Source organism: Nocardioides pakistanensis (assembly GCF_054781215.1).
In genome coordinates, this window is sequence record NZ_BAAGUV010000012.1 from 159,147 (window position 1) to 260,185 (window position 101,039).

A 101,039-nucleotide genomic window follows, 5' to 3' on the forward strand; every position below is an offset into this window, starting at 1 on the left:
CCTCGACCATCTCGATGTCCTCGATGATCTGCCCGTACTTGGGAAGGATGCGAGACACGACCCGGTACATCTTCAGGTCGGTGGTGTAGTTCTCGCCTTGCACCGCGGCGTACTGCTCGTCGAGGCGCTGGGCCTCGCTGGCCAGCGGCTCGATCTGCTCCTGGTACTCCGCCAGTGCCGTGCTGGTGTCCTCCCCCACGGCCTCCTGGACAGAGGAGACGGTCTCGGAGACGACACCGCAGCCGGTGAGCAATCCGATGAGCAGGCAGGCGGCGATGGTGCGGATCATGGAACTATCCCCGTTTTCGTACTTGGTGGTTCCACCAGTGTGCGGCCGTCCGCCCGGTCATGTGGTCGATTTCGGACAGATCAACTCGATGCTAGGTCCTGGCCGCGCGGTTCTCCTCGGCGCGTGCGGCTGCGCCGTTCACCATGTCCGTGTCGGCGTGGGACAGCATCTCCATCGCCGACGTGAGCGCTCCGGGGTACTGGCCGCGGTGCTCGACCTGGTCGCGGAGCAACTTCGCGGTGGTGACGAGGAAGGCGCGCTGGTCGGCGGGACTGGTCCGGTCGCGGCTGATGTTGGTGCACCAGGAGTAGGAGTCCGGGTTGACCCACTCGGCGCCGTCGGTGTCGGTGAACACGTACTCGCCGTCGACACCGGCGTCGGCGCGGACCGCAGTGTCGAGGCGCAGCAGCGGCTCGTCGTCGGGGTCGTCCTCGTCGTAGTCGCCGCTGTAGCCCTCGCCGAGGTCGGTGAACGCGACCCGGACCGGGCCGTCCTGCACGGACTCGTCGAGCCGGTAGGGCGTGGTGCCGTCGTTGACCTTCGGCGCCGGGACCTGGCCCGGGTCGTAGTCGCCGCCGTAGAGCCGAGCCAGAAGGTCGGCCTTGGCCGCCTGGTAGGTGTTGTCGTCGGTGTCGTCCAGCACCGGTGCGTGATCGAGGTCGGTGTCGTAGTCGGGGTAACCGTCGCCGTCGCCGTGCACCACCACACCTGGGGAGCCGTCGGGGTCGGGAATCACCTCGCCTCCACACTGGGAGCAGCAGCCGCCGGTGAAGTAGAACGGAGACCCGGCGCAGTCGGTGTTCGTGCATGTTCCGTCGCTGGTCACGCCCTGGCCGCAGCCGGTGCAGCGACCGTTGGGGTAGGCAGGGCTGACGCCGTGCCGCTCGTCGACCGTGGCGCCGAGATCGACGTCCGCTTCGGCGTGGGCCGACGCTGCGAACTGGCCGCCGGTGGGCGTGCCCTTGGGCTGCCGGTTGGGGTTCTCGCTCATGCGCTCTGCTCCGTTTCCGTGTCGAGGTAGGCGCCCCATCGGGTGAGGAGGTGCTCGGTGTGCTCGCGTGCGGCGTCGTCGGCCGTCTGGGTCTTGGCGTAGTCCTCGGCGGAGATGTTTCCCGCGAGGTAGTGGTCGGTGATCAGCAAGGCGGCCTCGGCCATGCTCAGGGTGCGGTCTGCGCGCTGCTTGCGGGCCCGGACACCGGTGACCAGTGCGCTGTAGAACCGGCCGCGTTCACCGAGGTAGGCAAGGTCGTCGGACAGCGCGAGGGCCGGGCCGTGGTCCTCGACGGCGGTGAGGGCATCGGTCTCGGTCGCGTCGCAGGCCACCTCGCGGCTGATCTGGAGGCGTTGGGAGTCCCAGGTGTCGAAGGCGACGTCGAGCCGGGCGTCGTAGCGCTCGTCGAGGTAGGCATCGACGTGCTGGTGGTGCTCGTTGAGCCAGTGGTAGGCGTCCTCGACGTCGACACCGAGTTCGTCGCCGACGCCTTCGGCCATGTCAAGGTCGACGTTGCCGATGACGGTGAACGAGTCGGAACCGGGGTCGCGGGTGACCTGGATCGAGTCGAAGATCTCCGACCCGGCCTCGAAGCCGGACTCCACCCACATCCCGCTCTCGGGGACGAGAGCCTCCAGGGTGCGGGGTGCGTAGTCTTCGACCAAGTCGAGATTCGCTTCGTACCTGCCCGCAGGGGCGAACTGCCCGCCTGTCGGGACGCCTGCGGGGACACGGTTGTCGCTCATACCCCTCAGGTGCGCGGCGGACGGGTGCGGTGCGTGCCTTCAGGCGGCTGCGCTTCGGTTCGGGTCGTGGGCGCGGGGAATGCCGAAATGATCAGCGACACGACCCCAGACCGGTCGGCCTGTTCGTCAGGATCTCAGCGGTGCGCCACGTGCGCGGGCACATCGTGTGGGTGGGTCATCGACCTGACCACAGGACGCGGCGGAGACAGGACAGCCGGTCGGTGCCCGTCGGCCTAGTCGTCACCGGGGTACATGATCGTGAGCACCGGCTCAGCGTCGTCACCAGGGCCGACCACGGCGACCAGCGTGGTGGTGCGGGCGACGCTGCCACCCGGGGGGATCCGGTCGATCCTGTACTCGATCCGGCTCGTGCCGGGCCGGGCTCGGCGGGCGGCCATGCTCGCCATGTAGATCACGTCCCAGGCCCGTCCTTCCTCGTCCTGGTACGCCTCTTCGTCGTCGCCCCAGGCGATGGCGTCTGCGTAGACGTGGTCGGTCACAGCGACCGGGATCGAGAACCCGGCCTCGCGGCCCATCGCGGAGTAGTCGCGCAGCACACCGTCACGCAGCGCCGCTGCGCGGGTGTAGGAGTGGATCACCTTTCCGAACACCGGGTGCTCATACTCCTCGTCCTCGGCCACCGTAGGTTCCTGTCGCCGGGCGTTGAGCACGGCGGTCTTGGCGATCTCGTCGGCCTGCCCGGCGCGCTCGGTCATGTTCCGGAAGGCAGCGACGCCGATGTGATCCCCGCCCTGTCCGGTGACGGTGTACTCACCGGACTCCACCAGGCCTGCCGGTGCGTCCCCGTCGACGGTGACCGTGGCACCGTCGGGCAGGGTGTGCCGCTCCCCCGGCTCCAGTCGGCGCAGGGCACCGGTGGACTCGCAGAAGGTGCCGAACTCGGCCGCCGCCATCGGCTCGAAGTCGTCGAGTGACACGTCGGCCTCGAATCGCGCGGAGGCGGAGAACTGGCCGCCGGTCGGGGTGCCCTTGGGCTGGCGCTGCGGGTTGGTCGTCATGCCAGATAGGTGTGCGGGCCAACAGGCATCCGCTCGGCAATCGGGTGCGGCACCGGGCACCGGCAGGCAGGCGGCTCCGTCACCAGAAGCACCCGGGCTGGCTCCCCGAGGAGGCGACTGGCCACGTAGCGGTGGGTGCCGTTCCCGATCACCACGCCGGATCCGGAGAGGAAGGCCACCGGCAGCGGCCAGTTTCCCGGCTGGCCCCGGTCGAACAGGTCGGCGGTGCCGTGGGTCAGGTAGTGGGTCAGTGGCCCGGTGAACACGAACGGCTGACCGGTCGCGGCCGGGGCGTCGAGGGTCACCTCGATCAGCCCGAGGCTTTCGCTGCACCCGGGGTCGAAGCCGGTGCCGTACTGGGCTTCGAGGATCAGGGTGAGGCCATGGACAGTGCACGCGCCGTCGGTCGAGGAGTCGAGTCCGAGGGCTTGCACGGGGATCGGTCGGCTGGGGTCTCCTGCGGTGGCCCGCGCGATCAGGGTCAGGGCCCGCTGGACCCGCTCATCCATTGGTTGGCCTGCCCTGGAAGAACCTCATGTGGTCGGGGTGCGCGGGCCAGCGTCGGCGTGCTCAGTCGTCGAATCCGCACGCCTCGCGGTACGCCCGCTCCCACGACACTGGGTCGAACCCGGTGTCGTGCGGCTCCCCCGCCCGCACCGCGTCGGGGTTGAACACGACGGCGGACTCCAGGTCCCACGGGTAGAGCCGGGGCTGGCCGTCGTTGCGTCCGTCGGTCTCGTTGAGGCCGCGTCGGGTCACCCACATCGCGTCGAAGTCGCGAGCCAGCGCCTCGTAGTCGAGCACCGGGCGGCCGCCGCTGTCGATAGCCGGGTAGGCGTCCAGCGCGGTGCGCAGGTCGGCGAGGGAGTCGATACGCAGCACCTTCGCCGTCGCGTCGAGCGTGATCTGCTGGCGCACCGACCGGGGCTTGGCGTAGTGGGACCGGTCCAGGTGCTTCTCCCACTCGGTGGTGCCGTCCTCGCGGTGCGGCGAGATCCACAGTCCGCCGTGCGGCTTGGTCCAGCACTGGTTCCCGACCGGCTCGAACCGGGCGGGGTCGTAGGGCTTCCCGGCGACGTAGGACATGGTCGGCAGGTCGGCCCCGGTGACGGTAACCTCGGCCACCGCCTCTTCCCGGCGTGCGGCCAAGCAGAGGGTCCGGCAACCCAGGTCGGGCCGATTCGCTGGACAGAAGCACAGGCAGGAGCAGACGCAGCGGCACCGGTCGGTCTCCGGGGCGAGGCTCACCGGTGACTCGGCGTGCGGTGCGGTGGTGAACTGGCCGCCGGTGGGGATGCCGCGCGGTTCGCGTGGACTGGTCATGTCGCTCAGGTGCGCGGCGCCCTCGACGGTCAGTTGCCCCAGCCGTAGGCGTCGGCGGCCTCCTTGGGCGAGACGGACCGGAAGTAGAGGTAGTCGCGGACCTGGTCGGGGGTACTGCACCCGGCGGCGATGCCGTCCTCGATCTGCTGGCTGACCTCGGGGATGGTGTTGTCGACTTCGCCGGTGATCAGCACCGCGGCGGCGTTGGCGTATCCGTAGCGCCTTCCTGCGGCGTACCCGATGCTGTACCGCTCGCCGCCGGACTCGGCCGCGCCACGCTGCTCGCTGTAGGCGGCGATGGCCCGGACCAGGCAGTGCTCGGCCCATCGGGCCCGGTCCTCGCCGGTCATTCCGGTACTGCCGGTGAGCCCGGCGAGGTAGTCGTCGCGGCCCTGGGTGGCGCGGGCGATCTCGGTGATGATGCTGCGACGCTCGGTGACGTCGTGCTCGGTGATCCTCGGGTGGGTGAGTGCCGTGAGGAGTTCGGCGTCGGCGAGGCCGCGTCCGCGCTCGTAGCCGCCGTCGAAGTCGTCGTAGTCGAAGGCCCCGGGCGGGTAGGCGCGGTGGTGGCGGTGCACATCGCGGCCGAGCACCCTGGCGAGGCGGTCGACCTGGGCGGGGTCGAGATCGTCCAGAACCAGGCCCCCGGCGTCGCCTTCGTCCTCCGCGTTCGCGTGCTCCAGGGCGGCCTTCACCCGGTCCCGGTCCACGTCGAGCAGGTCGGCGTAGCGATCCCACTCCGGGTCTTCGATCCCGAGCACCTCTTCGGTGTTGCCGTGCTCGTCGATGGCGCGGATCGTGCCCTGGTCGTCGAGGGTGACGAGCCAGTCGCCGTCGTCGGACTCCACCTCGCTGTTCAACTCGATGTGGCCGCAGTGCGGGCATACCGATCCGGGGAGGAAGTCGCCGCCTCCGGCGGACAGCGGGTGCGGCCGCTCGGCGAAGCAGGACGGGCAGGTGCCCGTCGGGGTCTCCCGGGCGCCCAGGTCGACCTCGGCCTCGGCGTGTGCGGAGGCGGCGAACTGGCCGCCGGTCGGGACGCCCTTGGGCTGGCGGTTCAGGTCGTTCATCGGTCAGTTCCCTTCCGGGCTCGTGCTGCTGCCGCTGCTGGAGTGTGCTGCTGCGTTGGCCATGTCGGCAGCGGTCTGAGGCGTGCCGCCGCCGTTGACGAGCAGGTACAAGTCGGCCTCGGCCTCGACGGTCGGCACCTGGGCGGTGTTGGCGCCGAGCCGGGCACCGCTCATGGCCATGATCGTCTGGCCGCGCTTGGTCAGTCCGGTGTAGCGGACGTAGGGCCCGTCGGCGGTGTCCTCGGTGGTGTCGATGTCCTCGTTCTCGAACCAGGAGGCGGGGACGGCGAGGTCGCCGCCGAACCACATCCGGGCGGTCTCCAGTCGCTGCTTGCCGTCGACCACGGCCCACAGTCCCGTGCCGTCTCCGTCGAGCGGGCTGCTCCCGTTGGCGTTCTTCCATGCTGTCGTGGTGCGGTCGTTGAGGATCACCGCGGGCACCGGGACGCCCTGGAGCCAGGACTTGACGAGCGCGATCCGCTGGTCGGTCGACCAGACGCTCCCGCGCTGGTAGGGCGGGTTGACGTCGATCTGGCCGTCTTCGGCCATCCGGGCGAGTTCCCGGGCGGACCGGGAAGACTCCTCCAGGTGCAGCCGCTGCATCGGCTCGGTGGTCTGTCGGGTGTAGCCGGGCTCGACGGCGTAGACGATGGGGTCGAGTGGTGCTGCGCCTGGGTTCGTGCCGTCGAGGGTGACCTGCGACTCGGTGCGCGAGGACGCCGCGAACTGGCCTCCGGTGGGCACACCGGCCGGGACCCGGCTGGTCACGGGGTCCATCCGGCGTACGGCGCGGTGATGGCGGCCGCGGCCGCCTGGTGTGCACAGTCGGCTACGCACCGGTCCGGGTCGTGCTCGCTCAGCAGCGTGCCGAGGGCGTCGATCAGGTGGGCGGGCACGCGCTTGCGACCCAGGAGGCCACACGGGTCGAGGTGGCCCTTCGGCTTCGGACAGACCATGACGTCGCGGATCTCGGGCATGTCGGTGAGCCGGAAGCATCGTGGCTCGGCGTCGTCACGCAGAGCGCGCAGGGCTGTCTCGATGCGGGCTGTCTCGACGGTGTCGGGGCGCAGGAGGGTCTCGGTCACGACCAGGAGGTGCGCGGGGGCGTGTGCCGGTCACCCACTAGCGGGCGGTCACCACGCTCCGCCGCCGTCGAAGCGGTGCACACCCTGGTCGGGGCTGTCGTCGTAGCCCTCGGGCGTGGACCAGTCCTCGTCCTCCTCGACGCGCCGGAGGTTCTTCAGCGCCGGAATGATCTCGCGGCACTCAGCGTCGGTCAGCGTCGGGCACGGCACGCTCGCGGAGCAAGCCGTGCACGTAGGACACCTGGGCCGGGCTGGCCGGGCTCTGGTGGATGCGTGGCTCCCGGTGCGGGCTCACGACGGCTCCGGGACGAGCGCGTGGTCGATGGCGTCGGCGTAGCCGCGCTTGAACGGCTCCGGCGCGGGTCCCTGCTCAACCCGGTCGGCAGCGTCGGTGAGGAACGTGACGGCGTCCTCGCCGGTGAGTCCGGTGGCGCGGAGGTCGGCCAGCGTGCGGGCCGCGGCCTGCTCCCCCTGACGCGCGAGGCGCTCCTCACGGGGCGAGAGGGTGACGACGGGGGCGATGGTCGGTGCGCTCATGGCCGTCAGGTGTGCGGCGGCGTAGAGGCATCTCCCCGGCTGCCGCCGCAGGTGACCACCCGGGATTCATGCCCACCGCTCCTCGCGGAGCAGCCGCGGGTCGTCCGCCTCGCCTACCTGCGCCAGCGCCGTATCGACGATCTCCAGGGCCTCGCCGACGAGACGCTGCTGCCCGGTGCGTTCGGCCGCGAGCACTTCGGCCATCTGCCGGGTCTGCGGGTTGTCGGGGTGGGAGGCTACGCCGAGCCAGTGGTCGAGCGAGGACTCCTTCTCCACCTGGGCGGCCAGATCGGTCAGCGCACGATGCGCCAGCACCAGCCGGGGTCGAGCGATCGGGTCGAACGGGGAGAGCAGTCCTTTCAGGACCCGGCGCCGCTCGTCGTCGTCGGCAACCGCGCGCTCGCGCAGGACCAAGGGGTCGGATGCGGGCGGGTAGGCGATGTCGATGAGGGACTGGGCGCGGCGCAGGACCCGGGTCTCCTCCGCGGTGAACAAGACGGTCTTGATGACGTGCATGGCAGGGCTTCCTTGATACGGGCCGTTCTCGGCGTGGCTGTCCGGTGGCCGCGGTCGCGGCCCGGGTGGCGACGTGCCCTGCCTTCGCCCAGCGGCGGTTGCGCCAGGTGCGGGTTCGTCGTACCCAGTCTAGGTGTCCGGCACCGCCGAGGAGTCTCCCCAGTCGCAGTCAAACAGTCAGTCGGTCGGCCAGGTCAGGCGGCGGTCTGCTCCTGCGTCTGCGCGGCCTTGCGCGCGGCTCGCTGGGCGTTGGTGACCTCTACGTGGTGGTCGTGGCACAGCGCTTCGAGGTTGGTCTGGTGGTGATGGCAGCCGGGGCCGTACCCGGCGCCGTTGCGGGGCACGATGTGGTTGATCTCCACGTCCATCCGCGGCGCCGCACAGCCGGTGCGCGAGCAGCGGTACTTGGCGCGCTTGCGGGCGTAGATCCGGGCGCGGCGCCAGATGTGGTTGCGCTCCCAGACGCGGCGGCACGGGTCAGAGCACCAGGTCCGGCGACGGCCACCGGCCGGGATCGGCTTGTCGCACCAGTTGCAGTTGCCTGGCGTGCCGGTCCACTCCCCCAGCGGGCAGGGGGTCCGGCCGCTCACGGGGCGTCCTCGTGGCGTCGCACGTCGAGGGTGAGCACGGTCTGCCTGCCGTCCTGGCCGCTTGTCTTCACGGTGACCACGAAGCGGTCCACGACGCCGGTCCCGGCGCAGATGTCGTAGGTGCCGGTGTCCGTGCAGGTGATACCGAGGCTCCAGGCGGTGTGGGCGATGAGGTCGCTGAGGCCCTGCTCGGTCACCGAGGCGTCGGCGGTCCAGGATCGAAACAGCGATGGGCAGGGGCTGGCGCCGAGACAGACCAGACGCGGCGGGGTGACCCGCCCCGTCTGTCGGGCCCAGCGGGGGTCGGGAGTGAACTCGTCGGCGATGGCGATGATCCGAGCCGGACTGCCCGCGGTGAGCACCGCCCCGAGCGCGGCGGCGAGCAGGACGAAGAGCCCGATGAGCGCCACTACCAGACCGGGGCGCGGCAGGTCGGGTCCGTCAGGTGCGCTCGCGGACGTCCCGAGCCTGACCTCACGCATGATCGACATGCCGGGCCTATGCCGCCGCCGGACCCACAGGCAGCGGTCCGCCCGCGAGCCGGAGCAGCGTGGCCGCGGTCTGACGCTGGTAGCCGATCCCTGGACCCGCCCCCTCGTACACGTCGTGGTGTGGGACGCGGTGTCTGATGGCCGCCGAGACGAGCAGGACCGCGTCGTCCATCAGGTCCCGGTAGGCACGCGGCAGCAGGGTCCAAAACGAATCGTCGGGCCGGACCGCAGCGCGGAGGATCTGGGCGGCCACGTCGAAGGCATCAACCGCATCGGGGCCACCGATCGTGACGTCGTACGGCGCGAGGACTGTGTCGGGGTCGACGAGCCCGTGTCTCGCGGACAGGATCCAGACCCGGGCGGGCGTGCCGAGGTCCCGGGTTGTGGCGGCTGCCTCGGCTTCGGCGGCAGCGAGCACCAACCGGAAGTGCCCGGAGACGTAGAGGGACCGGGCCGGTGCGGGGCGGTCCCGCTTTGCAGCGGCGCACGGGACCACGAAGTGGTCGGTCACGTCAGTCCGCAGCCAGCCGCGGGCTCGTCTTACGGTCCGGCCTGCGGATCAGGTCGCCGTCGATGTTGGGCCGACTGGCCACGCGCCGGAAGCCCTCGACTGGGTCGTAGTCGATGACCATCCCGGACTCCAGCAGTCGGCGCTTCCAGGCGGCGACCTGGGTGCGCATCTGCTGGCTGACCTCGCGTCCGCTGCGGATGCGAGCCTCGGCCCGCAGGTTGAGCACGTCGTAGTCGTGACGGTGCTCAGGGTTGACGTGCCACGGGATCAAGTCGTCGTCGCGGGTGATGCGACGCTCCAGTCCCCGGCGGCGACGGAAGTTGCCGAACATGGACTTCACGACCACGAGGCCGTACTTGCGCTCGTACTCCTCGACCATCCAGGCGTAGGTGCGGCCCTCCTCGAACCACCGTCGCACTTCGGCCTCGTCCTGGATCTTCGTTGCGGGCACCCGTACTCCTTCGGTCGACCGGCACGGATCGTAGTGTGACAGTGGCCGGTCACGACGCCTTCTGGCCAGCGAGCGCGGCGCGGTGCGCCCGGAGCCAGGCCGTGGCCTTGGCCGGATCGGAGATCTTCTTCTCGAACCGGAACAGGGTCTCCAGGTACTCGTTGCGGGTGCGAGCCTGGTACGGGAACGGACCGACCTTCAGCAGCCTCGGGTCGAGGACCGCGACCATGCCGGAGTCGGTGACCCGGCGGATGAGCCGCCCGGCGGCCTGTTCGAGCAGCAGCGCGGCGTCGGAGACGTAGACCAGGCGGTCGGCGTCCCACTTGTCCATCTCCACGTTCTCGATCAGCGCCTCGACGCGGGCATCGTCGACCGGGTTCGAGCGGGACCGGGCTGGCCGGTCCACGATCACGAGGGTGCAGGTCTCCCCTGCGGCGTCCACGCCGGTCATCAGCGACTTGGTTCCGACCAGCACCGACGACGCGTCTGCCTTCCAGTCGTCGACGAGCCCCTTCAGCGACTTGCCGTCCCACTGGGAGGCGACCGCCCAGCGGCCCTTGGCTGCTGCCTTCAGCGCCTCGGTGTACTTCTTTCCGGCCCCGGCGGTGGCGGCGAGCACGAGGGCGGACCCGCCGTTGGCCTCGACCAGGTCGAGGATGTGCCCGGCGGCCCACTCGGCGTGCTTGCCGGTGTCGAACTTCGGTTTGCCGGGGTAGTCACGGCGCAGCGCCTCCACGTCGAGGGCGTCCACGGCGCGGGGGACGTAGAGCACCGAGTTCCCGTAGGCGGTGTCGAACGGTGAGGGGTACTTCTTCAACGGCGTGATCAGCCCTGCCTGGCGTCCGAATCCCTTGGGCAGAGTCGCGGACAACGCCACGGCGGTGAGCGCCCGGCGCGGCGGTGCGGCGTCCGGGTCGACTCCGGCGACCTCGGCCTGCTCGGCCATGGCCTCCAGGTCGTCGGTGGTCCACAGGGTCCGCTCCAGGGCACGGGAGACGTCGACCGGGGTGTACTGCGCGACCGGATAGGGGGTCTGGTCGTTCGCCTTCTTGTACGGCTCGATGACCTCGACCCACCGGGCCGCACCGGACTCGTGGACCGAGACGAGTTTCACCGACTCGTTGAGCCCGTCGAGACGGTTCTTCACCCGCTTCGCCTTCATGTGCAGCGTGTGGTTCGCGGTGCGATCGGTGGCCTTGGTGACCATGTCGGCGGCCCGCTTGGTCCAGCCAGTGATCAGGAGGGCCGTCTCGGCGACCGGGTCGTCCTCGGGACTCATCCGCAGGACGTCCTCGTTGCGCTTGATGCGTCGGGCCCAGTCCTCCAACTCCATACCGACGCGCATCGCGACCGCATCGCCGTCGCGGATCAGTTCGGCGACCTTCGGGTCGGTCTCGTCCAGCACCCAGGTGATCGCCTTGACCGCCGCCTTGATCGCGCGCTCGGACACCTGGACCGACCCCTGGTTGCGCACGATCGAGGGCAGCCCGTGCGCCTCGTCGACGAAGATGTGGTCGAACCGGCCCATGTTCCGGTTGCCGATCACCACCGGCGCTGCCTTGGCGGCCTGGACGGCGAGCAGGTGGTGGTTGGTCACCACGATGTCGGCGTCAGCGGCCTTCGCGCGGGCCCGGCGCGGCGCGCAGTAGTCGAACAACGGGCACTTCTCGCCGATGCAGTCGGCGCTGGACACCGAGACCGACTCCCACAGCATGTTGTCGACCGTGCCGGTGTAGGCGTTCTTGTCGCCGTCGGCCGAGTCGTCCCCGCCAGCAGCAGCCAGGGTCTGTTCCAGAGCCCAGGAGACGAGTTCGTACTTGGCGCGCTCCTCGGGCGCGAGCCGGTCGCTGTCGAGCATGGCGGCGAAGTCCAACTTCCCGTCGGCGCGTCGCGGCACCCCGACGGGTCCGGAGGCCTCCAGGCGGGCGGCGATCTTCTTCGCCAGGGCCTTCACCCCACTCAGGCCGGACCCGGCAGACCCGGTCGGGTCGACGAGGGCCTGGGCGGTCTCGACGGCGGCGTGGGCGCACACGTAGTTGCTCCACCCCTTCAGCAGGGCGACCTCTACGTCCTTGCCGGTGACCTTGCGGACCGCGTCGACCACGACCGGGGCGTCCTTGTCGATGATCTGGGTCTGGAGGGAGATCATCTCGGTGGACACCACGGTGCGCTCCTCGTGCAGCGCAGCCGCCACCGCAGCCGGGACGAGGTAGGAGAACGACTTCCCGACACCTGTCGGGGCCTCCCCTGTCAGTTGCCCGCCGTCGGCGCCGCCGGAGCGGTGTGTGACACCCATCGCCTTGACGATGTCGGCCATCAGCATCTCCTGGCCCTCCCGCGGCGGCAGGGCCGGGTCGCCGGTGATCGCGGTGACGCACTCGCGCAGCACCTGCTGGGCCGTCTGGTGCATCGACGGCTCGCTGGCCGCGGATGGCCTCTCCGAGGGAAGCAGGTCGTCGTCGGCAGCGGTCGATGGGGCGGGTGCAGTGGTCACGGGGTTCCTATGCCTCAGAAGGGTCGGCCGGTGGCCGGAGCGGGATGCGTCAGGGCGCTCAGGTCGCGGTGCTCAGATGACGTGCAGCGGCGGGTCGTGGTGGATCCCGCAGGAGCCGCAGTACGGCGCTCGCGCGGTTCCGACGCGCCGTCGGGCGTGCTCGGCTTCCCGCTCGGCGAGGGTGCGGCCGTTCAGGGTCCGGGCGTCGACCGCCGCGTGTGCGCGACGCAGCGCCGAGCCCTCGTCGAACAGGAACGCGTCCGCGTCGTCGCGCAGGTCGCTCTCGGGTCGCCAGGCGCCGTCGACGTCGAGGAGGTCGCCGAGGTTCCGGATCACGAACCAGTCGGAGGGCTCCCGGTGCGAGCGTTGGCGACGCACCTCGATGATGAAGTGGTGCTTATCGACGGTGGTGGCCTCGGCGAATCCGGTCGGGAGCACGAGATGGGAGTTGCTCATCTGACTGGTCACACGGGACCTGTGTGCGGCATCGGAGCGGGGGCTCCCCACAGCGGGGTCAGGCCGCGGCAGCGATCTCGTCGGCAGTCGCCTCGGAGGTCTCGTCTTCGACCTCGGGCGCGGTCTGCTGGCCGAGGACGCGGGGGCATCCTTCGACGGCGCACACGGTCGGCTCGCCCTGCTTCGGGTAGTGCCACCGGGCTCCGTCGAGGAGGACGTGGCCGTCGGGGTGCCGGTTGGGGTCTCCGTCGGAGGAGGCGTGCTTGGCCACTGTCAGTCCTCTCCGCGCACGGTCGCGATCGCGCGATCGAGGTGCTCCAGGTCGCGGTCGAGGCTGCCCAGTTCGTGGAGCAGGTCACGTCGCTTGGTTTCCAGGTGGCGGCGCACCGAGATCAGGCCGTCGAGCGCCCCGTACCCGGCATCGGGCCGGGCGGTTCGCTGGGGCAGGTCGGTGACGGTGGCTTGGGCCATGGGTCGTCCTCTCATGCGAAGGCCCACGCCAGGCGGGCCAGGGTGTAGCGGGTGGCGTGGTCGGGACCAGGCGCCGGGACGTCTGTGGGGCCGGGCGGCGTGTCGCGGTCGTGACCGGGAGGGCCGTCCTCCGCGGGTTCTTCCTCATCGGGCTCGTGGTCCTCGGGCTCCGAGGGCAGGGACGCCCACGGCTCGTCGCGACACAGGACGACGGCGAGCCCGGCGGCCACCGGGCAGCCCTTGCCGATGGCGTGCACGGTCTGGCCCAGCCACCGGTGCCCGCACCCGCAGGAGAGCCGGATCTGCTGGACGACGCGGCCGTGGACACGCACGTAGCAGGTGGCCTGGGTGACGTGGTGCCCTGGCGCCCGATCGGCTGCCGGGTCCGGTCGGTCGTTCGGTCGCGGCTCGGTGGACGCCTCGAAGTCGGCAAGGCTCATCCCGACCGGCTGTCCGTCCCAGGAGGCCGGGTCCGTGGCCAGGGCGACGAACCTGTCGCCAGGGAGGACCGGGATCTGGTGCATCCGGACCTTGTTCATCTTCGAGACCCCGGCGCCGTCGCCGACGACGACGAGGCTGGTCCGTGACGAGACCGAGGTGACCGGCTTGCCACCGAGGACCGACACCGTGTCGAGCGCCCGCGCCCGGCTCCACCCGGGCAGGTCCCCGGTGACCAGCACGGTCAGCCCCGCGAGCGGCAGAGGTTTTCCCGGCGCCGGGTCCGGATGCGGGTTGACCGGCAGGTGGGCCTGGTGCGGTGCGTTCACACCCGCTCTATGCCGCGTGCAGGGTGGTCGGCGGGACGACGGGGAGCACGGTGACCTCGGCGGGCGGAACGTCGGGGCAGACATGGTCGCTGGCGGGCCTGTCTCCGAGGAACTGGATCAGCACCCCGGCAACCTTGACCCCGCAGGCGACGCGGTCCTGAGAGACCCGCTGGGGGCTACGTCGGTAGTAGCGAGCGACGGTCTCGACTTCGGCGTCACAGCCGAGGGTGACCAGAACCGGCCCGTATCCGCTGAGGTTGAGGATCTCAACGCCGGGATCGGTGCGCAGTCCGCGCAGCAGCGCGTGCAGAGGCGGCTCGGTGCGCTGGGGGCTGGTCATCGTTGACCTCCAAGGGCCGGTCCGCCACCTTGACGGTTCCTGCCACCTGGGGTGCGCGGCAGGTCCGGCGATGTGTGGCCTATGCCACGGACTTCGGCCCCGGCGGCCGGGCAGACACTTCCAGCCGTGCCCGGTCGCCGAGGCCTCCCAGGATCCGCGGTGTGTGTGTGTGTGTGTGTGTGTGTGTGTGTGTGTGTGTGTGTGTGTCAGTACGACGGCAGCGAGGTTCGGACCGGCATCCTGGTGACGTGGCCGAAGGAGTGCCCGCCCTTGACGTCGAGGTACTGGCGCGCGGTCTGCTCGGTGGCGAACAACGCGACCACGGGAGTCCCTTCGCGGTAGGCGCCGCTCTCGCAGTCGCAGTTGTCCCATGAGCAGACGGCGTACACCTCGCCCGGGGCGCCGGTGGTGGCCGGTGGTGTCGTCGGCTGGGTGCGGTGCGCTGTGAACGTGTGACCCGCTGGGGCCGAGGGTCCCTTGTGCTCGTCCTGCCCGATCCCGCAGGTCACCCCATTGGGGCCTACCCACCGGCACTTCCGCTTGGTGCTCATGGCCGCGAGGTGTGCGGACCCGGGCCGTCGGCTCCCCCTGCCTCGCGCCGGGCGAGCACCCTGCCGAGCCGGTACACCAGGGCTCGGACCTCGTCCTCGTCGTCCTCGGCGTCGGTCTCGTCGAGGCTGTCGGTGTCCTCGTCGAGGTCATCGCGGCCGCCGCGGTTGTGCTCGCGGAACGCCCACAGGCCGATCTTGTGCTCCATGTCCGTGTCGGCGACAGCCAGGTCGGCCCAGTCCTCGGCCCACCAGTAGTTCATCGACCAGTCGTGCTCGGGGTCGGTGTCGGGGTGGGTTGCGGTGAAGTGATTGCGGGCCGCTGAAGCGAGCCTGCGCAGGGTGACCGAGTCGTTGGGCCACAGCGCCGTCGGGTCGGTCCACGGGTGGTCCGGGGCCCACCGGGCGATCTCCTGGGCGGCTGCCTTGCGGGCGGCGACGACCCGGGCGGTGCCTTCGGCCGACATCCACGCGAGCCGGTCCTTGGTGCCGTCGGAGTAGGTGTGGCGGACCGGGGCGAGCAGCAGCGGGCCGTGCCAGGAGTCGAGGCGCTGGGACCTGATGATGTCGCCGATCGCCGAGTGCTCGCGCAGGTACCACCGGTAGGTGTCGACGGCGGCGGCCGCGTGCTGGGCGGGGCTCTCCCAGACGGCGGTGAGGATGCCGTCCTCGGTGACCTGCGGCTCGGGCCACTCCCGGTGTGCGATCCGGCGCAGCCAGGACAGCACGTTCGGCTCCACGAGGGGGACGAACACTCGGATCCGCGGGTAGACGGTGAGCCCGGAGTCGTGCTGGCGGGGCTCGGGCATCTTCCGCTCTAGGGGGACACCGTTGACGTTCTGCCGCGACGGCGTGGTGAGCAGGGTCGCGGCCTGTGCTGCGTCCGCGGGCAGTTGCCGCTCGATCGTCTGGGCGAGCCTGCGGCGTACTTCGGTGGGCTCGATGACGAGCCGGGCCAGTGAGGCCATGACGATGTGTCTCCTCCCCCGCTGTCTGGGCGGGAACGAGGTGGGCCGAGGCGCCTGCGTGCCGTAGGTGGCCGTCTGGCGGTCCGTCGGGCTCCCCGAGGCCGTCGGGGATCCGGTTGCCGGTCCCGGACCGTCTGCGTGCCGTAGGTGGCCGCTGCGGTGCCGGACTTGCTGGTTCTGACGCTACTACGCTCCCCCGACACTCACACGAGGACGCGACACGGAGTCTCCGACGAGGTCTGGAACACCGCCGCCGGACGCCCCGACCGCTCGATGTGGAGGCGGGTGACCGGGCGGCCCGAGCCTGCGTGCAGCGCGTGCTCGACCGAGCGCAGGATGCCGGTGTCGGTCGCGTCGGTCCGGGTCACGGTGACGGTGCGGCCGAGGTGCATGCCGCCGAGGTAGCCGACGGCGGGGACGTCGTCGCGGAGCGCTGCGACGTGGGCTGCGATCACCGGCTCGATGAGGTCGAGGATCTTGTCGACGAGGGCTTCTGTGCTGGTCCGGTTCATGCCCCTGATGTGTGCGGCAGGGGGCCGTCGCCTCACCTGCATGGGTCCGCAGGGTGGCCGACCTGGTGCGCATTCTCGATTGCGCGTGCCACGTCTCGGACGCACTGTGGTCGCGGGTCCGACAACGAGACCACCACCTGTCCCAGCGGCGAGGAGGTGAAGAGCAACGAGATCGGCGAGAACACAGGCGGCGGGACGGGCGGTGGACTTCACAGGGTTGCCTTTTGGTGGGGACGGACCCCCTGTTCCTGTCGGGTCAGGCCTGCGACCTGACCCCACGGCTCCCGACGATGACGGTGCTCACGACGCACTGCCCTTATCCGTGTAGGCGAACCAGCGTTCGTCGGCGACCTTGGTGACCGGGCTGCCGCCGAGGTGGCGGACCGGAACCTTGCTGCCTGCGGTGTGGCTACTGGTCTCGGTGATGCGCCACCCTGTCGCCCGTTGCGCCGCCGCGGGGTCGGCCGAGCGGAGCGCGTCGAGGGGCCGGAAGGTGTAGCAGCCGGTCTGCACGTACAGCCCGTGCTCGTCGACGCGGAGGAGCCGGTCAGCCATCGGCGCGCTCCAGGTCGGCCTCGTCGATGTACCAGTCGTTGACCCCGATCCGGACGAGGTAGCGCCAGATCCGGCGGTGGTTGTCGTGGAAGACCCGGGTGACGGTGCCAGTGCGTCCGGCGCGGAGGTGGACGCTGGCGTTCGGCTTGAATCGGTCACGCTGGTCGCGGGCGACCCGCACCGGGTCGCCGACAGCGAACGCCGGTTCGGTCGCGGGCGTGATCCTCATGCCGGTACCCGGCCGAGGATCCGCACACAGCCGGTCTCCCGCGCGATGGCGTACCCGGCGGCAGTGAGCACCTGGACGACCTCGTCAAGGCAGTCGTCGCGGAGCCGGTCGCGCTCCTCGGCGGGCGTACTGCGTGCCAGGGACCCGTTCTCCCAGGTGACGTAGGGGTCGGCGTAGTCGCTGGTCGTCCAGTGCAGTCGCCAGCCTCGGGTCCAGTCATCGAACACGCGGCGGCGCAGCGTCTTCGACTTGTCCACGCTCATCTCGCGCTGGAGGAGCCGGTCGACAGTGGAGCGGTTGGGTCGTGTCGCGGTGCTCATGCCCCGGTAGTGCGCGGCATGGCCAAGGACGCTCCTCGGAGGGGTCAGGCCGCGTTCTCGTCGAAGCCCTCGCCGGAGAGCGTGTGCGCACCGGCCTGGACTCCCGACGCGCTGAGTGCGGCGAGCACCCGCTCGGCTTCCTCGATCTCGGCGAGAAGTGCCTGCTTCTGGGCGACCTTTGCCGCCAGGTCCTCGGCGATCTTGGCCGACTGTGCGGCGACGAACCCGCGCACCCCGGAGCCGGACTGGGCGTCGAGGACGTCCGCCGCGGCGAGGACCGCTGCCACGTCAACCTTGACCGGCGTGATTGCCCACTCCTGGTTGTCCTTGGCCGGGTCCGGAACGGACAGGTACCAGCCGGGCCCCTCCGGAGCATGCTCGGGGGCGTCCTGGTACATGACGAAGATGGACGGGGTGGCGCTCATGGTGTTCCTCCGGGACGGGCCTTCTTGTGCAGGTGATGCGTCGGGAGGACACATGCGCAGATTCCGTCAGGCGGCAGCGCGCCGGGGCCCCTCGATCGTGTCCATCAGGGCGACCAGCCGGTCCAAGTCGGTTCGCCGGAAGGTCTGCGGGCCGTCCTCGTCCCACTCGTAGTCGTCGGGGTCGTGCGGGCACGCCGGGCCGTCCTGGGCCTGCGGTGGGCACGGGCAGCCGGTCGGGTCCGGCAGCAGCAGGACGTGGCCGGAGGCGCACTCGACCCGCCAGGTCCCGGTGTGTGCGGAGTCGGGTGTCGGGGTGCCTTCGTCGTCGACCACGACGTTCTCGATGTCGGCCAGGAACAGCGGCCGAGCGAGCGCCCATGTGAGCACGAGTTGCTCGCCGCACCCCCGCATCGGGCAGGTCAGCGCGTGCAGGTCGTTCGTCTTGGCGCGGTTCACCGCGGTCACGCGGCCTTCTCCTCCGCGACTGCTTCCTGGGCAGCGGCAGCCTGCTCGGCGAGCCTGTCGAGGATCCACTGGGGTGTCGGCAGTGCGCCGTCGTACTTCTCGCCGACTCCCCCGACCCCGTTCGGCCGGTCGTCGAAGTCGGGCTGGTTCTCCATCATCCAGGCCAGGTTGAAGGCGTGCCAGGCGACGTTGATGAGGTGCTTGACGCCCATCTCCGGGTCGTAGTCCTCGGTGCGGCTCCACCACAGGTCGAGGTGCCGCTTCAGGGCGTCATAGGACAGGGACCAGGGGTAGCCCCTCTTCCAGTTGTCCGGTTCGTACTTGACTGCGCCTCGCCCGTACAGCACCGCCAGTTCCCACAGCGGTCCCGGCGGAATCAGCGCGAACTGGGCCTCCTTGGCGCCCTTCTGGCCGCCGGTGGCCGACGTCGTCCTGATCTCTCCGGTGGGCACCGGCTTGGCCACGGCGTGCAGGGTCTCGCGGTCGACAGGGCTGCCGGTACCTTCTCCGGTGTGCTCACTGGTGGTCACGCTCATGGCAGTCCTATGCCGCGAACCCGCCGCCCGGCGGCCGTACTCCCTGCGAGGATGGAGCGCGTGGTGACATCGCATGTGTTCTCGCGGCTGCCAGTGGCCCGCACGGCTGTGCTCGTCGTACTGGCGGCGCTCTCGCTTGCCGGGTGCGCGGCGGCGGAGCCGGACCCCGGCGGGGACGACGCGGCGGTCCAGGCCGTCTGCTCGGACTGGCGCTGGGACGACGCAGAGCCTGCGGAACGCAACGTCGCCCGGTTCGTCGACACCTTGTCCGCTGAGGAGCCGTCCAGCGACCTCCCCGACCTGCTCGCCGCGGCTCGTCAGCGGTGCGGCTCGGCGATCAGGCCGCTCGATGACTGGCTGACGGAGAGCCGGGCGGCGCGGAGCGTCGCCGAAGACGAAGTCCGGGAGGCGGCCGAAGCCGCACCGACTCCCACACCGGCTCCCGAGCCGGAGCCCGAACCCGAACCCGCACCTGAGCCGGAGCCGGAGTCGACCGGCGACGACTGCGAGGCGATCCACGACTACTACAACGACGAGTGGGACGCCGGGCGGCTGTCCGAGGCCGAGTACGACGCCCTGCTCGATGACCTGTTCGACACCTGCTACGCCCTGCGGGACCAGTGACCTGACGGGCTGCTGGAACGTCCGTGCTCGCCGGTAGCGTGAGACATGTGACGCACCACCACGGCCCCACCGCAGGCATGTCCGGACCCGAGGACCCGATGGAGCCCGAGGAGCACGTCTGCGGCGTGTGCGGACGTGCGCTCGACTTCGCCCGCGACCTCGACACCGGGGAGACCGCCTACGTCCACGCGGCCCGGGACAGGCCGACCGACGACCATCCGGTCGTGCCCGTGAAGCGCGGCGAGGTGCCCTCGCTGGACCGGTGCGACGTGTGCCTGGCAGACGGTCCGGTGTGGCGGCTGCCGACCCGCCCGTTCACCACACCCCGAGGTGAGTCGACGTCGGCCGACTGGCTGCTGTGCGCCGAGTGCGGCAAGCGCGTGGAACGCAACGACTGGAACGGCTTGACCCGTCGCGGGATCACCGCTGCGGAGGAGCGTCACGGCATCGAGTTCAAGGACTGGGCCCGCGAGGAGATGAAGGGTCTGTACCGGCAGGTGCGCAAGAACGTCACCGGTGCTCTGAGGCCGTTCCCGTAGCACCCGGATGGCGCCCGGGTCAGGCAGCCACGGGTGTGGGGACCGACAGTTCTCCCGCCTCGACACCACAGGTCCGGCAGGTGTCATACAAGGAGACGCCGTGGTGGCACTGGAGCGCCGGGTCGGTCAGCGCCTGCTGGCGTACGGCGCGATCGCGCAGCGCGCCCTCGTTGTCGGCACGCACCTGGGCCAGGTAGGCGTCGAGATCGGGGACGGCGGCGAAGGTCCTGTTCCTCATGCGAGTCAGGTGTGCGGCAGGCAGGAGAACGTTGCCCCGCGGCCGTGGGTGACGATGCCGAAGGCGTGTCGCATCGCGGCGTACCAGGAGTCGGGCTGTTTCGAGTCCCGGTCGTGGAACCGGTCGATGTGCAGGTCGCGGCCGATCTGGTCGCGGATCCGGCGCTCGTGCGCGTCACCGACGGTGGACCCTGGCCACTCCGAGACGCCGGTGTTTGGAGCCGACCGGGGAGGGTTGCCCCGCAGGTCCTTGATGATGCGGGCGGCTTCCATCGCGAGCGTCACCGCAGTGTGGTCGCCGGTGACGTAGTTGACCTGGTCCGGCGAGTAGCCGGGCGATCCGGGCGGGTACGGCTCGTAACCGAGCGCCTCGGCGAGCAGGCACTCGATCTCGTAGTGCTCGGTCAGCAGCGCCTTCTCCCGAGCGGTGTACCGGTCGGCGTTGCGGATCCGCTCGGTCCGCTCGATGGCTTCGGCGTGCGACACGGGCGCCTCACTCGTCATCGTCAACCTCGATCAGGGGCCAGGTGTGCCCGTTCGGGCACACGCACACCGCGCCGACCATCACCCCGATCTCGCACCGTGCGGTCTCGTGCGTGATGTAGCGCGAGAGCCTCCCGCACGCCGGGCAGGTCACCGACGCCACGAGGGCGGCCTGGTGCTCCAGTGCCGGGCGCGCGGGCAGCCCGGTCAGGGAGTTCGGGTCCATGCTGTGGGAGATGTCTGGTGCAGCCACGGTGGGCACCCGCAGCGAGCCGAGAACGTCCATGCCTTCCAGGTGTGCGGGGCTCACGCGGACCTTCCCCCGCTCTCACCGGTGTCGCGGCGAGTGCCGGGCGGGAACTCGACGGTCCAGAACCGGTGCAGCACCCAGATCTGGGCGACGACGAGCGTGGGAAAGAACCAGCCGATGCTGGTGACCATGCCGATCAGCCAGATCGTCGGCCACCGGTGCAGGCCGGTGCGGCGGGTCTGCGGGATGCGCCAGAGCGTGACGGCTGCGGGGACGAGCAGCGGCAGGAGCCACGCGATCGGTCCGGGCCAGGTCATCAGCGCGACCATCGAGGCGTAGGCGGTCGCCATCGAGGCGATCCCGACGACGCCGAGACGCAGCAGGACGCGACTGGTATCGAGCCGGAGGCCCGGTCCTGGGACGGCTTCACCTGCGGTCCGGGCTGCGGCCTGGGCGGCTGCGCGACGAGCCGGGCTGCCTGAGCGGGCGGCGTTCTGTGTGGTCACAGCGTCCCTATGCCAGGCAGGAGCACGGCGGCGGTCAGGTTGCCGGGTCCTGGGTCGCCGCGCTCACCAGTTGAAGGGGCTGCGGCCCCGCTCCCTCTTCTCGCGCTGCTTGGCCTCGTGCGTCCACCGATCGCGCAGGTAGTCCATCTCCTCGTCGCGTCGCTGCCGTCGAGCGGCCTGCTGGCGATAGCGCATCATCTGGTCGTTGGCCTGCCTGCGCTCGGCCCGACGCCCAGAGCCGTCGAGGGCCCAGGAGACGAGGCCGAGGAGGGCGAATGTGCCTCCAACCATGCCGAGTTCCTTAGCCCTGTGACGGCGCGCTGCACGTCGTTCGGCGCGGGCGGCGTCCTGCTCCGGTGGCAGCGGCCGGTTCGAGTGCTGGCTCCATTTGAGGATCCCGCAGGTGAGCGCGGACAGGTAGAACAAGACGCTGCTGCCCGCGAGAGCGAAGAACACTGGGATCGCCCACCACCAGTGGTCCCGCAGGAAGTTCCAGATCTTGTCGAGCACCGGCGGGTACGACGGCGTGCCGGTGGGCGCAGCCGGGTCCGCAGTGTTCGCGCCCTGGTTCGTGGGTGCGTCCCAGCGCGACCAGCCGACCGGCGGAGGCGGCGGCGGGGAAGGAACCTTCGGGCCGTCGGCGCCCTGGTCGTCCGATTCCGGACCGGTGGGGGTCAGGCTGCTCATGCTGCCTCCTCGATCGGGGTCCATGCACCGTCGGTGTACATCCAGTCCCGGTGTGGTCGAGAGCGCCCTCGGCCGCGGGTGAGGGTCGCCGACCGGGCACCGGGACTGGTGGCGGGTGCGAGCGTGAAGCCCAGGTGGCTGACGGCCCTCGCAGCGTCGTCAAGTGGCGTGGCGCGCTCGGGCGCAGAAGTGGTCACGACTGACCTGGTGTGCGGACGCGGGATGATGGCTCCCCGCTGCGTTGCCCGGCCAGCATCCGGGCGAGCGTGACCGACTCCAGCAGCGCGTCGACGACGGCCCGCCCGAGGTCCTGGGCTCCGCCCGAGGTGATCTCCAGGTAGCCGTTGATGGCTTGCTCGGCGACGGCGTTGAGGTCGTCGCGGTACTCGGCCAGTTCCTCCGGCTGGGTGGCGGCGACGTGGTCGGCGGTGCGTACGACCTGCTCCAGGAAGGCGAACGAGTCGCGGACACTGTCAGGGCCGTGCTCGACGAGCGGGCCGCGCAGGGTCCCGAACCCGGCGAGTGCCCGGCGGGCCAGGTCGACCTCGTCGCGGGTGGGGATCCGGTCGACCGGGGCGCTCCCCTGAAGGGGGCACGGACCCTGCCGGGCCCCGCAAAGGGTGCAGAACGAGTGCATCGCGCCGCACGGCTCGGGGCAGACTGACCGGTCGAAGCGGCCGGTGTCGCAGGCGTGCCCGGTCAGGGTCTCCACGAACCCGTGACATGAGCAGAGGACGCAGGTCTGCCCGTAGTGGTCCTTGAACGGGTGTCGGCACTCGTCGCGGGCGCAGGTGTGCTCACTGGCCATCGCAGGACTGCCTCACGTTGACGTGGTCCTGCTGTGGGTCGTGACCGGCGGGCAGCCCGCACCGGTAGCCGTACTCGGCGTAGGCGGTGCAAGCGCCGTGGCAGGCCGGGCAGATGTCGGCGCCGGGAGTGATGTCCCATCCCTGGCCGGTGGCCATGCGGCGCAGCCCGGCGTAGGCCTGCTCGGTGGTGTCCGCGACGACGTCGGCCTCGATGGTGGTGCCACAGCCGCGGTCGCAGAACAGGCCCACGAACCGGGTGCTCGGCGCATCGGCTTCGGCGCATCCGGTCGGGACGGCCAGTGGGTCCGGTGAGGCGACGCTGGTCCGGCGGGTTGCCGCAGCGTCGTTCAGGAAGCCTGCGGCGTCCGCGGCGCTGCTCCACGCGTGCTCGCTGCGGTCCTCGCTTTCGGTGTCGTATAGGCGTCCGGTGATGGTCTCGTCGGCGCCGATGACCAGGCTCAGCACGAGCCCGCGCTCGACCCACTCCGCGAGGACCCGACCGTCCTTGGCCGGGTAGGTCTCGACCCGGGCCTGCACCGGCAGGGGCAGGTGGCCGAGGAAGGCGCGCGCGGTGCGCAGCGCGTCCTGGTCGGGCCGGGCCATGCCGGGGTGCCAGCCCTCGGCCAGGGCGGCCATCTCGGTGAGACGCTCGTCGTGGATGGACGCGAGCGGGAACGCGCCCCTGGTGGCGGGGATCATGCGGCTTCTCCGAAGTGGTCGATGAGGCACTCGGCGACCTCGTGCGGCTCGGTCCAGGTGAACTCGGTCTCCGCCTCCGGATGGTCGGCGTCGAGCAGGGCGGCCTCGATGTGGCCGTCGGGGAAGACGTCGGCGATCAGCGCCTTGGGCACCGCCACGTGCTCCAGGGTGATCCCGCCCTCCTCGGTGGGGGCGAGGAGGATCTGGTCCTGGGCAGCGGGCGGCAGGTAGGACAGCACGGCGGTGGCGACCGCGGCCGCCTCGGGGGTGACCGGGGCGCCTTCTCCGTCGAGCCACCCGCTCTCCAGCGTGACCAGGTGGGCGAGTCGTTCGACGCGCGACTCGGTGATGTCGTAGGGGCCGACGGAGTCGGTCAAGACGCCGGTCACCGGTAGGTCACCTCGCTCAGGAGCGCCTCGGTCTCGGTGCGCTGGTGGCGCCATCCGAGGAGGTTCCCGACCCGGGGCAGGTGGCCGGTGGGGACGCGGACGAGAGCCTCGCCGTCCTCGAAGAAGAGGTCCTCGGTCTGCCGGTTCGCAGCCCACGGGGTGGCCTGGTGCTCGAACGGCGACCAGTGCCGGGGGCGGGCGCTGAGCAGCCGCTCGACCAGGGACAGGTCCTTGACGAGGTCGACCTTCGCCTCCTCGACGACCTGGCCGTCGGGGCCGATCACTGGGTTGGTCAGGTAGGAGGTGCGGGCGCACCGGGCGGCGGAGATCTTCGCCAGCGTCTTCTCCACCCCCACCTTGTGGGCCGAGCGGGCCACCGGGTCGTCGGCGACCTTCTTCGCGGCGCGGAACCGGACCTCGTCGCGGTCCCGGTCGGAGACGTAGGGCAGGTGCCACTGGCCGGGCTCCAGCAGCGTCGGCGTGGAGGCGTCGCGCGCCTCGCGCATGAGCCGGGCCACGGCGGCGATCTCGGGCTGGGCGTCAGCGTGGTCGCGCAGGTCGAGGAAGTTGTCCCAGGCGGTCGCGGTCTGCACGACGCGGATGAACTCGAACGGCTCCAGCAGCCGGTTCGTCACCGACTTGTGCAGGCCGAGTTCGCGCAGGTCCAGGGCGGTCTTGATCGCCGTCTCCATGGTCTGGCGCCACTTGTGCCGGGCGAGGGTTGTCTCCTCGACGGTGAGCGGGTCCCCGCCCTGCATGCCGGGCTTCTCGGCGGCCCAGCGCAGCGGATAGGCCGGGTTGGCGCGGAGCATGTCGATCTTCTTGCTGACCGGGATGGCCCGGTTGGAGCCAGCGCACTTGCCGACGACCTTGTGGGTGTTGTTCTCCGACAGCACGAACCGGTGCATGACGGTCTCGAACGAGATCAGGCGCACGCCTTCGGCGCTGATCGAGTCGGCGAGCACGACGGCGGCCGGTCCCTCCAGCGGGGTGAAGGTGGCGGTGGCGCTCGGGGCGCTGGGGGCAGACATGGTGGCAGTCATGGGGTCCTCAACATCGTTCCGCCGCGTCCTGCGTGGGGCGGGTCCGCGAATCCCTATGCCGCCAGGGACCGCTCCGGCAGCACCGGCGCCGGGGGCGGCTCGACACCTCGCGCCTGGTACCCAGCAGACGCGCCGCGGCGGTAGGCGGCAGCGAGCGCCGCCACCACGGCCGGTGCCGCGTACATCAGGCCGACCGCAGCCAGGAACACGCGCATCGGGAGCGGCCCCGTCCAGGCGACTAGCGTCACTCCGCAGACAGCGGCGACCACCGCCCCCGAGACGCCGTTCGCGGCCGCATACCGGGCAGTGCTCCCGGTGCGTACCGGCGGCGGATTCATGCCGACCTCGCCGCGACGTCCGAAGCGACTCCGTGGCGGGCGAAGGCTGCGGCGACCACCGGGACGTCGTCGAGCCCGAGCGCGCGCAGCACCTGCACGGCCTCCTCACGTGCCCAGCCCCGGTCCCGAGCGGTTCTCGCCACCGCTCCTGCGGCCGAGTGCCTGGTCTCCGGCGCGGGCTCCACCAGCGGGCTGTTGAAGATCGAGGGCATCTCGAAACGGGTGCCGGACGGACGGACGCGGTCGCTCACGGGTGTCTCCTAGTGGCTTGCTCTCGACACTCCTGTGCCGGGGGCGGCGGTACCGGCGACGGTCGGCGACGAGGAGTCCTCGTCGGCGCGGACACGGGGCCGGTCCTGGTCGGGGGCGATCCGGACCCGGATCGGCTCCTCGCCGAGGGCGGCGTCGGCGGCGTCGGTGGCCGAGCGCATCTTGCGCAGGGTGGAGACCATCAGCCCGGTGTCGATGCTGACTGTGCCGGGCAGCCCGGTGGTGTCGGGCCGCGCGTTGTCGCCGTCCGGGATCGCGAACGGGTCGGCGCCGGTGGCCTGTTGGAAGCGGAGCCGCAGCCAGCCGATCGCCGGGTTGAGGTGGTGGTGCACGTCGCCGCGCATCGTCTCGGCGTCCGCGCGGCCCGCGGCCAGTCCTGCCAGGTGGGCGTCGGAGACGATCTGGTCGAGCAGCCCGGAGTCGACCAGCGCGTCGAGGATGGCGTCGGTGGGGGCGTCGTCGGGTTCCCGCGGGGCGGCGTCCCGGACCTCGGCGATTACGCGCCACGCCTTGTCGCGGTAGCGGGCCAGCGTCTCGTCGGGGAGTCTCATCGTGTCGCTTCCTTCATCATCTGCTGCATCGTCTCGGACCGCGACGGCATCTCCACCCCGCGCAGCATCAGGCCGACGCCCCAGGACGGGGACCTGTCGACCATGAACGCGAGGTTCATCCATAGCACCGGGTCGCACTCGCGTTCGCCGGTGGCGAGGTCGGACAGGAGCAGGACGGTCCGGTCGTCGGCGACGATCGGGTCCAGGCCGGGCAGGCCCAGGTGCTCGTTCGGGCCGAGCAGGTCGAACGAGTCGTTCTCGCGGGCGATCGAGCGTGCCTTCTGGAGGGCGGCGAGCAGGTGGTTGAACGCTTCGGGGCTTCGGGTGAGGGTCGTCGTCATGCGCGGGAGGTGTGCGGCTGCGGCCGGGGCGCTCCCCGGTGTCCTCGACGAGCGGGTCAGGGGACGAACGGGAGCACGATCCGCGGGCCGCCGACCTGGTACGGGTTGGCATAGACGGTGTGGTGGGGACTGGTCCCGTGCTCGAACCCCCGGTCCCAGGCACCCTCGGCCGCGGCGCGGATCGCTTCGACGATGACGGGGTGGGACAGGTCGACCAGGGGCATCTGGGCGGCCATCGGGCTGAGGTCGGGCTTCTCGGCGGCTGCGGCGCTCATGGCCGGGTCCGGGCCAGGCGCCGGACGGTGGCGGCGGCCTCGTGGTAGCCGACGGCCATGCCGCGGTCGGCGCTGGCTGTCGCGATCCGCGACAACCTCTGGTGCAGGTCTGCCTGCTGCTCGAACTCCTGGGTCAGCGTCGCGGCGAACTCGTCGATGGCTGCACGCACAGCCTGCGCGGTGCCGGGGACGTGACCGGTGCGGACGTCGTTGTCGGCTTGTGTGGTCATGCCTTCCAGGTGTGCGGCGTCCCGCCGGATGTTCACCGCCGGGACCCGGCGAGCGGCTCGCTCAGCCGAGGTACCCCTGCCCAAGGCAGTCGGTGCAGGGCTCGCCGAAGAAGCCGCCGTGGCCCTTGCATGTCCCGCACACGGTCCGGCCGCCGCGGGTGGTGTCTTCCTGCTGGCGCAGGTAGGCGACGAACTCGGCGTTGAACAGCACGTAGTCGCTGCGGGCCTGCCGCATCCGGGCGACCGCGTCGTCGCAGGACCAGCCCATCTTCATCATCGCCAGCCCGGCGACCAGGCCGGAGCGGTTCATGCCCGCCTGGCAGCGCACCAGCACCCGGTCCCCGCGCTGGACGGCGGCGACCACCTCGTCGGCGAGCCGGTGCAGGTGTGGATGGTCCTGCTCCGACAGTGGGCCGTCGATCATCGTGTGCGTGTGGTGCGGGATGTGCTCGTCGGGTCCGTAGCCCTCGCGGGTGTAGAGGGAGACCACGACGTCGAACTGGTCGGTCACCCGGCAGTCTCCGTTGCCCGGCTGGCAGTCGTGCCCGCCCAGGTGGAGCCCCGGCGTGACCTCGTCCCACGGTCGTTCGCAGAACGGCACGTTCGACACCTTGCCTCGGCCGAAGCACTCCGCGCATGTCGCCTGCCGGGCACGGACGCCACGGCACGCCGGGCACACCACGCCAGGTCCGTTGGTGTTGTGGGCGACGACCTTGCCGTTGGGCAGGGTGACGGTGTGGATGCCCAGGTGCGCGAGTTCATGTTCACCGTGCTCGGCCTGAGCGGCCTCCAGGTCCAGCACGAAGTCGGCCTCGGGGTGTGCCTGGGCGGCGAACTGTCCCCCGGCGGGCACTCCGCGCGGCACCCGGGTCTCAGTCATCGAAGTCCCCCTCCTCGTCCCAGGACGCGTCCTCGTCGGCACGCTCCTGGCAGTAGTCGCACAGCCCGATGTCCGGGTTCTCCATCTGGCCCCCGCACTCGGGGCAAGACGGGTCACACACCTCGTCCGTCTTGTGCGGCTCCTGCACGTGCCCGCAGTTCGGGCAGGCGCCGTGCTCGTCAACCCACTGACGGTCCAGCCCCGGTTCCGTTGCTGCGGACAGCGATTGAAGGCTCTCACCGCGCACCGACATGCTGAACTGGCCGCCCGCGGGGACCCCGCGCGGGATGCGCTCCACCCGGCTCAGTCCCGGTCCTCGGTCGCGACGACCTCGGCGGCGGGGTCGAAGCCTCCGTCGGCGCGGTCGAAGTAGGGAGTCGGCATCATCCCGTCGCTCATCTTCACCGTGGCGGGGACCCGGACCTGGCCCATCCGGTAGCCCTTCTTGGCGTAGTAGGCGTTGCGCTTCTCGGCGGTGGAAGCCGAGGAGAAGTTCACGAATCCGAGGAACGCCCCGGTCGGGTTGACGGGGTCCAGCAGCGCGAACGCGCGGCCGTAGCGGGTGTCGATGATCTTGGCGGGCACGAGGTGGCCGTCGGCGTCGAGGAGCGCGGGGAACTCGGCCTTGCCTCCCTGCTCGGCCAGGGTCGCGCAGGCGTCGTACTTGCGGGCCATCGTGTCGCTCGCCCACTGGGACAGGTAGCCGTCGGTGTCGGAGCGCTCGAAGGACTCGGCGGATCGGCGGCGTGACTCGGTGGCGGCCTCGCGCCACTGCTCGGCGGTCTTCCCGCCGTAGGTGCCCGTCGGCTCCGTGTCCTGCTCCGTGTCCTGCTGGCGGGTCTGGTCGCGCAGCCTTTCGGCCGCGTCGGCGGCAGCGAATGCAGCGTCCTCGAAGGTCCGTTGGTCTCCGCCCTGGTCGCCGTAGCCGAAGAACACCCTCATGTCGCCGTGCTCGACGTGGAACTCGCCTTCGGGAGAGTCGGCGTGGTGCACGTGGGCGATCACGATCTCGGGGTCCTCGGACACGGTGAGGGTCTGGCCGTTGCCGAGCGCCATCACCCGGAAGCCGGTCATCCCGTGCACGGGGCAGTCCATCTCGGGGCCCTCGGTGGTGCCAGGGTTGAAGTCGCAGCGGCAGCCTCGTGCCCGCGCCTCGTCGGCGGAGACCGGCTCGACCAGTCTCACGTCGGACTCGGCGTTCTCGGTTGCCGCGAACTGGCCGCCGGTGGGGACACCCCGCGGCTGGCGGTTGCGGTGGTCGGTCACGGCTCAGCGCTCCGGGGCGGGGTCGGTGCGGATCAGGCTGTTGAGCCGCGCTTCGAGGTCGGTGCAGGAGTCGTTGCCGTTGACCGCGTCGGAGGCGTAGGTCGAGGCCACGTCGACGGTCAGGTCGACCAACTCGTCGGCGGCGAGGGCCTGGTCGATCTCGTGCTCGCTCACGCCGCTGGCGACCAGGAACCGGCGCGCCTGCTCGGCGTCGAGGCTGGTCGCCCAGCGGTCGGAGGTTTCGTGCAGGTCGTCATAGGGGTCACCGGGCTGGCCAGAGAGTCCCTGCTCGGCGACCCAGGCCCGGACCTTGTCGACCGAGATCCGGTCGTCGCGACCGTCGGCGAGGAACACGTCGAGGTCGGTGCTGTCGCTGTCGCTGTGACCGGCCGGGATCGCGCCGTTCTCACCGCTCAGGTCGTCGAACTCCTCACCGTCGGCGTCGTAGACGGTGCCCAGGTCGATGTCGTAGGTACCGTCGCCGTTGGGCTCCTCGGGCCAGGTGACCAGATCCACGGTGGCCCCGGGCGGAAGGTCGGCGTCGGCGATCCACTGGGCGACCTCGACCTGGTGGGCGCGTTCGCGGGCGGCCCGGTAGGCCGTCTCGGTCTCACCCAGCGCCTGTCGTGCTGCTCCGCGGGCGTCGGCGAGGGTCACCACGGACTCCTGCCGGGTCGAGGTGGCGAACTGGCCACCGGTGGGGACGCCTGCGGGCTGTCGGTTGATGTTCGTGGTCATGAGGTTCACTCCGTCACGTCGTCGTAGTAGATCTCGATGTGCAGGTCGGGGTCGCCGAGGCCGTCGACGAGGCGGGTGCCCTTGGTTCCGGCTCCGGCGCGGTCGGTGGTGCGCACCGGCGATCCGGCGTGGACGAAGCCGTCGAGGTCCTCCTCGAAGTCCTCCAGCGCGATACCGAGGTCGTCGGAGCGGGACTTGGTGGTGTCGGTGGAGAGGACGAAGGAGTAGGGCGAGTCCCGCTCGGGGTCGGGGAGCCGCTCCCCGCGGACGGTGGCGGCGTACCGGTAGCCGATCAACTGCGCCATCTGGCGCATCTCGTCGTCGGTGAGCGGCCGGTTCGCCTCGAACCGCATCGCGTAGGGGGTTCCCGGGTAGACGCCATCGCGACGTCGGTGGAACGTGCCGCGGCCGGGCACATCGACCGTGTCGAAGCCGCGCGGTGTCGGCGGGACCGAGCCGTGGCCGTGGCAGACGCCGCACTCGCCGAGGGTCTGCCCGTCGTAGGTGGAGGCGAAGCCGGACTGGCCGCAGGCGCGGCAGCCGATCCAGTCGGCCGGGACGTCGGTGGTGACCTCGGGTGCGACGCCGTTGTTGAAGTCGTCGAGTTCGGCGCGGCGCTCGTTGGTGAGGCCCCACGGGTCGGTCGGTGCGACTTGCCGGGGCTCCAAGTCGATCGAGTCGGCGCGGCGCTGGAGGAGGGTCTGCGCCTGGCCGAGGAGCGCGTCGGTCATCTCCCCGGCGTCGTCGACCGCGACCTGCATCGTGTAGTAGCCCGACCCGATCGGGTATCCGGAGATCTCGTCACGCAGGTCGTCGCGCCACTCGTGGAGGGAGGCGGCGGCCTCCCGGAGACCCTGCTTGCGTCCCTCGGCGTACGCCTTCGCGCGGATGCTCGCGACCGACTCGGCGAGCGCACCCCAGTCGTCGGACTCGGTCAGGCTCACCTGGGACTCGCTGTGGGCGTTCGCGGCGAACTGGCCGCCGGTGGGCACGCCCTTGGCGACACGGTGCTGCTGTGTGGTCATGCCTACCGGGTGCGCGGCGACGGCGCGTTGCGCTCGGGTCGCTCACGAGAGCACGGGGAAGGACCGGCCGCACCCGAGAGCGCTTCGGATGCGGCCGGTGTTGGCCCAGAGCGGGGCCAGTCAGGGGTGACCGATCAAGCGGTCAGCAGGATGGGCTCGCTGTCGTTGAGGATGGTGCTGGCCAACTGGGCCAGCCGGGCCTGGACCTGTACCGGGCTGTTGCCCAGCGGCGCCCCGGGGTGCCCGGCCGCGCGGATCAGCAGGGTGTTCAGCCGGGTCCGGGCGATCGTGTGGCCGGTGATCGCTGCGCTGCGCGAGTCGACCGACATGGTGGCGTACTGGCTCACGGCCTCGTACTGGGAGGCGATGTAGGAGTCGACCAGGGCGGAGGACAGTTCCCGCCACCGGGCGTCGCGGCGGGTGCCCGTGGCGACCTGGCCGACGACGGTCTTGAACTTCGCCAGGGCCTTCTTGGCGGGGCGCGGCATAGGTGAGACAGCGGCCAGGGCCAGGGCGTGTGCGGTGTCGGCGCCCATCGCCGAGAGCCGCTCGGCGGACTCCTCGGTCTGGTCGTCCCACAGCATCAGCACGCGCTCGTCGATGCTCGGGTCGACGGCTGCGGCGTCGGTGCCGTGTACCAGTGCGCGCCATGAGCGCAGCGACCGCAGCGCGAGGGTCTCGTCGGCGATCAGGGACGCGGTGAGGATGTCGCGGTCGACCATCGCGTCGGGACGGATCGCGGGGACCAGGTCGAAGACCTCGGCCAGGTAGCGGGCGGCGACGAACATCCGGTCGGTCCCGCGGGCGCCCCGCACCGCGGAGGTGAAGTCCTCCACCGCTTCCTCGATGGCCGTCGAGTCGTCGACGTCGTAGGTGATCAGCGCGGAGTTCGCGGCTGCGGAGAACTCGTGCCCGGCCGGGTCCATCGGGATCCCGAGCCGGTTCTCGGCGCGGCGGATCTTGCGGGTCTCCGAGGCGACCGCGGCGCTGGCCAACTGTCGCGCCCAGCCGCACGCGGACTTCCCTCGGCCCTGCTCCAGGCTGTAGCCGTTCTCACCGGGCGTGATCACCTTCTGCATCAGCAGGTGCGCCAGCCGCTCGGCGAGTTCGGCCTTGTCCTGCTTGGACAGTCCGGTGGTGGATCGGGCAGCGACCTGGTCGTGGATGCCGGTGGCGAACAGGTGCCCCGCGATCGCTCGGCGGGCCTGGTTCTCGTCGAGGGAGCCGGAGAAGACGGCGTCGACCAGGTCGTTGATCGTGGCGTCCACGACGACGGTGGACTGATCGTGGATGGAGGGTGCGCTCTGGGTCATGACCCGTAGGTGTGCGGCACCTGTGCGGAACGTCCCCGTTTGGCCGAGAAAATCTTCGCCGGGCAGCCGTCGACGGGCCCCGGTCATCCGGGGCCGCCATCCGCAGTGATCGGCCACGGCACAGGCCCTCCCCCAGCACCTCCCGGGGACTGTCGCGGGACGAGAAAAGGCACCCCGTTCCGCCCTGCGCAAGGGAACGGAACGGGGTGCCGACGAGATCGGACAGCGGGGTCAGACCGACAGGCTCGGGGCCCGTCAGAACACCTGGTCCACCACCGCGCCACCAGCGTCCGGTCTCGTGTCTGTGTGGGCCTGGACCGCTGCGGCAGCCAACTGCGCTGCTCGGGCGGCCTGGGCCTCCTGTCGACGGCGGATGTCCTCGGGGTTGGTCGACGCCAGCCGGAGGAACTCCTCGCCGAGGGTCATCTCCACCGGGATCGCCCGGCCCGCCAGGTCGGCGTAGATCGCGATCGAGCCGCGCAGCACCCGGCCGGTCTGCGGGTCACGCAGCGCCCTCATCGAGTGCCAGTTGGGGGCGACCGAACCGGCCGACGCGCCCATCGTGGCCTTCGCGGTGATCCGCCCCATCCGCCCCGGGGTCGCCTCCAACTTGAACAGGTCGCAGGCGGCACGCGCCTCGTCGGCGTCCTCGATCGGAAGGATCAGGCCCCGGGAGATGTAGCCGGACAGGCCCGCGTTGACCGCGTCGGTGACCCGCTGGGTGAACAGCATCGGCAGCACCTCCTGGGAGCGGGCGAGACGACCCAGCCGCTCCACCTCGGCGCGACCGGCACCGAGGAACACCCACGCCTCGTCGAGCATGACCGCTCCCCCGCGCCCGGTCAGCGCCATCGCGGAGCCGAACACCATCATCCGGACCAGGGCGAGCGCGATCCGCTGGCTGATCGAGGCCGGGGCGGCGCCCGGCTCGGGCAGGTCGAGGAAGGCGTTGCCGACCTTGATCAGGGTGATCCCCTCCGCGGCACGCAGCCCGGTGGTCCCCGGGGTGACGCCGACGCAGGCACGGAACATCGGCGAGGAGTCGGCGAGGTCCCGGATCCGCTTGATCATGTCCGGCGGCAGCGTCGGCAGGTCCCGCTCGGCGATGGCGAGCGCCTCACCGATGCACGTCGCACCCTGGGCGGCGCCGTGGTGCAGCGCGTGGGTCAGCGGCACCTCCATGTCGTCCTTGCGGTTGCCCCACGGGTTGATGCTCATGAGCATCGAGGCGGCCAGTTCCACACCCACATCCCGCGTGGCCGAGAACCGCAGCGGGTCGAAGATGCCGTCGGCGGAGGTCAGCGAGTCCAGCGAGGCGACCTGGCCGCCCGCGGCGAGCACGACCTCGTCGTGGGACGACCCCGTCTTGGGGTCGATGATGATGGCCGGGCGTCCCATCCTGGTGAACTGATCGGCGGCGTTGAGCAGCACCATCGTCTTCCCACTTCCGGTCGCACCCGCAACGAGCGCGATCGGGAGCCCGTCGGCGGTCGAGGCGGCGGTCGGTGAGAGGTAGACCGGCTGCCGGTCCCGCTCGGTGAACCCGAGCAGCGCGCCCTCGCTGTCGCCGACGTTGTTCAGGCTCGGCAGCCCCGAGCACGCCACGGTTTGCGCCGGAAGGTCGTGCAGGTTCGGGTTCTGCCGCAGCGGGCTGCACAGCATCATCTCGTCCATCCCGCCGTTCTGGCGGTAGGTCATCAGCGCCAACTTCGCCGGGCTAGAGGGGTGCACGACCTGGTTGATGTCGCCGACCTGGCCGTCGAAGCCGACGATGACCGAGGCACCGGCGAGCGTGGGCGGGACGTTCTTGCCCGCGTACATGTTCTCCACGCCCGAGAGCATGGCGAGCATCTCCTCCTGCTCCGCGCGCTGCATCTTGCCGTTCTCGTACCGCTCGTTGATGTCGTCGATGAACCGCTTGCGCTGGCGACGCAGTTCCTCGCGGGTCACCGCCGAGGGTTCGACGTTGCCGCGGATCGAGATCGCCATCGCTCCGGCAGCGACGAGGTCGGAGACCCACGCGGCCTGTCCGGAGGTCGGGTCGACGAAGTCGAGTTCGAGGTCCTGGACGGAGGCGAAGGTGATCGCATGCTGGCCGGGCACCCCGACCTCGGGCCAGGTGTGGCAGGCGTCCACACCGGCCCTGTCGGCGATGCGCACCGACTCGGCCGAATCGAAGACGTGCAGGTGGTCGGCGTGGACCAGCATCGGGGTGTCGGGGTAGTCGCCGTGGTTCCACCAGCCGTTGGCCAGCCGGATTTCCTCCGGCGTGGGCTCGACCAGGCCCGCTCGGGACAGGGCCGCGTCGACGGCTGCGAAGTCGGCGTCGAAGTCGCTCAGCGGGGTCTGGCCGGACACGATGGTCTCCACCACCGAGTCGACCGCGGCACGCCAGCCACCGGTGCCGCCGACCTTGTCGACGAGCCGGACCCCGAACAGCAGCAGCCGCCGGTCGATCGCGACGCCGCCGAACTGGCCGCGCAGGTACTCGGCGTTGGGGTGGGACCGGTCGGGGGCGAAGAACTGCGGAACGTTGACCAGCAGCGTGTGCGTCTGCCGGTAGGAGCCCTTGGCCATCGCCCGCCGCTTGACAGTCACGGTGGCCATCGCGGCCAGTTCCTCGTACGCGGCCAGCAGCGGCTCGGCGGCGTTGAGCGCGTCGGAGGGGCTCTTGGCGTCGGTCACCGGGGACATGGGGACCTTGCGGTAGACCCACACCGACCCGTCGGTGCCCATCAGGCGGCCGTCGCGCAGCCGGGAACGGAGGGTGGTCGGCCAGGCCGGGGACTCGGTCGTCTCGATCACTGGTCGCCCTCCTCGTCGGTCTCGGCGGTCACCGGGGCGGTGCCCCCGGTCTTCGGCTGGGCGTCCCGGTCGGCCTTCTTCTGCTTCCCGGGCTTGGCCGCAGGGTCGGTCTGGCTCGGCTCGGCGGGCTCCGCGCTCTCCGGTGTCGCGCTCGGTGCAGGGGCGGGCTCGCTCATCGCGTCCTCCCCCACCTCCGGGGCAGCCGACGGGTCGACGACGGTCGGCGTGGTCACCTCGACACCGGTCACGGCGTTGGCGTAGGGGTCCAGGGCGGGCCCGGTACCCGAGCCACCCCAGGCGACCACCCGCGGCGCGGCGGTGTCGGCGGCGGTGACGAGCAGGTCGTAGGAGACCTCAGCGGTCTCGTAGCGGCCCAGCGAGTCGGCCTTGGCGCCGTCCCAGTAGACGTCCGCGGTCACGTTCAGCACGACCTGTTCGGGCATCAGGGTGCGCCGGTCCTCGGCCGAGGCGTCTTCGGGCCACAGCGCGGCGGCCTGGTTGATCTTCACGCCGGTGAACGTGGCGCCGACGAGTGGGATGTAGGAGTGCTCCCCGTCGGGGTCGCCGACGGCCAGGCGCAGCGCGTCGGGGTCGCCGGAGGTGTAGGCCTGGGCCCACGCCCATACCGCGTTCTCGATGTCTTCGGTGGTCTGCGTCGCCTCGACGTCAGGCCAGAGGAAGGCGTCCCACTTGTCGTTCTCGGGCAGCCGCGGCATCAGGGTCGGCTGGCCAAGCACGACGACGCCCTCGTTGTCGGAGACACCCAGCGCGATCGTGGTGTCGAACAGGTTGCCGCCGGGCTCGGCCACGGTGAGGCGGTGCGTCTCGACGTCATAGGAGCCGTCCGGAGCGGAGGTGGTCTCTGCCGACTCCCAGCCGAGCAAGATGCCGCCGGGAAGCGGCGCCGGGTCGGTCGCGAGCCAGGTGCGGACGGCGTAGATCGCCCGGGAGCGGGTCTCGGTGTATCGGTCGGCGGACACGACCGTGCCCTCGTCGCTGGTTCCGGCGCTGGCCATCGCGACGAACGTCGAGAGCATCGCCAGCGGGGCCAGGAACACGGTCGCCCACACGATGCGGCGGTACCGCTTGGCTCGCTTGGTGAGCCGGTGCGCGTCGGGCAGGCCAGCGCGGGGTACCTCCTCGGCCTCGTCCCACCACGTCGAAGGGCTGTTCTTCCGGTTGCCGGGGCGTTGCGCCGCCCTGGTCTTGGTGCGCTTCATGGTTGTCCTTACTCCGTGGCCGCCTGGGGCTGCGGCCGACGCGTCGGGGAGGGTGTTCGGCTCGTCCGGTGCGTCTTGGTCAGTTCTTGCGCAGCAGCGCGCGGACCGACTCCAGGTCGGCCTTCTTGTCCTCGTCGAGCGCGAACACCGCCTTGGCGACGGCGATGGCGGCCTTGACGTTCGCCGACGGCATCGCGCCGGAGGATCCGGCACCGAGCGCGGCGAGCAGGTTCCAGACCGCCTTGATCCGGTCGCGGCCCATCTCGGCGGCGATCACGCCAGCCTCCATCGGGTCGGCCTCGGCGATGGTCGTCAGGTCGCTGATCGGGGCCGTCGCGCTGCGTGGCGCGGACATGATGGCGGTGGTCAGGTCGGCCAGACCGGTGCCGCAGCCCAGCAGGTGGGCGGCCAAGCCGGTGATCGTCTCCTCGGTCTCGGTGACCTCCTGCGCCTTGACCGCGATCCTGCGGATCGCGCCTCGGTCCAGGCCACGCTTGGCCGGGGCGGACTGCTTGGTGCCGGTGGCGGCGCCGTCCTCACGGTCGATGTGCTGGTTGTTCTCCGCGCCGGTGTCGTCGAGGTCGTGGTCGGCAGCGGAGTCCCCGTCGAGCGCGTGCGGAACAGGGTCCGCCTCGTCGCCGTCGCGGGGCAGGTCGGGGGCCGACGGCGCGAACGTCGTCTCGCTCATCTGGTGCTCATCTCCTGGCTGGTGGCCTTCAGGGTGTTCTGCAAGGTGACATGCGTAGACCCGCCCGGATCGGCGGTCGGGGCTCCTATGCCGACGGCCCGCCGACCGGCGGGCGAGACCTCCAGGGAGACTGCGCGCTGGGCTGCTGCTCGGTACGGTGAGGCGACACCACCAGGCAGCAGCGACACCGAGGAGCACCCGTGCAGCCAGACGCGACCGGCGAGGACCTGCGCCGCAGGCGGGAGGCGCTGCGGATCAGCCAGCGTGGCATCGGTGAACGGGCCGGTCTCGACGCGGCCACGGTGCGGCGGGTCGAACGTGACGCCGGGTCGGTGCGCTCCAGCAGCGTCGGACTTTACCTGCGGGCGCTCGAAGATGCTGAGGCTGCGATGACGGGCCGGGTAGGCAGCCCGGCCACGAACCCGTCATCAGGGAAGCCTCAGGAGAAGCCGCCGGTCTCGATCACCGTCTCCGGCCCGGACGGGCTCAGTGTCACCGTGTCCGGTGCGATCGAGCACCTCGACGTTCTGGGCCGACTCCGCGATGCGACTCCTGGGGGTGCTGCGCGAGACCGGGAACGGGACCGGCGAGGCTGGCCCGGATCCCGAGGGTCCGGCGGCTCCGGCGGCGGCCGACTGACGCGATGACCCGCCCCTCGACGGGCTCACCGGCAGGACGGGGCAGGCTGTGGGAGGGCCCTAGGTCCGGGTGGGGCCCACCGCGGGGTGGCCGGTGGCCTTCATGTGCTCGATCTTGGCCACGCCGACGATGACGAACGTGGCCACGCCGAGTGCTGCTCCGAGCGCGACCACGAACGGCAGCAGGGCGGTGAAGGCGGCGGTGAGTGACAAGGCGGTGCCTCTCCGGGGGCGTGGGTAGGGGGTCAGCGGTGGATGGACAGCGTCCGGAACTGCTCCGGCTGTGCGGCGCGGACCTGAGCCCGTTCCAGCAGGTGCCGTTCCCGGCGGGAGAGCGGATGGGCAGCGGTGGACGGGTAGTGGTCGGTCTGGACGCCGCCGAAGAGGCGGCCGACCTGGCCGTGTCCGACACGGCGGGCGCGGCGTACGGCGGCGGCACGGGCAACCAGGGACGCTGTGGCGCCAGCGGCTGCGGCGGTGAGGAACTTCATCGGTCCTTCTCTCGGGATGGTGTGGTTCGCCGCTGGGGTGCGCGGCAGGTGGCGCTACTCGGCCAGGCTGTAGTCGGTGACCGTCCCGGCGCCGTCGCAGGTACGGCAGGTGGTGGACTCCTCGGGGCCGCAGCCGTCGCCGTTGCAGTCCACGCAGGTGATCGTGCAGTCGGCCTCGACGCGGGCGACCCGGTCCCAGCCGTCGGCGTCGGTGATGGTCCCGGTGCCAGTGCAGCCGGGGCAGGTGCCGCGGGCCCCGTGGTAGTTGCTGTCCGTGCCCTGGCAGATCGGGCAGCGGCCGGTGGCTTCGGCGACGGCGGCGTGTGGTCCGGTCAGGGACACTGCCGACTCGGGGTGCAGAGTCGGGGCGAACTGGCCTCCGGCGGGGGTTCCGGCCGGGGTGCGGGGGTGCTGGGTGGCGGTGCTCATGTCCGGTAGGTGCGCGGGGATGAGGGCGCCCGCTGGGGTCATGTTCATGCGCCGACCAGCCGCCATCGGTCACCGTGGAACAACTCCACGGTGAGTGAGCACGGTCCGCAGAAGACCGCGAACTGGCTGGTCGTCAGGTCGGCGAAGAGGACCGCCTGCGTCTGCGGTGTCAGGGTCGGGTCCGGGCACTCGGGGTTCGCGCACTCGACTGTGGGGTAGGGCCAGCGCAGATGCCCGGGCAGCGGCTGGTCGGGCACCTCAGCCACGTCGACCGGTGCGGCTGGCGGCGATCGTCCACGTGCCGAGCATGTCGAGGGCTCGCCTGTCGGAGTCGCGGCGGGTGCTGCGTCGCGCGTCGGCGACGTCGTCGAGAACCTCCTCGGCGAACGTGCTGGCGCCGGTGGCGAGGGCGCTCAGGGCGGGTCGGTGCACGGCGGCGAAGACTGCGGCGATGCTGGCGGCCGCGGCGTCGGAGATCTCCCGGTCGCCGTAGCGCAGGTCGGCCTCGGCGAACGCGGAGGCCGCGTCCATGATGGTGTCCCCGATCCGGATCGGGGTGCGGCTCTGATGGATGGTCACCTGGGAGGAGTGTGCGGCACTCCCGGCGGCGCTCCCCACTCGGCCTGGCCACCGGCGCCGTTCCCGGCGCAGGCATGCGAAGCGGGCGGCCCCGGGTGTGGGGACCGCCCGCGATCGAGTGCGACCTGGGTGGGTCTAGGGGCAGTCGACGAAGGTGTAGCCGGAGCCGTAGAAGGCGCCGTTGGGGTCGTGCTCGGGCAGGTACATCGCCATGCAGGCGCCTCGGGCGGTGTCGGCCAGCAGCACCCGCCCTGCGTCGACGCGTCGGTCACCGTCGGCGTCGGTGAAGGTGACCTGCATGCTGGCGGGCAGTTCCTTCGCTGCGGTCTGGCGGACCAGGGCCACGTCGGTGGGCTGCATCCGGTAGGTGCTGTGGTGCCGGTCGAACCACACCAAGGTGCGGTGGATCAGCGCCGCAGCGGACTGCACGGTCAACGGGCCTGCGACGACTCGCATGCAGTTGCCGGGGCGGACCTTGCCGGTGTCCAGGGTGAGGCAGGACTGGTTGCGCTGGCCGATCGTGAACGCGATCTGGCCGTCGTCGTCGCGGCCGTCGTGGTTGCGGTCGGTGAGGCTGCGCTTGACGACCGGTGCGCCGAGCCGGTCGGGGAGCCGCTTGATCGCAGCGACCCGGTCGACGCGGCCAGGGCGGCGCGCGAGTCTGGCGTAGGCCTGTCGGGCGACCTGGGCGGTGGTCGTCCCGGCGAACGAGACGGTGCGGTTCAACCGCACGGCGGTGGATCCGGCCTGCCCGACCTCCGCGGCCGGGGCGGGTGAGGCGGTCGCTCCCGATGCGACCAGGAGGGTGGTTGCCAGCGTCACGAGGACGCACTTGACCCATGCGTGCATGGTGGGACTTCCTTCGGGTTGTGCCGTGGCCGCAGCGGGCTCGGCGTCATCACGATGTCGCGGGCAGAGCCCGCCAGACGGTTCACCGGTCCGGTGCCGCCGTTGGTGCTGTCGTGGTGATGATCGGGTCGAAGCGCTGGGCCTCTGCTAGGTGTCGGTGCGGGTCCGCGTTGCTCGCCGTCTCATGCCTTACAGGTGCGCGGACGGAGCCGCTGCGCTCCCCGAAAAGGGCCTCTGTGCTGGGGTTTTACCGTCGCTCTGCCGCCTCCGACGGCCCTTGTTGAATGACATCGGTGTGGTCCTCCGGATGGCTGCGCCTGGCGCCGGGCGGTAGCCCCAGCGGGCCGGTAGGGTGCGACCTGTGACAGACAGCGGAGAGGTCAAGGTGCTTGTGATCGAGGCGGGCACGGACCGGGCGACGCTGCGAACGCTGCCTCCGTCGCTGGCGGCCTGGCAGAAGGTCGTCGGTGGCTACGTCGAGGACCTCGCGCTCGCCCCGGGCGTGGCGATGTACATGAACGAGGACGGCAAGCATCTGGGCCTGCCGGTCAACGGCGCCGCCACCCGCGTGGTGTACCTGGCCGCCCCAGGGCTGCACCAGGCCGACTACATCGTCGGCGACGTGGTGATCTTCGGGGTCGAGAGCGACCCGGCCGGGGGCGGGCTGCGCGAGGCAGACGTGCCGGAGGTGGCCGTCGACCTGTGCCGACGCGCGGGCGTGACGGTCCACGACGGGACCGTTCTCGGTCGCGGCGACGCCCGCTGAGGCCCACTGGGTGCCCTCGGGGCGTCGCCAGCGCCGGTCAGGTGAAGTCGCGGGGTGACAGTCCGTCGTGCTGTTCGGGCCAGGGCTGTTGCGTGGACCTCCACGCCGCGAAGCAGGCAACGCACACCGCGAGCCGACCGTCGGAGTCGGGGGTGAGCAGCCGTTCCAGGGTCGCTTCGTCGACGATGCGGGTCGGGATATCCCAGCCGCCGGTCAGTTCCCGGCAGCACAGGGACTCCCCCACGATGCCGCCGCCGGGCCGGAGGCCGTCGGTGCCGACGGCGCGGATGTGCCACGGCGACGTCGGTGTGGCCCAGACCTGCTCGCAGAAGGCGAAGCGTGGCGAGGACTGCGGCTCGGGGCGGCAGCGGCTACGGAACCTCACACCAGCCTCAGCATGTGGTGGTGGGTGCGGACCTGCTGATCGGCGTCGAAGAAGAGGCTGACCAGCACGTCGTCCCACGTCTCGGCCGGGTACTGCTCCACCAGGGCGCACACGTCGTAGGTGCGGTGCCGGAACAGGCTCAGCGCCGGGTGCCGCAGCCGGGCGGTCACGTGGGCGACCAGGGCGGGGCTGAACGGGTGGTCCGACATCGACCGGTACCGGGTCCTGATCCGGCCGCCGTCGTCGAAGTACAGGCCCATCACCGCGTCGGCCTGCTCCTCGGCCGAGAACGCTGCGAGGAACTGTTCGGCCTCGGCTTCGAGGTCGGCGTAGATCGCGGCGGCGCGGGAGCCCTGGCAGGAGGGACGCTTCTGGTCGGTCATGCCGGACAGGTGTGCGGCATCGGCGCGGACGTTCACCGTGCTTGGTGGCCGGGTCACACCGCGACGTGAACCGGGACGACCGGCGAACCGGCCGGGTCAGCGACGTCGGCGAGGAGGTCGGCCATGTCACCGGCGTCGGCGTACTCGCCGAACACGGCGGCGGTGGTCACCTCGACGGCGAACCGGACCGAGCCGTTGAACGGGATCGCGACGGTGTCGTTGTGGACCGCCTGGACGTGGACTCCCCGGTTGCGCAGGTAGGCGGCGAACTCGTCGGCGAGCGCGGCGGTCCAGCATGGCACGGCCATGAGCATCGCGGCCGGGTGCGGCTGCCTCGGAGCGGGGACGGTCATGTGGTGCCTGACGGTTGAAGTCGGCCCGGTGTTGCTGCCGGGTTCCCGAGAGATGGTGTTCACGCCCCTGAGGTGTGCGGCAGGCGAGCGGGGGTTCACCACGGCGGGCACCTTGTCGGTGTCCGGGGACGCGAAGCACCCCGCACCAGGTCTGAGGGGACAGGCTGGTGCGGGGTGCTTGTCGAGGCTTAGCGAAGCCGACGGGACGCCGGTGGGGCGAGCGTCAGGACGCCTCGGCCATCGCCGGGTCGACACCGAGGTCCTCGGCGTGGCGGAGGACGCGGACCTTGTTCGCGCCGTTGTTGATCTCCTCGACCTCGACCCAGACGAGGACGCGGTGGCCGATCATTTCGCGCATCTTCCGGGCCATCGCCAGCCCGATCGGGTTGTCGGTGCGCTCGGTGCGGACCTGCTCGCAGCCCTCCGGGACGCCCTCGCGGGCCCGGTCGGTGCCGGTGTTGAGCGTGATCACGCCGCGGGTGGAGGACTTCTCCTTCTTCACCGACACGACGGTGCCGGAGAAGATCTTGCAGTTCTCGATCTGGGTCAGGGCCTTGCCGATGGACCCCGACTCCGAGGCCATGATGGCGATGCTGACGGCGTTCTCGTGGACGGCGGCGTTGTAGGCGGCGCGGTCCTCGTAGGCGGTCACCGGACCGGCGGACATGACGGCGGCGGCGGTGATGTTGGTGCGGGTGGCGCTGTCCATGTGGACTCCTGGTTTCTCGGTGCGGCCGGTGGCGCGGCCACGCTTTCTGGGTGCCGACGTGCGGGGTGCGCGGCGGCGGTTACTCCTGTGCGGGATCGGGCGGGGAGCGTTGGAACCGGAGGGGCGGGGTGTCTCGGGTCAGCCCGCCCCTCCGGGGTCTGAGGTCAGCCCGCGTTGGCCTGACGGACCGACAGGGTGTGCCACGGGGTGGCGGACAGGTCGGCGTCGTAGAGGCGCAGCGCGGCCGAGGCGATCGACTTGACGTGCTTGGTCGTCAGGTCGACCCACTGGTCCCAGTCGGCCTGGCTGCCACCCCACGGGAGCGGGTTGGCGTCGATCACGGTGCGCAGCGCACCGCGCAGGCGGGTGTTGGCCGCGTCCTGGTAGGACTCGACGCCGGTGACGCCCTGCTGGGCGGTGGCGACGATGTGGGCGAAGGTCGTGGCCAGCGCGTCGATGTTGGCCTTGCTGATGCCGACACCGGCCTTGTGGAGTTCCTCGTAGGCGAGGGTGACGGTGCCGAACACGGCGGTGGCCGCGTAGGAGGCGGGGTTGAGCCGACCGTTGACGGTCTCGTCCCACGGCTTGCCCTCGCTGAGCAGGTTGCTCATGGTGTTCTTCTCCGTTCCCGCCGTGCTCGGCGGAGTGGTTGATGTCTCGTCTGTCATGTGTGCGGCACCTGGATCTGCGCTCCCCGGAGCGGGTTCGCCGATGGGGGAATCCGGGACCGGAGCCCCGCCGTCCGGGTCCGGCTCGGGCGGGAACGACTCGAAGTCGTCCGGCAGGTCGAACGCGGCGTCGGGATGGACGTCGTCGGGCAGGTCGAAGGTCTCCACGACCGGCTCGGGCACAGCGTCGGTACGCTCCCGTGCGGGCAGGACAGTGACCTCGGCGAAGTCGTCGATGGGCAGCGCGCAGGCAGGCTCACTGACCGGCACCGCCGGGTCGGGGTCCAGCAGGACCGGGTCGACCTGGACCTCGGGCTCCACCGGGACCTGCGCAGGAACCTGCACGGATGTCTCGGCCGCGGAACCGAAGTCGTCGTCGAGCACGATCCCCGGCACGGTGTCGTTCCCGTCGGCCGGGTCGGCGCCGAAGTCGTCGTCGGCTGCGGAACCGAAGTCGAAGTCGAAGTCGGGGACCGTGACCGCGACCTTCTTGGTGCCGCCGAGGTACGGCGAGATCACCGGGATGTCGAGCATCTGCCGCGTCGGTGCGCCCGGGCTGCCGTCGGGGCCGACGGTGCGGTCGACGTAGTCGTGTGCCCGTGCGACGGGGCAGACGTTGACCAGCGGGCACCAGCCGCACAACGGGCCGGGCTTGCACGGGAACGCCGCCTCGTCGAGGTACTTGTTCAGCAACTTCCACGACTTGGCGAACTTGTTGAGCGTCTCGCGCATCTTCTGCTTGCTCAGCGGGACGCTGCGCGACTTGCCCAGCCGTGTGTAGTACAGCGCCGCCTCGGCCGGGAGTTCGCCGCCGAAGTCGGGGTGGACCCGGATCACCTCTGAGTAGAGCCGCATCTGGTCGCCGTGATCGTCGCCGAACCGGGTGATGTTGGCGGGCATCTTCTTGCTCGACTTGTAGTCCACCACGCGGTAGCCGTCCGGGGTGATGTCGATGCGGTCGATGTAGCCGATGAACGGCACCCCGGCGATCTCGATGCCGTCGGCAGCGAACTCGCGGGAGAACACCGACACCTGGCGCGGGTCCTCGATGTCCCACAGGCCCTTGTAGGCGGCGTGGACCTCGGAGATCCACAGGCCGCGCTTGGCGAACGACTCCTCGTCCTTGCCGGGCCAGGCCTCCTTGGAGTGCGCGAGCAGGATGGACATCGCCTTGTCCTGGGTGCGCTCCTTGCCCTTCAGCGCGAACAGGTCCTCCATGACCGAGTGCGCCGACGTGCCCAGCGGGGCGGCGTCGAAGGGGTTCTCGTGTGAGGGCAATGCCTTCTCGAACGCCCACCGGGCCGGGTTGGAGTCGATCGACTTCGCGGTGGAGGCCGACAGGGACTTGCGTCGGATCAGGTTGATGATGTCGGAGTCGAGGATCACCAGTCGGTCGTTGTCCCAGGCGAACACCTCGGAGACCGGCTTCCCGGTCCGGGTGGTCAGGACACCTGAATGCCCGGTGGTCTCGCTGGTGGTCATGTTGTTCCTATGCCGCGAGAGGGCCCACCGGCGGCATAATCGGGGGCGGCGGCATGGCGCTGACGGGCCTGGTGCAGGGCCGCGTTGGTGGCGTCGATCCGCGTCTGGACCTCGACCGTGGTGTCCTCGGGGTAGGCGGTCACGTACCAGCCTTCGCCGAAGGTGCCGTCGGGCAGCCGGACGGTGGTGCGCCAGAACTTGCCACCGAACCCGAGGCAGCCGCCGAAGCGGTACTCGGAGCAGAACGAGGCGCCCTGGTGGTGCACGAAGTCGGCCCGTGCCCAGCCGTCGTCGCTGGCCCCAGCGTGCTCGACGAGGACCGTGTAGACCTCCTCAGCGGCCTCCCGGGTCAGCGGGTCCGTCAGGCTCACTGGTCGTCCTCGGCAAGCAGGTGGCGGAGGATGCGGACCTCGTCGGCAGTGCGGTCGATGAGGAACCCGGCACCGGAGAGCACCTGGGCGACCTCGTCGAGGCAGGCGCGGCGCTTCGAGCCGTCCGCGTCGGGGTGGTAGGCCACCGAGATGTTCCCGGGCTCGTAGGTCACCTGGGGGTGGCCCCACTTGCTCCACGAGAGCCGCCAGCCAGTGCTGTAGCGGTCATAGACCTTGCCGCGCGACAACTTCGACTTCGGAAGCGACATGCGCGTGCTCAGGAGCCGGTCGACGGACGCGCGGGACATGGTTGCCATGCCTCCCACGTGTGCGGCAGTCGCCGGATCCCTCCCCGGAGGGAGGTTGGGCCGCGTGGGCAGGGTGGGGTTGCTCAGCGGCGGGCCAGGCGAGCCAGCCCGCGGGCGGCACCGTAGAGGGCCGCTCCCGACCAGAACACCGCCGCTGCGGCCAGCGGCCACATGACGAAGTAGAGCGTGGCGAAGTGCGCCATCTGCTCGCTCGTGGCTGCCTCGGCGACCCCGGCGTCGAGCCAGGACGGCAACGTGAGGTCGCCCCACGGTGTCGGCACGCTCGGGAGGGTGTTCCAGTACGCCCACAGCGGGAACACGTAGGCGGCGAGCACCTCGGGCCAGGTGACCACGTTGAGGGTGACGGCGCGGCGGATCATGGCGCCGATCGACATCACCGTGGAGATCACCAGGGCGATGACCAGCCAGGCGACGGCGTTGAGGACGTCCCCACCGGAGACCCCGTCGGAGACGCTGATCAGCAGCCCGAACGTCATGACGACTAGCAGGAAGGCGTTGCGTTTCGTCGCCCCCGACGGCGCGAGGATCAGCGCCAGCCAGACCGGAGCCTGGTGCTGCGGTGCCCCTTCCGTCCGCGACGGCTGCTCGGCGCTCGACGGCTCCGGGGTTGGCGCCTGCTCGGGAGTCGGCGCCTGCTCCGAGACAGCACCTGTCGTCGGTGTGGGCGGCTGCTCGGTCATCGCGAAGCCGTCGGCCTCCAGATGCCGGACGGTCTCGGCGAAGCGGGCGGCCACGTCGCTGTCGGACAAGGTGGCCGACGGTGTCGGCGCGGTGACCGGGCGATAGGGGGCGGTGAACCCCTCGGCGACCAGGTCGCCGGTGCTCGGCAGGTCGGCCTCCTCCCCGAGCAGGAAGCGCAGGGTACGCAGCACGTCCTCGGCACGCAGCGGCTTGGGTCGGTGCGCCTGCGGCCAGTGGCGGGCCAGGTGGTCGGCCCGGGTGACGAAGGTGCCGCCGTTCCACAGCAGCCCGCCGGGGACGGTCAGGTCGCCGGACAGGGCGACGCCGGAGCCGATGAAGCCGAGGTCGACCCCGGGGGCCTCGTGGAGCGCGGTGGCCAGCACCTTGGCGCCCATGTCGGCCTGCACCGCGGGGTTCTGGGTGGTCTCGGACCGGCCGTGGAACGGGTGGGGGTCCTCGCCGACCTTCCAGGCGCCGTTGACCGGCGCCGACAGCACGCCGGAGGCGGCGGTGCCCTTCACCTCGACTACGGCCGAGCCGGTGGGGGTGATCAGGAGCAGGTCGATCTGCCGGGTGCGTCTGCCCGGCCCTCCCCCGCCGACGCGCAGGTCGACGAGCACGACACCGGCGAGACCGGCCAGCGCGGCCGCGGCCTCCCGCTCGGTGCGGTTCGGCCTGCTGGTGGGTGCCAGGAGGGTGATCATCACGCTGCCCCGACCAGCACGTACACGGCCCGGGTACTGGGTCCGTGCTCGGCCACGGGCCTGGTGAACTCGGCGGCTGCGGCCAGAAGCGCGGCGCGCCAGGTGGTGCGGTCCAGCGCACCGGCCAGGTCCTCGGTGGCCATCGCCCGGGCCGACGCCGCAGCCTCGGCCAGGCCTGCGGCCCTGCCTTTGGCCTGGTGCATCTCCGCAAGCCACTCGACGTAGGGCGTCAGGGCTAGCACGAGCGAGTCGGCGGTGTCGCCGCGCATGGTGCCGCCGTTGGCGTTCATCAGTGCGTGCTTCAGGTCGTCGAGGTCCGCGGGGGTCAGGATGCTCATGCGCGGCAGGTGTGCGGCACTGGGCCGCGGTCTCCCCGTGGGGCCACCCCTCCTCCGCGGGGGCGGCTACTGAGGCTGCTGAGGGAAGGAGCCGCCGGGGTACTGCTGGGGGTTCGCACCCTGTGAGGGCGGCGGGTAGTTCCCGTACTGCTGAGGCTGGCCATATCCGTACGGCTGGCCGTATGGCTGCTGACCGGACTGCTGGCCGGGCATGGCCTGCGGGTAGTAGCCGGGCATGGCCTGCGGGTACTTCGGCGAGGGGCCGTACTGGTTCGGGCCGGGGGTGGAGTCGGACAGGGTGAACACCAGCATCGCGATGCCCCCAGCGAGCGGGACGAAGGCGATCAGCATCCACCAGCCGGATCGGCCGGTGTCGTGGAGACGTCGGGCCGTGACGGCCAGGTTCGGCAGGATCAAGGCGAGCAGGGCAAGTGTGCCGAATAGGCCGGTCTCCGGGCTGACCCCGAGCATCGCGTCGACCATGCTGCCCGCGAAGACCGCAGCGACATGGAAGAGGGCGAACCACCAATACTCAGACCGGCGTGCCCGGCCGGAGAAGGTGGCGTACTGGCGGAGCGCTGACGCGACCGCGTCGGTGAAGGACATGGTTCCCCCTGGGTTGTGCTGGTGGTGTCACCTCAGCGTGGCATGGTTCCCGCCCGCGTTGGGCCGGTTTTACTCGGCTCGGCAGGGGCTGGGAGCAGATGCCCCGGTGCGCGAGACCGGCTGCGGGGAGTCGATGCCGGTCGCCAGTGCAAGGTCGACCTCGTAGTGCCTCGCGCATCCGGCGCACAGCGTGTGTCCGAACTCGTCACGCAGCACGGCCCGTCCGGTCGCGCAGCCCCAGCAGGCGGTGCTGCCGTCGGGGGCGGCCATCACTGCTCCTCGGCCGGAGGCACATGCGAGGTGCCGCTGCCGAGGCCCGCGCCGAGCATGGAGGTGACCACGAGCCCGGACACAAGGGTGACCAGGAAGCCGATGACGAAGAGTGTCACGCTGATGTTCTCCATGCCCGGCAAGTGTGCGGAGGTTGCGGGACGGCTCACCATTCGACGTTCCTGCGGAACGCCGGATGGGTGGCCGCGGCGGCCCGGGCTTGCACCCGACGGTAGACCTCGATCGCGTCCCGGATCGCCGCGAGGTCGGACTCGCGCATGGACAGGATCGCCCGGAGTTCGGGGTCGCTGGCCTGCTCGACCTCCTCGATGGTGCGGTACCCGCCGCGTCGCAGCAGGTTGAAGCACCGGGGCGTGAGCGCGAGGGCGGGTGAGGCCAGGCTCATCGCGTCGTGCTTCTCGGTCGCTGCGTTGAGGTAGACGACGCTCACTGGTCCTCCCCTGTCCCGGCGAGCACCCGCGCGAGCAGAGCAGCGGCCACGGTGACAGCCAGCAGCGTGATGGCAACGAGCACGGCGAAGTCCATGCCCTGCCACATGCGCAGGTCGCGGCCGGAGCAGTCCCGGCTCAGAACTCGGTGTCCTCCGGCTCCCACTCCTGCGCGGCCGGTGTAGCGGCTGCGGGTTCGGTGCCGGGCCGGTAGGGAGCCCCGTCGGGCTCGACCCAACGGGTGGTGATGGCCAGCCGGGACAGGAGACGCTCAGAGGCCTGGTCGCTGTCGCGCAGGCAGGTGCCGTCGACGGACTCGAAGATGCCGTCCTTGTCGGCCATCACGTGCTCCTCGGAGAACCTGAGCATCCCCGCCTTGTGCAGGGTGGCGATCGCGTCGGCGACGTCCTCGTCGAAGTGCCTGCGCAGGAGCCGCTTCGGGCCGTTGACGTGGTCGGTGACCCTCGTGGCGGTCCCGCCGGTGGCGGTGCCGACCCGGGCGATGGTCAGACGGCGGTCGATCTCGAAGGAGTCCAGATCCTCGGTGTCCAGGACCCGCACACAGTCGGGGCAGTGCGGCTTGGACCGGTTCACCTTCCACAACCGCGGGACCGTGTTGATGCCGCACAGCGAGATCGGTGAGCGCTCATGGACGACGTGGCGGTGCGCAGCGGACTCGTCGTGATCGGCAGGCAGCACCGTCGACCAGACGAACCCGGCGGGCAGGTGGCCGAAGATGTCGGCAGACCGCTCACTGGATGCAATCGCGCGGATCCCGCGGCTCCGGGAGCGCTGCTCTCGTCCGGTGAAGGTCGGGAAGTCGTCGCTGGTCATGGCCTGGCAGTGTGCGGCGTGGCCGCGGCTGCTCCCCGCGGGGTGCTCAGCGCAGCATCAGGTCGCGCTTGGTCTGCCAGACGATCTCCTCGGCCGGGCCCGGTGGCCCCAGTACGACGCGCAGCGCGGTGGCCGCGGTCCAGGTCAGCAGGGTGAGCACGGCGGAGAGCCCACGCAGGGGCAGGGTGAGCAGGCGAGACATGGACGAGGGCACCGGTCGGTCAGGCGTGGCTGGGGATGTCCGGTCACATGCGTAGGCGCCGGTGCGGGTCAGGCGGCCGCGGCCAGGTGAGACCCCGGGGTGGCAGCGCTGGTGGTGGCGCTGGTGGCCGGTGCCGTCCAGAGTCGGCTCGTGACGTGCTCGGCGAAGCGGTGCGGCTCGGTGAGCAGCCAGGAGTGACGGCCCGGGACAGTCTCGACGCGGATGCCGCGCAGCAGGTTGTGCGGGATCGCGCCGGGCGTCACCACGGCGTCGCGTTCAGCGAACGCGACGGCGGTGCGGACTCCGGTACGGGAGAGCAGGTACAGGTCGTGCAGGAGGTCGGCTCGCCAGGCGGCCACGGCGGACCCGAGGAAGGCGGCCGGGTGCCGTCGGATGTTCGGTACGAGGTCAGCCACCGCGCGCGGTGTCCACCGGTGCAGTCCGTCGAGGGTGAGCCCGCCGAGCATCCGGTGCACCGGCACGGCACCGGTTCCGGCGCCGCCGACGGGGCTGATCGCGGTGATCGAGGAGACCATTCCGGGCCGCAGCGTGCCCAGCCGCAGCGCGATCCCTCCGCCGAAGGAGTGGCCGATCACGTCGACATGGTCGAGCCCGAGCGCGTCGAGCGCCCCGGCCAGGTGGGCGGCGATCCCGGCGACGCCCTGCTGCCGCAGCGGAAGCGGTGCGGATCGGCCGAAGCCCGGTAGGGACAGAGCGAGCACCTCGCGTCCGGTGCGGGCGGCGAGCGCCCTCAGCCCCGGCAGGTAGGAGCGTGGCGACAGCCCCCAGCCGTGCAGGAACACCCACGGGTCCCGCTCGGGTGCGGCGGGCGTCTCGACCCGGGCCACCTCGACGCGGCGACCGTCGACGAAGACGCTCGACCAGGAATGTGTGACTTGCACCACGGTGTCCATGACGCAAAGGTGTGCGGCGGCCCGGCCAACCGCTCCCCGCCGGACGCCGACTGGTGCGTGCCCAGGGTTGGGGCCAGGGTTGTGGCGAGGGTCAGGGGACCAGTGTCCAGTACGGGCCATCCAAGGTCGCGGTCCCGGTGTTCTCGTACCAGCGGGTGATCACCGTGTGCGGTCCTGCGGACACCGCCGCGTCGGCCGTGTAGGTCGTGCCGGACTGGTCACGCCAAGCGTCGACGAGCAGAGTGTTGTCGAGGTAGACGCGCACCCCGTCGTCGGAGGTCACCCGGAACCGGTAGGTCCCGGCAGCGAAGTCGGCCCGCTCGCGGCGCTCGACCGAGAACCGGTCCGGCTCGACCGCCGTGGCCGGGGGTGACCCGGTGGCCCACAAGCCCGCCTTGCTCTCCTCGCAGCGGACGACGGCGGGATCGCCGAGCAGGGTCATGTCCGCGAAGTACGACGCCTGGAACTGCCCCGTCGGGCAGGCCACGGTGGCCCCGGCGAAGGTGAACGTGGCGGTGACCCAGTCCTGGGCGGTCGCGGTGGCGAGGTCCGGGGCGGTGCCCTTCTGCAACTCCACCAGTGGGTTGCCCTCGCCGCGGCCGGGCTCGCCGACCAGCAGGTAGGCGCCGCGAGCGCCGAACGAGCCGTCGGTGGCGCCGAACACGGCCCGGGACGCGCCGATCCGGTACATCGCGGTGTCGAGCCCGTTGCTGAGCCGGTTCCCGCGCGGCTCGTCGCAGGTGAAGACCGCGACGGTGTGGTTGCCGGTGGCCGGGAGCGCGTTCAGGTCGGCGGCCATCCTGGCGGCCTCGGCCGGGTTGCCGTAGACGTCGTACTTGCGCTGCCAGGTGGCGGCCCGGGTGATCTTGTCCCACACGTAGACGTTGTAGGACCGGCCGCCGGACCAGACTGGGGTGCCCGCCGCGTTGCGGATCACGCACCCCACCCCTGCCGCTTGTGCCTGGAGCCCGGCGGCGGTGATGCTCAGCGTCGTCGGGGCGGTCACCTTGCTGCTCGTCGAGGCCGCGGTGATCGGGCTCAGCCAGTTGCCCGCCGCTGCCCGGACCAGGTAGTGCGCATCGCCGACGGCGGCCGGGGTGGTGTCGGTGAACTCGGTGGTGACCCGTCCCGTGACGGACCCGACGTGGGTGAACGGACCTGCCGCTGTGGTGCCGCGGAAGATCCGGTAGCCGGTCGCGTACGACGAGGCTGACGGCTGCCAGGCGACGGTGACTCCGGCAGGGGTGACGGCCTCGGGCCGGGCGTTGGTCGGGGGCAGCAACGTGTCGGTGTCGAGCCGTGGTCCCGGTAGCGGCGAGGCGTCGGTGAACAGCGCCTGCGACACCGGGGTGCCGAGGGTGGCCGTGCCCGAGGCGATCGCTGCCGCGGCCAGGACGGCGAGCGCTCGCAGGCTGGGTCGGGTCATCGGCTCTCCCCTGTCGGCAGGTCACGGCCGCGCAGCACGTAGGTGCGGGCGGCTTCGGCGCAGTCGACATGACCGCGGGTACGCAGAGCGGTCACCGCCAGTGAGGTGAGAGTGACCGTCATCAGGGCGAGGACCAGCACCGGCTACTGCTCCGCGGCGTCGGGTGCTGCGAACACGGCGAGGTGGCCGGTCAGGTCGGAGACCTGCTCTGCGGCCTCCCGGAGCAGCGCCGGGTCCACGTCTGCTGCGGGTCCCACGGCGGCCCGGCGGGGCCTGGTGTCGACGACCCGGGTCAGGGTCACCGCGTTGCCGGTGCGGGTGACCACGCCCAGCCAGGCGGCGCTGCGGCCGATCTCGGTGCGCAGGCTGCCCGCAGCAGTGAGCACCGCATCGGCGGTGACTCGGCTGACCGGCGCCGGGTTCTGGTCGGTGTACGGCGACTGGTGCGCCTGGGTGACCGGGGAACCGGCGTAGACGCGGCAGGTGGGTGCCGTGAAGGCCGACATCGAGTCCAGGGCCGCACGGGCAGCGTCAACGGACCCGAACACGGCGACCTGGCGCGCGATGACGTAGCGGCCGCGCTCGGTCAGCGAGGCGGCCACGTCGAAGGCCTGGACGTCGGCGGGCATCTCCCAGTCCTGGCCGGTGCCGCACGGCGGCAGGTTGCGGTTGGTGAACCAGGTGCGGCCCTGATGGGACCGGGTCCGCGGCTGCCACGCGGCGTCCGCAGTGCGCGAGTCCGTGGTGGCGATCGCGTCGCGGACCTCGGCGGGGACCTCGTGCAGCGCGGCCGGGTCGACCCGGCCGAGGATCACCTCCGCGGCCGGTGCGCCCTCGGCCGCGGCGTCGTAGGCGGACGGCGCAGGACCGGCGCAGCCGGTGGCGACGAGCGCGGTCAGGATCGTGGTGGGCACGAGCAGTTTCATGTCGGCCTCCTCCACCCGCGCTCCGACCGCCAGATGAATGGTGCGAGAGTCCGGGCACGCCGAGCAGACGCGACGAGGTCGAGTCCGGGCGTGGCCATGCCTGGTCCTATGCCATGGACCAGGGATCCGGCGGCAGACGTGAGTCGGGTGCCCCGCTCCGCACCACCAGAGCGAGGCACCCGACTGGGCCGTGGGCACCGCACCCACTGGCCGGACAGGGCCGTCGTGCCACCAAACCACCGGGCCCGTCGCCCTGGTAACGACTGCGGCGGGTGGAGTGTTGCTCGGTGGCGGCGTGGGGGCTGTCGACTCCGGTTGCGGTGCTACTGCTCGCAGGCGCCGGGCCGCAAACGGGTGGCACGGGAGTGCTACGGAGGTACGAGGTCCCTCAGTACAGCCCGCCGTGCTCGTCGAACAGCGCCTCGATGTCGCTCTTGGTGGAGCAGGCGTCGAGCCGGTCGGCGATGTCGTCGGCGGTCAGGTCTAGTGCGAGCAGGTTCTCGCCGACCTTGATGACGGCCACCACTCGGCGCACCTTGTCGGAGTGGTCGTGTGCCCAACGGGCCAGGCCTGCCCACTTCGGTCCGGTGTCGGCTGACTGGTGGCCGTGCGGGTCGACGATGTCGACGACCGTCTCCCCGTCGACGGTGTGGAAGAACATGAAGTCGGGGTAGAGCAGGCCCACCTTGTCTCCACCGTCGTAGGCCACGGCCAGTCCGTGCTTGGAGCGCGGCGGGTTGCGGTACCAGCCGACCAGCGACGGGTAGGACGACTCCTTCGCGAGCACGTCGATCTCCCACCCGGTCAGCACGGCGGGGAACTTGCCGGGGGTGACCTTGCCGTTGCCGTCCGGTGCGACGTAGAGGTGGTGGTCGTAGACCGGAACCATCTCCGTGGTGGCGTTCTCCCCGGTTCCGACGATCCTCTCCGTCGGCGCAGACACCGTCTCGGGGACCTCCAGGTCGACGGTCAGCGAGCCCGAGCGGGGGTTCCACACGGCCTCGAAGTCCAGGCGAGCCTGCTTGGGCAGCATGGTGACCTGGTTGGCGTACTGGGTCCGCCACGCGGCGATCTGGGACGAGGCGGCCGACTCGACCGCGGTCTTGAACGCCGCGGCCAGGTCCGGGGTGTTCACCAGCGCCGCCACCTGCGCCTTCGCCTCGTACGGGTCCAGGTCCGGGTCGGCGTCGCACAGGTCGTTCCAGTACCACTTGGCGACCGCGTCGGGCAGCGCGCGGACCGCGGCGTTGAACTGGGCGTCGACGTCGCCGGTCTTCGCGGCCACCGCCGTGGTGACGGGCTCGCCGGATTCGGTGCTGACGAAGGCTCCAGCGCGGTTGTCCCAGACCGTCTCGGCCATGTCGAGGGTGGTGACGTCCTCGACCGCCTTGGACAGGTCGGTGGCACGGACGGCGGCCTCGGTGCGGACCGCGCCGACGAGGCGGGCGCGTGCCTGCGAGGAGGCATCGGCCAGCAGTTCGTGGCCGCGCAGCAGCCGGGCCAGGTCGAGCAGTCGCACGGTCTCGGAGGCGTAGGGCTTCTTCACCCGGGCGGTCGACGGGAGCGCTCCGAGCAGGTTCCACACCTCCTCGGGCACCTCCTCCAGGTCCCGCTTCACGCAGTCGATCGGCTCGACGGTGATCTCGATGTCGTCCTCGGTCTCCTCGCTGAGCGCCTGGACGACCTTGGCGACCTGGGAGCGGTCGTAGTGCGGCAGGTAGAGCGCGACGGAGTTGAGCAGGTCGGTGTCCACGCCGGGCGTCTCGACCCGCTCGGCGAGCGGTGTGCGCACCATCCGGCCGATCAACTGGGCGATGTTGGTGTAGTCCTTGGCGCTGCGCAGCGACAGCATCACCTCGGCGCGGGGGCAGTCCCAGCCCGTGGTCAGGGCGTTCTTGAAGAACACGACCCGGGCGCGGGTGTCGGCGGCGATCCGGTCCGGGGCGACGTAGCGGACCTCCCGCTCCCCCGACGGCAGGTTCACCGTGAGCGTGGAGTGCTCCTGGAAGGCGTGCACGACCGCATCACCGGCGAGCACGTCCCACTCGGACTCCAGAGCGGCGACGTACGGTGCCAGGTCCTTGGGCGCGGTCCCCGGTGCCACCTGGATGACCAGCAGCGGCTCCACCCGCTGGGCGACCTCGCCAGTGGCGGCCACCGTGTCGTAGTGCTCGGCCCAGGCCGCGTCGGCCTTGCGCAGCGCTTCCACGGCCAGTCCCAGGAGCGTCTCGTGGGAGGGCTGGTTCTCGCCGGGGTGGCGGACGACGATCTTGTCCTTCAGCAACCCGGACTCGCGGACGTCCTCGACCGGGACGACGACGTCCTCCAGGGACCGGCCGGTGCGGTCCATCGCCTTGCGGAAGCGTTCCGGGGTCGCGGTGATGCCGAAGATCACCGGTGCGGCCGGGTGGGTGCCGGGCATGGTGGCGCCGTTGCGGTCCGGGTAGGTGCCGCCGTGGCTGAGCCTCTCGACGATGGTGGCGTCCTTCTTGCCCTCGGTGCCGCGGTGCGCCTCGTCGATGACGAGCAGGAAGTCCGAGCCGTACTCGGTGGCGGTGTTGGCGAACGTCTCCCACAGGCCGTACTCGCGCTGGTCCCGGCCCGGCCAAGCGACCGTCGACTTCACACCCAGTTGCTGGATGTGCACGAAGTGGATCCGGCCGCGGGTCAGCGTCTTCTCGTCGAACGACTCGTCGAGGAACACCAGGTCGCTCGGCGTGAGCCGCGCGGATGCGAGCAGCATCTTGTCGGATGTCTGACGGTTCAGCGCGGGGTCGTCGGTGACCCACAGGACCGCCAGGTCGCGGTTCGCCGGGGCATCGGCGTCACCGAGCAGCAGCCGCTCCAGGACTGCGGTCGCGATCACGGTCTTGCCCGCGCCGGTCGGTGCCGACAGACCGATCGCCTTCTTCTTGCCGCGGCGGTTGAACGCGTCCTGGGCGTCGCGGATCTCGGCGACAGCCGAGTCGACCGCGGTGGACTGGTACGGGGTGAGGGTGAAGGTCATGCGGCTCCTCCGGTCATCGCGGTGGCGACCACGCTCACCATGACATCGCGAGCGAACTTGGACAGCGTGTTTCCGGACTCGCGCACCTCGGGGGCGTCAGAGTCGCGCAGCGCTTCAAGGACGGCGTCGACGGTTGCCTCCGGCGAAGGCCAGGAACCGGCCCTCTCGCGCCCGGCAAGGGTGAGGCCGCGGATCTCGCAGTCGTACGTCTGATCGACAGCGATCAGGCGTCCGACTAGCGTCCCTGTGTCGATGAGGGCTCGAACCGCACGAATGGCTTCGGGACGGTCTAAGCCCATCTCCTCGCAGATGGTCCACATCTGGAGGGGAGGGTCGTTCTGCTCCAGCCACTCCGAGATGAAGCGCAGAACAGGGATGTCTCGCCTTTCGTAGCGTCCAACATCCACCATCAACGGCGCTTGGCTGCGAGTGTCTGTCTCCGACGAGTCGAGGCTCTGCCAAGCCTGCGCGAGCGACCTCATCTCACGAATGGCCTGGGCGGAGACACAACGGATGCTTCCGATGCCGAGGACCTTACCCTCTCCGTTTCGGTTGGTTGTCAGGTCGATCCAGCCCTCGCGGTCCATAGCGAGGAGGGTGCGGCGAACGCGGGCGTTGTACTCCTCGTCCCCGTCGAACAGAGAATGAACAGGCCAGGACACGGCCTCTGACTCGTCGAACAAGACCAGCAGTCGAGCGGACAGCCATCCCCACTGAGAAGGACCGTTGCTCACCGTGCCTCCACGTTGATCTCGAAGTTCCGCAGGTACGACTCGTACAACTGGACCGCCTGCACACCCCTGGGGAGCCGCCCCGAGACGTGCTCGTAGTGCGATGGGGAGTCCGTCACGACGAAGACATGCGTAGGGGGCTCATCCTTCCGGGCGCGGTCGGCTACCGTCTTCAGGAACGGCTCGGTGCCGTCCTCGGTGAACAGGACGCCGTACTCGGCGGTGAGGGCGTAGCCGTCCTCGTGCTCGGCGTCGATGCGGTCCCCACGTGCCCCGGCGCGGAGCCACAGAAGCGGGGCGATGGCTTTGTACTCCTTGGCGCGCTCGACCCGGGACTCGTCGAGGTACGTGAAGTCGAAGAACTCGACGTTCGCCTCCAGGCCTTCGCTGTACCTGGATCCGTCAGGGCGGGTGCCGGTGACTACGGTGGAGATCCGAGGCCGGGTGACGTACTCGAAGACGCCGCGGGCCTCCCACTCCGGGTCGCCCGGTGCGTAACCCTCCTTGGAGAGCCGCTTCGCGTCCTTGACGGCCAGTTCGTTGTTCGTGACGACGATCGACCGTCGGATGCCTCCATCCTCCGCGTTGAGACGCATAACGGCCTCGGCGGTGGTCCCCGAACCACCGAAGTAGTCGAGGACGACCGCATCCATCGGCGCGGCGATCCGGATCCAGCGCATCAGTACCTCATGGTCCTTGGGGAACGGAAAGCGCCCGTCGCCCAGGATCTTTTGGAGATGCCTACCGGAATGGGTCCGCTGCCTCTCGAACACGGACAGCGGCACCTGTCCCTGAGTTTCGGCCAACGGCTTCTTGAGCCTGGGCGGAATGGAGTGATCGTCACGGTAGATAATCCGCCCTTCTGCGACGTACCTCAGAAGTGTCGATTCTTCGACTCGCCAGCCATTGGCGGGCACAGCGCAAGGTTGTCCGGTCGCGGGATGGCTGAGGACGAGTCGGCACCGATTGGGTCTCGCCTCTGGAGCCGCCATGTCGGCGTCCGAGCAGAGCGTGCCGTCTGGAAGAAAGTAGACGTTGCGGGAGAGGGACTGAGCAGGAGAGTCCTTGGGCTGCTCCTTGAACCACGCGCGCATCATCTGTGTCGCCTGTACCTGATCTCCGTCCGTCTCAGCCCAAACCCTTGCCCCCTGAGCAAGCACTTCATGAACGCCCGGCTTTTCCTCCCGCCACCTGATCTCAGCGTCGCTCAACGAAGATTCGTCACGGGCGTAGATCAGCATGTAGTCCGCGCCGTTGGATACGTACCGTGAGTCGTTCTTGCGCCCGCCCTGCCAGACAATGTTGCTGAGGAAGTTCTGCGCGCCGAAGATCTGGTCCAGCAGCATCCGAAGATGGTGGTGCTCATCGTCGCCGATGGCCACGATGAGGACGCCGGTCTCCTTCAGGAGTTCCTTCGCGATGACGAGGCGACGCTCCATGAACGAGAGCCACTTGGAGGACGCATCACCCTTGGTCACGTCGACGTACTTGTCGTTGTAGATCCAGCCCTGGTTGCCGGTGTTGTACGGAGGGTCGATGTAGATGAGGTCGACCTTGGCCTGGTGGGTCATCTTCAGGGCCTGGAGGGCGTGGTGGTTCTCGCCGTTGATGACGACATGGAAGGGGTCGTCTGGCTTGCCACGCTGGATGCGGTCCACCGACGTCAGGCCGGGGTAGACCGGCTCGCCGAACTCGCGCACCACGACCAGGTCGGAGACGGGCCGGGGCTCGGGCAGCGTCTCGCCGTCGGCGGCGACCAGGAAGGCGAGCCGCTCTCCGGAATCGGCCCGGGTGACTCTGGCGACCCGCCATGTGACGTCCGTCTCGGACTTTGCGGCGGCCTGCTGGTTGCGCAGCGTGACCTTGACGCCCCGCTTGACCGGGTGGTTCGGCAGGCGCACCGACTCGGGCAGGTGGCGGTTGAAGACGAGCCCGAACTTGCGACCATCACGGAGCGAGGCGACCTCGCGGGAGATCACCGCCGCAAGGGACGGGTCGAGTTCCCGGACGCGGCGTACGGCGTCGTCGAGGACGTTCGTCGAGCGCGGCTGCTCGCCATCGTTGGGCATCTGCGAGTCCTTCTGCGGTGCTTGGTGGTGTATGGGTCACTATGCCAGCGAGGAGCGGGTCGGTGGCGGAAGTGAAAGCGCGGGCTCATCCCCACTCCCCCGCACCCACCAGCCGGGTGTTCTGCGCGAGGCCGAGGCCCTGCTGGCCGACGACGGTGAGCACCGACCGTCCGGTGCCCATCGGCAGAGACGCGACCTGGTGGGCGAGCACGAGCGGCAGCACCGCGCCCTTGTGCATCACCGACCGCAGCGACTCCAGCAACTCGATCACGGGCCGCAGGGTCGGGTACGAGGCCCAGTCCTCGCTGACCGGGTCCACGCTCCACGGTGCGATCCCGGATGCCGCCGGGACCGTCACCGTGAGCATCTGCCCGTCGCGGCGGCGGTAAAAGAACCGACGGCCGTACAGGTGGGAGGCGCCGTAGGGGTCCGAGCCGGACCGGCCGGTGATCCGGTCTGCGATGTAGGACTCGGTGAGCCGCATGACGTAGCCGGGGTCGATCAGGTCGGCGATGGAATCGGCGTGGGTGACGAAGTCGCCACCCTTCTCCACGCCCACCACCAGCAGCGGGGTATGCCCGGCGTCGAGCACCTCGGCGCCGAGCGCGTCGAGGTAGCCGCGCATCGCGGGGGCGATCTGCTGGAGCGGGCCGAACGCGGCCATCGGGCCGTCGAGGACGACCAGGGTGCGGGACACCTCGGCCAGGGACCGGCGGCGGAGCAGTTCGAGGAACCCGACGGTGGCGAGCCGTTCCGCGGCGTTCATGGTCAAGGTGAGCGCATTCTGGTGCGCGGACTCCGAGGTGAGCGCGACCGAGAGCCCGAGGGCGTCGGCTAGGTAGAGGCGGCCGTTGCACTCGGGGCACCGGCCGCCGTCGGGGCCGACCCAGGTGAGCACGTCTCGGTCCCAGGCGCGGCAGGACGGGCAGGACCGGACCGGTGCGGCCTCCGCCGGTGCTCCCGGTGCGCCGTGCAGGGTGAGTAGCGCCTCGGCGAGCGAGATGGTGCTGGGAGCGGCGAACCGGCCAGCGTCGTGCAGGATCACGTCGGAGATCTCGGCGTCGGCGAGCATCGAGTCGATCGCTTCACGGTAGGAGTCCAGCGAGGAGCGGCCCTCGATGGAGACCCCGGCGCCGGGCAGCGCGTAGTCGAGGCTCGCGGGCCTGCGGGTGCGGGACTCCGCGACCGGGTCGATGAACCGTTCGGTGGACAGGTCCCGGATCCCGTCGAGGTCGAGGGCGACCCCGGCGACCCGGACGAAGCCGAGCCGTACGGTGCGGCCGCCGGAGGCGGCGATCGGCAGTTCCGACGCAGACCCGTCCAGGGCGATCGCACGGGACACCGACTCCGGTCTCACCGGCAGGTCCAGGTCGGTCAGCGGGGCGCACAGGCTCGCGACCTGGCGGGTCGTGGCCGCCTCGTTCGCGGCGACGCGGTAGCGCGACAGCGCCTGGGTGACCAGGTCGGACTGGGCGGTGGCGACGTGGCCGAGCCGGGATGCGCGCTCGCCTTGGTAGGGCATCAGGGCTCCTGCCGGTGAAGGTGGTGGTGGACGGTGAGGAACATGCGCAGGCCGACGGGCAGCGGCAGCGGCTCAGCCCTCGGGTCGCCGGGCTTCGTCGCGCGGCACCAGGACCATCGTGGTCAGGTCCAGGACGGTCACGGCGACCAGGAACAGCAGCAGCACTCCGCCGGGGACCCAGGCCATGCCGGGGGCGAAGATGATCGTGAGCACGGCAGCCGCCAGCACCGCGGTCGCGGCGACGAAGGTGGCCACAGCCGCCCTGGTCATCAGATGTCGCCGTCTACGGTGTCGTCCGGTGCGGCGTCGCCGCTCTTGCCGAGATGGATCGGCTCCAGCCCGTTGGCCTTGCGCGCCTCGTTGATCATCGCGTGGTCGAACTTGTCGATCTGGACCGGGACGATGTACGGGCTGGAGTAGGTCTTCAGCCGGACGAAGCCGCGGTCCTCGACCTTGCGCAGCGAGTCGCCGAACGAGCCGAAGTCGTAATACTTGCCCAACTCGCGGGTCTCGATCTCGCTGTTGAGGTGGGCGATCACCCAGTTGGCGGTGTTGGACAGGATCCGCTGGTCGACGCTGGTGATCTCCTGCGTCGCGTAGACCATGCCGATCTGGTACTTCGCCGCCTCCTTGCTCATCCGCACCCACGGGTCGTTGTTGGAGGACCGGCCTCGCTCGAACAGGTTGTGGGCCTCCTCGACGACGACCTGGAACGGGACGGGCCGCTCGTTGTTGCGGAACCGCTCCGAGGCACGCGAGACCAGGGCGGAGACGAGCCGCTCGCTCATGGTCTTGGTGACCATCTCCGAGCCGATCGACAGGTCGACGATGACCAGGCGGCCCTCGACCATGTCCTGCCACACCATCTCCGAGAGGTCACCGGTGCCCTTGGCGTCGTGGAACTCGCGCAGTTCCCGCAGGCCCGCCAGACCGCGTCCCTTGGCGTACTTGAACACGTCTGCGACGGCGGTGAACTGGTCGGAGTCGCGCCACTTGCCCAGGAGGTCTTTGATCTTCTCGGCCCGCTCGGTGTCCTCGTCCTTGTTCGACTTCTCCAACTTCTCCAGGGAGCCGAGCATCTTGTTGACCCAGTCGACAACGAGGGCTGCCTGCTCAGGGCTGGAGACGGTGTAGACGCCGGACCCGCCGGTGAGGTTCTGGCCGGGGTGCTCGGTGTTGAACTGGGCCGCAGCGTCGTCCTTCATCGAGAACGACAGGGTCGCCCCGTTGGCGAACTGGCCCTTGTACCCGGCCCGGTAGAGCAGCCCGTAGAAGGCCATGAAACCGCGGCCCCAGTGGGTCTGGGCGGAGTAGTCCTTGGGGTCGGGGCTCTCCATGTCGGCGGAGCGGAACGTGCGCACGTAGTTCGCCTCGGCGCCCTCCATCGCGCCGACCACCATGTCCCAGGCGATCTCGAACAGATCGGTGTCGTAGAAGTTCAGCCGCAGCGGGCACTCCTGGGCGTTGCTCTCTTCAGGCATCGAGGTGTAGATCCGGACCTGATCGGCGTCGCCGAGCATCCGCAGGCCGGTGCCGTCCTGCTGGTTGATGTTGGCGTACTCGCCCTGCGGGTCGAAGATCACCTGGCCGATGCGGGCGTTCTCCTCCGCAGCGTGGCGGTACACGGCGGTCACGATCGTCTTGATCGTGTTCGACTTGCCCGTGCGGGTCATTCCGAACACGGCCGTCTTCTTCCCGACGAAGTCCTCGACGTTCACGTGGACGCGGGCCTTGTCCAGGCCGTGCGCGATCGCGTTGCGGCGGGTCGCGGAGAACCGGACCACGCCCAGCGGCAAGGACACACCCTTCTCGCCGCGCGGGAACGACCCGATCCAAGACAGCGCCTTCGCCGACGGGGCGAACACCTTGTACCGGGCCGAGGACCACACGTTGTCCAGGTCCGCGCCGAACTCGACACGCTCGGCGTCCTCGCCGGTGTAGAAGACGCCGACGACGTCGCAGGCGAACGCCGACTGGGAGTGCTCGACGGCGGTGTGCACGTCCAGCACGTTGCCGTAGTCGGCCTCGGTGGCATGGGCGTCACGGACCACGGCCATCCGACCGGAGACGAGTTCCCGCTCGTGCGGCAGCGGCGTCACCGAGGACACCCGCAGCAAGATGACCTCCTCGTCCTCCAAGGCCACGTTGCCGTCGTGGCCCGAGCAGGCCGCGGCCAGCAGGAACCCGCCGCGCGGGATGCCGCCGTGCTGGTGCTTGGCGTAGTCGTTGGTCAGCACGACCGCCTCGTTGTAGGTCAGCGAGTAGATGCCGCCGATGTCGTGGCAGGTGTTGAGCACCCGGGTCAGCCGCGAGGGCCGCTGGCGGGGCACGGAGGCGATCTGCTGCGCAGTCATCGGGCGAAGGGCCTTCCGGTCGAGGGGCAGGCGCGACCGGGCTCCGGTCGTCGGGTGTGACAACGGTCCCTATGCCGCCGGTGTTGCGGTCGGCGGCTCAGGCGGATCCGGGTGCGTTCTGTTGGTCCAGCGCGGCGCGGATCGACTCCTGCCGGTCCTGCTGGGCGGCGCGGGCGGCCTCACGCGCCACGAGCCGGTCCAGGAGTGCTTCGCGAGCCTCGGCGCGTGCCGCGCGTAGCGCCTGCTTGCGGGCCTCCCGGATCGGGTGGGCGGTCCGCGACAGGTCTCCCTTGGCGGCGGCCGCGACCGCACCAACGATGGCGACCGCAGCAGCCCCGGCGACCGCAACCGGGGTCTGGTGGTGAGTGACGAAGTTCGACAGCGGTTCGGCGTGCTCCCCGCCGAAGGTAACCGCGGTGGCATAGGCGGCGGCCGTGATCGCTCCGGTCTTCAAGGCAGCCTTCGGTGCTGCGACCAGGTTCGAGGTGACGTTGCTGATCGTGGCTCCGGCACGTTCGATGGTCGAGACCTCCCCCGGCGCGATCCGGCGGTCGAGCAGACTGACCTTCTCCTGGGTCGACCCGTCGTATTCGTCGTCACTGTCGACGGGTCCGTAGGTGGCCGCGCCGTCGATGCCGTCGCCGTACTCGTCGACGACCATCCGGCGGATCTCGGTCAGGTCGAGACCTGCCTCACCACGCTCGCGCCCGGCGAACTGGCCGCCGGAGGGCACGCCTGCGGGTTCTCGGTTCATGTTCACAGCCTCCAGGTGTGCGGTCGAGGTGCACAGTGCTCGCTGGGTCTATCGGCGCAATAGGGGCTGTGTCGGACGGCTTTGCCACCATGGGTCTATGACCACACAGGGCGCCACCTCAGAGTCGCCCGTCCCAGAGGACCTGTCCGGCCGGGGCGATGACCGGTTCACGGTGATGATCCTGCCGGTCGAGGGCCACGTCGACACCGCGGCGGTCTACGTCGATGCGCGACCGGCGGGCACCCTGGTCCGCTGCGAGCCCGAGGACTCGTGGCGCTGCTTCGACGGCAGCACCAAGACCGGTCACCGCTGGCTTCCCGCCGGAGTCGATCCGTGCACCGAAGGGCCGGAGACGGTGAGCGACGCCGCCATGCTGCTGCTCGTGCTCTCCGGCTACGACCCCGAGGCGGTGATCCGCTCGCTGGGACGTGACCGGCACCCGTGATGGTGCTGGGCCCTCTAGCGACCGGTCCAGGTCGGGCCGTCGCTGGAGTGACGCAGGATCGTCTCCACCCGGCGCACCTTGCGGTCGAAGGCCTCCCCGGTCAGGTGCGGGTGGCGTGCCATGACGGCGGCGACAGCGGCGTCGCGCAGGTCGGGCGTGGTGACGGATGTGGTGGTCTCGGCCATGATCCCCAGGTGTGCGGTACCCGCCGGAACGCTCACCAGCACCCCTCGACGCGCGCGAAGGTGGCGTTTGTGACCTCTCGCCCCTTTTGACCTAAACTCCCTGGCGGGACGCAAGAGAGCCCGCCTCGGTCACACGCTTTGAGGCGGGCTCTCGTGCCGTTTCGGGGCATCTACGGACCGGTGGAGCCTCAGCGCACCCGGCCGAACGTGACGCCGCGGTAGGTCCAGATCCGGGTCTTGTGCACCCGGGTGCCGGTGTAGGGCGCGTGCCACATCTTGCCGCGCCCGGCGTAGATGCCCACGTGGTAGACGTGGCCTCGCTTGGAACCGAAGTGGAAGAACACCAGGTCTCCACGGCGCGCCTGGCTGCGTGGGATCCGGCGGGTGGCCCGGTACTGGGCGTCGGAGACTCGCGGCAGGCGTTCGCCGACCCGGCGGTAGACGAACTGGGTGTAGCCGGAGCAGTCGAACCCGCGGCGGGTGGTTCCGCCGTAGCGGTACGGGGTGCCCTTCAGGTCGGCGGCCACGGTGAGCACCCGGGTCGCCTTGTGCACCGTGAGCGCGCTTGCCGGGGCCGTGACGGCCGGGGCGAGGGCGCTCAGCATCGCAGCGATCAGGGTCGTCGCCAGGGCGAGCGGGACGGAGCGGGCAGGGTAGATCGGTCGATGGTGGATCGACATGGAAGGTTCCCTTCGGCGACGCCTGCGGAAGGTGACCTGTCGGATTCGGGCCGTCGAAGTGGCCCGGCCAGCATGGCTGGCTTCACCCCAAGCCGACGATCTCTGGTGAGGTCGCCGTCGGTACTGCTGGGTCTCCCGTGCCCGTCATCGTCTGGTGCTGGTCGTGGTGCTCGGACGGACCGGCCATGACGGGCCTCGGCGGGGCTGGACCGCGCCCCGCGGTGTGCGGGGACTTGTCTTCAGGTGTCCGGAGAGACGTCGTGTGCTCCCCGGTCTCGGTTTGGTAACGACAGTGGACATGCGCAGACCCTCGGCGTCCGGCCGCAGCCCGCGGGGGTGACGCTGGTTACGCGGCCTGCCGGGACGGTCGCCTGCCGGTCGGGACGTCCCAGCGCCATCCCTCAATCTGCGTCAGGGCAGAGACGCGGTGCGGGGGTAGCGCGCCGCGGCGGTGCAGGTCGCGCTGCTTGGCCAGCCACGAGCCCAGACAGATCCGCTCCCCCGCCGGGCCGGTGACCACGGCCCTGCTGGACGGCAGCACGCCGTGCTCGGCGACGTAGGCGGCCACCAACGCGTGCCGCAGCCACCAGCGTCGGGTGCGGGCACCATGCGAGAGGCCCGCGAAGAGGGCGTCGGGGTCCAGGCAGATGCCGTGCCGGGCCGCGTGCAGGAGCCGCCCGCGCTTGTAGTCGGCCAGGCAGGTTGCGCCGAAGCCGGGAAGTGCGAGCAGGTCGGCCTCGGTCCGTGCCTCGACGTCGGCGGCCGTGGTCAGCCCGGCGGCGAGCAGCCGGTCGCGGGTGCGTGCGGTGATCTCCAGGTCGCGGACGGGGATCTCGCCGGGCTCGGGCAGGCGCAGCGGGCAGGCGGTGACCGCGGCGATGGTCCGGTACTGGGCTGTCTTGGCGCGCAGTTCCCCCAACTGCGCGCGGCCGAACTGGCGGATGGCGAGCAGGTCGTCGTCGTCGGCCTGGTCGACCTCGGCGACGGTGGCGAACCCGGCTCGAAGCAGCGAGTTCAGGGTGCGGACGGTCAGTCCGAGGAGCGGGTCGTCCAGGGTCATCGCGGCGACTACTCGGCGAAGGTGCACTGGCCGCGGGCCCCGGAGCCGGTGACCCCGCCGCGGTCGGACTCGAACGCGACCCAGGCGCCGTCGGCCTCGGAGACCACGCAGAAGCGGAACAGCCGGGGCGTGGCCGCGTACTGGGTGACCATGGCCCCCTCGGGCAGGTCGGAGGTGGCCAGGTCGGCCAGGTACGGGTAGGAGCCACGGACGGCCCGGTAGTGGAGCACCTCATCGGCCACGGTGGCCGCGTGCGTGGTCAGGTCGTCGACGGCGACAGGTGCGGGGGCCTTGGTCGCTGCGGCCGGTGAGGTAGGCGCCGCCGGTGCGTCCGTCTCGACGGTGCAGCCGGTGGCGGCGAGCACGCCAACCACGACCAGTGTGGTGGCTGCTGCGCGGCGGGTCCTGAGCGTCGTCATGGTGCTCAACATGCGTAGCCGGGGCCGGGTCGGCGGCGGGACGACGAAGGGCGAGGTGGCCAGTTCTGGCTCTTCCTCGCCCTTCGGTGCGATCGTGCGCAACCCCTTGACACACGACCCCTGTGTTCGACTCCCACGCACGGAAGCCTTGATGTTCTGCCCTATGCCGACCTTGCGGTCATCAGCGGCAGACACCTGGTAGGTGTGCGGGGCTCGCGCCAGGTGACCGTTGCGGGCCGGGCGATCTCACGGGTACCAGGTGTCGACACCACCGTGCCACGAGCAAGTGCCCGAACGGCTCGTGGAGTAGGACAGGGTTCCATCGCCGCAGATGGCCGAGGGCGTTCCCGGAACGATGCCGGGGATAGCGTCGGAGGTGTCGGCCTGCGCCGGGTCCTGAGATCTGCTGAACCACGCGGGCACGACCGGGGTCCATCCCTCCGGGCTCCAGTGGCTGAGGACGATGCGGAACAACCGGTTCCAGGTCTCCTCGCCGACCAGGCCGTCGACGGCGATCGCCTCGTCTGCCTGGAACTGGCGGACTGCGGACTCGGTCTGGGGGCCGAAGTGCCCGTCGGCCGCGAGCGGCCCGTACCCCAGGTCATCCAGCCGCTGCTGCAACGCGACGACCGTGTCGAGGCGCTGCTGCCGGTATCGGATGGTCAGCGGGTGGCCCGGTGACCAGCGCGCTGCGACTGGCGTGGGTTCGCGGGCCGGGGCAGAGGTCTGGCGGCGTGGCCTCGGCGGCGGCTCGGCCTCGGGGGCATCCTCAACCAGCGGGTTTTCCCAGCCCGGCGGGATCCGGCGCTCCGGTGCCGAGACCTCAGAGTTGCTGCCGGTCGCGTCGCCGGACTCGACGGAGCACGCCGCGACGCCTGGCACGAGCATCGCCAGGCCGATGGCAGCACGCAGGACGCGCAGCGCAGGCACCTCACCCTCTTTCACGACGAGGACCGTCCCCGTCGTCATGACGGTACGACGACGCCAGCCCCGCCCGCAGGGGTTCACTTCGGGCGGGGCATGGCCAGGGTGCGGTTCAGGCAGCCCGCAGGGCCTCGACGAGCGTGTTCTTGGGGGCGGGCCCGTTGAACTCCCGCACCCGCTGGCCGTCGGCGTCGAGGACGACGAGGGTCGGCACACCCATCACGTGGAAGTCGAGGGTGGTCTTCGCGGCCTGGTCGATGTCGACCTTCACCACGGTGAACTCCGGGTGCTCGGCGGCGATCTGGTCCACGATCGGGGCGACCTTGCGGCATGGCCCGCACCAGGTCGCGTAGAAGTCGACGAGGACGGGCTTGCCGGTGGCCGTTGCGGCGGCGAAGTCGGTGTCGGTGGCGATGACGGCGGTCATGGGTCTCCTTGGTCGGGATGGGTGCGTGGTGGCCTATGCCGCGGTGGGCACGGTCGGCCGGTGACCTAGGAGGTGCGCGGGGTCAGTGCACGATCGTGGCGGCCTCGTCGGCGTCGTCGTCGACGAGCGAGGTGGCCGCCGAGGCAACCCAGGAGATCAGGCCGGTGACCGCGGCCATGACCGCGATCAGCAGCGCGCCGTAGCCTGCGGCGATCCAGACACCGGCGTAGAGCGAGTCGATCCCGTCGGCGATCATGAACGCCACCGCGGAAGTGACCGCGAGGGCCGTAGCGAACAGGCTCGCACCCATCGGGGTCGGCAGGTCGTGGCGGCTGGTGTCGGTGTGCTCGATCGTGCTCATGCACCCCAGGTGCGCGGCGGCGCGGCGACTTCTCCCCGGTCAGGCGGGGTCCATGCTCCTCATGCCGTCTCCTGGGCGGGGGCTCCCCCGTCGGTCACCGCAGCCAGCGGCGTCTGCTGGCTGCCCGGGGCGGCTGAGCCGGTCAGCGCGTTCAGGGCACCGTTGAGTTCCCGCTGGATCGCCGTCATCGACTTGGTGACGACCCTCTCGATCTTCTCGACGTGCCCGTTGATCGCCGACGCCGAGCGCTTCGCCTCGTCGAGTTCGGCCAGTACCTCCAGCGCTTCGCGGATGTGCTCGTTGGCGGTGGCGACCTCCTCGGCTCCGGAGCGCCCCGATGCGGTCAGTGCGACGGTGCGCATCAGCAGGATCGCGGTGCGGAGCAGTTCGGGGTCGTCGGTGGCTGGGTCGAACGCGACGACCAGGCGCTTCTGCGCGATCACCCGGACGGTGTGCCCGGCGTTGTCCTCGACCCGGCGGACCAGGCCGATGGCGGCCGAGGCTCCCCGGTTGCGCTCGGCCTCGGCCAGGTAGGAGCCCCACTCCTTGGCGGAGCCGTCGTGGGCCTCGACGACGAGCCGGGCAGCACCACCGTTGACGTGGAAGACGCCGTCGCCCTTCTTGTTGCGCGGCAACCGACCGGCGGTGTCACCGGTCTCCTCGTACTCGTCGCCGATCCCGGCGGCGATCTCGGTCAGCAGGGCATGCAACTGCTCCTCGTAGTCGAAGCCCTTGATCGTGGTGACGCCCCGGACCGCGGCGGCGGCGTCCTCTTCGGCGACCCGGACGGCCACCTCCCGCTGCACGTCGGTCATCAGGCGCACCAGTTCGGTGTGCCTGCGTTCGGACTCGGTGCGCTGCGCCTCGGTCGCCTTCGAGATCGCCTCGGCTACCTGGGCCTCCATGTTGGTCCCGACCCGGTCCAGGATCGGGCGGAGCCGCTCGGCCAGTTCGGGGTTCTCCCCGCCGACCAGGCGGGTGACCTGGGCCATCACCTCTTCGTTGGCGTGCCGGGTCGCTGCGGTCATCGAGTCGACGGCCCGCCGCACGGCGGCGTCGGAGGACTCCGAGACCCGGCTGACCAGGTCGTTGACCTGCTCGCTGGCCTCCTTGACGGCCTGCCGGACCGCGCGGGTGTCTCCGTCTTGGGCTGCCAGGGCGAGGACACGGGCGCCGACCGAGAGGGCTTCGCGAGCGAACGCGGACAGGTCGACGTCGCGCAGGTCGGCCAGGTCGACAGGGTCGCCGCGCTCGCCGGTGGACCAGCGGGCCGCTTCGCGCAGCACCGCCTTGTCGGAGGTCTTCAGGCCGCCGATGTTCAACTTCCCCGAGGCGGGGTCGTAGAAGACGGCAGGCTTCGACTCGTCAGTGGTCACACGGCTCCTATGCCGCCGGTCACAGCACCGGCCGACTCAGCCCCCTCTCAGGCGCGGCCGCGGAGCCCGTCGGTCAGCACCTGGTCGAGCCGGTCGAGGGATGCGGCGATGTCCTGCGGGAGCCGTCGGTCGTCGCGGACCTCACCGATGACGGCGCGGGCCAGACTGGCCGCGTCGCTCCAGCCCTGCGCGTAGTCGGAGCGGTGCCGGGGCCACTCGACCATCGGGGCCTCCCACTGGGCGACGGGGACCTCGAAGGTGTAGGCACCGCCGCGGCGAGACTCACGCCACCAGGCGACCCAGAACAGGCCGCGCTGGAGGTCACCGACCGCCGACTCGCAGCCGGACCAGCCGCCAGTGACCAGGCGGATCCGGACCACGGGACGGTCGAAGTCGTCGGTCGCCTCGATGACCTGGATCCCGCCGTAGCCCTCGAAGACCGGGGTGAGCAGGTCCGTCACCAGCGCCTTCGGGGTGCCGGTCCAGGTCGGGATCAGCGCGAGCGCCGCCTCGGTCGGGTAACCGTCGTCGTCGAGGATCGCCCCGTCGAGCGCGGACAGGTCAGGCATCGGTGGTCTCCTCGATCTCGCGGCCGTCGCAGCCGATCCCCTCGCAGGGGCTCTTGCCGTGCTCGCGACAGTTCGGGTGGGTGCAAGTCGCCGGGGCCTGCTGGGTCGGCTCGGTAGCGGGGCCGAGGTCACGACTCCGGAAGGCCATCCAGCAGGGGCCGTCAGGGGATCCGACGCCGAACCACCGGTTGACCAGTCGGCGCGGCGGCTCCAGGTAGCGCGGGGGCTCGCGGTACCAGCCGCCGACGAAGACCGGGCCGAACCGGCGCTCCCACCAGATGTCGTGGCGGAGCGTGTAGTCGCTGATCCGCCCGGTGTCACGCTTCCACTTGGCCTCGAACGTGAGGCCACGGTGGCGCAGCGCCGCCTCGGCGCGGACACCCAGCACGAACACGGCGACCCCGGCCACGACGACCATCGGGGTGGTCAGCACGCCGAGCCAGTAGTCACTCATCGGGGCCCCCTGCGGAGGGCGGAATCTTGCGCTTCCGGGTGCAGCCAGGGCCAGGGATTGTCCTGCCGTGGTCGCACTCCGGGCTGGCGCACTCGGCGGGTGGAACGGAACGGGCGCCGAACGCCAGGTGGAGACCAAATGCCCTGAGGATCGTCAGGTAGTCGCTGTTCGCGCGATCCCGCCCGGCGTCGTCGCCTGCGGTGAGAAGCGCCTGGTTATGCAGACGGTCGAGCGCATCAAGCGCGTCACTCTCGGCGGACTGGACCTCGGACATCAGGATCGACCTTCCTCGCTCACCAACGCCTCGTTCGAGCAGGTGCCGCAGCCAACGACGCGGCGGGCCAGGCGTACGAGCAGCGGACGTCGCGGGGACTGGGTGAGCCGGTGCAGCCGGGCGTACCGGTCCCGGACGGTTTCGCTGGACAGGTGCGGGCCCCGGGCGTCGGTGCCGCACGCCGGGCAGCCAGTCCACATGTCCTCCACGTGGCCGTCGCCCCACAGGATGAACTCGACCCCTCCGGAGGTGGCCGGGGTGAGCGTGGCCAGGAACTCCAGCCGGGTGTCGCCTACCTCGGTGGGCAGGCCGGTGATGGCGGTGACCGCGGCAGCGAGCACCTCGCGGTCGTGCTGGATGACCTTGATCGGTCCGGTGTTGGTCATGGTCGGCATGTGTGCGGACAGGGCGCGGCCGCTCCCCGGCGGGTCCCGCTCATCGCGCCGTCCGGAAGCGCAGCAGCAGGAACGTCACCGCGGTCGCGGCGAACACCAACGCCCATCCCACCGGATGCTCGCCGCCGGTGAACGCCCCGAGAAGCGCGGTCAGGACGACGCCGGGTGCAGTGTGCCGAAGGTGGGACGTCATTGGGCCCGCCGGTCTGCCGCGTCCAGCAGAGCCGCGAACTCCTCGTCGGTGCAGTTCGCGATCTCCAGAAGCGCATCCCCGTGACACGGCCTCGGGGCGCAGAAGCGGACCAGCGACTCCCCGGCCAGGTCGGCGCGGACCCGACGCAGCATGTCCGGCTGGGTCAGCAGCCAGGTGCGGTGCTTGGTGATCACCTCGTCGCGGTCACCGTCAGGTCCGATCGCGAACCGATTGCCCCACGGCCCGCCGCGGCCGATGTAGACCGCGCCGGGCGGGGCGTCGCGGTGGTACTTGTTGTGGACGCGGGGTGGTGTGCTCACACCGGGCCTATGCCGGGCGGTTGCGACCTGGCGTCAGATCTTGTCGTCGACGACGTCGGGCCGGGTCGGAATCCCGGTGAGCGTACCGAGGTGCTTGCGGGCCTCGGCGACCGCCGACTTCAGCACCGCCGGGTCGTCGAAGGTCAGGCTGAGCCCGCCGGGTGCTTGCGCGCTGAGTAGCGCCCCGCTGTCCTCGTGCCAGTCGCTCAACCCGACCTCCATCCGGACGGTGCGCATCTCGTCACCGCTGACCCAGTCGGTCTCCCGGTGCTGTGTGGTGCCCGGCCTCGATCGGCGCCCGGCGAGGTCGTCCACATCGGCCGGTGGGTGCTCGGTGCGTGCTGCTGCCAATGCGTTGGCTGCCCTCTCGATCTCGTCCAGAGCGGCTGCGGCCTTCTCGGGGTCGTCCCACCGACCGAGGAAGGAGACCGATCCGGAGAGGTCGCCCTGACGGTTGCGGCGGCCCGTCATCAGCGCGACGGTCGGCAGGGTGCCGTGGTCGCGGGAGGAGGAACCGACCAGCACGTCGATGTCGGTGTGCGGGCTGGACACGGCCCCCAGGTCCTCGTTGAAGCCGTCGACCAGGTAGGCGCCCCCGAAGTCGGCCGCGGTGACCTGCTCGCCGGTGCGGGTCACGGTCGGCCGGTCGGTCACGGTCTCCTGGGTCGGGACCGGGGCGTCGGCGCGGCGGACCACGGTGCGGGGGCTGTACTCGTAGGTCTTGAAGATGACGATCGGCCCATCGGGGGTGTCGACCCGGCGGACCGAGAGAACCTCGGCCGCGGTGGCGAACCGGGAGTCGTCCTCGGGGTCGATCAGGATCGAGCCGGGCGCGATGTCGGCGGCGGTGCGGACCGTGGTGTTCTGTTGCTTCTCGGCCAGCCGGGCGACTCGGTCGGCCTCCGCCTTCTCGGCAGCCTCGGCGCGGGCCTGGACGTCGCGCTCGGCCTTCGAGGGGCCGTCGGGTTCGTAGTCCTCGGCGAGGATGATCGCGCCGTCATGGTCGCGGACCACCGCGACCGGGTTCTCGTCGACCTTCTCCTCGCACTGGGGGCAGCCGGGCTCCTCGCTGCGGGCCATGAACTTGTGGCACTGGTCGCAGCGCCGGTCAGGGCCGGTGGTGCCGCAGTTGCTGCACTCGTACAGGCGGGTCGCCTCCGACTCCTCGAACGGCAGCGAGCACTGTTCGCACCACAGCATCTCGAAGGTCTCCGGGTCGGCCATGTCGTCAGGATCGCAGGCGAGCGTGACGCCGGTGGCCTCGGCCTGCTCCTTGACGGCGAACTTGCCGCCGCGGGCGCGCGGGTGGTCCTGCTCACGGAACGTGGTCATGCCCGTGGGGTGCGCGGGGACGGCCGGTGCTGGGGAAGCACGACCTCGTCGACGATCCGCATGGTGCGCGCCATCACGCTGGGTGCGTCCCCGTAATGGTTCACGTCCCGCTCCCACTGAGCCGACGCCACCACGAAGACCCGCGGCTCGTGCCCGGGCGACTGCGGGTCGTCGCAGGCGCAGGAGCGGTTCCTGGCCGCGCGGCCCGCGGTGTCGAGGTCGGTGGTCGCCCATAGCATCGGCCGCTCGTCGCGGTGCGGATCGACGATGCAGTGCGGTGCGGGGACGACGACGTCGCCGGGGGTGAACGGGTGCTTGGTGCCGTGGAAGTACGCCTCGGCGGTCACCTCACGAGACCTCGCCCCGCAGCAGCGCTGCGAAGTCGTCGGGGTCGATCACCGGGACGCCGAGGCTGGCGGCCTTCTTCGCCTTGGACGTATCGGTCTCAGCGGTGACGAGGTAGGACGTCTTGGCCGACACCGAGCCGGACGCCTTCCCGCCCGCGGCCTCGACGGCCTCCTGCGCGGTCGTGCGCGTGTACCCGGGAACCGAGCCGGAGATCACCACGACCTTCCCGGCCAGCGGCTTGGCGGTGCCGTCGTCGATGGGCTCGGAGCCCATGTTGACGCCGTGCGCGGCGAGCCGGTCGATCACCGGGCCGAGCGCGGCCAGGCCCTCGACGATGTGGGTCGCCTTGATGGTGCCCAACTTCTCGATCGCGGCGATCTCCTCGACCGTCGCGGCGCGGAGCCGGTCCATCGTGTGGAACTCGGCCGCGAGCCAGCGGCCCACGCTGCGTCCGGTCATGCGGATGCCGAGAGCGGTGATGACCCGGTTGAACGGCTGGGTCTTGGTGGCCGCCAGGCTCGCGATGATCTTGCGGGCGTTGGCGGTGCCGAGGGTGCGGGTGCCGCCGGTCGAGGTGGTGCCGAGGATGATCCCGGCCCACTCGGCCTCGGTGAGGTCGTACAGGTCGGCGATGTCCTTGACCTGGCGACCGCCCACCAGGACGGTCTCGGCCAGCGCCTCGGCGAGCGTGCCGCCCAGGCCGTCGATGTCCATGCAGTCGCGGTCTCCGTACCAGGCCAGCCGTCCAGCAACCGAGCACTCCGGGGTATGGCAGCGCCACAGCAGGGAGGAGGTGTCCCACTCCTCGCCGCACTGGATGCAGGCGGTCGGCGGGGTCCAGGTCTCGATGTGCGCGTTCTCGGCTTCGTCGAGGGCGGCGGTGACCCGCGGGATCACGTCTCCGGCCCGCTTCACGACGACCTTCGAGCCGATGCCCAGGCCCTGCTCGGCGACGAAGCCGGGGTGGTGCAGGGTGGCGTAGGTGATCGTGGTGCCGCCGACGAAGGTCGGGGCGATCCGGGCACGCAGGCTCATCCGTCCGGTGCGGCCGACGGCGACCTCGATGTCCTCGATGACGCTGCTGGCCTCCTCAGCGGCGTACTTGAAGGCGACCGCCCAGCGCGGGGTGCGGGAGCCCTCGCCGAGCGCGAGCCGGGTCTGGTTGTCGTCGGCCTTGACCACGGCGCCGTCGATGTCGAAGCCGAGGTGGGGGCGGACGGACTCGATCGCCGCGATGGTGGCGCGGACCGCGTCGGGGTCGGTGACGACACTCGGCTCCTCGCCGGTGGCCATGTAGAGGATGCGCTGGGCGGTCATCACGTCGAGTTCCTCGAACGCCATCACCATCCGGGCGGCGTGCGTGGACGGGTAGTCCTCGCGCTCGGCGACAGCGGGGATCAGGTCGTAGGCGGCGAACGACAGCGGCATCCAGTGCTCGTCGCCGGTCTTGCGCAGCGCCCCGGCGGTCGCGTTGCGGGGGTTCACGAACGGCTTCCCGCCGCGCTCGGCCCGCAGCCGGTTCGCCTCGGCGAACTGGACCTCGTTCATGTAGATCTCACCGCGGACCTCGAAGGAGTAGCCCAGCGGCACCTCCAGCGGGAGGCCGCCGACGGCGTACCGCTTGCCGTCGATCTCGGGCGAGAGCCGCAGGACCTGCGCGGTCACGTCCTCGCCGGTCGAGCCATCGCCGCGGGTGACGGCCTGCACGAGGCGTCCGTCGCGGTAGACCACCCGGAGCGCGAGACCGTCCATCTTCGGCTCTACGACGACACCGCCGGAGCACTTGGCGACCAGCGCGTCCACCGCGTCGAGGGAGTCGGCCTTGGCCATCGACAGCATCCGGGTCGGGTGCGCGACGTCGCCTCCGGCGGACTGGCCAGCGGCGACCGAGGAGACCAGCGCCTCGGACTCGGCGGTGGCCCAGTCGGGGTTGGCGGCCAGTGCGTCGGTGACCTGCTCGATGCCCGCGTCGTACTCGGCGTCGCTCATCAAGAGCACGTCGGAGTCGTAGTAGGAGGCGGCTGCGGCGGTCAGATCGGAGACGCGCCGGTCGAAGTCGGTGCGCGAGGCGAAGGCGGTCGGGTTGCTCATGGTCTCCATGTGTGCGGCGGGCGCGGGACGGCTCCCCGCATGGGCGCGCTCAGGATGGCAGGTCGGAGGCGGCCTCGTCGTCGATGGGGTCGCGCTCGATCAGGGCGTCTGCCTCGGTGCGGCTGTGCGGTCGGCAGACCAGGCACCGGCGCAGGTCGAGCCGGGTCGCGTCCCCACCGAAGTCGTGGTTGGTCCGGTCCTCGGTGTCGGGGCGGCGGTCGCCCCACCAGTAGCGGCAGGCGAAGTCGTGGTCGTTGTGCCGGGCCCGCTCGGCGCGGCGTACCAGCCAGGCGCCCAGGCGGCGTCTCATCGTCAGGTCCTTCGGCGTCAGCGGCTCAGGTGCGGCCGGTGTGCGGCGATCCAGGCTTCGGCCTGGTTGGCGTCGACGACGACCTCGAACCCGACCGAGTGGCTGCTGCCGCTCGACATCAGGTCGCAGTGCGCGAGCGCCTCGGCGATCTCGGGCACGTCGCCCTCGCGGGCGTAGGCCACCTCGTCGGCCTCGTAGTCGCCGCGGAAGCCGATGTCGCGCAGCGCCAGGAGTCGCTCGTCCGACATCTCGGCAAGGGCCGGGGCGGCGTCGAAGGTCACCTCGTGCTCGTAGTCGTCGGTGTGCAGCGTGGCGGTCACGGTGGTGGTCTCGGTCTGCTGTGCGCTCATGCACTCCAGGTGTGCGGCAGGGGGCCGCCGCGTCTCCGGCGGAACCGTCGGTGGCGCTGGCTAGGCTGTTGATGAACGCCCCGTGAAGGCGTGCCCGACCGGCCCCGCCGCCGGTCTCTGGCAAACCGAGCCGCTGCTCGGCACGGACTCTGTGGCTGATCGGTCCTGCGTGTCCCCGTACCCAGGTCAGGTCGAGGCGGGGCGACCGGCCGGGATGGGCTCACGAGGAGCACCGATGTCACACCAGAAGTCCGCCAACAGCACCCACCGCAAGCGGCTCGCCCGCGCGCTCGCCGAGCAGACCGGGGCGTCGTACACCCAGGCGCTAGACAGGGTCGTCGCGGCCTCAGAGAAGGGACTGCTACCCCGTCGCCTCGACGAGGCCGGGATGGCTGCCGCACTGCGGGTGCTCACCGACCAGGCCCCGGCCGCGAGCCCGTTCTCTCGCGCAGCCCGGCTGCTCGGTGGCCCGTACACCACCCACGTCTACGTCTTCGACGTCGGCACGGAGATGCAGGAGCAGATGCCGCGCTGCGTCCTGTGCGACCGTCAGGTGCCCGACGGCGGACAGTGGTGGCTGGTGTCCGACCCGGACCAAGGTTGGGCGAACGACACCGGCTGCGTCTGCGACGCCCACGACGCGAACGCGCTGCGGGTGCACAGCGAGGGGCTCATTCCCGAGGAGTACGTCGCGGGGCGGTTCCTGCACCCCGGCACGGGACGGTTCCCTCAGCAGCGGTCGCGGCACCGGAGCCCCTACGTCGGCGAAGGTGCCGACGGGGCACGCAGGTCCGCCCAGATCGACCGGGAGGAGGCCGAGATGCTGCCGACCGGGCCGCACCAGCCCGGCTGGAATCCGGACATCGAGGAGCGCCGGGGCCACCTGCTCGCCTCGGCAGAAGCCTGGGAGTCGCAGGCTGCTCACCAGGCACTCGGCCACGCGGACAAGGCGACCACGGCCCGGCACTACATCGGCCCCGACGACCGACCCGACGAGGAGCGGCTGCATCTGGAGAGGTCGTCGCTGGCGCTGCTGCGGCAGGTGTGGCAGGGCCGGGTCGCCTGGGCTCGGCACGGCACCAGGAAGCCGACGTTCCGGTTCACCATCGACGACCAGCCCGCCTCCGACATCAAGGACATCGAACTGCGCTGGCTGCGCGACCACGACTACATCACCACGCCCCCGCTCGCCGACGGCGACGAGTGGGCAGTCGCCCGGACCACCGAGTTCGGTGACGAGGTGCTCGCCTTCCACGGCGCCGACACGCACCGGTTCTACGACGGCCTGCCGTCGGCGTGGATGGTCCGCGGCGAGAAGGCCGACGGTCAGGGCTGAGAGGGGACCGTCAGCGGCCGTACATGTCGTACCACATGGCCGCCATGTCGCTGCGGGCACAGGTAGCCGCTGCCGAGGATCGCGGTGTCGTCCCACCGGTCGGACCAACCCGGTACCTGACCCGGTTCGGTGAGCCAGCGGATCTCGCGTCCGCAGTAGCCGCACCGCTCCAGGCCGGGGAACACCGCGTCGGTCTGGGTGACCGGGTCGGTGCTCGCAGGTCGGTGCTTGGTGCCGTCGGGGCAGGTGAACGTGCCGGTCGGCGGGTTGCCGAAGCCGTAGTCGACCCACCAGTGCTGACAGTCGGCGTCCCACATGATCGTGGCGGCGCAGCCCGCGCAGGTGCGCTGCTCGTCGTGCCAGAACCGCTCCTCCCCCAGTGGACGGGCCTCGGGAGTGCTCATCAGGCCCCAGCCTCGTCGAGGCGGCGGTGCACGAGCGCGAGCAGCGCGCTGCCCTCGGGGGTGGTCCAGGCCTCCCCCATCGCGGCGACGTAGCGGTCGAGCAGCGTCCGCCCGTAGGCGACGACCGCCCTGCGGGTCTCCGGGGTCTCGGTCTGCCAGGCGGGGTCGTCGTCGATGTCGTCGTACCAGGCCCCATCGGGTCCGCGGTCGGCCTGCATGTAGACCTTGCGGTCTCCGGCCGACAGCATCAGGTCCGGCACGTCGGTGCCGTCCTCGCTGATCCCGTAGACCGGGCTCGGGGTGGGCAGGTGCTGCGGCCAGGCGGGCAGCGGGTAGTTCTTGGCCAGGGCGTTCATCGCGGGTCCTGCCCTGCCTCGCGGGCCAGCAGCGTGTCGACGGCGACGCGGACGTCGGTGGTGTCGAAGCCTTCGATCCGGTTCTCGTCCTTGTGCACGACGATGACGTCGCTGACCATCCCGAAGTGGACCTCGTAGCGATCGGCCAGGTGCTCGATGATCTCGGGGTGCTTGCGGCTCAGCGTGGGCATGTCCCAGATCTCGCGGTGGATGGCGAGCATCTGTGCCAGGGTGAGCGGGCTGCTGGTGTCGGTCATGGCCTCGATGTGTGCGGCGGCAGGAACAGGCCTCCCCGGCCGAGGTGGGCGATCGTCTTGGCCAGTTCGGCCTTGCCGAGCGCCTTCGACTCCTGCCCGAGCCGCTGCCATCTGCTGCGCTCGTAGGACCTGTCGTAGCGGGGCTCCCCGATGCCGTTGCCGTGCGCGTCGTAGTCGTCGTAGCGCGGGTTGAGCAGGTGGACGACCGCAGACTCTTTGTCCCAAAGCGCCTGGAGGTCACCGTCGGGCGAGAACACCTCGATGCGGGTCGTCCCAGCCAGGCAGCCGAACCTCTGCCCGTCGTGCTCGGCCTCGGCCAAGGTCTCGAAGATGTGCTCGGTCGGCTCCGGCTGATGGTCACGGGGGTCGGTCGGTGGCCGCCAGTGAATCACGGTGCGGTAGCCGGTCACAGGGGGTTCTCGTGTCTGCGCCAGGTGGCGGCGACCTTCTTGCCGCACTCGACCAGTTTCAGCCGACCGCGCTCACGGCAGACGACGAAGCGGTAGACACGGTCCCCGTCGCGCCAGGCCGTGACCTGCTCACCACGAACCAGGACCGTGCCCTGGGCCATGTCGTCGGGTGCCTCGTCTGCCGAGGCTGCCTGGGCTTTGCGTATGCGTCGCCCCGCCGCGCGTGCCTGCTCGACGAGCGCTTCGACCTCGGCATCGAGTTCGGCGTCGGTGCCTGGCCAGGCGTCGGCGATCATCGCCTCCCTGAGTCGTTGGACCAGCAGCGGTTGGATGTCGGGGTACTGCGGGGAGGTCATCGGCCCTCGTCCTCCTCGTCGAGGTCGGCGTCACAGTACGCCGCGCACAGGCCCAGGACGAGTTCGCTGCCGCAGTCCCCGCAGGTCTCCTCCGCATCCATGTCCTCGGCCAGGTCGATCCGGTAGGGGCCGAAGGTGAGCAGGTAGTCCTCCCGGCTGATCTCGACCGGCTCGGTGAAGGTGACGATCTGGCCGCTGGACTCCAGCCAGGCGGCGTGCTCGGGCGCACCGGTCGGGTTGGCCAGTTCGGCCGCGGTCAGCCCGATCAGGCCCGAGTCGACCTGGTAGGAGTGCCCGTGCTCGTCGTGGTACTCGCCGTCGCCGAGTTCGAGGGTGGAGAACGCGAACACGTCATGGTCGCGGACGACACCGGACGGGGAGCCGTGGAAGAAGTCGGTCTGGACGAGCAGGTCGGCCCAGTCCTCGTCGGGGACTGCGTAGCAGGGGTCACCGAGGAAGTAGGTTCCTGCGGGGACGCTGATGGCGGTCATGGCTTCGAGGTGTGCGGCGGCAGCCCCGGGTCTCCCCGGGCAGCAGAACGCCCCGTGACGTGGGCGGTCGTCACGGGGCGTCGAGCAGTCGGAGAGTGTCAGCGTGCTCCGGCCAGCCGTCGGGAGTTGAGGGCAGCGGTGTCGCTCATCTGGTCCTCGCGGAGCGGGGTGACCACGCCGTCGAGGTAGCAGGTGATCGCGCTGGTGCCGTCCATGACGACCGCGATGCCGCCGCCGCAGTAGCGCTTCTGGCCCGGGTAGCGGGTCACGTCGGTGACCTTGTAGGGCCGGGTGATCGCCTCGACGATCTGGTCGGCGGTGAAGCCCTTGGTGCGGGCCTGGGTGAGGAAGTGGTGGCCGAAGCGGACGCTGGCGAGAGGGAGGCCTGCGGGGCGGTTGCTGTGGCTGCTCATGCCTCCGATGTGGTCGGCGGCACAGCGTCGGCTCCCCGTCCGGGGCGTGCCCGGAGATTCTTTACTCCACGCGGACGACCGGCCGGTCCTTTAGGCTGCCGGTGGGGAGCGGGACCGCGAGCACCCCGGAACGGGAGAGGGTTGCGTCCTGGGGTGCTCGCAACCCACGTCCGTGCTGAGGATGCTCCAACGCCCCAGGACACGGATGCGTCCTGGGGCGTCTGCGGAGGCGGGCCAGAAGATCCACCGGAAGTCCTGGTCCACCTCCTTCTATGCCGTGGAAGCGGGCACCGGCGGCGGACCTACTGCCGGTCGGTGATGATCCCCTGGGTCGACGGCTGGAACGGGTTCTGGCCGTGGTCGATCGCGTATTGCTTCAGGAAGCCGTCCTTGCCGAGCACCTTGATCTTCTCGTTGATCTTGGCGGCCTCGGCCTTCTCGACGGCGATCTGCGCGTTCGCCGCGGCCTCGCGTGCGGTGGCTTCTGCCTCGGCTGCCTTGGCCTTCGCGACCGCGGCCTGCTGCTTGACGAGTTCGTCCTTGATCGACTGCGGCGGCTCGGGCTTCTGGAGCGTGATCGCGAAGTTCTCGAAGAACGAGACGTCGCCGTCGGTCTGCCGGTTGACCAGGTCCGGCAGCGCCTCGATCACGTCGCGCTCCCACTGGGCCTTCTTGTTCGGGTCGGTGTACAACTCGATGTAGGTGTAGTTCTGGCCAGCCCGGTCCGTGGCGGTGTCCAGCGGGCGGCCGATGTAGATCGGCAGCACCTTGTCCGACCATCCCGACGAACGCTCGTTGCCGTTCATGTAGGCGGCGTAGCGGTTGCCGATCAGGTCGTGGAACTGGTTGAGCGCCGAGCAGTCGGTGTTGAGCATGAAGTTGGCGACGCCGGTGACGGTCATCTCGATGCCGTCCTTGGTCACGAACGTGATCGGCGCGCCGTCCCCGCCGGGGCCGAAGACGAAGTTGGTCTGACTCGACGGGTAGTAGAAGTGCTTGTCGCCGGGGCCGTCCCACACGCGGGTCGACGGGGCGATGCAGTCCTTGAACCGGGTCGGGGTGAACGCGCCGCCGGAGTAGTGCAGGGCCACCTGGTCGGGGCCGGTGGATGCGCGGGTCGGGCCCGCGAGGAGCAGGGTCATCAGTGCGAGGATGGCGACGGCGCTGAGAGCGATCAGCGCCTTGACGCCCTTGCTCAGGCCGTGTGAGCCGCGGTCGTAGTCGTAGGTCATGGGAGTTCCTTCTTGGTGGTGGCCTGCCGGATCTTGTCGAGGAAGATCGTCGACAGGTGCGGGTCGATGTCGCGGTGCTCCCAGGCGGTCTCCCGCAGGTCCTCGATGAGTGCGTCGCGGTGGTCCAGAGCCGCGAGCAGTTCGCCCGGCGGCTTCCGGTTCGACGAGCCCAGCGCGTAGCCGAGCGAGCCCAAGAGCAGGCCCACTGCGAGCGGGACGAACAGCATCAGCAGCGCGGGAGACATGACTGCCTCTATGCCGCCGGAGCGTCCGGCGGCGGTCAGCCGTTGACGTAGGCGGCTAGGCCCCGGGCGAGCGTGCGCAGGTCCTCGGCGACGGTGCGGTATTCGGCGGTGATGCGGAGGCTGTCGAGTGCGTCAGCGATGCCGTACAGGTGCGTGAGCCGGGCGTGACCGGCCAGCAGGATCAGGGTCGCCTCGCAACTGCGTGAGGTCATCCCCAACCGCGCGTCGTTGAGTTCGACGAGGAACTCCTCGGCCTGCGGCTCGTCGTCGACGAGGAACTGGAACCGGTCCCCGGGCGGGACCATGCCGATGCGCGATCCGTTGTCCCAGTCGACGTGCACGGTGCCGCCGTCGTCGACCGAGACGACCGTGCCCTCGATCCCGGGCGGGACGGTGGTGTTGTCGTCGATCCACGGGGACGGGGCGAAGGACACTGCGCGGACGCGGCGGCCGACGTTAGGGCGTTGGTCGTGGGCCAGGCGGTGGGTGGTCATGGCGTGCAGGTGTGCGGACACCGAGGGGTGGCTCCCCGTCTGGTCACATCGCCGCGCGCAGCGGCTTGGCGACGAACATCCGCCCCTCGGGGTTGCGCAGCACCACGGTGTCGGCGTCGCGGCCGACCTCCACCCATTCGCCGGTGGCGTTCGCGGACTCGTCCTCGTAGACCGCGACCGCGTCGATGTCGGCGACCTGGTGGCCGTTGGAGCCGTTGGCGACGTAGGCGTACTTGGCGGTGGAGACCCGCTTGACCGAGTCCCATCCTCCGCCGCCCTTGCGGATGTTGGTCGAGATCAGCACCGAGATCAGGTTCCGGGCGTCGCGGTCACGCGGGTCGTCGGTCATCCCACACCACACGGCGACGTCGCCCACGTCCATCGCCGCCCCGTCGGCCGACATCAGGGCACGCAGCGCCCGGTCCGCCGCGGTGTACGCGGCGGTGCCTGTGCTGGTCGTCTCCCCCACGCTTGTCAGGGTAACCGCAGGCACGGACCAGGTGAACCAAACCGAAGGGGCGCCCGCCCGGACGGATCCGGGGGGGGGCGCCCCTGCGGAGCCACGACCGCTCAGGCCGCGTCGAGGCTCTCGTGGCGCCCGAATAGCGTCGACACGGCGACCGGGACACCGGAGCGGGCCACGCCACCGGCCCACACGCGGGCGGTGTTGATCGTCTTGCCGTCGTCGCCGGAGCGGAACTTGTCCTCCATCGCGACCAGTCCCTCACCGATGACCGAGCCCCACGAGGACCGCTGACCCTGACCGGGCGGAACCAGGTCGGGGTACAACTGCTGGGCCACGTTGAACGCGGTGCGCCGGTCCAGCAGCAGCACCTCGTTGTCGTCCTCGTCGTAGACCAGGTAGCCGATCGCGTCCTTCAGCGGCCGCCACTCGCCGTTGGCGTTGGCCTGCCAGCCGAGCGCTGCGGTCAGGTGCGTCGAGCCGTCCTTCTGCCCCGGCGGGGTGGTCGGGTCCGAGGCGTTGAGGATGTGGCAGGCGCCGCGGCGCAGGGCACCCGAGATCGCCTCCAGCAGCGCCTTGCCCGGGGTCGTCTCGCTGTTGCGCCGGGCACCGTCGGCGATCAGGGAGACGATGTCGCCGCCCAGGTCGCCGCCGACCAGTTCCACCAGGTCGTCGTCGCACTCGACCGCCTCGGCCAGTTCGGCCAGCCAGGTCAGCGAGACCATCAGGTCACCGGCGATGTCCGCTGCCCGCTTCGACCCGCTCTTGCCGGTCGCCTCGAACAGGTGTGCCGCGGTCTTGCGGGAAGACTCGTGGGTGTGCTGGAACCGCTGGTACAGGTCGGACCACCCGAACGAGGAGTGCATGGTCGTCAGGTGCCGGATGTACTTGATCAGCGCCTGCGCGACCCGGGCCGGTGCGCCATCGACCTGGTGCAGGTCGTCGACCGCGTCGGTCGGGATCCGCGACTGGGCCAGGTCACCGAAGCCGATGTCGACGGTGACCACGCGTTCGCGGACCGAGGCGACGTTCGGCTCGTTCTCGGCGGTGACGATCAGCAGCGCCCTCGGCAGGTGCCGCTTGCGCGAGCCCATGTCGGCGTTCGCCCGGCCCTTGGAGGAGCCGTTGAAGACGTTGCGGATGACGTCGTTGAGACGGTCCTGCTCCTGCTGGGACTGGCGCACGCTGGTGGCCGGGGCCAGGTCGTCGACGACCCAGATCGGGGTGCGGGCGACCGACAGTTCCATGCTGGCGAGGGTGTCCTTGGCCGAGCCGGGAAGCGACGAGCCGGTCCAGTCGCCGGGGCGGCGGGCCCAGAAGCCCATCACCGCGGCGGCGGCGAAGGACTTGCCCTTGCCGGGAGGGCCGGTGAAGTAGGCGACCGTCTGGGGCCGGATCGGCAGGCACGGGCGCAGCGCCGAGGCCAGGATCACGGCCGCCTTGCGGCGGTCCTTCCAGGCACCTGCACGGATGTAGGTGTCGACGACGACCTCGATGTCGCGGCGGATCTCGGCCTGGTAGGCCGGGTCGGTGAACGGCCGCGGGTCGATCTTGCCGACGCCGAACTTCATCGCACCCGAGACGTCTCCCTCGCCGACGCCGGGCAGGATGTCGGCGTCGGTCTCGTCACCGCCGATCACGTCGGAGCCGATGATGAACGCCGGGGTCCCCTTGTCGACCGGGACCCAGCCCATCGAGCCCCAGCGGACCCGGGTGATCGTGTCGTCCTCGCGGTGCTCCTTGACCGCCTCCAGCCACGCCTCGGAGACGCCGTCCTTCTGCTTCGGCGGCCACTTGGGGTGCTTCAGGATCGGGGCCGGGATGTGGGCGCCCTTCCGGTCCCACTGGTCGGGGGTGTAGTTGAGGATCGAGGCGGGGCCGGTGATGATGTGCCGCTCCACCTCGCTGCTCTTGGTGCTGTGCCAGGCCACCTCGATCTCGACGTCCCACTCGCCGTCGCCGTTGGCACCGGCGTCGAGCCGCCCGGTCTCGATCTCCTCGCCGGTCGGCACCCGCTCGGCGACCAGCGACAGCACACGGCCCCCGAGCGGGAACACCTCGACCCACCGGCCGTTGATGGTCTCCCCGGAGAACGCGTCCTCGACCGGCTTGCAGAACTCCATGGCGGTGCCGCTGTCGTTGATCCGGTGCTTGCCGACGTTGTCGAGTTCGTTGCCCGAGGGCGGGGTCGGCAGGTCGGCCGAGAGCAGGCCGAGCAGGGACGCCCAGTTGCCCACCTTCGCGAGGTAGTCGTCGATGCCGATCTTCTCGATCTGTCCCTGGTCACCGGAGGTGACCGCCGGAGCCAGCAGGTGCGGCTTCGCCTTCTGGTAGTCCTTGATGTACTCCCACAGCCGGGTTGCGGCCAGGTAGACGTGCGGGTTCTCGCTGACGTCTCCGTCGATGCCGACCCATACCTCGCGCCCGGCCAGGGGCAGGCCCCGCCACTCGGGGTTCTTCTGCCACGACCACACGCCGCCGATGGTGAGGATGAGCACCTGCTTGTCCTCGGGCACGTTGGCCAGCATGGTGCGCAGCCGGGTCACCGGGTCGCCGCTGAGGTCGGCGAGGTCCTCGCGGGTGTAGCCCGCGTCCAGCAGCATTCCGGTCAGCGCCGCGTCGCCCTTCAGCAGGCCTTCGGCCACCAGCACGCGGGGCACCCGGTCCAGCCATGCGGTGGGGATCGCCGGGTGCATGCCGATCGGTGAGTGCTGGCCGGAGACGAACTCGTACTTCAACTCGCGGGTCTTGCCGTTCGGCTGGACCTCCACTGCCGGGTTGGAGGGCCGGTACTGGATGGTCGAGGGCACCGCGTCGGTCTTGCGGCGGTCGGAGAACTCGACGTCGTCGGGGGTGAACCACGGCATGATCAGCACGTCGCCGCGGGTCATCGAGTCGACCAGGGTCCGGCCCTGCCGGGTGTTCTTGCGCGGCAGGGCGTAGGAGGCGAACGCGGTGTCGATGCCGTTGTGGTCGAAGGATCGGTAGCCGCGGGCGGCCGCCACGATCGGGGCGACGGCGGAGTCCGACAACTTCGCCGAGCCGCGACCGAACAAGTCCGGCCCGTACTCGAAGTCGCGCCACGTCGTCGGCATCGCGTCCGACTCCAGGTCGGCGAGGTGGTCCTCGGTCAGCGGCGCGGCCGTCGGTGCGTCGACGGCGAGGGGCGCCTGCTCTGCTGCCGAGGCGTCGAGGACGGCGTCGAAGTCCTCGGATGCGTCGGTGCGCTGCGGGTCAGAGAAGGGGGTGGGGTTGGTCATGCCTCCCCCTATGCCGCGTCCTGCGGCACCGGCAGCCACTTTCGGAACCGCTTCTGGCCGGTGCGGCCGCGATCTTCACGCTCAGCCGAGCCGGTTCTGCCACTTTACTTTGAAACTGGCAGTGAAAGTGGCTGGCCGATCTGAGGCAAAACCGCAGGTCAGAGAGCATGTAGTAGTAGTAGAAGAAGGGTTCCTACCACTTTTAGATAGATAGATAGGTACGTCATACGACGCAGTCATATCTATCTCCGGGTTCGGTGCAATACATATATCCCTCCCCGCATATAGGTCCTATGTACCCAAACTGGTAACTGGCCGGAGGGGGGTCGAAACCGCCTCTGACCTGCGGTTTTGCGCTGTCAGTTTCCGCTGTGGACCCTCAGTAACTGGCCTGGGAGGCCCCTCCACCGGCCATCTGGGCCCTCTCGGGACCACCCGGTGCGCCGAATCCTGGCCGCTCGGATGCCCGGGGTGCCCCAGTTTCTGCTGGAACCGCCTCCGATGGGCGATCTGGCGACATAGGTTCAGATGACTCTGTCGCACCCTGGCCGACCCGTCGGCCCCCGGATCTGAGGAACAGCCATGCTCCACCGCACCCACAGCGCGGTCGCCGCGCTCGCCCTGTCCCTGCTCGCCCTGACCGGCGCCGCACCAGCCACCGCCGCAGCCGCGGCACCGGTGACCAAGACCCGGGTCGCTGACCCCGCGGGCGACCTGGACATCGGGGACCGCAACCCCGCCTCCAAGCACCTGCCAGGAACCGACATCCGCGCGGTGAACCTCCGATTCCTGCCGAGGCAGAAGGCGCTGCGGGTCACCGTCCGCTTCGCCGACCTGAAGCCGGTGCGGACCCAGCGGGGCCCCTGGCACAAGCAGCAGGTCTACCTGTGGTTCAACGGGGTCAGCGACTACATGGCCGGGGCCGTCCTGACCCGCAGCCCCTGGGCGTCGGGCAACTCCTTCAACCAGATCATCGGCGACAACCCCGACCTGGTGTGCAAGGGGATGACCTACCGGATCGACATCAAGAAGGACGTCGTGGCCATGACGGTGCCTGCACGCTGCGTGGGCACGACCGCGGACGCGGGGGCACGCAAGACGAGGGTGGAGGTCGGCTCTGTGCTCTACGAGTCCTACGAGGACGGCGACGCCTACCTGGCCTCCGACGGCACCAGGAACTCCCGCTGGGTCCGACTGCGCTAACCGCATCTGGAAGAGCCCCGGCCCCGTTCGCTCAGGCGAGTAGGGCCGGGGCTCGTCGCGTCTTCGGACGCGGAACCCGACGGGCGCGGTTCAGAACTCGGTCATGCCTCGATACGCGTCCGGGTCGATCAGTGCGGAGGCGTGCAGGCCGCCTTCGTCGGTGATCAGGTTCCCGGTGCGCAGACGGTCGGTCTTGGCCATCCAGGCGAACGCGACCACGGTCGCGTACGGGTCGTCCAGACCGGTGTAGACGCGCCGTCTCCAGATCGCCCACCGCAGCGCGGACGAAGCCGCTTCCAAGAACGCCTCCGAGGGCTTGCGGTCGTGCGACGAGGCGAACCGTCCCAGCCACAGCGCGTGGTAGACGTCGCGGTAGGTGCGAGTCCCCACCCGAAGGTCCAGCGACGCGAACGCAAGCATCGCCGCAGCCAGAGGACTCAACGGCGTGGCGACCGCGGCGAGCCCGACATCCAGAGGCGCGTCACCCAGTTCAGCCACAACCAGGTCGGTGCAGTCGTCCAACGTCCCGAACGCGGCGCCGTCGCTTCGCAGCGCGCCCGTCATCCGCGGAAGCGGCTGGTCGGGACGCTTGGCGACAAGCAACTCATCGTCACGGCCAGGTCGCCCCGTCTCCAGTGCGGTGAGATCCACCGCCCCGGTCAGACTGCGCCACGGGTCGTCCGGAGGGAGGGTGAGCATGACGTCATGGGTGACCCCGGCGAACCAGATCGCAGACCAGTCAGGGTTGCGCTTGATGAACCGAGCCAGTTCATTGTCGGCCTGGACCCGCTCTGCGGTCGGCACCAACGGCTCGTTCAAGGCGACGGCCCAGCGGGCCACTGGCGCCCGGTCTGGGGTCAGTCCGTCTTGTCCGTCAGGGTCTGGAACCGACTCCAAAGGCAGAGACGTCTCGTCGCCTGACGAGGTCTGATCGGCAGGGTCATCTCGGCGGCTGTCGTCGCCCATCGTGGAGTCGCTCCTCCAGTTCATGCGTACGGCCCGGATCGGCCCCCGGGTTCCCTCCCCCGTGCCGCACGCTTCTTGCTTGGTGGTGGCTAAGCACAATAGTGCCCCGACATACTCAGAATGAGTATCGAAGTTGTGACATTCGCATGTCCGGGTTTGTATCGGTTTCAGGTCCGCCGAGCCAACACTGTGCTAGAGGCGTCTGACCGCCGGTTCACTCGCTTGCGGCATAGGGCCGTCCGTGACCAGCCAGCAAGCGCCGACGCGTGTCGGCATCATCGAACTGCACGACCTGCCCGGGGTTCTTGCCTCCGCCGGGGTCGGCGTGGTGTCCGGCCACGACTACCGGACCGCGGCGACCGCGATCCGCGCCGGGCTGGAGCAGGACGGGCCGTTCCCGATCCTGGTGCTGGACCACCCGTGGCCGGGCATGCGGGCCTGGGTCGACAAGGCGGCCAGGGACACCACGGTGGTCGTCCTGCGCGGCGCCACCGGCAACGGGACCGTGTTCACCGGGGTGAAGGAACTGACCCTGCCGGTGAGCCTGGGCGAGGCCCTCGCGGTCGCAGGCGGCCCCGAACTGGACCCGTCGGCGGCCAGCATGCTGATCTGTGCCGACGGCACGCTCGCCGGTCCCACTGCCTCGTCCGTCACCGGGCACCCTGCCGAGATCGGTCCCGTTGCCGCTGGGGCCTCTTCGCCGCCCGCCCCGGTCGACGACCCGTGGGAGGCGCAGAAGGCTGCGCGCCACGTCGGAGCCCCGGCCACCGCATCGTTCCCGTCGCCGCAGTCGATCGTGCCGCCGATGCCGAGCACTCCCCCGGTCATCCAGCCCCCGTCGGCCCCGACCACCGCGGCAACGCCGGTTGCAGCCGAGGACCCGTGGGAGGCCCAGCGCGCCCAGCAGTCGGTGCTCGCGCAGCAGCCGGTCCAGATCCAGCCAGCACCGTCCCGGCCGGTCGACCGGGAGCCAGTGATCGTGGCCCCCACGTCACCCATCGCGACCGCCGAGCCCATCGCGACCGCGGGTCGGTCAGCACCGGGGCAGTCCCTCGAACCGGCTCGGTCGAACCTGCCTGCGTCCGCGCCGAGTGGGCCGCAGGGTGACTGCATCGTGGTCTGGGCGGGCAAGGGCGGGGTCGGCAAGTCGACCTTCTCCTTCTCGCTGGCCCAGCGTGCGGCTCGCACCGGGCTGCGGGTGGTACTCGTCGACGGCAACTTCGGCCAGGGAGACCTGCGCACGTTCCTGCGGATCGGCAACGCCGGGCTGCCCTCGATCTACCAGTACGCGGTCTCCGGAGACCTGAAGTCGGCGCTGATCGACCCCGAGACGCTCAACGCGTCGCGCTCACCGAAGTTGGCGCCGCTGGGGTTCGCCCTCGTCCAGGCGCCCCCGGCGCACCTGACCGACCCGACAGTGGTGACCCCGGAGGTCTACTCGCGGCTGGTCGCCGAGGCCCGGTCGGTGGCCGACCTGGTCGTGGTCGACACCCAGATCATCGAGTCGCTGGACTCATCGGGGATCGTCGAGGGCTTCGTCAAACCGCTGCTGCGCACGGACGGCTGGGGCATCGGCGTCTCCGAACTCTCCCCGCCGAGCATCTCGAACCTGCTGTCTCGGCTGAAGACGACGTTCGCCGGGGAGGGCGTGCCGCGGGAGCGGATGATGACCGCGCTGAACCGGGTTCCGAGCAGCGCCACCTTCAACGTCGAGGGCGTCGCCAGCGCGTTCAACGAGCACTCGGTGTTCCTCGGCACGGTCTTCGCCGACGAGGCGGTGCCCGAGAGCATGAACCGCGGGGTGGCGGTCTCCGACCTGCCCGTCCTGGCGCCCATCCTCGACGCCGCCCTGTCCCTGGCCGTCTCCGCCGAGCGCGGTTTCGGGGCCCAGGACGCAGCGAGCGACAGCACTTCATCCGTCCACCTGGCGAAGAAGGCCGGGAAGCCCGGCGGGCTGCTGAAGCGGCTCCGTCGCGGACGTTCCTGACCTCCAGCACGAGAGAACTGAGGACCCACACGTGTCGCAGACAGCGGTCGTCGACTACGACTACGACTCCGCCGAGGACGACGACTTCGAGGTGCCCGGCGACCGGCACGCGACCCTGCACAGCCTCACCGACCGGCTGCACGCGATCTTGGTCGGGCAGGCGGCCGAGGCGTTGCTGAGCAGGCCCGAGGGCCTTCCGGACGAGGCGGGGTTGTGGGTGACACCGTCGTGGGTCTGGCTGTTCTCCCGGGTCGACGTCGGCCGCAAGGACCGGGCGTTGGACGGGTCGCGGCTGCGGCTCCCTGTCCGACTGGACTGGTCCCAGGGCCCGCTGGTCTTCGTTGCCGAGGGCGAGAAGCGCGTGTGTGGCTGGACCGCCGCTGGGTTGGGGCACTCCGGGACGGGCACCGTCTCGGTCTCGGTCTCCCCGAGCGCGGTGCTCGACGCGATCGAGGCGGACATCGACACCGGCCTTCCGCAGCAGGTCGTACTCGCGGTCCGCGGCCGGGTCGCCCTCGTGACGGAACTGGAGCGGCTGGTCGAGGAGGGCCGATCAGCCCGCTGGTCGGCGATGCTGTACCTGGAGCCCTACATCGAGTCGGCCCTGCACCGTGCGCACGCCAGCGTCGCGCACGAGTTGAGCGTGGCATCGGGCGAGCCGCAGAAGTTGCTCGACGAGACCAAGTTGGCCTCGATCCGCGACCGGATGCTACTCGGCGACGAGGACCACCCGGGCAAGATCGCCCAGTTGCTCGACCGGTGCCTGAAGCCGACCACGTTCGCGAAGGTGGAGCCGCTGAAGTACATCAAGGAGTCGCTGCGCCGAGACGCCAACACCGAGGTGCGCCGCGCGATCGGCGACCCGCACATCGGTCACAAGGTCCGCCGGGTCGCGCGCGAGATCGGCACCGACGACCTGGACCAGATCATCGCCACCTACCGGGAGCGCTACCCCAACGACCGGCTGAGCAAGCAGCGGGCCGCGGCCGCGATGTCGGTCGCACCGGACGCGATGGCCTCCTGGTGGGGGCTGCACCCGACCTTCGGAGAGGGCTGACCGATGAGCACGACGAGCACGGTGACCCTGGTCACTCACACCCCGGGAGCAGGTCGATCTGCCCTGTTTGTGCGCAGATCTGGCGGTCTGGGACTAGGGCGACCTAGCCCATCCGGAGGGTTTATCGCGCCGGGTCGCTGGTTGAGTAGCGCAACCATCGGACGGCCCATAATCTCGTGCTCACCGGGGAAAGTAAAGAACCGCACCGCCACCGCCTCACCAACCTGCGCCACCGCGCACGACGGTCTCGACAGCCTCCGGAACCAGGGTCTGGGAGGGCCCGTCGCACCACAAACCGGGGAAACACCGTGATCGCCTCACAGACGGCGGAGGAAGCGCCGAACACGCCAACGGGCCAAGGTCCGACAGCACCCTCAATCCCGGGACGTCAGTCCATCACAACGGCCCGCGCCGCGCTCTCGCAGGCCCGCAGGTACCGCGCAGAGCACCTGGTCGCCGTCGCCGAAGGACTCCTGTCCCCGCTCGACGTGATCACCCAGGCGGGCACCGAGAACGGCAGGCCGCTGCGCCGGATCACCCTGCGCCAGTTGCTGCTCTCCCAGCCCGGCTGGGGACAGCGCCGTACGGACCGTTTCCTGTCGGCGCTCGCTGCGAGACTCGGAGTCACCAGCCTGGTCGAGGAACCCACCATCGCGTGGCTCATCGACCCCCGCGCGGGAGGGCGCAGGATGCTGGTCTGGCTCGACGTGACCCAGAAGAAGAACACCGTCTGGCGGGGCGCCCCGCTCGCGGCACACCGGGAGGACAGCAAGTGAGCGTCGTCGCCACCAGCCCGCGCGGCCGGTCAGCGCAGCAGGCCGCAGCAGCGCAGGCCCTGTCGCTGCTGAAGCAGATCGGCGACGCCACCGACGCCACCGACCAGGAGGCCTTGACCGACGAGTTCCTCGCCGCCTGCGAGCCGATCGTCCGGTTCGTCGCCTTCGACCTGTGCGGCCAGTTCAAGGCCGACCGCAACACCTGGGCCGACGACTTCATCTCCATCGTCTGGCTGGAGGCATACAACCTCGCCAAGGAGTGCGCGGGCAAGCCCGCCAAGGCCGACGAGATTGGGTCCATCAAGGCGATCCTCGGCTACCGCGGCCGCTCTAAGGTGACCACGTTCATCGACTCCTCCGCCGGGTTCAACCAGGCCTCCGGCCTGGCCGGGTGGAAGCGCCGCCGCAAGGAGTTGGAGCGCACACGGGCCATCTTGTGGACCGAGTACAACCGCGAGGCCACCGACGCCGAACTCGTCGAGGAGACCAACCGCAGGCTCCGCGAGACCCGCGCCGACATCGCCCGCCAGGGCATGGAGTGCAAGGTCGAGGACCTCTACATCTCCGACACCTGCGAGAACGTAGACGACCACCACAACGCCGCGATCGTCCCGGGCGTCGAGTCCGACAGCGACCTGCACCGGGTCGAGCGCGCCCGGCTGGTGATGCTGTGCATCGCCGAGTGCGACAAGGAGGGCGAACTGCTCGGCAAGGTCGCCAGGCTGTGGTTCGCCGACGCCGACAGCGACGACTACGACGCCCCGCCCACGGCGGCCTCCATCGCCCGGGACCTGGGGATCGAGCCGTCCACGGCGCGCGCGAAGGTAGGCCGGGTCCGGGTGGTCTCCCAGCAGGTGGCCCGGGAGCGGTTCCGGATCCGCGCCGATGACGACTACGCGCAGGCGGCCAGCGCCTGACCCAGCGCCTGACCCCCGTGCCGGTGCGCGGGGCCGCGGCATAGGGCAGGCATGACAACGCCGACCTCGCCCGACCTCGCCGCCGTCGCGGAGTTCATGACCGCCTTCGGCCAGACGGTCCGCTCCACGCCCACGACCCAGATCGCCGACGCCGAGCGGCTGCTGCGCGTACGCCTCGTGATCGAGGAGGCTCTGGAGTTCGCCGAGGCGATGGGATGCTCGCTGCACAACGGGCACGGCCCGGTGGTCCGATCCAACACCGTCGTCTCAGTCGGCGCCCGGCGCCGGGTCGACCTCGTCGAGGCCGCCGACGCCCTGGCAGACCTGACCGTGGTGACGAAGGGCTCGGCGCTGACCCTCGGCATCCCGCTGGACGAGGTGTTCGCCGCGGTGCACGCCACGAACATGGCGAAGATGGGCCCCGACGGCGAGCCGGTCCGCGACGACCACGGCAAGGTCTGCAAACCTGCGGGCTTGGTCGGCCCAACCGCCGCGATCGCGCAGATCCTGCACACCCACGGCTGGGACGGCTCGTGACCGCGACGCTGCGCGTCGCCGCCCGGCCAGGCTGAGCCGCCAGAGAGGTTTACGAAACCCGTCCGATGGTCAACGATCTGTATAGACCGCACCACCATCGGACATCTCGGGAAAGACCCATGCCAGGACGACACTCGCCTCTGAAGATCTACGCCAACCGAAGACCGGTTCGGGTGCCTCCTCGTGTCGACAGGCACCTGAAGCCAGCAACGGAGCCGGTCGCATGGGTACTGGTGATCGCCGAGTCCAAGACGGACGTGGTCGACTATTTGATCAGCCTGGGCGCGGATCCGCACACGGTCCACGAAGGCGCCGAGCAGTTGCGCTACCTGCGGCTCGGGGTGCCCTACCAGTGGGTTCCCCTGGAGCGGGCTGGCGCGATCGACACCACCCGCCGGGGCGTCTACATCGCTCGCGACCTGTCCGAGGGCGACACCGTGTTCCGCTACGAACAGGGCTCGACCATGACACCGGTGGCCACCATCTCCCGAGAACTGCTGGCCCGGGCGCGCTGAGCACCGGACGGCGAGCATCGAGCGGTTGGTCTCGCCGCGGTGAGGCCCCCGCGTGCTTGGCGTGCACGGCCCCCGCTGCTCGCACCCGCGGCATAGGGCATGTGTACCGCCATCGCCGGAGAGGAGGCCACGTCATGGCCGCAGCGCCGAACGAGCGCAGCCGCACCCACGCCCAGATGATCCCGCTGGAGCGACTGCTGCCGTCGCCGAAGAACGTGCGCTCCCGGCTGAACGACATCGAAGGACTGGCCATCTCGATGCGCGAGCACGGCGTCCTCCAGTCGCTGCTCGTTGTCCCGGCCGGGGATGACTACAGGATCGTGGCCGGTCACCGCCGCCGAGCCGCGGCCGAGAAGGCGGGTCTGAAGGCGCTGCCCTGCTTCGTGCGCACCAACAACCGGGCCAGCGAGACGTCGATGATGCTGGTGGAGAACCTCCAGCGCACCGACCTGGACCCGATCGACGCGGCGAAGGGCCTGGTCGAACTGCGCGAGCAGCACTCGCTGCCCGAGGTCGCGAGGATGACCGGGCTGTCCCAGGCCACCATCCGGGCCCGCATCGGCCTGCTCGACCTACCTCCGGAGGCCCAGCGGATGCTCTCGGCCCGACAGATGTCGCTCGGGGACGCCGTCGCGCTGTCCAAGCAGGTCCGCCGCTCCGGCACCGGGTCTACCCGGGTCGGGCCACGCCGCCAGACCACCTGCGCGTTCGGCGCCAAGCATCGACTGGCCGACTACGTGCGGTCCCGCTGCACCCACGCCGACTCCAACCGCCGGATGCTCGGACCCGGCTGTGCGGAGTGCTGGGAGGCCACGATCTGTGACGACGCGCTCGGGCAACTGGGCGACGCCACCCCGGTCGGCTCGCTGGCCAAGTCCACCACGCGGCACGAGCACGACGAGGCGGCCGTGCAGCGTGCTCTGGACGGTGACCTCGGAGGCATCACCCTGACCGTGGGGGACCGCGAGGAGTGCGTAAGGAGACTGGTGAAGGAGGGGCTGAGCGACAGCCAGATCGCGGCCCGGATCAAGTCGACGCCCCGGACCGTGGACCGGATCCGCAGGCGCCTCAGCATCCCTGCGGCGGTCCCTGCCAGCGACCCCGGCCGCAGGAGGACGCCCAGGGCCGCATGAGGTCTCACTCCGGCAACGGGTAGGGCAACTCCTCGTTCGGCAGCCCCGTGGCGGGGCTCTCCATGTCTCGGTATCCGGCGCAAAATCGGTGTGCGGACGAGAAGGTGTCTGCGGCGTAGGCGTTGGCGATCTCCGGGTCGCTGAGGACCAGGTCCGGCCCGTCGCCCCGCTGGAGGGCCGAGAGCAGTCCGGTCAACTCGACGAGGCGGCGCGTCTCGGGGTCGTCCCACTCCTCCCGTGCCCGCTCGGCGGCCCCAGTCGAGTCGGCGAAGGCGTACTGGTCGATCTCATGGCAGGCCCGCTCGATGAACTCCCGGCCCCTGGCCGGGTCCTCCGCGGCACCTCCACCCGCCTGCTGCGCGTACGACACGACGACGAGCACGGCCAGACCGCCGAGCAACACCGCAGAACGTCCCTTCATGCGTGCGAACCTACCGGCCACGGGGTGCGAACGGCGTCGAACCGGGGCGCGCGGCCCTGGGGTTCTCGGCGTGTGCGGGCCACCGGATCCGGGTACGGCGGTACCAGACACACCACCGAGCACAGGAGGCCACATCATGCCGCAGGGCGACATCGAGACGTTCCACCAGGACGACCAGTGGTGGAACCGGGTCGAGGGCCAAGACGCCAAGACCGGGCCGTACGCCACCAAGGACGAGGCCGTCTCCGAAGGGCGTGACCTGGCCCGGCAGAAGAAGGTCGAGCACATCATCCGCAACCTCGACGGGCAGATCGGGGAGCGCAACTCCTACGGCAACGACCCGCGCGACATCCCGGGCTGAGGAGACAACGCGGTCCCGCGGGACACCTGGGCGGCATGAGCAAGCCGCTGAAGACCTACGCGACCCAGTCGAAGGTGTGGGTGCCCCACGGTGCCAGGGAGGCGCTCGGTGCGCCCTCTCCGCACGCGCAGGCATCGGTGTTCGCGGTCGCCGCCAGCAAGGCCGAGGTCACCGGAATCCTCGGGATGGCCGAGATGACTCTGCCGACCATCAAACCGATCGTCGACGCGCTGCGGACCCGCCCCGGAGGGCAGTCCAAGACCTGGCAGACCGTCATCGACGCCGGGCTCATCGACGTGGGCCGACCCGGTGTCTACTTCGCCCGCGGCTGCGCCGTCGGTGACCGGATCGTCCGGGCCCGCGACGACTTGCGGACCGGGTCGACCCGTACGAGGTGGTCGCGCGGTTCGTCCACCGCGACGGCCGCATCACAGCGGTACCCCCAGCCGAGTCGTAGCGGACAAACGCCTACGGACCGACGGGTATGCCTGGGGAGACGACTTCGCGGCGCCGCACACATCGAGCCCATGAGCGAGAGCACACCAACCCTGACCTTTGACCTGGTCCGGGTGACCACCCGCACCGCCTCCGGTGAGCGCGACCACGCCACCGAGGTCGTCCGCGTTCCCGACGGCGGCCGGATCCAGGTGCGCCACAGCAAGCGCCGCCTGCGCGTGTGGGTCTCCGCACCCGACGCTCCCGAGGGCGAATACCTGCTCGACCTCGACCTGGCCAACCCGGTCCTCGACCACCTCGACGAGGACGGCGCCGAGTTCACCGGGTTCTGGGTCCCCCTCACCTCGCCCTCCCACGGCACCGAGACCACCGTGGTGCTCGCCCACACGGGATCCGGATGGGACGTCGAGAGCCGATGAGCCGCAAGCAGGAGTTCACGCTGACCACCCGCACCGTCGAGGTCCGCGGCCTGGAACTGCCTGTGCCCGAGGACTTCCGGGCACAGCGGCCCGACGCGCCCGCGACGGTGTTCGTCGACCTCGACACCCTGTACGCGCTGGCCGAGCAGGACGTCTTCGAGTCCCAGTTCGGCTCCGCGCTGCTGCTCGGGCGCTTCGAGGGCATCGCCCTGGAGGCCGCCGGGCTGGCGGTGCGTGAGACCCGCGGCGGCTACCACCGCAGCAAGCGGCTGGAACAGGTGATGGCCGATCTCGGCCTGCTGTGAGCGACGGGGAGACGTCTCGCCGGGTCCAGGCCGACGAGCACGTCGCGGTCGCAGGCTGTCTGCGCCTCTGACCCGCCGCGGGGAGCGAACCGGCCGGTGCCGGACACATCGTGGCCATGAGCGACACCACCCAGACCCCACGTTCCCGACGACGCCTGGACCTGGCGAGCCTGACCCTCCTCTTGGTCGGACTGATCTTCGGCGCGTTGTCCTACTGGCGCATCGAGTACCACGGGCTGAACGTGCTCGTCATCGTCCCGTCCGTCGTCGCGGCCACGACCGGCGCCACGCACCTCACCAAGCGCGAGGCGCCGCGACAGCAGGACCGACAGGGCGTGCGAACCCCATGACCGAGTTCTGGCATCACTTCGCCGAGATCGTCACCGACCCGGCGCATGCCGCCGCCGAGGTGTTCTTCATGGTCGTCATCGACGGGCTCCTGCTCGGAGTGATCGTGCCGGTCGTCAAACGCAGCCTGATGAAGAAGATCCGTCGCGAGATCCACTTCGAGCACCACGTCATCGACGCCGAGCACGGCGTGTCCCACCCGGCCGACGCCGCGTGCGCCGACATCCCGATCCACGGGCTGTCGGAGACGATCCCCGACTCCCCCGCGTACACCGGAGGCCCACGATGAAGGTCACCGTGACCGCCCGGCACACGCTGCGGCCCAACGGCGCGGTCGAGGACCAGACCCTGGCCGTGGAGATCGACGAGGCCGAGTTCCTCGCCTGGATCAACGAGAGCCGGGGGCGGCCGTACCCGACTGTGGCCGACGTCGACGACCTCGAAGAGATGGTCGGGTTCTTCCTCGACGCCGGGATCGACGCAGATGCGAACGCCTGGAACCCGCGCTGGACCGACCGGACCGTCGCCCTGACCGAGGTGGTCTCGGTGCACGTCGACGAACTGCCCTCGGCACGCTGCGCCTCGTCCGACCACGAGCCGCCGGTGCCTGCCGTGGTGACCGGCACCTTCGACTGCTCCCACGTCAACGGACGGGCCCCGAAGCGGCTGTCGTACTGCCTGCGGTGCGCGGTGCTCCTGCACGAGGCCGGGATGTTCACCCCCGAGCACCCCGCGGTGCTGCCGACCATCGAGGAGTTCATCGACGCCCGCGACGCCCAGGCGACCACTGCGTGTCAGGTGTCCGACCCCGGCATCGACCTGCACTGCGGCGCCCGCGAGTCCGGCGGCCTGCGGTGCGAGAACACCGAGCCGCACGGCCCTATGTCCGGCCACTGGATCTCCGACCACACCATCGCGCACGCCAAGGCCGGGAGCGGCTACCCGTGCGAGGCGATCCGATGAGTGTCGACCCGCGCGCCGCGCACGCCATCGACGCCCGGATCCTCATGTCCCTGCTCCCCGGCGTGGCCACCGTCGACCTGCCCGAGATCCGCCGCCAGTTCGCCCAGTGGCTCGCCCGACCGGGCCGGAGCGTCGAGTACGACTCCTGGGCCGAGGCATGGAACCTGTGGACCGGCGCCGCGCTCAACCGGCCCGGTTCGGTCACCTACACCTCGGCCCGGTGTCGAGCCTGCGGCGGCAGGGGCTGGTCGGTCACCGCTGTCTCGCGCAACCTGAGCCGGACCGGGAACGCGCTGGTCTGCCACGAGTGCCGCGGGAGCCGTCGCGGGAAGCCGACCACGCTTGCGGCCCGGTATGCCACGCCGTCAGCGCCGGACGGGGACTGAGCGCGCTCCCTAGTCGCGCCAGCGGCCGCCGAGCCCGATGCGGATGCCGCGACGGACCGCGTTCCCTGCCGCTCCGTCCGGCTTGCCCCGCATCCCCCACAGAAGGATCGAACCGATCGACCGCTTCCGTTCCGCGTCGGCGAACTGTCCCGCTGACCCGACGTGCACACGTCCGTTGATGTCTCGGTGGTACACGAGTTCACCTCCGACCGTGAACACCTTGTGCTCGTGGGCCCGGCTGTCCCGCCCGGCCAAGAACGAGGAGATCTCTCGTCCGCTGAAGTGGTGCTCGCGGCCGTCGGGGCTGTACTTGATCAGGTGGTAGCCCGTCGGGTTGGTGGTGATCAGGGCTGTGAGTTCTTCGTACGACATCGCCATGCCGGTGACGATAGGGACCGAGACGCCCCGGACGAGCCGGTTTCACTGTTTCTGTGCCCCGCCCGGGGAGCGTTGACCCGGCCGCCGCACACGTCCCAGGAGATCACCCCAAGAGGAAGGCATGTGATGTCGTACGGCCCAGGCAACCCTTGCGAGCCCAAGTGTCATGGCTACGGAATCGGGTGCCCCTGCAACCCCCGAACCTCCGCGGAGGATGACGCGGCCAACGAGTGCCCCGGTGACGGGTGCTCCTGCTACGGCAACGTCGAACTCCACAACCTGCCAAGCGCCGAGAGTGACGTGCCCGACTGCACGCACCCGGACGACAGAGTGGCGATCCTCCTCAACCCGTTCGGCACGCACGTCTGCCAGGACTGCGGGCAACGAGTGGAAGCCGTCTGGCGCGTCATCGCGCCCGCAGAGGAGGGACAGCCCGGTGCCTAGCGCCGAGGACCGTGCTCGTCAGGCTGCTGAGCGTCTGCGGAATGTCGTTGCCGAGCACGCGGAAGGCCCTGACTGCGGCCACCCAGACTGCCTGCTCCACCGCCCCATTCCGCCCGAGAATGACGCGCTCCACGAGTACGAGGTGTGGAGCACCTACAAGGTGACCGGAGTGGCCTACGTTCGCGCCAAGACCGCAGCCGCAGCGGTCGAAAGGGCGCTCGACGTGACGGCCGACGACCCGGCGCAGTTCGTGTTCGGTGAGCCCTGGGGCGAGACCAAGATGCGAGCACGCCGCGTCATTCCGCCCGCCGAGAAGGGCGACTGCGTCTCGGTCGGGTTCAGCGGGGAGGGTCGCTGCATCGAGGTCGCCACCACCGATGGGCTATGCGACCAGCACGCCGAGCAGCCGTCGGCCAGGAGGTTCGACGAGCACGGGTGAGGGCGGGCCCGGGGAGCGCTGGCCCGGTCGCCGCATACATGCGGCCCATGAGCCGTTACGACTACCCGCGCGCTGCCCGCGCCATGTTCGATGATGCCGTCGACGACGTCGCTGCCAAGTTGCGCCGCATGGCCGACGAGGTGGAGCGTGCCGGGGATCGCCTCAGCGCCGTGGACGGGCATCCGGTCGACTCCGAGCCGCTGCGTGCCCTGGTCGCCGTCCGGGTGCTGGACGCCATCGAGCAGGGCACCGCGAACCTGCACCTGGACTCGCTGGTCCGCCGGGCCTCCGAGGCCGACCTGGCGCCGTACGCCGACCGCGGCCTGGAGGCCGCCTCCTGAGCGCGCTCAGCCGCGGGGAGGGATGCGCCCGGTGAAGGTCTGGACGATCACCAGTCGGGAGTAGTAGTGGTCGGCCTCGGTGTCCCGCTTCGCGAAGACCGCGGCCAGCCGGTGTGGGTGAACTCCTTCCGGAGGACGTTGGCTCGGTGGGCGGGAGACCTCATCAACCGGCCCGGGCGTGGGTTCTGGATGACCCGGCCGAGCGTCGTCGAGCCCGCCTCGCGAACGACCGACGGGATGCGGCACGAAGGACGGCCCAGAGCCCTCGTGCCGCTGCACCCCCGGTTCCAGCCACTTTCGGAACCGCTCTTGGCCGGTGCGGTCACGATCTTCACGCTCAGCCGAGCCGGTTCTGCCACTTTACTTTGAAACTGGCAGTGAAAGTGGCTGGTCGATCTGAGGGCAAAACCGCAGGTCAGAGGCCATGTAGTAGTAGTAGTAGAAGGGTTCCTACCACTTTTAGATAGATAGATAGGTACGTCATACGACGCAGTCATATTTATCTCCCGGGTTCAGTCCAATACATATATCCCTCTCCCGCATATAGGTCCTATGCAACTCCGGGAAACTGGCCGAGAAACGCCCCAAACCGCCTCTGACCTGCGGCTTTACCGTTGCGAAAGTGGCAGCCAGCAGCCACTTAGGCCTCCGAACCGGCCACTCAGACGTGGATCAGGCGCCTTACAGTGGCCAGACCGGCCAGTTGCCGGACGGTCGGCGACGCACGCGCTGGGGACGCATTGGTGACGTGCCGCACACCTGACGCGCATGGACCCCACCCAGCACGCAGCCTCCGACGTCACGCTGCTCTGCCGCCTGCGGGCCGCGGTCCAGTGGCTGGAGACTCCCCGCCCGTTCGCCTCCACCGCCGTCGACCTCGGCGAGTTGATGCGCGCCGTCGCCCCGATCGTCGACGGCCTTCTCCGCGGCCCCGAGGCCACCGGCCCGGTTGCCGCGCTCGCGGCACTCCACGACTACTACGCCGCCGACCCGTCCGTCGCCCGCACCGACGCGACGTTGCTCACAGAGGCGCTCGCCACCTGCCGGGCCGTCTACACCGCCGGGTTCACCGCAGCCGCCTGACCCACCGCGGCGGTCGCGCAACGGGGAGCCCCGCCAGCCTTCCCGCACACCTGGCCGTCATGACCAGCACCAGCGCCTCCCCCGTCGCTCACGACGCCGTCGACGGCGTCCCCGGCGAGCAGTTCGGCGCCCTCGTCAGCGCGCCGGTCACCGGCGCGTGGGCCTACTGCGTCGACGACAACGTCCGATTCGGCAAGGGCTGGTGGCCGTTCTACCGGGCCGACGGACTCACCGGCAGGCTCCG

At 70.5% G+C, this 101,039-nt stretch carries 145 protein-coding genes, 1 pseudogene and 1 riboswitch (2 of these 147 cut by a window edge); of the genes and pseudogenes, 25 read left to right on the forward strand and 121 right to left on the reverse strand.

The features are described 5' to 3' along the window. The 31 genes from ACYVIH_RS05220 to ACYVIH_RS05370 form a co-directional block, all read right to left on the reverse strand. Positions 1–289: the 5' portion of a hypothetical protein gene (locus tag ACYVIH_RS05220; protein ID WP_460866752.1), read on the reverse strand. 200 nt of this gene lie to the left of the window's left edge; only the first 289 of its 489 coding nucleotides appear in the window; it begins with the start codon at positions 287–289; the stop codon falls past the left edge of the window. 91 nt (positions 290–380) lie between these two features. After that, positions 381–1,280 (reverse strand): hypothetical protein, encoded by a 900-nt coding sequence (locus tag ACYVIH_RS05225; RefSeq protein ID WP_460866755.1) that lies wholly within the window; start codon positions 1,278–1,280, stop codon positions 381–383. Then, positions 1,277–1,945 (reverse strand): hypothetical protein, encoded by a 669-nt coding sequence (locus tag ACYVIH_RS05230; RefSeq protein WP_460866759.1) that lies wholly within the window; start codon positions 1,943–1,945, stop codon positions 1,277–1,279. The genes ACYVIH_RS05225 and ACYVIH_RS05230 overlap by 4 nt, the downstream gene beginning before the upstream one ends. Before the next feature lie 314 nt (positions 1,946–2,259). Continuing rightward, positions 2,260–3,045 (reverse strand): DUF6573 family protein, encoded by a 786-nt coding sequence (locus ACYVIH_RS05235; RefSeq protein WP_460866761.1) that lies wholly within the window; start codon positions 3,043–3,045, stop codon positions 2,260–2,262. After that, positions 3,042–3,554, reverse strand: a complete 513-nt coding sequence (locus ACYVIH_RS05240) for a hypothetical protein (protein WP_460866763.1) — start codon at positions 3,552–3,554, stop codon at positions 3,042–3,044. The genes ACYVIH_RS05235 and ACYVIH_RS05240 overlap by 4 nt, the downstream gene beginning before the upstream one ends. Before the next feature lie 61 nt (positions 3,555–3,615). Continuing rightward, the gene (locus ACYVIH_RS05245) at positions 3,616–4,170 is read right to left on the reverse strand and encodes a hypothetical protein (protein WP_460866765.1); all 555 of its coding nucleotides are present in this window, start codon (positions 4,168–4,170) and stop codon (positions 3,616–3,618) included. Between the two features lie 227 nt (positions 4,171–4,397). Next, on the reverse strand, positions 4,398–5,438 hold the full coding sequence (locus ACYVIH_RS05250; RefSeq protein WP_460866767.1) for a hypothetical protein: 1,041 nt from the start codon (positions 5,436–5,438) through the stop codon (positions 4,398–4,400). 3 nt (positions 5,439–5,441) lie between these two features. Further along, the gene (locus tag ACYVIH_RS05255; RefSeq protein ID WP_460866770.1) at positions 5,442–6,206 is read right to left on the reverse strand and encodes a DUF262 domain-containing protein; all 765 of its coding nucleotides are present in this window, start codon (positions 6,204–6,206) and stop codon (positions 5,442–5,444) included. Then, a complete protein-coding gene (locus ACYVIH_RS05260; RefSeq protein ID WP_460866772.1) occupies positions 6,203–6,523 on the reverse strand; it encodes a hypothetical protein in 321 nt (106 codons plus the stop codon). Before ACYVIH_RS05260 ends, ACYVIH_RS05255 begins: the two co-directional genes overlap by 4 nt. Before the next feature lie 48 nt (positions 6,524–6,571). Further along, positions 6,572–6,733: a hypothetical protein gene (locus ACYVIH_RS05265; protein ID WP_460866774.1), complete on the reverse strand. Its 162-nt coding sequence runs from the start codon at positions 6,731–6,733 to the stop codon at positions 6,572–6,574. An 81-nt stretch (positions 6,734–6,814) separates the two neighbouring features. Further along, positions 6,815–7,060 (reverse strand): hypothetical protein, encoded by a 246-nt coding sequence (locus tag ACYVIH_RS05270; RefSeq protein WP_460866776.1) that lies wholly within the window; start codon positions 7,058–7,060, stop codon positions 6,815–6,817. A 66-nt stretch (positions 7,061–7,126) separates the two neighbouring features. Beyond that, complete coding sequence (locus tag ACYVIH_RS05275) at positions 7,127–7,576, reverse strand: hypothetical protein (RefSeq protein ID WP_460866778.1); 450 nt, start codon at positions 7,574–7,576, stop codon at positions 7,127–7,129. A 194-nt stretch (positions 7,577–7,770) separates the two neighbouring features. Beyond that, entirely contained in the window at positions 7,771–8,166 is a 396-nt protein-coding gene (locus ACYVIH_RS05280; RefSeq protein WP_460866781.1) for an HNH endonuclease, read from the reverse strand. Next, positions 8,163–8,657 carry a hypothetical protein gene (locus ACYVIH_RS05285; protein WP_460866783.1) on the reverse strand — a complete coding sequence of 165 codons (495 nt, stop codon included), beginning with the start codon at positions 8,655–8,657 and terminating at the stop codon, positions 8,163–8,165. The genes ACYVIH_RS05280 and ACYVIH_RS05285 overlap by 4 nt, the downstream gene beginning before the upstream one ends. 7 nt (positions 8,658–8,664) lie before the next feature. Further along, positions 8,665–9,168, reverse strand: coding sequence for a DUF6884 domain-containing protein (locus ACYVIH_RS05290; protein ID WP_460866785.1), 504 nt, complete (start codon positions 9,166–9,168; stop codon positions 8,665–8,667). A gap of 1 nt (position 9,169) precedes the next feature. Further along, the gene (locus tag ACYVIH_RS05295; RefSeq protein WP_460866787.1) at positions 9,170–9,619 is read right to left on the reverse strand and encodes a hypothetical protein; all 450 of its coding nucleotides are present in this window, start codon (positions 9,617–9,619) and stop codon (positions 9,170–9,172) included. A 49-nt stretch (positions 9,620–9,668) separates the two neighbouring features. After that, complete coding sequence (locus ACYVIH_RS05300; RefSeq protein WP_460866788.1) at positions 9,669–12,113, reverse strand: ATP-dependent DNA helicase; 2,445 nt, start codon at positions 12,111–12,113, stop codon at positions 9,669–9,671. Between the two features lie 72 nt (positions 12,114–12,185). Then, a complete protein-coding gene (locus ACYVIH_RS05305) occupies positions 12,186–12,569 on the reverse strand; it encodes a hypothetical protein (protein ID WP_460866790.1) in 384 nt (127 codons plus the stop codon). A 58-nt stretch (positions 12,570–12,627) separates the two neighbouring features. Then, entirely contained in the window at positions 12,628–12,840 is a 213-nt protein-coding gene (locus ACYVIH_RS05310) for a hypothetical protein (RefSeq protein ID WP_460866792.1), read from the reverse strand. A 2-nt stretch (positions 12,841–12,842) separates the two neighbouring features. Next, complete coding sequence (locus ACYVIH_RS05315; protein WP_460866794.1) at positions 12,843–13,040, reverse strand: hypothetical protein; 198 nt, start codon at positions 13,038–13,040, stop codon at positions 12,843–12,845. A gap of 11 nt (positions 13,041–13,051) precedes the next feature. After that, positions 13,052–13,807, reverse strand: coding sequence for a hypothetical protein (locus tag ACYVIH_RS05320; RefSeq protein WP_460866795.1), 756 nt, complete (start codon positions 13,805–13,807; stop codon positions 13,052–13,054). A 7-nt stretch (positions 13,808–13,814) separates the two neighbouring features. Then, the gene (locus tag ACYVIH_RS05325) at positions 13,815–14,147 is read right to left on the reverse strand and encodes a hypothetical protein (protein WP_460866797.1); all 333 of its coding nucleotides are present in this window, start codon (positions 14,145–14,147) and stop codon (positions 13,815–13,817) included. A gap of 206 nt (positions 14,148–14,353) precedes the next feature. After that, positions 14,354–14,698 (reverse strand): hypothetical protein, encoded by a 345-nt coding sequence (locus ACYVIH_RS05330; protein ID WP_460866799.1) that lies wholly within the window; start codon positions 14,696–14,698, stop codon positions 14,354–14,356. Next, positions 14,695–15,663 (reverse strand): hypothetical protein, encoded by a 969-nt coding sequence (locus ACYVIH_RS05335; protein WP_460866801.1) that lies wholly within the window; start codon positions 15,661–15,663, stop codon positions 14,695–14,697. Before ACYVIH_RS05335 ends, ACYVIH_RS05330 begins: the two co-directional genes overlap by 4 nt. 203 nt (positions 15,664–15,866) lie before the next feature. Further along, entirely contained in the window at positions 15,867–16,175 is a 309-nt protein-coding gene (locus ACYVIH_RS05340) for a hypothetical protein (RefSeq protein WP_460866804.1), read from the reverse strand. 300 nt (positions 16,176–16,475) lie between these two features. After that, the gene (locus tag ACYVIH_RS05345) at positions 16,476–16,730 is read right to left on the reverse strand and encodes a hypothetical protein (RefSeq protein ID WP_460866806.1); all 255 of its coding nucleotides are present in this window, start codon (positions 16,728–16,730) and stop codon (positions 16,476–16,478) included. Beyond that, positions 16,723–16,959, reverse strand: coding sequence for a hypothetical protein (locus ACYVIH_RS05350; RefSeq protein ID WP_460866808.1), 237 nt, complete (start codon positions 16,957–16,959; stop codon positions 16,723–16,725). The genes ACYVIH_RS05345 and ACYVIH_RS05350 overlap by 8 nt, the downstream gene beginning before the upstream one ends. Beyond that, complete coding sequence (locus ACYVIH_RS05355) at positions 16,956–17,279, reverse strand: hypothetical protein (protein WP_460866810.1); 324 nt, start codon at positions 17,277–17,279, stop codon at positions 16,956–16,958. The genes ACYVIH_RS05350 and ACYVIH_RS05355 overlap by 4 nt, the downstream gene beginning before the upstream one ends. A gap of 44 nt (positions 17,280–17,323) precedes the next feature. After that, positions 17,324–17,704 (reverse strand): hypothetical protein, encoded by a 381-nt coding sequence (locus ACYVIH_RS05360; protein ID WP_460866812.1) that lies wholly within the window; start codon positions 17,702–17,704, stop codon positions 17,324–17,326. Positions 17,705–17,770: 66 nt separating this feature from the next. Continuing rightward, entirely contained in the window at positions 17,771–18,169 is a 399-nt protein-coding gene (locus ACYVIH_RS05365; RefSeq protein ID WP_460866814.1) for a hypothetical protein, read from the reverse strand. Then, on the reverse strand, positions 18,166–18,705 hold the full coding sequence (locus tag ACYVIH_RS05370; protein WP_460866816.1) for a dATP/dGTP diphosphohydrolase domain-containing protein: 540 nt from the start codon (positions 18,703–18,705) through the stop codon (positions 18,166–18,168). The genes ACYVIH_RS05365 and ACYVIH_RS05370 overlap by 4 nt, the downstream gene beginning before the upstream one ends. 60 nt (positions 18,706–18,765) lie before the next feature. Between ACYVIH_RS05370 and ACYVIH_RS05375 the strand changes: the two genes are divergently transcribed. Beyond that, positions 18,766–19,329 (forward strand): hypothetical protein, encoded by a 564-nt coding sequence (locus ACYVIH_RS05375; protein WP_460866818.1) that lies wholly within the window; start codon positions 18,766–18,768, stop codon positions 19,327–19,329. Positions 19,330–19,376: 47 nt separating this feature from the next. Beyond that, complete coding sequence (locus tag ACYVIH_RS05380; RefSeq protein ID WP_460866820.1) at positions 19,377–19,868, forward strand: hypothetical protein; 492 nt, start codon at positions 19,377–19,379, stop codon at positions 19,866–19,868. Between the two features lie 19 nt (positions 19,869–19,887). Here the strand turns inward: ACYVIH_RS05380 and ACYVIH_RS05385 are convergent, their stop codons facing one another. From ACYVIH_RS05385 to ACYVIH_RS05500, 24 genes are all read right to left on the reverse strand, one after another. Continuing rightward, positions 19,888–20,106 (reverse strand): hypothetical protein, encoded by a 219-nt coding sequence (locus ACYVIH_RS05385; protein ID WP_460866823.1) that lies wholly within the window; start codon positions 20,104–20,106, stop codon positions 19,888–19,890. Positions 20,107–20,111: 5 nt separating this feature from the next. Next, positions 20,112–20,609, reverse strand: a complete 498-nt coding sequence (locus tag ACYVIH_RS05390) for a hypothetical protein (RefSeq protein ID WP_460866827.1) — start codon at positions 20,607–20,609, stop codon at positions 20,112–20,114. Further along, positions 20,599–20,898 (reverse strand): hypothetical protein, encoded by a 300-nt coding sequence (locus tag ACYVIH_RS05395; protein ID WP_460866830.1) that lies wholly within the window; start codon positions 20,896–20,898, stop codon positions 20,599–20,601. Before ACYVIH_RS05395 ends, ACYVIH_RS05390 begins: the two co-directional genes overlap by 11 nt. Continuing rightward, a complete protein-coding gene (locus ACYVIH_RS05400) occupies positions 20,895–21,344 on the reverse strand; it encodes a hypothetical protein (protein WP_460866832.1) in 450 nt (149 codons plus the stop codon). The genes ACYVIH_RS05395 and ACYVIH_RS05400 overlap by 4 nt, the downstream gene beginning before the upstream one ends. Before the next feature lie 63 nt (positions 21,345–21,407). Next, on the reverse strand, positions 21,408–22,031 hold the full coding sequence (locus ACYVIH_RS05405; protein WP_460866834.1) for a hypothetical protein: 624 nt from the start codon (positions 22,029–22,031) through the stop codon (positions 21,408–21,410). A gap of 193 nt (positions 22,032–22,224) precedes the next feature. Then, positions 22,225–22,839, reverse strand: a complete 615-nt coding sequence (locus ACYVIH_RS05410; protein WP_460866836.1) for a hypothetical protein — start codon at positions 22,837–22,839, stop codon at positions 22,225–22,227. Further along, positions 22,829–23,539, reverse strand: coding sequence for a hypothetical protein (locus ACYVIH_RS05415; RefSeq protein ID WP_460866838.1), 711 nt, complete (start codon positions 23,537–23,539; stop codon positions 22,829–22,831). Before ACYVIH_RS05415 ends, ACYVIH_RS05410 begins: the two co-directional genes overlap by 11 nt. Then, a complete protein-coding gene (locus tag ACYVIH_RS05420) occupies positions 23,536–23,928 on the reverse strand; it encodes a hypothetical protein (protein WP_460866841.1) in 393 nt (130 codons plus the stop codon). Before ACYVIH_RS05420 ends, ACYVIH_RS05415 begins: the two co-directional genes overlap by 4 nt. Then, entirely contained in the window at positions 23,925–24,971 is a 1,047-nt protein-coding gene (locus tag ACYVIH_RS05425; RefSeq protein WP_460866843.1) for a hypothetical protein, read from the reverse strand. The genes ACYVIH_RS05420 and ACYVIH_RS05425 overlap by 4 nt, the downstream gene beginning before the upstream one ends. Positions 24,972–25,024: 53 nt before the next feature. Next, positions 25,025–25,186, reverse strand: a complete 162-nt coding sequence (locus ACYVIH_RS05430) for a hypothetical protein (RefSeq protein ID WP_460866845.1) — start codon at positions 25,184–25,186, stop codon at positions 25,025–25,027. 119 nt (positions 25,187–25,305) lie between these two features. Continuing rightward, positions 25,306–25,560 carry a hypothetical protein gene (locus ACYVIH_RS05435; RefSeq protein WP_460866847.1) on the reverse strand — a complete coding sequence of 85 codons (255 nt, stop codon included), beginning with the start codon at positions 25,558–25,560 and terminating at the stop codon, positions 25,306–25,308. A gap of 9 nt (positions 25,561–25,569) precedes the next feature. Next, complete coding sequence (locus ACYVIH_RS05440) at positions 25,570–26,130, reverse strand: hypothetical protein (protein ID WP_460866850.1); 561 nt, start codon at positions 26,128–26,130, stop codon at positions 25,570–25,572. Beyond that, entirely contained in the window at positions 26,127–26,471 is a 345-nt protein-coding gene (locus ACYVIH_RS05445; RefSeq protein ID WP_460866852.1) for a hypothetical protein, read from the reverse strand. The genes ACYVIH_RS05440 and ACYVIH_RS05445 overlap by 4 nt, the downstream gene beginning before the upstream one ends. A 56-nt stretch (positions 26,472–26,527) precedes the next feature. After that, a complete protein-coding gene (locus ACYVIH_RS05450; RefSeq protein ID WP_460866855.1) occupies positions 26,528–26,746 on the reverse strand; it encodes a hypothetical protein in 219 nt (72 codons plus the stop codon). After that, positions 26,743–26,976 carry a hypothetical protein gene (locus ACYVIH_RS05455; RefSeq protein ID WP_460866858.1) on the reverse strand — a complete coding sequence of 78 codons (234 nt, stop codon included), beginning with the start codon at positions 26,974–26,976 and terminating at the stop codon, positions 26,743–26,745. The genes ACYVIH_RS05450 and ACYVIH_RS05455 overlap by 4 nt, the downstream gene beginning before the upstream one ends. Before the next feature lie 61 nt (positions 26,977–27,037). Next, entirely contained in the window at positions 27,038–27,856 is an 819-nt protein-coding gene (locus ACYVIH_RS05460; RefSeq protein ID WP_460866861.1) for a protein-tyrosine phosphatase family protein, read from the reverse strand. Continuing rightward, on the reverse strand, positions 27,849–28,154 hold the full coding sequence (locus ACYVIH_RS05465) for a hypothetical protein (protein WP_460866865.1): 306 nt from the start codon (positions 28,152–28,154) through the stop codon (positions 27,849–27,851). Before ACYVIH_RS05465 ends, ACYVIH_RS05460 begins: the two co-directional genes overlap by 8 nt. A 5-nt stretch (positions 28,155–28,159) precedes the next feature. After that, positions 28,160–29,122: a hypothetical protein gene (locus ACYVIH_RS05470; protein WP_460866867.1), complete on the reverse strand. Its 963-nt coding sequence runs from the start codon at positions 29,120–29,122 to the stop codon at positions 28,160–28,162. A gap of 3 nt (positions 29,123–29,125) precedes the next feature. Further along, positions 29,126–29,860, reverse strand: a complete 735-nt coding sequence (locus ACYVIH_RS05475; protein WP_460866869.1) for a hypothetical protein — start codon at positions 29,858–29,860, stop codon at positions 29,126–29,128. A 5-nt stretch (positions 29,861–29,865) separates the two neighbouring features. Then, the gene (locus tag ACYVIH_RS05480) at positions 29,866–30,885 is read right to left on the reverse strand and encodes a hypothetical protein (RefSeq protein ID WP_460866871.1); all 1,020 of its coding nucleotides are present in this window, start codon (positions 30,883–30,885) and stop codon (positions 29,866–29,868) included. 134 nt (positions 30,886–31,019) lie between these two features. Beyond that, positions 31,020–32,198, reverse strand: a complete 1,179-nt coding sequence (locus tag ACYVIH_RS05485; protein ID WP_460866873.1) for a hypothetical protein — start codon at positions 32,196–32,198, stop codon at positions 31,020–31,022. A gap of 255 nt (positions 32,199–32,453) precedes the next feature. Next, on the reverse strand, positions 32,454–35,003 hold the full coding sequence (locus ACYVIH_RS05490; RefSeq protein ID WP_460866875.1) for an ATP-binding protein: 2,550 nt from the start codon (positions 35,001–35,003) through the stop codon (positions 32,454–32,456). Further along, positions 35,000–36,223, reverse strand: coding sequence for a hypothetical protein (locus ACYVIH_RS05495; protein ID WP_460866877.1), 1,224 nt, complete (start codon positions 36,221–36,223; stop codon positions 35,000–35,002). Before ACYVIH_RS05495 ends, ACYVIH_RS05490 begins: the two co-directional genes overlap by 4 nt. Positions 36,224–36,302: 79 nt before the next feature. Continuing rightward, on the reverse strand, positions 36,303–36,911 hold the full coding sequence (locus ACYVIH_RS05500) for a hypothetical protein (protein ID WP_460866878.1): 609 nt from the start codon (positions 36,909–36,911) through the stop codon (positions 36,303–36,305). Between the two features lie 200 nt (positions 36,912–37,111). Between ACYVIH_RS05500 and ACYVIH_RS05505 the strand changes: the two genes are divergently transcribed. Next, a complete protein-coding gene (locus tag ACYVIH_RS05505) occupies positions 37,112–37,558 on the forward strand; it encodes a helix-turn-helix domain-containing protein (protein ID WP_460866880.1) in 447 nt (148 codons plus the stop codon). Positions 37,559–37,609: 51 nt separating this feature from the next. Here ACYVIH_RS05505 and ACYVIH_RS05510 read toward each other — a convergent pair whose 3' ends face one another. The 6 genes from ACYVIH_RS05510 to ACYVIH_RS05535 form a co-directional block, all read right to left on the reverse strand. After that, complete coding sequence (locus tag ACYVIH_RS05510; RefSeq protein ID WP_460866883.1) at positions 37,610–37,762, reverse strand: hypothetical protein; 153 nt, start codon at positions 37,760–37,762, stop codon at positions 37,610–37,612. 32 nt (positions 37,763–37,794) lie between these two features. Beyond that, positions 37,795–38,040, reverse strand: a complete 246-nt coding sequence (locus ACYVIH_RS05515) for a hypothetical protein (RefSeq protein ID WP_460866884.1) — start codon at positions 38,038–38,040, stop codon at positions 37,795–37,797. 54 nt (positions 38,041–38,094) lie between these two features. Then, complete coding sequence (locus ACYVIH_RS05520; RefSeq protein WP_460866887.1) at positions 38,095–38,469, reverse strand: hypothetical protein; 375 nt, start codon at positions 38,467–38,469, stop codon at positions 38,095–38,097. 44 nt (positions 38,470–38,513) lie between these two features. Further along, the gene (locus ACYVIH_RS05525; protein WP_460866889.1) at positions 38,514–38,726 is read right to left on the reverse strand and encodes a hypothetical protein; all 213 of its coding nucleotides are present in this window, start codon (positions 38,724–38,726) and stop codon (positions 38,514–38,516) included. 1 nt (position 38,727) lies between these two features. Next, positions 38,728–39,048 (reverse strand): hypothetical protein, encoded by a 321-nt coding sequence (locus ACYVIH_RS05530; protein ID WP_460866891.1) that lies wholly within the window; start codon positions 39,046–39,048, stop codon positions 38,728–38,730. A 135-nt stretch (positions 39,049–39,183) separates the two neighbouring features. After that, positions 39,184–39,897 carry a hypothetical protein gene (locus ACYVIH_RS05535; protein WP_460866894.1) on the reverse strand — a complete coding sequence of 238 codons (714 nt, stop codon included), beginning with the start codon at positions 39,895–39,897 and terminating at the stop codon, positions 39,184–39,186. 361 nt (positions 39,898–40,258) lie between these two features. Between ACYVIH_RS05535 and ACYVIH_RS05540 the strand changes: the two genes are divergently transcribed. Then, entirely contained in the window at positions 40,259–40,663 is a 405-nt protein-coding gene (locus ACYVIH_RS05540; RefSeq protein WP_460866896.1) for a DUF3846 domain-containing protein, read from the forward strand. A 37-nt stretch (positions 40,664–40,700) separates the two neighbouring features. Here ACYVIH_RS05540 and ACYVIH_RS05545 read toward each other — a convergent pair whose 3' ends face one another. From ACYVIH_RS05545 to ACYVIH_RS05670, 26 genes are all read right to left on the reverse strand, one after another. Continuing rightward, positions 40,701–41,048 carry a hypothetical protein gene (locus ACYVIH_RS05545; protein ID WP_460866898.1) on the reverse strand — a complete coding sequence of 116 codons (348 nt, stop codon included), beginning with the start codon at positions 41,046–41,048 and terminating at the stop codon, positions 40,701–40,703. Beyond that, positions 41,045–41,431, reverse strand: a complete 387-nt coding sequence (locus ACYVIH_RS05550) for a hypothetical protein (RefSeq protein ID WP_460866900.1) — start codon at positions 41,429–41,431, stop codon at positions 41,045–41,047. Before ACYVIH_RS05550 ends, ACYVIH_RS05545 begins: the two co-directional genes overlap by 4 nt. Positions 41,432–41,484: 53 nt before the next feature. Further along, positions 41,485–41,784, reverse strand: coding sequence for a hypothetical protein (locus ACYVIH_RS05555; RefSeq protein WP_460866903.1), 300 nt, complete (start codon positions 41,782–41,784; stop codon positions 41,485–41,487). A gap of 223 nt (positions 41,785–42,007) precedes the next feature. Then, positions 42,008–42,493 carry a hypothetical protein gene (locus ACYVIH_RS05560; RefSeq protein ID WP_460866905.1) on the reverse strand — a complete coding sequence of 162 codons (486 nt, stop codon included), beginning with the start codon at positions 42,491–42,493 and terminating at the stop codon, positions 42,008–42,010. Between the two features lie 164 nt (positions 42,494–42,657). Next, a complete protein-coding gene (locus ACYVIH_RS05565) occupies positions 42,658–44,643 on the reverse strand; it encodes a RecB family exonuclease (RefSeq protein ID WP_460866908.1) in 1,986 nt (661 codons plus the stop codon). After that, complete coding sequence (locus ACYVIH_RS05570; protein ID WP_460866910.1) at positions 44,640–45,014, reverse strand: hypothetical protein; 375 nt, start codon at positions 45,012–45,014, stop codon at positions 44,640–44,642. Before ACYVIH_RS05570 ends, ACYVIH_RS05565 begins: the two co-directional genes overlap by 4 nt. Beyond that, a complete protein-coding gene (locus ACYVIH_RS05575) occupies positions 45,011–45,322 on the reverse strand; it encodes a hypothetical protein (RefSeq protein WP_460866912.1) in 312 nt (103 codons plus the stop codon). Before ACYVIH_RS05575 ends, ACYVIH_RS05570 begins: the two co-directional genes overlap by 4 nt. Positions 45,323–45,405: 83 nt before the next feature. Further along, on the reverse strand, positions 45,406–46,728 hold the full coding sequence (locus tag ACYVIH_RS05580; protein ID WP_460866915.1) for a nuclease-related domain-containing protein: 1,323 nt from the start codon (positions 46,726–46,728) through the stop codon (positions 45,406–45,408). Continuing rightward, entirely contained in the window at positions 46,728–47,066 is a 339-nt protein-coding gene (locus ACYVIH_RS05585) for a hypothetical protein (protein WP_460866918.1), read from the reverse strand. The genes ACYVIH_RS05580 and ACYVIH_RS05585 overlap by 1 nt, the downstream gene beginning before the upstream one ends. A gap of 66 nt (positions 47,067–47,132) precedes the next feature. After that, positions 47,133–47,672 (reverse strand): DUF805 domain-containing protein, encoded by a 540-nt coding sequence (locus ACYVIH_RS05590; RefSeq protein WP_460866920.1) that lies wholly within the window; start codon positions 47,670–47,672, stop codon positions 47,133–47,135. A 69-nt stretch (positions 47,673–47,741) separates the two neighbouring features. Next, positions 47,742–47,942, reverse strand: coding sequence for a hypothetical protein (locus ACYVIH_RS05595; protein WP_460866922.1), 201 nt, complete (start codon positions 47,940–47,942; stop codon positions 47,742–47,744). Continuing rightward, positions 47,942–48,076, reverse strand: a complete 135-nt coding sequence (locus ACYVIH_RS05600) for a hypothetical protein (protein WP_460866924.1) — start codon at positions 48,074–48,076, stop codon at positions 47,942–47,944. The genes ACYVIH_RS05595 and ACYVIH_RS05600 overlap by 1 nt, the downstream gene beginning before the upstream one ends. A gap of 32 nt (positions 48,077–48,108) precedes the next feature. Next, on the reverse strand, positions 48,109–48,393 hold the full coding sequence (locus tag ACYVIH_RS05605; protein WP_460866926.1) for a hypothetical protein: 285 nt from the start codon (positions 48,391–48,393) through the stop codon (positions 48,109–48,111). Between the two features lie 136 nt (positions 48,394–48,529). Then, the gene (locus ACYVIH_RS05610) at positions 48,530–49,225 is read right to left on the reverse strand and encodes a hypothetical protein (RefSeq protein WP_460866929.1); all 696 of its coding nucleotides are present in this window, start codon (positions 49,223–49,225) and stop codon (positions 48,530–48,532) included. Positions 49,226–49,271: 46 nt separating this feature from the next. Further along, positions 49,272–49,427, reverse strand: a complete 156-nt coding sequence (locus tag ACYVIH_RS05615) for a hypothetical protein (RefSeq protein ID WP_460866931.1) — start codon at positions 49,425–49,427, stop codon at positions 49,272–49,274. Positions 49,428–49,495: 68 nt separating this feature from the next. Then, positions 49,496–50,341: an alpha/beta fold hydrolase gene (locus ACYVIH_RS05620; RefSeq protein WP_460866933.1), complete on the reverse strand. Its 846-nt coding sequence runs from the start codon at positions 50,339–50,341 to the stop codon at positions 49,496–49,498. A 91-nt stretch (positions 50,342–50,432) separates the two neighbouring features. After that, positions 50,433–51,767 (reverse strand): PA14 domain-containing protein, encoded by a 1,335-nt coding sequence (locus ACYVIH_RS05625; protein WP_460866935.1) that lies wholly within the window; start codon positions 51,765–51,767, stop codon positions 50,433–50,435. Then, positions 51,764–51,907, reverse strand: a complete 144-nt coding sequence (locus ACYVIH_RS05630) for a hypothetical protein (protein WP_460866937.1) — start codon at positions 51,905–51,907, stop codon at positions 51,764–51,766. Before ACYVIH_RS05630 ends, ACYVIH_RS05625 begins: the two co-directional genes overlap by 4 nt. A 3-nt stretch (positions 51,908–51,910) precedes the next feature. Further along, positions 51,911–52,693, reverse strand: a complete 783-nt coding sequence (locus ACYVIH_RS05635) for a hypothetical protein (protein WP_460866940.1) — start codon at positions 52,691–52,693, stop codon at positions 51,911–51,913. A 388-nt stretch (positions 52,694–53,081) separates the two neighbouring features. Next, positions 53,082–55,700 carry a DEAD/DEAH box helicase gene (locus ACYVIH_RS05640; protein WP_460866942.1) on the reverse strand — a complete coding sequence of 873 codons (2,619 nt, stop codon included), beginning with the start codon at positions 55,698–55,700 and terminating at the stop codon, positions 53,082–53,084. Further along, positions 55,697–56,434: a hypothetical protein gene (locus ACYVIH_RS05645; RefSeq protein ID WP_460866944.1), complete on the reverse strand. Its 738-nt coding sequence runs from the start codon at positions 56,432–56,434 to the stop codon at positions 55,697–55,699. Before ACYVIH_RS05645 ends, ACYVIH_RS05640 begins: the two co-directional genes overlap by 4 nt. Beyond that, positions 56,431–58,500, reverse strand: coding sequence for a site-specific DNA-methyltransferase (locus tag ACYVIH_RS05650; RefSeq protein ID WP_460866946.1), 2,070 nt, complete (start codon positions 58,498–58,500; stop codon positions 56,431–56,433). Before ACYVIH_RS05650 ends, ACYVIH_RS05645 begins: the two co-directional genes overlap by 4 nt. An 85-nt stretch (positions 58,501–58,585) precedes the next feature. Continuing rightward, the gene (locus tag ACYVIH_RS05655) at positions 58,586–60,022 is read right to left on the reverse strand and encodes a zinc ribbon domain-containing protein (protein ID WP_460866948.1); all 1,437 of its coding nucleotides are present in this window, start codon (positions 60,020–60,022) and stop codon (positions 58,586–58,588) included. A gap of 72 nt (positions 60,023–60,094) precedes the next feature. Continuing rightward, positions 60,095–60,292: a hypothetical protein gene (locus tag ACYVIH_RS05660; RefSeq protein WP_460866950.1), complete on the reverse strand. Its 198-nt coding sequence runs from the start codon at positions 60,290–60,292 to the stop codon at positions 60,095–60,097. After that, positions 60,292–62,376 carry an ATP-binding protein gene (locus tag ACYVIH_RS05665; RefSeq protein ID WP_460866953.1) on the reverse strand — a complete coding sequence of 695 codons (2,085 nt, stop codon included), beginning with the start codon at positions 62,374–62,376 and terminating at the stop codon, positions 60,292–60,294. Before ACYVIH_RS05665 ends, ACYVIH_RS05660 begins: the two co-directional genes overlap by 1 nt. A 97-nt stretch (positions 62,377–62,473) precedes the next feature. Next, positions 62,474–63,130, reverse strand: coding sequence for a hypothetical protein (locus tag ACYVIH_RS05670; protein WP_460866956.1), 657 nt, complete (start codon positions 63,128–63,130; stop codon positions 62,474–62,476). A gap of 97 nt (positions 63,131–63,227) precedes the next feature. On the opposite strand from ACYVIH_RS05670, the gene ACYVIH_RS05675 reads away from it, so the two are divergent. Further along, positions 63,228–63,575, forward strand: coding sequence for a hypothetical protein (locus ACYVIH_RS05675; protein WP_460866959.1), 348 nt, complete (start codon positions 63,228–63,230; stop codon positions 63,573–63,575). A 14-nt stretch (positions 63,576–63,589) separates the two neighbouring features. Here ACYVIH_RS05675 and ACYVIH_RS05680 read toward each other — a convergent pair whose 3' ends face one another. From ACYVIH_RS05680 to ACYVIH_RS05770, 19 genes and pseudogenes are all read right to left on the reverse strand, one after another. Then, entirely contained in the window at positions 63,590–63,796 is a 207-nt protein-coding gene (locus ACYVIH_RS05680; RefSeq protein WP_460866962.1) for a hypothetical protein, read from the reverse strand. Positions 63,797–63,948: 152 nt separating this feature from the next. Further along, a complete protein-coding gene (locus ACYVIH_RS05685; RefSeq protein ID WP_460866964.1) occupies positions 63,949–64,440 on the reverse strand; it encodes a C40 family peptidase in 492 nt (163 codons plus the stop codon). A 4-nt stretch (positions 64,441–64,444) separates the two neighbouring features. Continuing rightward, positions 64,445–64,607: riboswitch (cyclic di-AMP (ydaO/yuaA leader) on the reverse strand. 179 nt (positions 64,608–64,786) lie between these two features. Continuing rightward, positions 64,787–65,500 (reverse strand): DNA-directed RNA polymerase subunit alpha C-terminal domain-containing protein, encoded by a 714-nt coding sequence (locus ACYVIH_RS05690; RefSeq protein ID WP_460866966.1) that lies wholly within the window; start codon positions 65,498–65,500, stop codon positions 64,787–64,789. Between the two features lie 8 nt (positions 65,501–65,508). After that, on the reverse strand, positions 65,509–65,919 hold the full coding sequence (locus tag ACYVIH_RS05695; protein ID WP_460866970.1) for a hypothetical protein: 411 nt from the start codon (positions 65,917–65,919) through the stop codon (positions 65,509–65,511). Between the two features lie 246 nt (positions 65,920–66,165). Further along, entirely contained in the window at positions 66,166–66,849 is a 684-nt protein-coding gene (locus ACYVIH_RS05700; RefSeq protein WP_460866973.1) for a peptidoglycan-binding protein, read from the reverse strand. 106 nt (positions 66,850–66,955) lie between these two features. Then, positions 66,956–67,270, reverse strand: a complete 315-nt coding sequence (locus tag ACYVIH_RS05705) for a thioredoxin family protein (RefSeq protein ID WP_460866977.1) — start codon at positions 67,268–67,270, stop codon at positions 66,956–66,958. A gap of 82 nt (positions 67,271–67,352) precedes the next feature. Next, the gene (locus ACYVIH_RS05710) at positions 67,353–67,631 is read right to left on the reverse strand and encodes a hypothetical protein (protein ID WP_460866980.1); all 279 of its coding nucleotides are present in this window, start codon (positions 67,629–67,631) and stop codon (positions 67,353–67,355) included. A 59-nt stretch (positions 67,632–67,690) separates the two neighbouring features. Further along, positions 67,691–69,007 carry a hypothetical protein gene (locus tag ACYVIH_RS05715; protein WP_460866983.1) on the reverse strand — a complete coding sequence of 439 codons (1,317 nt, stop codon included), beginning with the start codon at positions 69,005–69,007 and terminating at the stop codon, positions 67,691–67,693. A 47-nt stretch (positions 69,008–69,054) separates the two neighbouring features. Next, positions 69,055–69,576 (reverse strand): hypothetical protein, encoded by a 522-nt coding sequence (locus tag ACYVIH_RS05720; RefSeq protein WP_460866985.1) that lies wholly within the window; start codon positions 69,574–69,576, stop codon positions 69,055–69,057. Continuing rightward, complete coding sequence (locus ACYVIH_RS05725; RefSeq protein WP_460866987.1) at positions 69,569–70,030, reverse strand: hypothetical protein; 462 nt, start codon at positions 70,028–70,030, stop codon at positions 69,569–69,571. Before ACYVIH_RS05725 ends, ACYVIH_RS05720 begins: the two co-directional genes overlap by 8 nt. Then, positions 70,023–70,304: a hypothetical protein gene (locus ACYVIH_RS05730; RefSeq protein ID WP_460866989.1), complete on the reverse strand. Its 282-nt coding sequence runs from the start codon at positions 70,302–70,304 to the stop codon at positions 70,023–70,025. The genes ACYVIH_RS05725 and ACYVIH_RS05730 overlap by 8 nt, the downstream gene beginning before the upstream one ends. Beyond that, complete coding sequence (locus ACYVIH_RS05735; protein WP_460866992.1) at positions 70,304–70,690, reverse strand: hypothetical protein; 387 nt, start codon at positions 70,688–70,690, stop codon at positions 70,304–70,306. The genes ACYVIH_RS05730 and ACYVIH_RS05735 overlap by 1 nt, the downstream gene beginning before the upstream one ends. A gap of 49 nt (positions 70,691–70,739) precedes the next feature. Continuing rightward, complete coding sequence (locus ACYVIH_RS05740) at positions 70,740–70,892, reverse strand: hypothetical protein (RefSeq protein WP_460866994.1); 153 nt, start codon at positions 70,890–70,892, stop codon at positions 70,740–70,742. Continuing rightward, the gene (locus ACYVIH_RS05745) at positions 70,889–71,212 is read right to left on the reverse strand and encodes a DUF4326 domain-containing protein (RefSeq protein ID WP_460866995.1); all 324 of its coding nucleotides are present in this window, start codon (positions 71,210–71,212) and stop codon (positions 70,889–70,891) included. Before ACYVIH_RS05745 ends, ACYVIH_RS05740 begins: the two co-directional genes overlap by 4 nt. A gap of 33 nt (positions 71,213–71,245) precedes the next feature. Continuing rightward, entirely contained in the window at positions 71,246–72,544 is a 1,299-nt protein-coding gene (locus tag ACYVIH_RS05750) for a hypothetical protein (protein ID WP_460866998.1), read from the reverse strand. Next, a complete protein-coding gene (locus tag ACYVIH_RS05755) occupies positions 72,541–72,891 on the reverse strand; it encodes a hypothetical protein (protein WP_460867001.1) in 351 nt (116 codons plus the stop codon). The genes ACYVIH_RS05750 and ACYVIH_RS05755 overlap by 4 nt, the downstream gene beginning before the upstream one ends. A gap of 31 nt (positions 72,892–72,922) precedes the next feature. Continuing rightward, positions 72,923–74,983, reverse strand: a pseudogene (gene ligA, locus ACYVIH_RS05760) (NAD-dependent DNA ligase LigA); the annotation flags it as partial. Between the two features lie 49 nt (positions 74,984–75,032). Next, positions 75,033–75,293 (reverse strand): hypothetical protein, encoded by a 261-nt coding sequence (locus tag ACYVIH_RS05765; RefSeq protein WP_460867003.1) that lies wholly within the window; start codon positions 75,291–75,293, stop codon positions 75,033–75,035. Positions 75,294–75,310: 17 nt separating this feature from the next. Beyond that, entirely contained in the window at positions 75,311–75,643 is a 333-nt protein-coding gene (locus tag ACYVIH_RS05770; RefSeq protein WP_460867005.1) for a hypothetical protein, read from the reverse strand. A 235-nt stretch (positions 75,644–75,878) separates the two neighbouring features. On the opposite strand from ACYVIH_RS05770, the gene ACYVIH_RS05775 reads away from it, so the two are divergent. Then, the gene (locus ACYVIH_RS05775; protein WP_460867007.1) at positions 75,879–76,979 is read left to right on the forward strand and encodes a hypothetical protein; all 1,101 of its coding nucleotides are present in this window, start codon (positions 75,879–75,881) and stop codon (positions 76,977–76,979) included. Here the strand turns inward: ACYVIH_RS05775 and ACYVIH_RS05780 are convergent. From ACYVIH_RS05780 to ACYVIH_RS05835, 12 genes are all read right to left on the reverse strand, one after another. Further along, positions 76,970–77,383 carry a hypothetical protein gene (locus ACYVIH_RS05780; protein WP_460867009.1) on the reverse strand — a complete coding sequence of 138 codons (414 nt, stop codon included), beginning with the start codon at positions 77,381–77,383 and terminating at the stop codon, positions 76,970–76,972. The two genes, ACYVIH_RS05775 and ACYVIH_RS05780, sit on opposite strands and share 10 nt — an antisense overlap. Then, positions 77,383–77,739, reverse strand: a complete 357-nt coding sequence (locus tag ACYVIH_RS05785) for a hypothetical protein (RefSeq protein ID WP_460867012.1) — start codon at positions 77,737–77,739, stop codon at positions 77,383–77,385. Before ACYVIH_RS05785 ends, ACYVIH_RS05780 begins: the two co-directional genes overlap by 1 nt. Beyond that, positions 77,736–77,996 carry a hypothetical protein gene (locus tag ACYVIH_RS05790; protein WP_460867015.1) on the reverse strand — a complete coding sequence of 87 codons (261 nt, stop codon included), beginning with the start codon at positions 77,994–77,996 and terminating at the stop codon, positions 77,736–77,738. Before ACYVIH_RS05790 ends, ACYVIH_RS05785 begins: the two co-directional genes overlap by 4 nt. Next, the gene (locus ACYVIH_RS05795; protein WP_460867017.1) at positions 77,993–78,406 is read right to left on the reverse strand and encodes a hypothetical protein; all 414 of its coding nucleotides are present in this window, start codon (positions 78,404–78,406) and stop codon (positions 77,993–77,995) included. The genes ACYVIH_RS05790 and ACYVIH_RS05795 overlap by 4 nt, the downstream gene beginning before the upstream one ends. Then, positions 78,403–78,762, reverse strand: coding sequence for a hypothetical protein (locus tag ACYVIH_RS05800; RefSeq protein WP_460867019.1), 360 nt, complete (start codon positions 78,760–78,762; stop codon positions 78,403–78,405). The genes ACYVIH_RS05795 and ACYVIH_RS05800 overlap by 4 nt, the downstream gene beginning before the upstream one ends. Continuing rightward, positions 78,759–79,253, reverse strand: coding sequence for a hypothetical protein (locus tag ACYVIH_RS05805; RefSeq protein ID WP_460867021.1), 495 nt, complete (start codon positions 79,251–79,253; stop codon positions 78,759–78,761). The genes ACYVIH_RS05800 and ACYVIH_RS05805 overlap by 4 nt, the downstream gene beginning before the upstream one ends. Positions 79,254–79,351: 98 nt before the next feature. Then, complete coding sequence (locus tag ACYVIH_RS05810; RefSeq protein ID WP_460867023.1) at positions 79,352–79,666, reverse strand: hypothetical protein; 315 nt, start codon at positions 79,664–79,666, stop codon at positions 79,352–79,354. Positions 79,667–79,968: 302 nt separating this feature from the next. Further along, positions 79,969–80,898 carry an SPFH domain-containing protein gene (locus ACYVIH_RS05815; RefSeq protein ID WP_460867025.1) on the reverse strand — a complete coding sequence of 310 codons (930 nt, stop codon included), beginning with the start codon at positions 80,896–80,898 and terminating at the stop codon, positions 79,969–79,971. Next, positions 80,895–81,143 carry a hypothetical protein gene (locus ACYVIH_RS05820; protein WP_460867027.1) on the reverse strand — a complete coding sequence of 83 codons (249 nt, stop codon included), beginning with the start codon at positions 81,141–81,143 and terminating at the stop codon, positions 80,895–80,897. Before ACYVIH_RS05820 ends, ACYVIH_RS05815 begins: the two co-directional genes overlap by 4 nt. Positions 81,144–81,178: 35 nt before the next feature. Continuing rightward, positions 81,179–81,637, reverse strand: a complete 459-nt coding sequence (locus tag ACYVIH_RS05825) for a DUF4314 domain-containing protein (protein WP_460867030.1) — start codon at positions 81,635–81,637, stop codon at positions 81,179–81,181. 43 nt (positions 81,638–81,680) lie between these two features. Further along, positions 81,681–82,106 carry a hypothetical protein gene (locus ACYVIH_RS05830; RefSeq protein WP_460867032.1) on the reverse strand — a complete coding sequence of 142 codons (426 nt, stop codon included), beginning with the start codon at positions 82,104–82,106 and terminating at the stop codon, positions 81,681–81,683. A 101-nt stretch (positions 82,107–82,207) separates the two neighbouring features. Continuing rightward, positions 82,208–85,360: a hypothetical protein gene (locus ACYVIH_RS05835; protein WP_460867035.1), complete on the reverse strand. Its 3,153-nt coding sequence runs from the start codon at positions 85,358–85,360 to the stop codon at positions 82,208–82,210. Between the two features lie 582 nt (positions 85,361–85,942). On the opposite strand from ACYVIH_RS05835, the gene ACYVIH_RS05840 reads away from it, so the two are divergent. Further along, positions 85,943–86,563: a hypothetical protein gene (locus ACYVIH_RS05840; protein ID WP_460867038.1), complete on the forward strand. Its 621-nt coding sequence runs from the start codon at positions 85,943–85,945 to the stop codon at positions 86,561–86,563. A 90-nt stretch (positions 86,564–86,653) separates the two neighbouring features. Here the strand turns inward: ACYVIH_RS05840 and ACYVIH_RS05845 are convergent, their stop codons facing one another. Then, on the reverse strand, positions 86,654–87,529 hold the full coding sequence (locus tag ACYVIH_RS05845) for a hypothetical protein (RefSeq protein WP_460867042.1): 876 nt from the start codon (positions 87,527–87,529) through the stop codon (positions 86,654–86,656). 241 nt (positions 87,530–87,770) lie between these two features. On the opposite strand from ACYVIH_RS05845, the gene ACYVIH_RS05850 reads away from it, so the two are divergent. The 7 genes from ACYVIH_RS05850 (at position 87,771) to ACYVIH_RS05880 (ending at position 94,451) form a co-directional block, all read left to right on the forward strand. Beyond that, the gene (locus ACYVIH_RS05850) at positions 87,771–89,516 is read left to right on the forward strand and encodes an AAA family ATPase (protein ID WP_460867045.1); all 1,746 of its coding nucleotides are present in this window, start codon (positions 87,771–87,773) and stop codon (positions 89,514–89,516) included. 31 nt (positions 89,517–89,547) lie between these two features. Continuing rightward, positions 89,548–90,573, forward strand: coding sequence for a hypothetical protein (locus tag ACYVIH_RS05855; RefSeq protein ID WP_460867047.1), 1,026 nt, complete (start codon positions 89,548–89,550; stop codon positions 90,571–90,573). Positions 90,574–91,061: 488 nt separating this feature from the next. After that, on the forward strand, positions 91,062–91,349 hold the full coding sequence (locus ACYVIH_RS05860) for a hypothetical protein (protein ID WP_460867050.1): 288 nt from the start codon (positions 91,062–91,064) through the stop codon (positions 91,347–91,349). After that, positions 91,346–92,266, forward strand: a complete 921-nt coding sequence (locus tag ACYVIH_RS05865; RefSeq protein ID WP_460867052.1) for a hypothetical protein — start codon at positions 91,346–91,348, stop codon at positions 92,264–92,266. The genes ACYVIH_RS05860 and ACYVIH_RS05865 overlap by 4 nt, the downstream gene beginning before the upstream one ends. Positions 92,267–92,317: 51 nt before the next feature. After that, positions 92,318–92,803: a pyrophosphohydrolase domain-containing protein gene (locus ACYVIH_RS05870; RefSeq protein WP_460867055.1), complete on the forward strand. Its 486-nt coding sequence runs from the start codon at positions 92,318–92,320 to the stop codon at positions 92,801–92,803. Between the two features lie 233 nt (positions 92,804–93,036). Continuing rightward, positions 93,037–93,318, forward strand: a complete 282-nt coding sequence (locus tag ACYVIH_RS05875; protein ID WP_460867059.1) for a hypothetical protein — start codon at positions 93,037–93,039, stop codon at positions 93,316–93,318. Between the two features lie 134 nt (positions 93,319–93,452). Further along, a complete protein-coding gene (locus tag ACYVIH_RS05880) occupies positions 93,453–94,451 on the forward strand; it encodes a ParB/RepB/Spo0J family partition protein (protein WP_460867061.1) in 999 nt (332 codons plus the stop codon). 4 nt (positions 94,452–94,455) lie between these two features. Here ACYVIH_RS05880 and ACYVIH_RS05885 read toward each other — a convergent pair whose 3' ends face one another. Further along, the gene (locus ACYVIH_RS05885; RefSeq protein ID WP_460867064.1) at positions 94,456–94,872 is read right to left on the reverse strand and encodes a hypothetical protein; all 417 of its coding nucleotides are present in this window, start codon (positions 94,870–94,872) and stop codon (positions 94,456–94,458) included. Positions 94,873–95,008: 136 nt separating this feature from the next. Between ACYVIH_RS05885 and ACYVIH_RS05890 the strand changes: the two genes are divergently transcribed. From ACYVIH_RS05890 to ACYVIH_RS05920, 7 genes are all read left to right on the forward strand, one after another. Further along, positions 95,009–95,233: a DUF2188 domain-containing protein gene (locus ACYVIH_RS05890; RefSeq protein ID WP_460867066.1), complete on the forward strand. Its 225-nt coding sequence runs from the start codon at positions 95,009–95,011 to the stop codon at positions 95,231–95,233. Positions 95,234–95,268: 35 nt separating this feature from the next. Then, positions 95,269–96,108: a hypothetical protein gene (locus ACYVIH_RS05895; RefSeq protein WP_460867068.1), complete on the forward strand. Its 840-nt coding sequence runs from the start codon at positions 95,269–95,271 to the stop codon at positions 96,106–96,108. After that, positions 96,105–96,413 (forward strand): hypothetical protein, encoded by a 309-nt coding sequence (locus ACYVIH_RS05900; protein WP_460867071.1) that lies wholly within the window; start codon positions 96,105–96,107, stop codon positions 96,411–96,413. The genes ACYVIH_RS05895 and ACYVIH_RS05900 overlap by 4 nt, the downstream gene beginning before the upstream one ends. Positions 96,414–96,529: 116 nt before the next feature. Continuing rightward, positions 96,530–96,763, forward strand: a complete 234-nt coding sequence (locus tag ACYVIH_RS05905) for a hypothetical protein (RefSeq protein ID WP_460867073.1) — start codon at positions 96,530–96,532, stop codon at positions 96,761–96,763. Next, positions 96,760–97,050, forward strand: a complete 291-nt coding sequence (locus ACYVIH_RS05910) for a hypothetical protein (protein WP_460867075.1) — start codon at positions 96,760–96,762, stop codon at positions 97,048–97,050. The genes ACYVIH_RS05905 and ACYVIH_RS05910 overlap by 4 nt, the downstream gene beginning before the upstream one ends. Beyond that, entirely contained in the window at positions 97,047–97,724 is a 678-nt protein-coding gene (locus ACYVIH_RS05915; protein ID WP_460867077.1) for a hypothetical protein, read from the forward strand. The genes ACYVIH_RS05910 and ACYVIH_RS05915 overlap by 4 nt, the downstream gene beginning before the upstream one ends. After that, positions 97,721–98,110: a hypothetical protein gene (locus tag ACYVIH_RS05920; protein ID WP_460867080.1), complete on the forward strand. Its 390-nt coding sequence runs from the start codon at positions 97,721–97,723 to the stop codon at positions 98,108–98,110. Before ACYVIH_RS05915 ends, ACYVIH_RS05920 begins: the two co-directional genes overlap by 4 nt. Positions 98,111–98,119: 9 nt before the next feature. Here the strand turns inward: ACYVIH_RS05920 and ACYVIH_RS05925 are convergent, their stop codons facing one another. Then, positions 98,120–98,488: a hypothetical protein gene (locus tag ACYVIH_RS05925; RefSeq protein WP_460867082.1), complete on the reverse strand. Its 369-nt coding sequence runs from the start codon at positions 98,486–98,488 to the stop codon at positions 98,120–98,122. Between the two features lie 613 nt (positions 98,489–99,101). Here ACYVIH_RS05925 and ACYVIH_RS05930 point away from each other — a divergent pair. From ACYVIH_RS05930 to ACYVIH_RS05945, 4 genes are all read left to right on the forward strand, one after another. Continuing rightward, complete coding sequence (locus ACYVIH_RS05930; RefSeq protein WP_460867085.1) at positions 99,102–99,371, forward strand: hypothetical protein; 270 nt, start codon at positions 99,102–99,104, stop codon at positions 99,369–99,371. Positions 99,372–99,418: 47 nt separating this feature from the next. Beyond that, entirely contained in the window at positions 99,419–99,712 is a 294-nt protein-coding gene (locus ACYVIH_RS05935) for a hypothetical protein (protein WP_460867088.1), read from the forward strand. Positions 99,713–100,480: 768 nt separating this feature from the next. Further along, positions 100,481–100,795 carry a hypothetical protein gene (locus ACYVIH_RS05940; RefSeq protein ID WP_460867090.1) on the forward strand — a complete coding sequence of 105 codons (315 nt, stop codon included), beginning with the start codon at positions 100,481–100,483 and terminating at the stop codon, positions 100,793–100,795. A gap of 59 nt (positions 100,796–100,854) precedes the next feature. After that, positions 100,855–101,039: the start of a hypothetical protein gene (locus ACYVIH_RS05945; protein ID WP_460867092.1), read on the forward strand. Its footprint extends 352 nt past the window's final position; 185 of the gene's 537 nt are visible here — the first part of the coding sequence; it begins with the start codon at positions 100,855–100,857; its stop codon lies beyond the right edge, outside the window.

Bases quoted from the DNA above. Each gene is read 5' to 3' on its own strand.
- ACYVIH_RS05550 (WP_460866900.1), bottom strand. From the start codon at position 41,431: ATGACCGACCAGAAGCGTCCCTCCTGCCAGGGCTCCCGCGCCGCCGCG.
- ACYVIH_RS05925 (WP_460867082.1), bottom strand. From the start codon at position 98,488: ATGGCGATGTCGTACGAAGAACTCACAGCCCTGATCACCACCAACCCG.
- ACYVIH_RS05565 (WP_460866908.1), bottom strand. From the start codon at position 44,643: ATGACCACCAGCGAGACCACCGGGCATTCAGGTGTCCTGACCACCCGG.
- ACYVIH_RS05870 (WP_460867055.1), top strand. From the start codon at position 92,318: ATGACAACGCCGACCTCGCCCGACCTCGCCGCCGTCGCGGAGTTCATG.
- ACYVIH_RS05625 (WP_460866935.1), bottom strand. From the start codon at position 51,767: ATGACCCGACCCAGCCTGCGAGCGCTCGCCGTCCTGGCCGCGGCAGCG.
- ACYVIH_RS05845 (WP_460867042.1), bottom strand. From the start codon at position 87,529: ATGGGCGACGACAGCCGCCGAGATGACCCTGCCGATCAGACCTCGTCA.
- ACYVIH_RS05720 (WP_460866985.1), bottom strand. From the start codon at position 69,576: ATGCCTGACCTGTCCGCGCTCGACGGGGCGATCCTCGACGACGACGGT.
- ACYVIH_RS05730 (WP_460866989.1), bottom strand. From the start codon at position 70,304: ATGTCCGAGGTCCAGTCCGCCGAGAGTGACGCGCTTGATGCGCTCGAC.
- ACYVIH_RS05710 (WP_460866980.1), bottom strand. From the start codon at position 67,631: ATGAGCACGATCGAGCACACCGACACCAGCCGCCACGACCTGCCGACC.
- ACYVIH_RS05640 (WP_460866942.1), bottom strand. From the start codon at position 55,700: ATGACCTTCACCCTCACCCCGTACCAGTCCACCGCGGTCGACTCGGCT.
- ACYVIH_RS05305 (WP_460866790.1), bottom strand. From the start codon at position 12,569: ATGAGCAACTCCCATCTCGTGCTCCCGACCGGATTCGCCGAGGCCACC.
- ACYVIH_RS05885 (WP_460867064.1), bottom strand. From the start codon at position 94,872: ATGAAGGGACGTTCTGCGGTGTTGCTCGGCGGTCTGGCCGTGCTCGTC.
- ACYVIH_RS05330 (WP_460866799.1), bottom strand. From the start codon at position 14,698: ATGAGCACCAAGCGGAAGTGCCGGTGGGTAGGCCCCAATGGGGTGACC.
- ACYVIH_RS05805 (WP_460867021.1), bottom strand. From the start codon at position 79,253: ATGACCGCCATCAGCGTCCCCGCAGGAACCTACTTCCTCGGTGACCCC.
- ACYVIH_RS05835 (WP_460867035.1), bottom strand. From the start codon at position 85,360: ATGACCAACCCCACCCCCTTCTCTGACCCGCAGCGCACCGACGCATCC.
- ACYVIH_RS05900 (WP_460867071.1), top strand. From the start codon at position 96,105: ATGAGCCGCAAGCAGGAGTTCACGCTGACCACCCGCACCGTCGAGGTC.
- ACYVIH_RS05675 (WP_460866959.1), top strand. From the start codon at position 63,228: ATGACCACACAGGGCGCCACCTCAGAGTCGCCCGTCCCAGAGGACCTG.
- ACYVIH_RS05415 (WP_460866838.1), bottom strand. From the start codon at position 23,539: ATGATCCCCGCCACCAGGGGCGCGTTCCCGCTCGCGTCCATCCACGAC.
- ACYVIH_RS05270 (WP_460866776.1), bottom strand. From the start codon at position 7,060: ATGAGCGCACCGACCATCGCCCCCGTCGTCACCCTCTCGCCCCGTGAG.
- ACYVIH_RS05450 (WP_460866855.1), bottom strand. From the start codon at position 26,746: ATGAGCGCCGCAGCCGCCGAGAAGCCCGACCTCAGCCCGATGGCCGCC.
- ACYVIH_RS05815 (WP_460867025.1), bottom strand. From the start codon at position 80,898: ATGACCTACGACTACGACCGCGGCTCACACGGCCTGAGCAAGGGCGTC.
- ACYVIH_RS05735 (WP_460866992.1), bottom strand. From the start codon at position 70,690: ATGACCAACACCGGACCGATCAAGGTCATCCAGCACGACCGCGAGGTG.
- ACYVIH_RS05670 (WP_460866956.1), bottom strand. From the start codon at position 63,130: ATGAACCGAGAACCCGCAGGCGTGCCCTCCGGCGGCCAGTTCGCCGGG.
- ACYVIH_RS05580 (WP_460866915.1), bottom strand. From the start codon at position 46,728: ATGATCACCCTCCTGGCACCCACCAGCAGGCCGAACCGCACCGAGCGG.
- ACYVIH_RS05405 (WP_460866834.1), bottom strand. From the start codon at position 22,031: ATGAGCAGCCTGACCCCCACCGGTCCGGAATCGGACGACCAGGGCGCC.
- ACYVIH_RS05660 (WP_460866950.1), bottom strand. From the start codon at position 60,292: ATGACCAGGGCGGCTGTGGCCACCTTCGTCGCCGCGACCGCGGTGCTG.
- ACYVIH_RS05495 (WP_460866877.1), bottom strand. From the start codon at position 36,223: ATGAAGCGCACCAAGACCAGGGCGGCGCAACGCCCCGGCAACCGGAAG.
- ACYVIH_RS05240 (WP_460866763.1), bottom strand. From the start codon at position 3,554: ATGGATGAGCGGGTCCAGCGGGCCCTGACCCTGATCGCGCGGGCCACC.
- ACYVIH_RS05790 (WP_460867015.1), bottom strand. From the start codon at position 77,996: ATGACCGACACCAGCAGCCCGCTCACCCTGGCACAGATGCTCGCCATC.
- ACYVIH_RS05585 (WP_460866918.1), bottom strand. From the start codon at position 47,066: ATGAGCATCCTGACCCCCGCGGACCTCGACGACCTGAAGCACGCACTG.
- ACYVIH_RS05775 (WP_460867007.1), top strand. From the start codon at position 75,879: ATGTCACACCAGAAGTCCGCCAACAGCACCCACCGCAAGCGGCTCGCC.
- ACYVIH_RS05455 (WP_460866858.1), bottom strand. From the start codon at position 26,976: ATGACCACACAAGCCGACAACGACGTCCGCACCGGTCACGTCCCCGGC.
- ACYVIH_RS05765 (WP_460867003.1), bottom strand. From the start codon at position 75,293: ATGAGACGCCGCCTGGGCGCCTGGCTGGTACGCCGCGCCGAGCGGGCC.
- ACYVIH_RS05475 (WP_460866869.1), bottom strand. From the start codon at position 29,860: ATGACCACGAACATCAACCGACAGCCCGCAGGCGTCCCCACCGGTGGC.
- ACYVIH_RS05915 (WP_460867077.1), top strand. From the start codon at position 97,047: ATGAAGGTCACCGTGACCGCCCGGCACACGCTGCGGCCCAACGGCGCG.
- ACYVIH_RS05595 (WP_460866922.1), bottom strand. From the start codon at position 47,942: ATGGCCGCCCCCGACGGCAGCACCGCCTGCTGGGGCTGCGCGACCGGA.
- ACYVIH_RS05360 (WP_460866812.1), bottom strand. From the start codon at position 17,704: ATGAGCGCCACCCCGTCCATCTTCGTCATGTACCAGGACGCCCCCGAG.
- ACYVIH_RS05445 (WP_460866852.1), bottom strand. From the start codon at position 26,471: ATGACGACGACCCTCACCCGAAGCCCCGAAGCGTTCAACCACCTGCTC.
- ACYVIH_RS05910 (WP_460867075.1), top strand. From the start codon at position 96,760: ATGACCGAGTTCTGGCATCACTTCGCCGAGATCGTCACCGACCCGGCG.
- ACYVIH_RS05345 (WP_460866806.1), bottom strand. From the start codon at position 16,730: ATGGCTGACCGGCTCCTCCGCGTCGACGAGCACGGGCTGTACGTGCAG.
- ACYVIH_RS05920 (WP_460867080.1), top strand. From the start codon at position 97,721: ATGAGTGTCGACCCGCGCGCCGCGCACGCCATCGACGCCCGGATCCTC.
- ACYVIH_RS05615 (WP_460866931.1), bottom strand. From the start codon at position 49,427: ATGTCTCGCCTGCTCACCCTGCCCCTGCGTGGGCTCTCCGCCGTGCTC.
- ACYVIH_RS05590 (WP_460866920.1), bottom strand. From the start codon at position 47,672: ATGTCCTTCACCGACGCGGTCGCGTCAGCGCTCCGCCAGTACGCCACC.
- ACYVIH_RS05410 (WP_460866836.1), bottom strand. From the start codon at position 22,839: ATGGCCAGTGAGCACACCTGCGCCCGCGACGAGTGCCGACACCCGTTC.
- ACYVIH_RS05840 (WP_460867038.1), top strand. From the start codon at position 85,943: ATGCTCCACCGCACCCACAGCGCGGTCGCCGCGCTCGCCCTGTCCCTG.
- ACYVIH_RS05800 (WP_460867019.1), bottom strand. From the start codon at position 78,762: ATGACCTCCCCGCAGTACCCCGACATCCAACCGCTGCTGGTCCAACGA.
- ACYVIH_RS05820 (WP_460867027.1), bottom strand. From the start codon at position 81,143: ATGTCTCCCGCGCTGCTGATGCTGTTCGTCCCGCTCGCAGTGGGCCTG.
- ACYVIH_RS05485 (WP_460866873.1), bottom strand. From the start codon at position 32,198: ATGACCCAGAGCGCACCCTCCATCCACGATCAGTCCACCGTCGTCGTG.
- ACYVIH_RS05335 (WP_460866801.1), bottom strand. From the start codon at position 15,663: ATGGCCTCACTGGCCCGGCTCGTCATCGAGCCCACCGAAGTACGCCGC.
- ACYVIH_RS05895 (WP_460867068.1), top strand. From the start codon at position 95,269: ATGAGCAAGCCGCTGAAGACCTACGCGACCCAGTCGAAGGTGTGGGTG.
- ACYVIH_RS05610 (WP_460866929.1), bottom strand. From the start codon at position 49,225: ATGACCAGCGACGACTTCCCGACCTTCACCGGACGAGAGCAGCGCTCC.
- ACYVIH_RS05235 (WP_460866761.1), bottom strand. From the start codon at position 3,045: ATGACGACCAACCCGCAGCGCCAGCCCAAGGGCACCCCGACCGGCGGC.
- ACYVIH_RS05325 (WP_460866797.1), bottom strand. From the start codon at position 14,147: ATGACCAGCCCCCAGCGCACCGAGCCGCCTCTGCACGCGCTGCTGCGC.
- ACYVIH_RS05740 (WP_460866994.1), bottom strand. From the start codon at position 70,892: ATGACGTCCCACCTTCGGCACACTGCACCCGGCGTCGTCCTGACCGCG.
- ACYVIH_RS05515 (WP_460866884.1), bottom strand. From the start codon at position 38,040: ATGAAGTTCCTCACCGCCGCAGCCGCTGGCGCCACAGCGTCCCTGGTT.
- ACYVIH_RS05620 (WP_460866933.1), bottom strand. From the start codon at position 50,341: ATGGACACCGTGGTGCAAGTCACACATTCCTGGTCGAGCGTCTTCGTC.
- ACYVIH_RS05685 (WP_460866964.1), bottom strand. From the start codon at position 64,440: ATGTCGATCCACCATCGACCGATCTACCCTGCCCGCTCCGTCCCGCTC.
- ACYVIH_RS05520 (WP_460866887.1), bottom strand. From the start codon at position 38,469: ATGAGCACCGCCACCCAGCACCCCCGCACCCCGGCCGGAACCCCCGCC.
- ACYVIH_RS05370 (WP_460866816.1), bottom strand. From the start codon at position 18,705: ATGAGCGTGACCACCAGTGAGCACACCGGAGAAGGTACCGGCAGCCCT.
- ACYVIH_RS05635 (WP_460866940.1), bottom strand. From the start codon at position 52,693: ATGAAACTGCTCGTGCCCACCACGATCCTGACCGCGCTCGTCGCCACC.
- ACYVIH_RS05390 (WP_460866827.1), bottom strand. From the start codon at position 20,609: ATGACGAGTGAGGCGCCCGTGTCGCACGCCGAAGCCATCGAGCGGACC.
- ACYVIH_RS05430 (WP_460866845.1), bottom strand. From the start codon at position 25,186: ATGCGCGTGTTCCTGGCTGCGGTCGGCCTGATGTACGCGGCACCGGCC.
- ACYVIH_RS05250 (WP_460866767.1), bottom strand. From the start codon at position 5,438: ATGAACGACCTGAACCGCCAGCCCAAGGGCGTCCCGACCGGCGGCCAG.
- ACYVIH_RS05500 (WP_460866878.1), bottom strand. From the start codon at position 36,911: ATGAGCGAGACGACGTTCGCGCCGTCGGCCCCCGACCTGCCCCGCGAC.
- ACYVIH_RS05655 (WP_460866948.1), bottom strand. From the start codon at position 60,022: ATGCCCTACCAAGGCGAGCGCGCATCCCGGCTCGGCCACGTCGCCACC.
- ACYVIH_RS05350 (WP_460866808.1), bottom strand. From the start codon at position 16,959: ATGAGGATCACGCCCGCGACCGAACCGGCGTTCGCTGTCGGCGACCCG.
- ACYVIH_RS05340 (WP_460866804.1), bottom strand. From the start codon at position 16,175: ATGAACCGGACCAGCACAGAAGCCCTCGTCGACAAGATCCTCGACCTC.
- ACYVIH_RS05650 (WP_460866946.1), bottom strand. From the start codon at position 58,500: ATGCCCAACGATGGCGAGCAGCCGCGCTCGACGAACGTCCTCGACGAC.
- ACYVIH_RS05480 (WP_460866871.1), bottom strand. From the start codon at position 30,885: ATGACCACACAGCAGCACCGTGTCGCCAAGGGCGTGCCCACCGGCGGC.
- ACYVIH_RS05355 (WP_460866810.1), bottom strand. From the start codon at position 17,279: ATGAGCACCGCGACACGACCCAACCGCTCCACTGTCGACCGGCTCCTC.
- ACYVIH_RS05315 (WP_460866794.1), bottom strand. From the start codon at position 13,040: ATGGCCCAAGCCACCGTCACCGACCTGCCCCAGCGAACCGCCCGGCCC.
- ACYVIH_RS05385 (WP_460866823.1), bottom strand. From the start codon at position 20,106: ATGAGGAACAGGACCTTCGCCGCCGTCCCCGATCTCGACGCCTACCTG.
- ACYVIH_RS05780 (WP_460867009.1), bottom strand. From the start codon at position 77,383: ATGAGCACTCCCGAGGCCCGTCCACTGGGGGAGGAGCGGTTCTGGCAC.
- ACYVIH_RS05560 (WP_460866905.1), bottom strand. From the start codon at position 42,493: ATGGACAGCGCCACCCGCACCAACATCACCGCCGCCGCCGTCATGTCC.
- ACYVIH_RS05810 (WP_460867023.1), bottom strand. From the start codon at position 79,666: ATGAGCAGCCACAGCAACCGCCCCGCAGGCCTCCCTCTCGCCAGCGTC.
- ACYVIH_RS05600 (WP_460866924.1), bottom strand. From the start codon at position 48,076: ATGGAGAACATCAGCGTGACACTCTTCGTCATCGGCTTCCTGGTCACC.
- ACYVIH_RS05575 (WP_460866912.1), bottom strand. From the start codon at position 45,322: ATGTCCCGCGCGTCCGTCGACCGGCTCCTGAGCACGCGCATGTCGCTT.
- ACYVIH_RS05825 (WP_460867030.1), bottom strand. From the start codon at position 81,637: ATGACCACCCACCGCCTGGCCCACGACCAACGCCCTAACGTCGGCCGC.
- ACYVIH_RS05440 (WP_460866850.1), bottom strand. From the start codon at position 26,130: ATGAGACTCCCCGACGAGACGCTGGCCCGCTACCGCGACAAGGCGTGG.
- ACYVIH_RS05275 (WP_460866778.1), bottom strand. From the start codon at position 7,576: ATGCACGTCATCAAGACCGTCTTGTTCACCGCGGAGGAGACCCGGGTC.
- ACYVIH_RS05750 (WP_460866998.1), bottom strand. From the start codon at position 72,544: ATGACCACGTTCCGTGAGCAGGACCACCCGCGCGCCCGCGGCGGCAAG.
- ACYVIH_RS05460 (WP_460866861.1), bottom strand. From the start codon at position 27,856: ATGACTGAGACCCGGGTGCCGCGCGGAGTGCCCGCCGGGGGACAGTTC.
- ACYVIH_RS05880 (WP_460867061.1), top strand. From the start codon at position 93,453: ATGGCCGCAGCGCCGAACGAGCGCAGCCGCACCCACGCCCAGATGATC.
- ACYVIH_RS05535 (WP_460866894.1), bottom strand. From the start codon at position 39,897: ATGCACGCATGGGTCAAGTGCGTCCTCGTGACGCTGGCAACCACCCTC.
- ACYVIH_RS05555 (WP_460866903.1), bottom strand. From the start codon at position 41,784: ATGACCGTCCCCGCTCCGAGGCAGCCGCACCCGGCCGCGATGCTCATG.
- ACYVIH_RS05225 (WP_460866755.1), bottom strand. From the start codon at position 1,280: ATGAGCGAGAACCCCAACCGGCAGCCCAAGGGCACGCCCACCGGCGGC.
- ACYVIH_RS05705 (WP_460866977.1), bottom strand. From the start codon at position 67,270: ATGACCGCCGTCATCGCCACCGACACCGACTTCGCCGCCGCAACGGCC.
- ACYVIH_RS05785 (WP_460867012.1), bottom strand. From the start codon at position 77,739: ATGAACGCCCTGGCCAAGAACTACCCGCTGCCCGCCTGGCCGCAGCAC.
- ACYVIH_RS05725 (WP_460866987.1), bottom strand. From the start codon at position 70,030: ATGAGTGACTACTGGCTCGGCGTGCTGACCACCCCGATGGTCGTCGTG.
- ACYVIH_RS05425 (WP_460866843.1), bottom strand. From the start codon at position 24,971: ATGACTGCCACCATGTCTGCCCCCAGCGCCCCGAGCGCCACCGCCACC.
- ACYVIH_RS05905 (WP_460867073.1), top strand. From the start codon at position 96,530: ATGAGCGACACCACCCAGACCCCACGTTCCCGACGACGCCTGGACCTG.
- ACYVIH_RS05935 (WP_460867088.1), top strand. From the start codon at position 99,419: ATGAGCCGTTACGACTACCCGCGCGCTGCCCGCGCCATGTTCGATGAT.
- ACYVIH_RS05940 (WP_460867090.1), top strand. From the start codon at position 100,481: ATGGACCCCACCCAGCACGCAGCCTCCGACGTCACGCTGCTCTGCCGC.
- ACYVIH_RS05695 (WP_460866970.1), bottom strand. From the start codon at position 65,919: ATGACGACGCTCAGGACCCGCCGCGCAGCAGCCACCACACTGGTCGTG.
- ACYVIH_RS05285 (WP_460866783.1), bottom strand. From the start codon at position 8,657: ATGTCGATCATGCGTGAGGTCAGGCTCGGGACGTCCGCGAGCGCACCT.
- ACYVIH_RS05690 (WP_460866966.1), bottom strand. From the start codon at position 65,500: ATGACCCTGGACGACCCGCTCCTCGGACTGACCGTCCGCACCCTGAAC.
- ACYVIH_RS05890 (WP_460867066.1), top strand. From the start codon at position 95,009: ATGCCGCAGGGCGACATCGAGACGTTCCACCAGGACGACCAGTGGTGG.
- ACYVIH_RS05770 (WP_460867005.1), bottom strand. From the start codon at position 75,643: ATGAGCGCACAGCAGACCGAGACCACCACCGTGACCGCCACGCTGCAC.
- ACYVIH_RS05665 (WP_460866953.1), bottom strand. From the start codon at position 62,376: ATGACTGCGCAGCAGATCGCCTCCGTGCCCCGCCAGCGGCCCTCGCGG.